Genomic DNA, 115343 nt, shown 5'->3' on the forward strand with positions numbered 1-115343 from the left:
AGGCCGTGACGACTCACGGCATCGGTACCCGCAAGGTGGTGCATGCCGCGGGCGTCGGTGAAGGCCAGCTCCAGCAGGGCGGCGGCGAGGTCACCGACATGCACGGGGCAGCGGATGTCGTCGGTGAACAGGGCTCCGGATCGGGAGCTGGTCGCGAGGTCGTGCACAAGGCGTACATGCTCGGACTGGAGGCCGCCGATGATCAGAGAGGTACGGGCTATGACGGCGTCCGGAGCCAGAAGCCGGATGCCGGTCTCCGCCGCAGCCTTCGCTGCGCCGTACGGGGTGACGGGATCGGGACGACAGGATTCGTCGTAGTGGACTCGCGCGCCAGAGAACACGGCGTCGCTGCTCACGTGAACGAGGCGGCAGCCGTACTTCGCCACAGCCATCGCCAGGCGGACCGAGCCATCGGCCGTGACGGCCCAGTCGGCGCCGCCGCTGCTCGCGTTGATGACCACGCAGGGGGCGAGCGAGGCCACGATCTCGTCGACACGCTCGCCGTCCCGCAGGTCCACCTCGTACCAAGTTGCCTCCGGACCATCGCACGGCCTGGTCGCGAAGGTCGCAGCGACGCGATGTCCAGCGGCAGATGCCTGGCGGACCAACTCGAGACCCAGGAACCCGCTTCCGCCGACAACAAGGAGACTCATGGCATGCCACGGTAGACGGTCCTCGCCTCGCTCGAAGCGCCTCGTCCGGTGCAACCCCAGCCCGAAGCGAGGAAACACCTTATGGCCTGCGGAAAGTGACTGTGAACTTTGTGAATTGAAACCGCCAGGGGCATGGGACACGATCATGAAGCGAGTCGGACGAAGCAAGGGAGGACGCCAGGGTGTTTCACCGAATACGACGCAGGGCCAAGGGGCCGAGCGAGGAGCAGCGCCAGTTCGCCGAGGTCTATGCGCGGATGCAGAACCAGGTCCCGGCGGGCTTCGGAGCACCGCTGGCCGAGCCGGAGCCCAACGAGTCGGTCGCCGTGGTGGACGACTTCCTCCCGCCGGAGCTTCGCGTACCGAGCCACGACCAGCTCGACGGCAAGATGATGCCGTGGAGGCAGCCCCTCGTCCTCGACGGCGAGATGGTCGCCTGCGCCGAGTGCGGGGCATACCGGGACTGGCTCGTCCTCTCCACGCGCGACCAGATCTGGCTGCGCTGCCGGGCCGGACATCAGCAGCAGGAGATCCGCCTCGACACCGCCTGGTACAACCGCAACAGCGGGCCGGCGGACGCGACGCACGCCACGTTCGAGGACTGCCTGCGCCACCTCGGGCACTGACCACCACTCCTACGACCCCACCGGGCCTACGGGCCCGCACTGACCACCCGTCGCCAAGTACCAAGGGGTCAGTTCCGTCATGCGCGTTCGCGTCGCCACCACCATCCTCGGCATCACCGCCGCCCTCCTCGCCGTACCCGCCTGCTCCACCGACACCGTCGGGGCCACGTCCGACACCACGCCGTCCGCCCATACCGGAAAGCAGGCCGACACCGCCCAGCAGGCTGCTCCGCTCTCGTCGGCCGCGCTGGAGACGCGCCTGCTCAACGAGAGCGACCTGGGCAGGGGCTACCTGCGCAAGCCGGAGCGCCCCTCCCAGCACGACGACGTCACCGTCCTCGGCTGCCCGGCCCTGAGCGAGCTGGGCGGCGACGCCGCGACCGGCGGCACGCTCAGCTTCCCGCGCAAGGCAAAGGCGGACTTCACCTACGGCGGCAGCTCCTCAGAGGTCTCCGAGGAGCTGTACAGCGACAGCGCGGCCAAGCTGTCCAACGGCATCGGCCGGATCTTCGACGCCATGACCGACTGCCCGACCTATCAGGTCCTCGCTGGCGGCACTCCCATCGACATGGCCTCACAGAAGCTGACCGCGCCCCGCGGGCTTGGCGACGAGCAGTGGAGCCAGCTCCTGACGTTCTCCACCGGAGATCGCAGCACCGTGGTCAAGCAGATCGCGATCCGCGCTGGCAACCTGCTGCTGATCGTCTCCGGCTCCCCGGCCCTCGTCGACCGCCACCTCGGCAAGGCCCTCACCAAGGCCACAGCAGCCAGCTGATCGGCCCCGGCACGCGCTGCTGCCCCCGAACCGGATTGCGCCGGCGGGGGCAGCAGTGCGTGTAGCGGACGCCCGGGCGCCGTCCGGGACATTCCTAATGGGCCGCAACCCACGCTGCGAGATGGGACGTGAACGACGCTGCGAGTCCGCTCCCCGCCGTCGCGACGAAGGCCATGGCGATGGCCGCCACCGCCCAGGGCGAGATGCGTTGAACGACGACGTGAACTCCGCCGCATCGGAGTTCGAGGGCAGGCCGCTGCTTCTCTTCGGTTCGAGGCATGTGGCTATTCAGCCGCACGGGAACGTGGCACCGCTACGCCATACCTTCGCCACTTCGCCCCACTTCAACGCCACCCCGATTAACACATGTTGGGCCCGATTACTACGCCATAACGTGGCCACCTTGCCGTATTCGAGGCGCTGGCATTACCACGCAAGCGATCCCCACTGCTACGCCGGGCAGACCCCACTTCACCCCACTTCCCCGGCCCAGGGCCCGCCATAGACCCGGATGGAACGCCAGAAGCCCGGGCCCCCCTTTCGGGAGGACCGGGCTTCTCACTTCGGATCGGAGGGTGCCGCCGAACGCTAGGCCGGCGCGCGCAGCAGCCGCTCCCTGGTGGCCTCGGGCAGCACGCGCCGCAGGACCGGTGCGGTCGAGCTGAGAGAGGCGGCGAACACGGCGACGAGGTCGTGCGGGACGCTGGCGGAGAAGGACGCCGCCCACAGACACGGGGCCCCGAGTGCGGGCTCGGCCCAAGCCTGCCATCCGGCGGGTCCCACTTCGTCAGCCTCGGTGGTCAGGGCGCGCGGATCGGCGTCCTGGATGAGGGGCGGCACCTCGCCGAGGCTGATGTGCGAGGTGAACGTCGGGTCCGTCGCTCCCGCATGGGGCTGGTCGATGTCGCGGAGCCAGCCGTGTGCCACGACGGCGTCGAGTACCGCCTCAGGGCCGGCAAACGGCACGGCGGGCTGATCGCGGGCTTCGAGAGCGACGAGGTAGTCGGCCACCGCCTCGCCGGGTACGTCGGTGGTGAAGTACGACGACCACGCCGCGAGCGGGCTGCTCGTGTCCGTCCGGGCGGAGATCTGCCAGGCGATCGGCAGGTCCCCCAGGTGGAACGGCTCGTCCGCCAGGCTCCACTGTGCCCAGCGCAGGGTGTCGGGGCTGATGTGCAGGACGGTGCTGCGCAGGACCTGGCGGTCCTCCGGTGCCTCGTCCAGCTCGTGCCGTCCGCGGACGATCGTCAGGCTCATCCAGCCCAGGCCGGCGAGCGTGTCGGCAACGCGGTCGTAGAGACGCCTGTCGTCACCGGCCAGGTGCCGGGGACCGACCCAGAACGCGGGCTGACCGCCGCGCGGGGTGGACGGGCCGAGGGGGGAGTCGGGGTACAGGGGCGCCTCCAAAGGCTCGGTGCGGGTCTAGTTGCCGCCGGCACGGCGGCGAGGGCGGCGCGGGGGTGCCTGGACGGGACCCTGCCAGGTCAAGTCGACCGCGACTTCGGGCGGCAGATGACCGAGCTGCGCCTCCGTGTCGCGCCCCTCGGCGAGGTAGACGACATTCCGGCCGGTCTCATCGACGGACTGCACGACCTGCGCCAGTCGGTGGGCCATCGGGAAGAACGGGTTCATGGCCTGGCGGACCGGTGCATCCTGGTCGCAGCCGGACAACAGGTCGATGAGATCGGCGACGGTCATCTCCGAAGTCGTCACGAACAGCCTCCTGGGGTGAGGGGGAAACGAGGAGTGATGGAACGGGCCGGCAGCAGGCCAGCCCTCCGAGTGAGGCACAGTCATACGCGACGTGAAGTCGCCAGCACGCGTGCCACAACGGCGGCGACGATGTCCGCCGGCGTCTCAGTGTCGAACGACAGGCGGTATCCGGGCACCTTGGCCGTGCCGGTGACGGCGATCGTCCACCCCTCGCCATCCGTGCCGGGACGGCCGTCCGGGAACCAGCCGAGATAGAATCGGCCGTCTTTCGAGCTGACGTGCACGTCCGCGCGGTCGTCCACGATCAGGTGGAAGTCATCCGCTGAGAACTGGTCCGTCACGAGTGCGGGTTGGCCGGGGCCTAGCTGCCATTCGCGGAGCCGCATGGCTTCGATAGTGGTGGAGAAACCAGGGCCGACGGGTGCCACGGTCACAGGCAATCACCTCTCTGACCTGGAGTTTCTTGCAAGGTCGTCTACGTTGACATGCCCTTGACCGCGTTGGCCAGTCATTCTGCGATCTTTCCTGTCTGCCCGCGGCGAACTGCCAATTCCACCCCCGTTGGCGACGGCTGCAGGTCACATTTCGCGAGCTCCCTTCTCATTGACCATGACCCTTTTCTGACCGTAGGGACAACACTGCGAGACGAACGCCCACCCAACTCGTCGCAATACTGTTCTCGGTCCCGTTCTATAGAGGGGCGCCCTTCCGGTCGCGCATGGAGAGATCGCAGTTGGCCGAGAAGGGGAACCCTGCGCCCGCTTCAGCTGCTCGGTCACCGTTGGATGCACTTCTGGTTGCTGTTGGCAAAGCCGCTTGCGTGTGGCCGCGCCGCGGTCTGATGGTGGTGCTGTTGGCGGGGAACGGATCGGTTGGTGGCTGATGGGGATCACAAACGGCGAGTTGAAGCGCTGCCTGCATATCGGCAAGGTCGATCCGGACGAGTTACTGGAACTGCTCTCCCACCTCGTGGGTGAGTGCCAGAGCCTGGACGAACGACGCCTCATCTTTCCCTCGCCGCGCAGTGGTCCGGCGCGGATCATCCTGGGCTTCAACGCAGGCGGCAGGGTCACCGACGCGACTGTGGGCGAGGCACTCACCGAGGAGGACCTCGCCGAAATCGAGGCCCAAATACGCCGTCAGCTGCTGGCGCCGACCCAGCCGCGCGTGGTCAGGAAGATCCTTTACTCCACGCAACCGGTCCGCGGGCGCTGGCATTTCAAGAACACACTGGTGCTGCGTTCGCTGCCCGAGGGCAATCCAGAAGTGCCCTGGCTGTCCGACACCCACCCGCTGATCTTCGAGTGCGTCTACCCAGGCGTCGGGGACGTGGACTCCCCGGTGAACTATTCGCGCGGCGAGAGGTTCGCCGGCACGTGGATGAGCATCCTCGCCCTCGTCGCTGCGCATCTGGTCCTTCCCGAGCCGGGGCCAGCTCGCATGATGTGGGCTACGTCAGTGATGGGGCGTTCCGCACCGTCCAGCCAATGGGTACGCGCCGGGTACGAGCCGAACGTCTGGGATGAGCAGGGGACTCTGGGCGAGATCGCGGTGACCGATGAACACACGGGAGTTGCCCGGTGCGAGTCGCCACTTCATCTGCCCACATACCTCGCCCCCTGCCTGCAGGCGTTCGATTCTCTGGGCGCCACAGACCGGCGGTCGCTGCTCCACGCCGCCCACTGGGTCCGCCACGCGGCGCAGGCGGGACAGTCCCCGTCCGCGGCCTACACCGCAGTCGTGCAGAGTGTGGAAGTCCTGGTGAAAGGTCACGAGGGCGAGAGTTCCAGCAAGGCATTCAGGGACTTTATTGACCGCTATGCACCGGCCACTGACAAGGCGATGGCCAAGAGACACCGCGACCTGTACCGAATCCGCAGTCTTATCAGCCACGGTGAGCGGTTGTTCGTCTCCGACCGGGACATCCTCGGGATGATGATGCCGAACCCGCAGCGGTGGCACGAGGAACTCCTGCTCGCCCACGCGACCGCCGTCTGCCGGACAGCGATCATCAACTGGCTCTTGGCGGCGGGCGCTCAGACCCAGGCAGCAGGATGACGGTGCTCGGTCTTTGACACGGCTGCTCGCACACCGCCAAAGTTCACCGGCAGAACGACGCCACCTATGCGGCGAGCCGTTCCACGCTAACCTCTGGCTGCTATGGAGATCCCGGACCCCGCCGGACCGCCGTACATCAATCCGCATCGCGAGGACCTACAGCGGCCCGTATGCGGAATCTGCCCGGCCACTCGATACCCGCGCAAGCAGTTCGTGGTCTACAGCAGACCTCCTGGGAATGCCCGTTCCATCCGGATGTGACTGAGCGCGCTATCTGGCCCGGACGGACAACTTCGATGCTCAGGATTGGCCTGGCAAAAAAGAAGCCAGCCAGTTCAGATGGCTGCCTGAGGGTGAGCCGGGCTGAGGTAGTTAACGGTGCTCTGCGCGGAGTGCTCGGCGAGCAGGTCCTGAAGTTCGCCTGCGGCGGTCTTGAGGAGGTGGCCGTCGCGGGTGGCGTGGAGGGTTTCGAGGACGAAGGCGACGTGGGTGGAGTCTTCGGAGACGCGGGTGCGGTGGGCGTCGCGGTGGTTCCAGTGCCGTGTGAGGACGTCGGTGGCGTCGGTGTAGATGATCTCGCCCGGCTTGGGGTGTTCGGTGGTGTCGGGTTCGCCGAGCGGGGTGAAGGTCTCGCCGCCGTCGGCGTAGCGGATTTCTACGTCGCCGGTGACGTGCTCGAGGTCGAAGGCGCCGGCGGGCAGGCCGTGGCGGACGGAGACGGTGTTATAGGAGTCGACGGCCGGGTTGATGCGCGGCAAGGTGCCCTTCTTCGCCAGGCGGCGGCCGAGGGCATCGACGCTGGGGCGGATGCGGCGGGGGTTGGTGCCGAAGGAGCGGTAGGCGGTGTGCCATGCGTCGATGCGCGGGTCGCTCTCGTCGGCCGGCTGCCAGGTGCTGGCGGCGAGCTGCTGCTCCAGGTCCTGCTGGGCCGCGGCGGTGGCGGGCCAGGGCTCGTGGCCGTCCAGTCCGGTGGTGGTGACGACGGCGATGAGGGTGTCGGGGAATGCTTCCGCGACGGCGGGGCTGATGCGGAAGGTGGTCATCAAGGGGTCCGTTCCAGGGGGGTGCGTGCGCGGGCGGGAGGGCGCGGTCAGGGTTTCCAGGTGCCGATGCGGTCCAGGCGGCGCAGTTGCTGGGTTGCCGTGGGCGCGTCCAGGCCGGTGCCGCGTTCGATGAGGCGGTGGGCGATGTCGGTGCGCTGCTCGGCGGGTTTGTGGTCGTCGTACTTGAACTTGGCCCGTACGTCGGTGACGTTCAGGCGCAGGCCGCGAATGCCGGGCAGCATCCGGCCGTAGGGGGCCTGGTCGGGGTCGATGGGTGCGTGGTCGCCGTCGGGCTGGAAGTGGGCCATCTGGCTGCGCAGCAGGTCGGCCTTGGCCTTGGGGTCGTCGATGATCGTGGCCTGGCAGGTGAACTGGATGGCCGCGTAGTAGCTGGTGGGGACGCCGTCGGTGGGCAGGGTGTCGGGCTTGGCGCGCCAGGGGCCGGGGATGAAGGCGTAGTCGCTGGTGACGGTGAAGGTGACGTGCGGGTCCGCGTCGATCGCCATCCATACGGGGTTGGGGCGGGCGAGATGGATCAGCAGGGTGGTGTCGTCGACGGTGAAGTGGGTGGGTACGACGACGGGCGCCTGGCCGGGCAGGCCGTTGACGCTCAGGATGCCGAAGTCGTGGCCGTCAGCGATCCAGGTCTGCCATTCGGCGGCGTCGAGGGCGGCGTCCCAGGGCTGGATGAACATGCCGGGCTCCTTCCGGGGGGCGGGGTCAGGTGAGGGCGAGCAGGCTGACGGCGACGGCTGCCGCGCCTAGGCCGACCAGCTGCCCGCGATGTATCCGCTCCGAGAGGACACTGCGGGCGAGCAGGACGGTGCCGGCCGGGTAGAGGGCGGTGATCACAGCGACGACGGCCAGGTCCCCGCTGCGGGCGGCGAGCAGGAACAGCAGGTTCGCCACCGAGTCCAGCACGCCGGCCGTAGCCGACATCGCGTACGCGGGCTTCTCCGATCCGAGCCTGCGGTACATCAGCCCGGCCGCGGCCAGGATGACGGCCGAGGACACGGCACGTCCGACGATCAGCGGGCCGACGCCGCTGTCCGTCGGCGCCTGATGCAGGAAGACCAGCTGCAGCGCGATCGCCCCGCCCGCGCCGAAAGCCATCAGCAGCGCCGTGCGCGACGGGCGCGCGCTGCCGGCTCCGTGGCCGGCGCTGACCAGCACCACCGCCACCAGCGCCAGCGGCAGGCCGATCAACCCGGCGAGCCCCAGGCGCTCGCCCTGCAGCAGACCGACGCCGACCGGCAGCATCGCTGAGACCAACGCCGTGACCGGAGACAGGACGTTCATCGGGCCGATCGCAAGCGTGCGGTACAGGAGGGCGAACGCTGCGGCCGACGCGACGCCGGACGCCGCGCCCCAGGCGAGGGTCGCGGGGGCGAAGGAGGCTCCGAGGAAGGGCCATAGCACCAGCTCGACGGTGAGTGAGGCCGGGGCGGCGATCATCACGGTGCGCAGGACGTGGGCCTTGCGAGAGCCGAGGCCGCCGAGGAAATCGGCGCATCCGTAGGCCAGGGAACTGCCCAGGGCCAGCAGCAGAGCGATCACGGGGGGGGTACATCCCTTACTATCAATGGAACGACTACACCGTACAACGCACCGACCGACAGGTGTCAACCAACCGACTGTGCGGTGCATTGCACTGACCCATCCCTGGAGGGGTGACGTGATGGCCGAGACCGAGGCGGCGCTGCGGACGCTCGCGCACAACGTCCGCACAGCCCGCACCCGCGCCGGACTTTCCCTGGATGAGCTGTGCCGGCGCGCCAAGGTCAGCAAGGGGGCCCTGGCCGGGCTGGAGAAGGCGCAGGGCAACCCGAACTTCGCCACCCTGGTCCGCCTCGCCGACACCCTCGGCGTCTCAGTGTCCGCACTGATGGAGGGACCGGCCGAAGGCCGCGTCCGGGTCGCGACCGCCGACGCCCTCATCCCCCTGTGGAAGGGCGAACATGGCAGCGAAGCCCGGCTCATGCTGACCACCTCGGGATCAGCCCCGGTCGAGGTCTGGCGCTGGACGCTGGAGCCCGGCGAGGAATACCCCAGCCACCCCCACCAGGCCGGCGTCGTAGAGACCGTCAGTGTCACCGCCGGACAGATGGTGCTCGTCGTCGACGGCGCTGAGCATCCTGTCGAGGCTGGCCAGACGGCCGCCTTCGACGGTGACACCGCCCACACCTACCGCGGCGCGGGCACCGAGAGCTGCCACTTGATCATGACCGTCCACCTACCGCCCGGCCCCGCCTGAGATCTGCGGCCTCACCGAGTAGACCTGGCCCGCCGCGTCAACCGTGGAGCGCTGGTCGACTGCGGCACGGCGAGCCCTCCGGCATGCGGGCCGCATCGCCGCTGCCCCTCCCGGCGATCCGGTTGGCGTTCGCGCAGGTCAGGGATGTGAAGCCTGGACTGGGACCTTCAGCAGGCCAACTGCAATGCACGACGGGCCAACTACCGCGCTCAAAGGCCAGGTATCGCGCTCAGTCACACCGGAGAACGGGCATCGCTACACGAGGGAGGGGATGCCGGCCTGCGTACACCCGGACAAGGTCGGCTTGGAACCCGACAGAATCGCACCACCGCCCGAGGCCCCATCAACCCAGGATGCGTCGTCGGATCGCCGTTTTACCTGGCCTTTTCCTTGGCGCGACCGCCTCCCGCAGCGACGTCGACCGTCATGATTCCTGCGTCCGCCAGACCGCACCGAGTTCCGCCAGCCGCCCTCGAAGGACGCCACGCTGCTCCTCCAACTCCTGCGAGAGGGGCGAGAGGAGATACACGTTGTCGCGGTGGAGGCGAAACCCAATACTCTCCCACCCCAGCGCGATCATTGCGTTCACGCGGTCCCATTCGGACCGGTCCATCAGGCGCTGGCTACTGAGGTCGGTGATGCCGGGCGAGCAGGCGATGGCCCGGCATCCGGCCATGAGCCGGTGGATGGCCTCGCAGCCGAGTACGGCCGCCAGGCCGTGCCCACGCCACAAAGGATCAAGCGTCACCCGGTCCATTACAAGCAGTGCGGAACCGACGTAATCCAGTCGCTCGCTCACGTCGCTGGTGAAGAAGCCTGTCTCGGAATCAAGGAGGGCCTGGGCAGTCTCGAACAGTTCCTCGGACTCCTCCTCCATGGCCCAGAAGGCGTTGCGACCGCGGTCGAGGTGCACCCGGTAGAACACCATCGACCCCACGGTGGCGTCTGCGACCGTGCACGAGGGGCAATCCGCGGTGACACAGCTGCTGGCGGCCACCGTTTCCCCATCCTCGTCGTGCGCACGCCGACGGTGGAGGACGGTCACACTCCATCGCTCCAACGTGTCAGCCTGCGGGGTGTCCCAGAGTTCATCGTCGTAGGAGATGCGCAGGTACAGGTCGGAGGGATCACCAGGAAGCCGGGGCCGCTTGCTCACCCGGCAAACCTAAACGTTGACCTCCTGCGCGATGGCCTCAAGGACGTAGCGGAGCGCGAAGGGACGACGGAGATGCATCCGAAATCGAACAAGTGATTGAATATATTCATGGAGGCCACGCTTTACCCCGACGACCTGATGCACGCCCAACGCGAGTGGCACTGCACATACGAGGCACTCGCCGCACTGCCGCCAACCGCAGGGGCCACGACGCTGCGGCGCCGCCTGCTCCGGCTGTCATCGCGGATCGCCCAACACCCCCACTGGTCCGCTCGGGGCTGCCCCTCAGCCGCTCGCGCAGAGCTGCGCCGCGCGGCACGGGCACCGGAGGCCATGGCCGCATAGGGCGGATCAGCCCACCCTCCCGGAGTCACGGCCACCCGACCCACAGAGGCTCATGTGCGGCGCTGCGGGTCGGGCCCCAGCGTGATGGACATCCAAGACGCCGCCTCGTCACGGAAGCTATGCCCGACCGGGACCAGTTCAGCGCCTCGCGTGAGACTGAAGAAGGTAACCATGATCACGTCTGAGCCGTCAGCAACGGACGTGAGCTGCGTCCGGCAACGCTGACAGGACCCTCGGTGCAGGGTTGGCCAGGTTGAGAAATACGTCGGGCCGCCTGCGGGTCCTGTCCACTTCAAAGCGTCCTTGTGGAAGCCCACCCACGCCATCGCCGGCGCTCCGGAAAGCCGCGTGCAGTGCTCGCACGAGCACAGGTGAGGGTCGTCCGGGATACCGGACGCCTCGTATGTGGTGTCGCCGCACTGACAGCCCCCTGTCCACAGGTCGGGAACGGGAATCGACTCAGTCACGGAGGCTCCTCTGGCAGGGGGTCGCGAACTTCGCCGCAGTCTGTCGCACACCCACCCGCTCGCGCTGACGTTCGGTGCCGCGAGACACGAACGAGCGGAAAGATCCACCCCTGGCAGTGCCCCCTACGGGCATCACAGATCGTCCGCCCCTATATGCAGTGGCGGCGCGCGGCGAGCCCAGCGGGAGGCGGCGACACCCAAGCCCGTCGGACAACGGTCGCATAACGGTCTGCATCGTGGAGGGGGTGCGCACGACGGACGCGTGACAGTTTCCAACACGCCTGAGCAGCATGTTCGTTGATAATCGACCCTTCTGATTTGATTCGCGCGGTTACGTGAGTACATTAGCGAAAAGAGCAGGTCAGGATGGTTCGGATACCTTCAGGCGTATGACGATTGCTACGCAGTTCATGGTCTTCTCCGGCCCGCTCCTGGCGTTGCTGACGGTGCTGTTCGCCGTGGCGCTGTTCCACCCCGAACCAGTGGTCAGGGTGCGGGCCGAACGGCTCCTGGCAATGCTCCTTCGGACCCGGTAACCGCGGGCAGATCCCAAGTCGGGGCACCGCGATCGAATGAGGCAGTGGCCGACGTCGATCCACCCGCCCGCCCACGCGAAAGTCCCCGGGATCAGATGATTCCGGGGACCTTTGCGGTGGTGTGGAAGCGGCTAGCTCTCGTCGACGGAGTCCGCCGTACGACGCCGGCGGGCGACGATGAGGGCGCCTGCGCCAGCAGCAATCAGAACGCCCGTCCCACCTATCAGCCACGGGGTGGCGTCGGCACCGGTGTGCGCGAGCGAGCCTGCGGGGGCAGTAGGAGCAGTGCTCGACGCAGTCGTGTCAGCGCTCGGGATGTCCGAGGTGGAAGGCACCGGGACGTCCTTGTCCTTGCTGGGCTGGCTCGGGGAGGGTTTGTCGCTCGGCTTGCCGCTGGGCCTATGGGTCGGCTTGTGCGTGGGCGGCGCGGAGGTCGCGGTCTTGGCGTTGGTGACGGTCACGGGCGCCGGGGCGCCGGGGCCCGCGGTGAACGTCTTGGTCGGCTTGTACAGGTCGTAGCCGGCGGGGGCCTTGATCTCCTTGACCCAGAACTGGGTCTTTCGGCTCGTCACCGGCAGCTCTCCGGAGGCCGTGCCCTTGGCTCCCGTGGTCAGGGTGAGCAGTGTCGAGTCGCCGGTGCCGATGTTCACGGTCGCGCCGGGCAGGAGCTTGCCGGTCTTGTCGTCCTTGGCCTGTAGGAGGACCTTGGCCACCTTGAAGGGGTCGGTGATCGTCAGCCGCGTGGTGGCGCCTGGGGTGACGATGACGTCCTGGTCTGCAACGACCTCGTGAAGCGGGCTACCGGACGCCGTCTCCTTGAGCCGGAAAATGCCAGGCGCGAGGTCGGGGAAAGTCAGCTTCCCTTGTGCGTCGGTCTTCCCCTGACCGGCTTCCTGACCAGTGGAGTCGAGCAGCAGAAACGCGGCGCCCGGCAGCGCGTCCCCGGCCGTGTCCTTGGTGGTGATCTCGACGCTGCCCACGTCCGGGGCCGGTGTCTCGGCGGAGGCGGCGGAGGCCGAGGGGGTCGGTTCGGAGGGTTGGGCGCTCGCGGCCGGCGCCCAGCTGAGGGTGCCGGCCACCGCTGCGGCGACGGCAGCGGGTCGGACGAAACGTGCGTGCACGAGGAAGAGGACTCCTTGATCATGAGGGAAAGTCAGCGGATGTGGGCACCGTTGCGGGTGATCGGCGGGGCAGCCGCCTTGAGCGCGGTACGACCCGCCACGCGGCTGGAAGCGGACGCGGCCCACGCGCCGGGGAACCAGACGGCGGTGTACTGCTCGATGGCGTCACGCAGCCGGGTCGTGACGGCCCCGTCCCACGGCGGTCGGCCGGGACGGTGGTAGGTGTCGAAAGTGCCGTACTGCTTGGTGTTCGGACGGGTGTTGGTGGCTTCGTCACGACGGTGGAAAGTCCCGTGATCCAGAAAGCTGAGAGCCACCGCGTCGACTTCGCCGCGGTCTGGGTGGACGACCGCCAGGCGCAGCCCGCCGTAGGTATCCGCGTGGATGGTGCGGCTGAAGTCGATTCTCAGCCGCATTGGTGCGCCCGGGACGGGGGCGGCGAAGTAGGTGTTGCCCACGACGGTGTGGTCGTGGAAGGGGAGGCGCAGCTCGGCGAAGAACTCGGCGGCCTGCAGGGACAAGTGGGGTCTCCGGTCGGATGCGGGCTGGTCTTACCGGCGGGGGCCGGGCAGGGCCGGTCGGCTGGTGGTGCTCCAGCGCGGGACGCTGGACGCGGGGAGCGCGGCCGGACGTCGGGATGCGACGGCCCGCTGCACGTCAAGCGGTGTGGGAGCCGGCGGTTCGGGCGGGAGGATCGGGGTGAGCTGGGCCATGCCCTTGATGTAGCTGGCGGTGTCCTTCCGCCAGCGGAGCAGCGGGGCATGATCGGCGACGCACTCGGTGACGGCGGTGAGCAGGGCGACGGGGGTGTCGGTGCTGGCCGTGGCGTACCACACGGCCCGGTCGTTGGACTTGCCCGCCCACAACTGCCAACGGGCGTCCCTCGTGGTCAGCTCGGCCTCTGGGTCGAGGTCACCAGTGGTGAATTCCATGCCGGCGAGCCCGTCCGGGGCTTGGACGGCGAAGACACCCCAGCGCCGGCGCTCGATCTCCCAGCCCTGCTTCAGGAGGGGGACGAGAGCGCGGAAGGGCTCGTGCTCGTCGGTCCTTGGATCCGGTCGGGCGAGGTAGGCGTCCGGCCCTTGCTCGTATGCCGTGGCCAGGACCGTGGTGAATGCCTGGACGAACTCGGTGGGGACGCGGTCGTTGAAGCAGACACCCCAGGCCGGCGGGCCGAACGAGTCCTTGTAGGCGTTGATGCGCCAGAGCCCGTCGTCGTCGCCTTCGGGCAGGTAGCCCACACGTACGCGCCGGTCGGGCGCGCTGACATAGCAGTTACCGAGGTCGTCGTTCTGAAGATCCCAGCCGAGGTCGAGCAGCGGGGCGAGGGCCGGGTCACCGGTGTAGGTGCTGCTGGCTAGGTGGCGCGGGGAGACGTAGACGTCGCCGTCGGTGTCGAGGCGCGGATCAGGCAGGTGGCTCATCGGTCCGCCCGCGTGGTGAGAGTGATCTCGTCGGCCGCGGTGTCGAGGCGCTCGGTGACCTCGGCGGTGGTGCGGCCGGTGACGATGTAGAACCCGGCCCGGGCGGTGAACAGGTCGCCCTCGGGCGGCAGAAGAAGCGGGTCTCCGATCTCGCGGATCCACTGCACCTGCCGCAGCCATGGGGTGTGCGCGGCGAACGGGGTGTTGATCTGCCGCTGGGCGAGGATGCCGGAGGTGTCCGGGTAGATCATGCGGATGCCCGCGGCCCCTCGTCGGGTCGGGATGAGGTCCGGTGCCCGGCCGCAAGCGAGGTCGGCGGCGGCCTTCGGCAGGTCGATGCCGGTGGCGAGGCGGACGAGGTGGCCGATCATGTCGCCGCCAATCCGTGCGTTGACCTCGATCAACCTGGGCCGCCCGTCCACGAGGCGCAGCTCGACGTGCTGCACGCCATCGGTGATCCCCAGGGCCCTGACTGCGGCAGCGGCAGCCGGAGCGACCTGGTCGAGGAGCGGATCGGTGGCATCGACGGTGTGCCCGGTCTCGTCGAAGTACGGGGCGGGGCCCAGGTGCTTGCGGGTCACGGCGACTGCCGTGGTCTTGCCGTGGTGGGTGACGCACTCGACGGAGAACTCCGGCCCGTCGAGGTATTCCTCGACCAGGACGCCGGTGTCCTCGCGGCTGCGGTTCGCGCCCTGTGAGGCGAAGGCGAACGCGGCGGGGAGTTCTTCGGGGTGGTCGACGCGGATCACGCCGATGCTGCCGGCGAAGGCGGCGGGCTTGATGACGGCTGGGAACCCCACCGTCATCGTCGCAAGGCCGGCCTTCAGCAGGGTCCGTGCCTTCATCGAGGCGGCCGACGGTACCCCGTGGCGGGCGAACAGGGTGCGGGCGGTGGCCTTGTTGCGGCAGGCTCGCATCACCTCGACGGAATTCGAGGACAGCCCTAGCGCTCGGGCGAGGCGGGAGGTGGGGACGAGGTTCCACTCGTCCCAGGTGACCACGCCGGCGAGGTCGTGGCGCTCGGCCAGGGCCCGGCCGCCGGCGAGAAGGGCTGCGGGGTCGGTCAGGTCGACGGTTGCGTGGTCGACGATGAACGGCTTTTCCCACGACGGCTCGGCGCCGGTGAGCAGGACGACGTCGTACGCGGCAGCCACCTGCTCCAGGCAGTAGCCGCGGTAGGTCTCATCGCCCGGAGAGACAACGAGTACGAGGGGGCGAGCGGACAAGAAGAGGTTCTCCGTATCAGTGGACGGCAGGACGAGAGGAGAGAGACAGGCTGGTCAGGCGGCACGGCGGCGGCGCAGCTCGAACGCACTGGCCCAGTGCGGGTGTTCGTCGATCAGGAGGCGGGCGTAGAGGGCGGTGTAGTTGTTGTTCAGTCCGACTACGCCGTGCGGAAGCTGACGGCGCAGGTCCTCGAAGAGGTCCTTCAGGCTGATCCGGGTGGCGCCTGCGGCCAGGCGGCGGGCGGCCAGGCGTTCCAGGGCGCGATAGACGTGCGGGTTGTTGGCGTCGAAGGCGTGGAACTGCTCGGTGATGCTGCGACCGCTCGCGCGGTGTGATCCGAGGATGGCGGTGGGCATGGGGTTCTCCACAGGCTGGGGAGTGCGACAGGTTCAGGAGCGCAGGGCGGGATAGGTGCGCAGCCGGGCGAAGGCGCAGAACAGCCCGAGGGCCTGCAGGGTGGCGCAGGCGGTGATGACGTGTCCCAGTGCGTCGGGCGGGGTGAGCGCGGTGAGTACGCCGGCGATGGGGAAGGGCAGCAGGAGGATGAGGATGGTCGCCGACAGGGTGCTGCCGAACTTCTCCGGGGGAATCAGGCGGGAGCGCAAGGTGCGCAGGACGACTGTCATGCCGCCCTCTGCCGCCATGAGGACCGCGACCAGGACCAGGTAGGACCGGTAGTCCGGGGCCTGGGCAGCGGCGAGACAGGCGAGCGAGGCGAGGGCCGCGCAGAGGGCGCCGACCGGCCACAGTCCCAGGCGGTCGAGCGCGAACCGGCAGATGGTGACGCTGAGGAGCGTCGCTCCGGCCGCTGCGGACCAGACCAGGCCGACGGCCGTGGTGGACTGCCCGAAGTGCTGGACGACGATCACCGGGCTGGCTGCCTGGAGGAGTCCGGTGGCCAGGTTGGACAGCGTCAGCCCGGTCACGAGCCAGCCGAGCGCGGGCAGCGAGCGGATCGTGCGCCACCCGGTGAGGAGGCCGGCACCCGGCTGATCCTTCGGCGCGCGGGCCGGGGCGACCGGTGAGGGGGGCGTACGCAGGGCGAGCATCGCGGCGAGTAGCGAGAGCCCGGTGATCGTGGCGAGCATCGGCGGTGGCCCGGCCAGCAGGAGCAGTCCGGCGAGCGCGGGGCCGGCCAGCGTGGCGGTCTGGTCGATGCCGAGCAGGACGGCCTGGACGCGGTGAGCCCGCGCCCCTGCTCGGCGGCCGGCGGCGGCGCCCGCGGTCTCGGCCGCGATGTAACTGAACTCGGTGAGCACACCGGTCGTCGCTGCGAGCACCATCACGGTCACGCTCGCCACGTGGCCGGACGGGTGCAGGCGGAGCAGGATCGCGCCGGCGGCGAGCGCCAACGCGCGTCCCAGGGAGGCCAGGTGGAACACCACGGCCGCCCCGCGTCGGTCGACGACCGATCCGGCCCACCCGAACGCCGCCAGCCGCGGGACCCATTCCAGGGCGAATGCAACGCCCGTCAGCGCGGCAGAGTTCGTAGTCGCCAGGACCAGCAGCGGAATGCCGTAGGTGGACATCGCGAACGCCAACGCGTCGGCCGTGCGCGGCAGGTAGATGGTGCGCATCAGCCCGCCGGTGTGGCGTGCGTGCCGGGGTGTAACCGCTAGGCTCACGCGACCGGCTCGGGATCAAGAACCCGGGTGATGACCTGCGGGTTACCGGCAAGCCATGCGATCAGGAGAGCACGAGGGCGGGACAGGTCCGCTTCTGTGCCGGGCAGGGGGTCGGCCGACGGCCACGGGCGGCCATCGGCGTCCTGGGCAGCGAGTGAGGGGGCCAGCAGGTCGAGAACGTGTCGGATGCGGCTGCTGAACTCGCAGACCGGCGTCGGATAGGCGTGGTGTCGGGCCCAGCGCGCCAGTGCGTCGTACAGATCAGCCAACTCTGCTCCGACATCTGTAAGTTCGAGCCCCATGCCTGGCGTTGTTCGGACGAGACCGTGGGCACGAGCGGCTTCGGTGGCGTAGCGCTGTTGATGCGAGGAGAGGTCAGGGAGGGTATTGGCCAGCCGTCGCGGCGGGATGGCCCCGTTGTCGTCGATCTCGGTGATCAGGCGGATCATGGAGCGGGCAGCCAGCAGGTCGACAGCGTTGCGCACCTCGGCAGGCGTGAAGAGGTCAGTCATCGGCGCGGCCCTCCCGCCGGGATGGCCGTCTTCGGGCGCAGAGTCGTGGCATGGGAGAAGAGATCCCGGTTGTGCCATGCCGGAGCGGGCTCACCCGTTCGGCCTGGCGGGAGCGCTGCGGGGGTCGGCCGGGACTGGCTGCTGACCCAGGGCTTCGGTGCGGGCTTCGCCTGCGGGTGTCCCCAGACCGGGTGGTGGGCCGCCTGGTTGAGGGGCTGTCCAGCGGACCACGCGGACAGGGTGCCGAGCACCCGGCCCAGGCCGTCGCCCGCCGCGGACAGCCGGTAGGGGCGGCCCATGCCCACGGTGTCGACCAGGCCGTCGGCCACCAGTTGCCGCAGCGGCGGGTACACGTTGGTCCAGTCGCTGCTCGGCATCACGATCCGTGCCAGGGCCCTCCCGCTGACCTCGTCGCGGGACTTGAGCGCCCACAGGAGTGCGGCGGCGTGCCGTCGGGTGAGCAGCGTGAGGCTGTCCTCGATCTGCTCGATCGCGGGCACCGGCCGTTCTGCCGTCTCCAGATACTGCTCGGCCCAAGTGATGATCATCGGCAAGACCGGCAGTAGGGCAGATCCACGCTCGGTGTGGCCGTAGGTGACGTGTCGTGCGGAGTGTTCGGTGCGCTCGACGAGACCGGCGTCACAGAGCGACTTGAGCTTGGGGTGGAGCTGGCCTCCCTGCAGCCAGGACACCTTGGCCGCCAGCTCGCTGTAGCGCAGCGGCGGACCGGAGAGCGCCAGCATGATCCTCACGTTCCAGCGTGGGGTGATCATGGCGAGGGCTTCGGTGACCCGGGCGATGTCGGCGTCGGTGTCGGGAGGCAGAGCGGTGATGGCCAAGGGAGGAACTCCTGGGTGAGTACGGGAAATCGCCTGCAGGTCAGCGGCTGGGCGCCGTGTTTCGCGCCGAAAGGGGCGGAGCCGGTGGCGGCGGCGAGAGAGCCGGCGGGGGCGGCGTGGGGGCCGGGACGCGGGCGAGGCTCTGCAGGACGGCGGTGGCTGACTTGGTCTGCACGTCGCGTACGGCGACTGCTTCGGCGAGCCGGCGGGAGCCGTCGAGGAGGTGGGAAACCTCGTGCGGGCTGATCTGCCGCTCGGGGTTGAGAAGCCGGGCGAGGTGGTCGCGGTGGAAGTCGATGCTGCACTCGGCGAGGGCTAGGTCGTTGTGCATGCCGAGCAGGGCGGAGAGCATGCCGGGCGGCTGGTCCTGGGCGTGGGCTTCGAGGTCGGCGAGCGGTGCGCCGTACAGGTCCTCGATCCGTCCGGCTATCTCCGTGGACGCGAGGTGGGGCAAGGGGCGGCTCTCACGGTCGGCGGGCCCGGGCCGCCCCGGCACGCTGGGGTGCCGGGGCGGCAGACGGAGGCAGGGTTGCGGTAGCCCTGGGCTGCGTCAGGCGCACGGGCCGGGCCTGCTGTTCGGGCGCAGGCATGGGTGCGCAGCAGCTCGCCGAGGGCAGCGTAATAGCCGTTGCGGGCATCGAGCGCCGCGTGCAGCCACTGCGAGTCGAAGCGGAGCTTGTCCGCCGACAGGTCGCCCATGTCGCGGTCCGGATCCATGTCGGCATGCACGCGGTCACGGACGCGGGCGACCTGCTCCTCGGTGAGCGCGAGGAAGGAGCGCAGCTCCAGAGCGCGGGTGAGCGCGGCAGAGGCATCGGGACCCATGGCCGACTCGTAGAGCTCTGGTAGCGGGCGTCCGAAGACCTTCTGCAGGTCGGCGTCCATGGTGCTGGCCTTGTCCCGGCTCATCGGACGGCCCTTCCCGTCCCCCACGCCGACGCCGGCGCGGACGTCCCGGCAGGTCGGTGCGGGGCACTGGTCTGCACAGCCGGGCCGGGCCGGGGACGAAGCCGCGCGAGGCGTTCGGCCGCGAGGTCCTTTTTCCCCGGAGCGTCCGGGTCGAGGAGCCAACGCACCACCAGGGCTCGCCCGTCGCGGGCGGTGACGGCGGCGTCCACGCGGTGGGCGAGGCCCATCGTCGGGTCGTCGACCTCGCTGGGCTGGGTGTCCAGCGCGGCAAGGAGATCATCCTCCGCGCGGTCGAGCACCGACTGGGCCTCAGTGAGCAGGCCGTGCCACTTGACGACATCGGTGGCGTCGAGATTGGCCGTCGGTGCGGCGGCGACCGCGGCCTTCAACTGGCCTATGTCCATGCCGAAGCGCGCTTCTATTCGTTCGGTGAGCACGCCTACGACATCCTCGGCGTCATCGGATATGCCGTCGGACAAAGGAAAGCTCCTGTTCTGGAAAGGCCGATGCGTGGTTTTGAGGGCGAAGTGCCCTGGCAGCTCGACTGCTTCCGGGCGCCGGGCCACGTACCGGTCAGTCCAGGCACATCCGGATGTCGCGGTAGACGTACGTGCCGGAGACCCAGCCCTTGACGCCGGTCGTCTTGTCCGTGATGTAGACCCAGTTGCCGCTCTTCTTGGAGACGGTGAACTTGTGGCTCTTGTAGAGCACGCCCAGAGCTGTGGACTTCGAGCTGGCCTTGGAGCGGATGGTCACGGCCTTGGCGTGCACCACGTACGGCAGGTACGGCGACTGGTCGTAGCAGTCGCTCGCCGGGAGAACGGAGGCGGCGGTCGGTGCGGCGCTGGCGGTAGTGGCGGACAGCACTGGCAGGGCGAGTGCGCCAAGCATCGCCGCGGATATGGCAATTCGGGTGGAGCGCATGCGGAAGAAACCTCCGTGAAGGCATGGGGAATTAGTGGAAGGGGGGTGCCGCGGGTGGTGACCCGGCGGCTGTATAAGAGTCCGGAGAATCGCCGGTTTGGCTAACCGGCGATCGTCGGCTATGTTGCGCGGCTCACCACGGACGAGACGCTCAGCGCGAGCGGCCGGGCGGGCGCGGGGCAGGGGCCTTCGCTGCGGCAGCCGGGCGAGTGGCGGTGGCTGCCGGGCGGACGGGTGGGAGCGGGCCGGCCTCGCCGGTGAGACGGTCGTCGCACCACTGCAGCGCCTCGCCCACCGTGTCGAAGCCGCCCTCGCGCAGGGTGTGGGTCCAGGCGTCCGTGTCGACCTCCTCGACCACGACGCGGAACGGGTTGGGTGCTCGCTCGTCCAGGGCGCGCAGTGCCACGACGGTGACCATGTCGTCCGGGTCATCCGCGGTGTAGGAGTAGCCCATGGCGTAGTGGTCGCCGTCGCCCGCGAGGCGCTTTTCCAGCGCGCGGGTCGCTTCGTCTGCTGCCGGCGGGCCCAGTTCAGGGTTGAGGCCGATGGCGTCGTGCGGGCAGCCGCGGCTGATGAGCCAGGACTGCGCCATCGCGGGCAGCGGCAGCGGAGCCTGCTCGAAGCTGAACGTGCTGTTCTCGTGGTCCCGTTGCAGGTGTACGGCGAGCACCTGGGGCATACCGGGGTGCCCCCAGGTGGCGGTGCGGTCGAACAGGACGTAGTAGCTGTGCGCACCGTCGTGGTGTTCGGCGAGGGGAACGAGCATGTCCTCGTGGACGGCGACCTTGCGGTAGAAGTCGAGGTATTTCTCCTCGTCGGCGTCGAGGTCGTCCAGCTCGAAGTCGACTTCAGGGATGGGCTTCCGGGCCGGCGCCGGTTCGGTGGGAGACAACAAGAACCTTTCGGTGGGGTTCAGCGCCGCTGCACCGAGGTGGACGGCGACGTGCGGGGGCGAGCCGGGACTTTCGGCGCCTGGGTCGTCGGGGTCCGCCGGGCGGCGAACAGCGCAGTTCGGCCGCTGTCGGTGAGTGCGACCGGCTGGCCAGCGTGTACGGGGTGGTCTGTGTCCCGGACGACCAGGCCAGCGTCCTCTAGCCGCTGCAGCTTGGCGTGAGGGATACGGGTGCCGGAGGCGGCGGTCACGGTCAACCGGCCTGTCAGCAGGTGTTCGTAGAGCTTGGCGCCGCCGGCGATGGCGAGGAGAGCCGCTTGGTCGTCCGTCGAGAGCGGACTCGGACCGCCCATCGAGGCCGCCCAGGCGGCCTCGATGGGCACTAGGGAGGCGCTCACCGTCCGGGCAGCGGCGTCGCGGGTATGCGTGGCCTCCTCCAGCTGGTCCACCGTGCGGTCGATGCGCGTGAACAGGGCGTCATCGACATCGAACTCGCCGCTCGACAGACGGTTGAGGAGCTTGAGGTAGAACACGACGCCGGTCTGCGCCTTGGCCAGTTCACGGTGTCGGTCGACCAGGTGGGCGTGGAGCTCGTCGAGGACACCGCGGTCGCGATAGACCCACAGAGTGTCGATGTCATGGCCGGTGGCGGCTTCGATGCGATGGTCGAGCGGGGAGACCGCACGCCGCACTGGTGTCGGCGTGGGTTCAGGGGGCATAGGCGGATCTCCGTGCGTTCAGCGGGCGTGATGGTGCGCGGGATTGGATGCGGGACGGGGCAGCCCCGGCAGTGCGGTGGACGGCGGACCGGGCCGGGGCACAGGGCCGCGGGTCGTCAGCTGCGGAGGGCGAGAGCGAGCCGCGTGGGTGCGGGCGCTCAGCGGTCGGCGGGTCATCCCCAGCCGGCGGCCGACTTCGTCGTAGACGTCGTTGCCCGCGCGCGGCCGGACCGCGACAACGTGGATCTCCTTCGGGTGTACGGACTCCGAGGGCGCCGGGCGGACTCCGTAAACGACGCGCCAGTCCTTGCGCGAGTCCACGAACAGCTTCCGGTAACCCTCCAGGTCACCGTCGAGGCGCAACCCGAAGCGCCGGGCGTTCACGACCTCCTGCAGGTAGGCGAGGGTGAGGTCGCGGATGTCGCTGGGCGCCTGGAGGAGGTCGGTCAGGGCTCGGGGGTCGAAGCTCAGGCCGAAGGCGGGCTGCGCCTGTCCCGCGCTCACGACGTCGGCTCGGCCGGCCCGGCGCCCTCCACCGGGGATGCCGCCTCCGTCCGCACAGAGGGCGGAGGGCCGGGCAGGAGACGGTGTGCGGGGCGGTCGGGAGAGGTCATGCAGGCCGACAGCGGGCCACCCGGTGCGCGGATCACCGCGACGGCGTGGATGAGGAAATCGCGGTGCCACACGAACAATCCGGAGAGCCCGGCGTCGGGTTCCTTGTGCTGCTGGTAGGCGAGCCACAGCGCGTGGAGCCAGGCCACGACATCGTCGTGCTCCTGCCACTGCAGGCACCAGGGCGCCGCGGTGGTGACCTCGGATCCGTAGACGGGGAGGAAGAAGTCGTCGATCCAGTCCGACAGGGCGTCGAGTTCGTCTTCACGTTCCTCCCCGTCGAGTTCCAGGATCGGGCGGGGCTCGGACGACGCGGCGGGAGGCGGCCCGCCAAGCCCTGGCATGCCGAACGCCGCGAACGGCGACCCGCTGGGCTCCGGGGTGGATGCGAGGTGGTCGAGCTGCTGCGCCTGCTGTGCCGACTGCTCCATAAGCCGTCGGACGCTCGCCTCGATTCCCTCAAGCTGTGGATCCGGAATGCGAACCGGTTCCAACTCCCCCTCATCGTCGGGATTTGTGGATTCAGGCATGGAAGGTTCGGCCTCCTACGAGACGCGGAATGAGAGAAGGACAAAGGCGGCGACCCGCAGTCTCTTCAGCGGGGAACCGTCTCGGTCGTCGGAATGCCGCGGGGCGCCGTTCGCGCGGGCGCAGCTCAGACTGTGAGAACGACGTCGTCCTGCGTGAGGGTTTCGCGGATGGTTTCGGTGAGCCGGTCGGCCGCGATCGACGCATAGTGCTCGGTCTTCTCCACGCCGATGAAATCCCGGCCCTCCAGCAGGGCGGCGACGCCCGTGGAGCCGGAGCCTGCGCAGAAGTCGAGGACGGTGCCGCCCACAGGGCTGATCTTGACCAGCTCACGCATCACCTCGACCGGCTTCTGCGTGATGTGGTGACGCTTGGAGCCCGAAGGCTGCGACGCCGAGTACATCCCCGGCAGGTAGACCGGGTTCCGGGAACCGTCGATCGGCCCCTTGGACGCCCAGATGATGAATTCGCAGTTCTGGGTGAACCGCCCCTTCTGCGGCCTGGCCTGCGGCTTGTGCCAAGCCAGCACGCCGCGCCACAGCCATCCGGCCGCCTGGATCGCGTCCGTCGTGGTCGGAAGCTGACGCCAGTCGGTGAACAGCAGCGCGGTCCCGCCGGTCTTCGTCATACGGTGCGCTTCGGTCATGATCTGCGTCATCCAGAACGCGTACGACCTCTGGTCCATGTTCTCGCCGGTGAAGTCGGCAAGGTCGTTCTTGGAATCCGCGGACGTGTACTTCTGCTTGGCGGAGCGGGTGGTGCGCTCCTTCGCGGTCCTACCGCCCGAGTTGTACGGCGGGTCGGTGATGACAGAGTCGACGCAGCCGTCCGGGAGGCCGGCGAGAACGCTGAGGGCGTCGCCCTGATGCAGGGAAAAAGGCAAAGAGGAACCCCTATTCGGGTGTGGAAAAGGTGGAGGGGAACTCACCGCCTCACGCAGGAGTCCTCGCGGGCTGGAATCGGGCATGCAGAAGCCCAGGGCCACAGACCGAGGAGGAGAGGGGGAGTCCAAAAACTGTAGAGGCGAATCCGCCGACGACCAAGAAGCGCTTCGCTGAGGTGCCGGAAACCGGTACCTCCCACCGACTTTTTGGTCAACCGCCAATCCGCGCCTACTGTTTTTGAACCGCCCGGCGCACACCGTCGCTGGCTACTCCCCGCCACATCTCACGGAGGCACCCCCTGCCCTGGCACACCTAACTCGCGGTCCGGCCACGTGGAGCGAGCGGCAACTTGCCCACCCCGGCCCGCCACGATCGCCCACCCCGGCTGCCGCGCCCTTCCGAAACGCCTCGCGCACGCGGCACGCCGGACACTGCATCCCGAAGGACACGCTCATGACGTCTCGTTACCCGCCCCTGCCCAAAACCGGTGACCGGCGGGCGGATCGCTCCGGTTGAAGGCGCTCGCCGCCGGCATCGGCGTCGTCTTCCTCTCCCCGATCCTGATCGCCGGCACCGGGATGATGCTGGCCTCCTCCGCCGACGCCGTTCAGAGCAACGGTCTTGTCAGCAGCTGCCTGACCGACATCGACACCGACAAGGTCACCGAGCAGGTCGGCAAGATCCTCGACGGGGCGTCCGGCAAGGACGTACACGTCGAGGGCCTTGACCTTCCCGCCGAGCAGGTCCCCAACGCCCAGACCATCGTGGCCGCCGGCCTCTCGCTCGACGTCCCCACGAAGGGACAGATCATCGCGCTCGCCACGGCGATGCAGGAGAGCCGGCTGCGCAACCTGAACTACGGAGACCGCGACTCCCTCGGCCTGTTCCAGCAACGTCCCTCACAGGGCTGGGGCAGTGCCGAGCAGATCCGTGACCCGGTCTACGCCTCCGAGCAGTTCTACAAGCACTTGCTCAAGGTGAGCGGCTGGCAGCAGATGACCGTTACCCAGGCCGCCCAAGCCGTGCAGAAGTCCGGCCTTCCGGACGCGTACGCGAAGTGGGAGAACCTGGCCACCGCGCTGCAGTCCGCCATCGCCAAGACCTTCCCCGGCGGAGGCGATGACGCGAGCAAGGACGCGGATCAGGCCGAGAAGCCGTCGACCGGTACGAGCGGCTGCTCGCCGGGCCAGGACGGTACCGGCTTCGGCCGCATCCCCGAGGGGAGCGTCCCCAAGGGCTACTCGATCCCCAAGGACGCTGATCCGAAGGCACGCAAGGCCATCGAGTGGGCGATGCACCAGCTCGGCACGCTCTACCAGTGGGGCGGGACCTGTAAGAACTCGCACGGCCCTGACCCCATGGGGCGGTGCGACTGCTCCAGCCTGATGCAGCAGGCGTACGCGCACGCCGGCATCTCCCTCACGCGCACCACGTACACCCAGGTCAACGAAGGCAAGGCGGTATCACCTGCCCAGCTCAAGCCCGGTGACCTGATCTTCAGCCGCGGCAGCGCCTCTCGGCCCGAGCACGTCGGCATGTACATGGGCGAGGGCCTCGTCATCGAGGCACCGCGCACCACCAAGCCCGTCCGGATCACTCCGATCAAGGACTGGGACATCCTCGCCGCCCGCCGCGTCCTCTGACGACGCCCCCGCCCGGACCCCGCTCCAAGGCGTACCCCCGCGGCCCCTTCCGCGCCCCGAGCGCACCTCCCCCTCCGCATTCCCTTTCCGCCGGCCTTCGCCTGGCCCGCGTATGCAAGGAGCCCCGCCACACCCATGTCCCTCCCCCTCGCAGACCGTGTCATCCAGCTCGCCTACGACCCAGGAATCTCGCCCAAGGGCGGCGGCCTGCCCGGCCTCGCCGTGCTGAAGAACGTCGTCAACAGCATCAACATGTTCGGCATCATCGCCGTCGTCGGCGCCCTCGCCGTCTCACTCGGCGTCTGGGCCTGGGGCCACCACACCGGCGGCCACCAGGCCGAGGCCAATGGCAAGAAGGGCGCTGTCGTAGCCGCGGGCGCAGCTCTCGGCCTCGGTGCCGCGAACGGCATCGTGGCGTTCTTCTCCAGCCTGGGAACCCAGGTCCACTGATGCGGAAACGATTCCCCTCCCTCTCGCCGTCCTCGTACGGCGCAGGCTGGCCGGCCAGCAAACGCATCACGATCGTCGCCTCAGCCGTCGCCGTCCTCCTCGCCATCGCCGGGGGCGTCGCCCTGATGACCGGCGGCGGCAACGGCCACCGGGATCCGGACACCGCCGCGCCCGCCCCGACCGGCAGCCCGTCCTCCTCCGAGGCCGCCCCGAAGCCCTCCTCAGGATCCGGTTCGGTGCCCAAGCCTCCGCAGATCTCCGAACCGGTCGCCTACGCCAAGGCCGCAGCCCAGATGCTGTGGTCCTACGACACCCGCGACACCAGCCGTGACCAGCAACTCTCCGGCATGCGCGCCTGGATGACCGGCGAGAGCACGTACGCGGACTGGGCCTCGATCTCCGGCCAGGTTCCCGATCCGGTGCTGTGGTCGCGGATGGCCGACCAGGACCAGCACGCCAGTGCCAGCGTCACCGAGGGCCACTACCCCTCCGCGTTCAAGCAGGCACTGGCCGAGGACCCGTCCGCGATCACCAAGGCGTACATCTACGTCGTCACCGTCAACGGCAAGCAGCAGATCGCCTGGAAGAAGGGCGGGGGCGGAGCCGAGGAACGGGCCATAACGCTCGCCGTCCAGTGCCGCCCGAATCACGACTGCACCCTGGCCGCCCTCGCCCCGAGCGTCACGCAGTGACCCGCGCCTGAGACAAGACAAGGAGGAGTAACTCCCCGTGGGTTTCTGTGATTTCCCCCTGGCAGACAAGCTGTGCTCCGTCGGTGACGCGGTGAGCTTTGCCTCTGACCCCGGCAAAGCCATCGGTGACTGGATGGCGAAGTCCGCCGGCGAACTCGCCGCCGCCGCAGCCGACCTGGCCGCCGAGGCAGTCGACACCACCACGAAGGTGGACCTCAACGCCTCGTGGTTCGTCGACAACTACGAGATGCTGCTACCACTGGGCCTGGTCCTGCTGGTCGCCACCTTCTGCGCGCAACTGGTGCGAGCCGCCGTCCGGCGCGACGGACAAGCCCTGACACAGGCATTCACCGGCACCGCGTCCGGCGTTCTGTTCGCCTTCTGCGCCATAGCCTTCACCACGATCGCCATCGAAGTGGTCGACGCGATATCCGCCGGCCTGTTCAAGACCGCGCACCTGAACATCGAGTCGGCCGTGCGCCGGATCGTGAAGGTCAACCAGATCGGCAGTCTGGCCGGCCTGGGCTGGCTCGTCCCCGTCGTCGCCGGCCTCGGAGCCGCCGTCGGCGCGTTCCTCTACTGGTGCGTGATGATGGTCCGCAAGGTCGGCATCCTCGTCATGGTCACCCTGGCCGTCTTCGCATCGGCGGGCGGCGGCTGGGAGGTCGCCCGGCGTTGGCGCAAGGGCTGGATCGAAGCCACCGCCACCCTCGTGGTCTCCAAGCTCCTCATGACCGTGATCTTCGTCCTCGGCATCGCCGCCATGGGCAAGACCGAGGCCAAGGACGGCATCGCCGCGCTGGCCGACGTCATGTCCGGCATCGTCATCATGGTCCTGGTGCTGCTGTGCCCGTACGCGGTCTTCAAATTCGTGCACTGGGCAGCCGACGGCACCGACGGTGAGTCCATCCACCGGGCCGGTGGCGCAGGAGCACAGATCGCCAAGGCGCACGCCGAGAAGGCCGCCCGCAAGGCCGCCTCTGCGGCGGCCACCGCCGGGACCGGTGGTGCCGCGGCCGGAGCCGGCGCGGCGCCGCAGGGCCCCGACGCCGGCGGGGGAGGCGGATTCCCCGGCGACATCGCCTCCCACCCGACCGGCGGAGGCGGAGACGACAAGCAAGGGTCGCAATCCGGCGGAACGGGCGTCTCGCCCGGTGGCGATGCCGTCAAGTCCGGCCTGGAGAAGGCCGTCCAGCCCGCCCCGACCAGCGTGTCCGACGACACCAGCGGCCAGGTGGGCGGCAGCCAAGGGCCGGGCGGATCCGGCGCGAGCGCCGCGTCCGGCCAGGGCGATGGATGGCAGTCCACCCCGCCGAGCACGACCCCGCCGCCGCAGGGCGCACCACCGTCTTCCGGCTCACAGAACGCCACGTCCAGCGGACCGGCCGCGCCGCCGCCGACCGGCCTCTGATCCCCTGCCCGACTCCCGGGGGCGGGACGCACACGCGCCCCGCCCCCGGGTTCCACCCGCGCCTCCAGGACCCGCCCCTTGACTGATCTCTCCGTCGCCCCGGTCACGGTGAAGTTTCCGCACCGGTCCCGCCGCGGCATCCTCCTCGGCCTCTCCCTCCCCCAACTCGTCCTCGTGTCCTGCTCACTGGCACTGCTGCTGATGACGGTGATCTCCACCGGACTGCTCGGCGCCGCCGCCCTGGCCCCACTGTGGGCGGCATCCGGAGCGCTCGTCACGATCCGCCGGCACGGCCGGTCCCTCATCGACTGGGCACCGATCGTCACCCGCTACGCACACCGCCGCCGCAGCGGCCAGACGCTCTGGCTCGCCCGGCCCCTCACCCGGCCGCGGCAGGACGGCGTCCTCCATCTACCGGGCACCGCCGCCTCGCTGAAGGTGGTCACCCCCGGCGACTCCGCCAACCAGGCCGCCGCCGTACACGACCCCCACCAGCAGACCCTGACCGCCATCGCCCGCGTAAGCAGCCGCGCCTTCGCCCTCCTGGACCCCGCGACCCAGAATCACAACGTCTCCAGCTGGGGACGCGCGCTCGCAGGCATCGCCCGCACCGGACACATCGCCACCGTGCAGGTACTGGAGCGCACCGTTCCCGACAGCGGCGACACCCTGACCCGACACTGGGCCCAGAACGGGCAGCCCCAGGCCCCCGTCGCCGGACAGATCTACTCGGAGTTGGTCGCTTCTGCCGGCCCTGCCGCCGCACCGCACGAGACCTATCTCGCCATCTCCCTGGACCTCAAGGCCGCCCGGCGCCTGATCAGCCAGGCCGGCGGAGGGCTGCCCGGTGCGTTCACCGTCATGGAACAGACCACCGCCTCCATCGCGCAGGCCGCCCGCAACGCAGGTCTTCAGGTCACCGGCTGGCTGAGCGCGCGGGAGATCGCCGCCGTCATCCGCACCGCCTACGACCCGAAAGCCCTCGCCGCACTCCAGCAGTGGTCCGAGACCGGCCGCGCCGAAGCCGACCCCGCCGCCGCCGGACCCGTCGTCCAGTTCGAGGAGTACGACCGCCTCGCCACCGACAGCGCTCGGCATGCCACGTACTGGGTGGAGAACTGGCCGCGGACCGAGATGGGTGCCGGGTTCCTGCACGGAATCATGTTCACCGCCGGCGTGCGCCGCAGCCTCTCCCTCATCTACGTGCCGCAGGGGCTCGAGTCCGCGCTGCGTGACGTCCAGCGCAAGAAGGCGGCGATCATCGCCGACGCCAACGAACGCGCCCGCCGCGGACAGGTCGACAGCGAAGAAGACTCCGTCGAGTACGCCGACGTCAAGCAGCGTGAGCGCCAGCTCATCGCCGGACACGCGGATGTCGCCCTGACCGGCCTGGTCACCGTCACCGCCGAGACCGACGCCCTCCTGGACGCCGCCTGCGCACAGATCGAGACCCACGCCGTCACCTCTGGCGTCGACCTCCGCAGGCTCAACTACCAGCAGCCTGACGCCTTCGCTCTCGCCGCCCTCCCCCTCGCCCGCACCGCCCTGTGAACCAGACGCGCCAGTTCACATCGCAGATCAACCGCGATGGGCAGCCCGTCGCCACCCTGCCGTTCGGCAGGAAGGACCACCACCTTTGACCACTCCCACCCGTCCCGACGACGCGCACCCCTACCTCCGCGCCGCGAGCGCCGGAGTCCGCTACCACACACGGTCACTGACGCCATCAGGCGCCAACCCGCCCCAGCCTGCGGACCGCCCGCACCTCGATGTACTGCACGCCCACCTCACCGCTCTGCTCCAACTCCTGGACCGGCTCGCCGACAACACGCGGCCACCTCGCCCAGCCGCCGGCCGTCATCTGGCGACCGCACACACCCGCCTCTGGCAGGCCACCAGCGAGGTCCACGCCGCCTTCCACCTGCTGCCCAGCACCACCGTCGCAGACGCGGAGGCGAGCACCTGCCATCCGGAGCAACTGCCCGAGGGGCCGCCCGTACTGACCATCTGCCAGCGCCACCTCGCAGCTGGACACGTCGTCCGCCGCAAGACCACCCCGCGTGACCTCAGCGGCCCCGCCGGTGGACACGCCACCACCTGCAGCAAGTAGCTCCACCATCCCGAAAGGACCACATGCGCACACCGAAGCGCTCCGTCTCCATCGCTCTGGCCCTCGCCTCCGCTCTCGGCGTCGCCTCGCTCATCACCGCAGGCCCGGTCTCCGCCGCCAGCTACCACTGCACCACCAGCAGCGCATCCGCCGATGATCCTGCGTACAGCGGTCCTCTCAGCGACAACTACAACTTCAAGGTGACGCTGTGCGCCAAGCGTGTCAGCGGCGTCATTTACGCCTACGCCAAGGCCAGCTGGGACGGTCCGGTCTGGTTCGTCAACCAGACCGACACTCTGGACGCCGCCCGCTTCCACCTGCAGGTCAAGAAGTCGGTGAGCGGACCGGACCCGGTAATGAAGTACTCGAACTCCTACGGCATCGAATACAAGCTGGAGCACGGCAACACGGCGGGCAACAGCTCCTACACCACGCCGGTCATCAAGTACACAGCAGGCAGCGGCCGTTACCTGGCCGACGGCAACATCCAGCTCGACTGGAACAACGACGGCAAGAGCTACCGGACCACGCTGTTCTCCGCTTCCCCCAGCGCGTGACCGCCACCCCCCACGTGATCTGCTCCCCGAAAGCCACCGTCTCATGAGCCACCGGCCCGCACGCCGAGCCCGCCGCGCCAGCGCCAGCCCCCTTTTCACCCCCCACGGCACCGACCGCGCCAGCCGCAAGGCCGCCCATCGCCAGCTCGCCGAGGCATCCGCCAAGATCCGCGCAGAAGCCAGCGCCCACCAGGCCGAGAGCTCGTCCGCCGAACACGAAATGCCCGCCGCGCTCTATGCGCCGAGCGGACGCCCCGGGCCCGCATCCGCGCGCAAGAACCGTCTGAAGCTACCCGCCCACCGCATGACGACGGCTGTAGCCGCCGGCGCATATCCCTTCCTGGCCGAAGGCGGACTCGGCGCCGAGGGCATCTACATCGGGCGGGACGTCCACGCGGAAGCCAGCTTCGTGTTCGATCCCTTCGCGCTGTACGGCAAGGTCGAGGGGTTCACCAACCCCAACCTGCTGCTGGCCGGAGTGATCGGCCAGGGCAAGAGCGCGCTCGCCAAGAGCTTCGCCCTGCGTTCGGTCGCCTTCGGATACCGGGTCTACGTGCCGTGCGACCCGAAGGGGGAATGGACGCCGGTGGCGGAGGCCCTCGGCGGACGGTCCGTCGCTCTTGGTCCCGGGCTGCCCGGACGCCTGAATCCCCTGGACGCGGCCCCGCGCCCGGACAGCGTTTCCGAGGCCGACTGGGTCGGCGAGATCCGCAAGCGGCGCCTGCTCCTGCTCGGCTCCCTCGCCCGCACGGTCCTGGGTCGCGACCTGATGCCCATGGAGCACACCGCCCTGGACGTCGCCCTCGACGCCGTCGTCACCAGCGCCGCCGCCACACACCGCACCCCGCTCCTCGGTGACGTCGCCGCCACCCTCAACAACCCGGGCGTCCTCAGCGAGGCCGCCGGGATGATGTCGGGCCAACTAGGCGACGCCGCCCGCGACCTGGCCCACGCCATGCGCCGCCTGGTCCACGGCGACCTGGCCGGCATGTTCGACGCCCCCTCCACCGTCGCCTTCGACCCGAACGCGCCGATGCTCACCATCGACCTGTCCCGTCTCGGCGGCTCCGGCGACGACACCGCCCTCGTCCTGGCGATGACCTGCGCGAGCGCCTGGATGGAATCCGCCCTCTCCGACCCCTCCGGCGGACGTCGCTGGATCGTCTACGACGAAGCATGGCGCCTGATGCGGCACGTCGGTCTGCTGCAGCGGATGCAGGCCCAGTGGAAGCTGTCCCGCGGCCTCGGCATCGCCAACCTCATGGTGATCCACCGACTGTCCGACCTACTCACCGCTGGCGACGCCGGATCACAGGGCCGCGCTCTGGCCGAGGGGCTCCTCGCCGACTGCAGCACCCGGATCATCTACCGCCAGGAGACCGACCAGCTCCACGCCGCAGCCTCCCTGCTCGGCCTGACCTCCGTCGAGATGGACGCCATCGCCCACCTCAACCGAGGGCGCGGTTTGTGGAAAGTCGCAGGTCGGAGCTTTATCGTGCAGCACCTCCTGCACAGCTACGAGCTGAAGCTCTTCGACACCGACGCCCGTATGCACTGAGGAGCGAGAGGCCGTGAACCCGACTTCCAACGCGACCTGATTCCGAGCGATGACGCTCTCCACCTTATCGGCACGCTCAACGCCATGAAGGACAAACTGCACAATGCCGCCCGGCAATGGGAGCTGCTCGACTCAACCGGACATGTACCGGCCGCGCCCCCCTACCCCGCGCTGCTCCGGCACGCCATCGACGCACAGGACCTCTCCCGCGACGTCCTCCGGCTGACTGCCGACTTCGCCGAGAGCCCGCACCACACCACCCACGTCGGCAAGACCGTGCAGAAGCATCTCGCCACGGCAGCGACCATGTCGAGCCATGCAGCTCCTCACTTCGCCGAAACCGCGGAGTGCGCACTGACCCTGCCCCGGTCTGCCAACCCGACCGACCGGCACTACCTCACGAACCGCATGGTCATCGATCACGCCTGGGCCCGCGCCTTCCTGCGGCGCGCGTCGGAATCCCTTCGGGATGCGGCCAAAGAACTCGACGGCCACGTCGGCTTCCAACGCTTCCTCGCGCCGCTCATCCGCCAGGAAGGTCCGCCGGCGCCTCCGCCGCCCCGGCCGGGCGGTCGCCACCGCTGACCGCGCCGAGTCCACAGCCCGATCCATCCAGAACCCAAGGAACGATCTGAACCGCCCCGCTCATTTCAGCGACGCCGACTGGGCCGAGTACCAGCAGTGTCAGGCCGAGCACGACGATCTCATGGCGCAGGTCGCCGACCGCGAAGCCCAAATGGAACACGACCTGATCGCCACCTACGACGAATACGAACTCGACTTCAGTGCGACCCCGAAGCAGGAAGCCGACCCCAGCCGCCGGATACCTCCGCCGCGCCGATCGCCGGCCTTCCGCCGGAGGAGCCGTGGCCGCTGACGTGGACAACACTCCCGATACCCGCCCGACGGCTCCGCTTGCGCCGCTTCCCGACCACCGCAACGTGAACACCCCGTGGTGGCAGAAACTGTGGCGCCGCCACGCGCACATCACCACACCGCTGCGGGCACGCGGACTGCAGTGCGACATCGAGTTCGGCCTCAGCGCCTACATCGTGCGCGTGCCGCTCCCCGACGACAGCTACCTGATCATCAGCCCGCCACAGGAGCCCCCCACCGAACGGCCGCCCGGAGACCCGGAGGGCTGGATCGCAACCCGCGAACACCCAGACGACCAGACGCTGTTCGAAGTCCTCTACGACTCGGCCCCCTCCGACGACCCCGGCGCCCCCCATCGGCCCGAAGGGCGTCACGGCGGCAGCGCCCAGCCCCTGATCGAGGCACTCGACCATCGCCTCGCCCAGCTCGGGCTGCTCCCACATCCCGTCCTGCCCCACGAAGACCCGCACGCCAACCCAGCTCAGGCGCCGTCCGAACAATCCGAGGCCCCCGCCGTAGCCGACCGCGCTCCCTCCTACGTCTACGGCGACGCGATGCTCGCTCTGACCGACCGGCTCAACGGAGCCGAGTCGCACGCGGATGCCGCTGCTCTCCTCCACCAGGTCCTGGATCCGGTCAACGGCCTGCTGGAGCGGCTCGGCGAGTTCTTCGAGGCAGCCGGCGAAAAGGCCAAGGAAGCCGAGGAGGACGACGGCTTCGACCTGTCCAACGACCTTGCCGACGCCGCCGCCGAGATCCGCAATCTCGGCGAGGTCCTGCACGTGGCCGAGGACCGGATGCGAGCACTCACCCCGCTCGCTCCCACGTCGCGTCTCCACTCGACCCCTGCTCGTGCGCCGTCCCTGCCCCCGCGCGCCGTGCCGCCGGCACAGCCACGCCACAGCCGCTGACGCCGCGCCACCGCCCCGACCATGAGAGGGGAACCCCGCCCCCTTGCAGCCAGGCCCCCACTTCGCCTTCGGCGACCACGACACCCACGGCTTCGTCGCCTCCTTCACCCCCTCCATGCCCGCACACCTCGCCCACTGGTTCCTGGAACGTGAGCAGTTCGAGCCCGTTCCCGGAGAGCCCGGCCTGTACCGGCTCAGTGAGCCCGAACATGACGGTGCTCGCCGCACCCGTCAGGCCGTCCACGACCTGCGCCGCCAGGGCTACACCGTGCAGGCCGACATCCGCCTCGACCCGTCCCTCTCCGCCGGTCCACCACGTCCGATCCGGACCAACGGGCTCATGGAGCGCCGCAGTCGTCTCGCCCAGGCTGCCGCCGGCCGGACGACGCAGCGGTCCGCACCGCCCACCACCTCTCCACCCTCGGCCCGGCCGATCCCGCCGAAGCCCACCTTCGCGCCGACCGTCCACCTGGCGACCTCCGGCGGCGGTCGGTCCCGATGACGCCTTCGAGTAGTCCGGCCCCCGACAGCCGCCTGCCGAGCACCGCCCAACTGGCCAACGGTGCACGCTCCTTTCGGCTCCGCATGGCGGTCATCGATCGCGAGACGGAAGCCGCGCTCGACATGACACGCGACCGCTACGGCCGCACCCTCCACGCAGGCGTCGCAGAAGCCGCACGGGCCCACCGCGACAAAACAGCGCTTGAGGCGTACAGCATCCACCTCGCCCCACACGCCGACGCGCTGCTCGATACCGCCCGCTACGCACTCGACCAGCTACCGCCCGCCCGGCACCTGACCGGATGGCGCGCCGTGCTGGAGGGCCTGGCCACCTCTACCACCGAAATCCGCCAGGCTCTCGACCAGCCGGCCACCCCAGGCTCCCCGGCCGAACGCACGCAGCACGCAAACCTATGGCCCCACCTCACCGCCTGGGCGGACCACAGCGTCATCGCCAGCAACCTCGCTGACCAGCGCGATGGCCAGCACCACACGGCGCCCCTGACCGGCGAAGAACAGCAGATGTGGACCGAGCGGGCCCAGGCCGCGCAGCGGCGCGGCGAGCTTGACCTGACCGAGTCGTGGTACGCCGCCGACGGCCAGCCGATCACCCTCGCTTACCTGGTCGAGGACGACGACTCAACAGTCGTCGCGCTACGCGGAGATCCGGGCGCACCAGGCTGGCAGGTGATCGGGCACTACGCCCACGAATACGAAGCAGGGAAGGTACTGCCCGCGCCGGTCCCGCCCGGCGTGCTGCGCCCGGACGTCTCCCGGTTCAACCGTCCTGTCCCGGCCCCGGAGGTGTCCCTGCAGGAACTCATCCGCGACGCCGTCGAGGCCCAGCAGGCCGGTGACGCGTCCAACGCGCTGCTCAGTGCCACCCAGCGGGGCTACGACGCGGGCCCGATGGTCCGCCTCCAGGAACTCCTGGAGACCAGCCGCCAGTTCGCCAGTGCGCTGGAAACCTCACAGGGCCGCCAGATCGGCGCCCGCCTCTCCGCGCTGGGCCGGCAGATCGAGTTCCTCACCCGCGAAGTCGAGGAGGCGGCAGAAGACCTCGGCGCGACCGTCGCCGTCCTGCCCCCGCACCGTGCCCCCGTGCTGCCCACCCGACCGCGCCCGGCGGTGGACACCACGCCACCCGTACCGCCGCCCCGCGCCAGCACGCTCGCCCGTCACCGCTAAGCACCGAGAAAGTACCCGTTGTCCCTGACCGCACCCCCGGCCCCGGCACGGCGCATCACCTACGGCGCGGTGCTGGGCAGCCCGTACGTCGCTCGCCTCCTCGGCGGCACCCTCACCGGCCGACTCCCCAACGGCATGGCCCCCGTCGCCATCCTCCTGTGGGCCACCACGAGCGGAACAGCATCGCCTTCGGCGGACTGCTCAGCGCCCTGTACGGGCTGTCCTCGGCGCTGGTGCAACCGGTCAAGGGCCGTCTTATGGACCGCCACGGCCAGATGGTGGTGCACCTTCCGGCAGCTCTGCTCAACTCGGCCCTCCTGGTGGCCCTGCCCCTGGCCGGGCCGTACGGCGGACCGAGCCTCGCCACGGCCGTCGTGGTCGCCGGCGGCCTGACGACCCCGCCGCTGGAGGCGGGGCTGCGGGCCCTCTGGCCGAGCGTGCTGCCCGACACCCGGCTTCGGCACGCCGCACTCGCCCTCGACACCGGCACGCAGGGCCTGCTCTACATCGCCGGCCCCCTGCTCGTGGCTGCGCTGGCCTCCGCGTACGACTCCGCCATCGCGCTCGCCGTGACCGCGGTCCTCGGGCTGGTCGGCACCGCCCTGGTCGCCTTCGCTCCGCCTTCTCGGCGCTGGCGATCCGGATCGTCAACAGGCTCGCAAAGCTTGGCGAATCGCCGGTTGGCCAGCCCCGGCCTGGTGCTTCTGTTCGTCTCTCTCACCGGCACCGGCTTCGCAATCGGCGCGATGAACGTGTGGTCGATCGCCATGGCCGAGCACCACGAGCAGGACATGCTCTCGGGCATCATCCCCGCCGCGTTCTCCACCGGCAGCTTCCTGGGCGGCCTCGTCTACGGGCGCCGCACCTGGAAGGGAACCACCACCCGCCGGCTGATCACCGCCGGAGCCGTGTTCCTCGCCGGATGGCTCCCGCTCGTGGCGCTGCCCGGGCCCTTGGCAGCCACCGTCGCGGTGACCGTCCCTGGTGCGTTCCTGACCGTCGTGGTCGCCTGCGCCTACGTGACCACGGACGCTCTTGCCCCGGAGGGCCGCACCAGCGAGGCGTACGCGTGGCTCATCCTGTCGATCGGCGTCGGCCAGTCCGTCGGCACCGCCCTGGCCGGACGCCTTGCCGAGCAGCCGCTCGCCAGCGCGGCACTCCCCGCCGCCGGAGCGGCCCTCGCTCTCGCAGTCCTGCTCGCCGCGCGTCGGCGCCTGGGCCCCACAGGACAGCTGCCGCGCGCCCGACACCGCCGCCCGCTTCGAGGCCGGCACAAGACGCCCTGATCAGGGCGCACCCCAACTACCTGCCAAATTTTCTCAAAAGACCGATTCATGGCTGTTGTTGGTACGCCCGGCTATCAGAACGTGCGGAAAGGCGAGTCAGGCAGCTGTGGGGCGGTGAGGCCCGCCCTGGAGCATGTCGGCAGTCATTGCCCATCGTTCGTGGTCCAGCCACGCACCGTTGATGTGCTGGAAGCTCCAGGCCCGCCTCGCCTTCGCCCAACGCCCCACCACTTTCCCGCCACCACCGATAGGAGATCCGCCTTGCCCGAAGCGCCAGCAGAGCCGTTCATGACGATCCGGCACACCATCACCGGCGAGATCACCACCACCGGCTACAACGCCGCCGCCCGGCGGATCCTGCTCCAGGACGGCTTCGAAGAGACGCCCGTCTGCGCCTGCCGAGCGACGGAACCCAGTACGGAGCAGACGCACGGCCAAGCTCGGCAGCCGACGAGCTGCACGTCGCCGGCCATCCCCTGCACCGGGACCGAGCCCTCGGCCGTCCAGTGAGCGCCGACGGTACGGCCCGGTTGCCCCGGTCGCCGATCTCAGCACAGAACGTGATCCGCTCCGAGAGCGGCCAGCCTCTCCAGCGCATCGCCAACCCCACCCGCGCCCGCACCTGTTGAAGGACCATCGTTGTGACCACACCCGGAACGCCTACCAGTCCAGCGCGCACCAAGGGCGGCGAACTACGGGCCAAGGTGGCCAGACTGCTGGCCGACCGACCGGCGGACACGCTCACCATCGGCGACATGGCCAGGCAGCTGGGCCACTCCCACGGCGCCGTCCGCAACGCCGCCCACACCCTGGTGCGACGCGGTGAAGCCGACCAAAGCGGAACCGGACAACCGGAGTTCCGCGCGAACGCGAACACCTCCACCGCCGCGCAGACCGCTGTGATCAGCCCACCGGGCACCCACGCTCCCCGCGCCCAGCCGACCAAGACCCGCACGACCATTACCGCAGCAGCCACGCCCAGGCAGACTGGCCCGATCCGCCGCGCGGGGGGCCAGATCTACCACCCCCGGGAGCTGGCCGATCTGCCCGACGTCGAGGCGCTGAATCGCTTGCGCGACGCCGACGTGCCAGTGCTGCTCTACGGCCCTCCGGGCACCGGCAAGACATCGCTGGTCGAGGCGGCGTTCCCGGACCTGCTCACCGTCGCCGGTGACGGCGACACCACGGTCGGAGACCTGATCGGCGAGTACACGCAGGCCGACGGCGGAGGCTACGTCTTCCAGTACGGTCCGCTGGTCACCGCGATGACCGAGGGCCGTGCCCTGCTGATCGACGACGCCACCTTGATCTCACCGAAAGTCCTGGCGGCGCTGTATCCCGCGATGGACGGGCGCAGGCAGATCCAGGTCAAGGCCCACAAGGGCGAGACCATCAAGGCCGAGCCGGGCTTCTACGTGGTGGCGGGCCACAATCCCGGCGTCCACGGCGCGGTGTTGACGGAGGCGCTGTCGTCCCGGTTCAGCGTGCAGATCCAGATCGGCACGGACTACGACCTCGCCCTGGCGCTGAGGATCGATGCCCGGGTGGTCCGGGTCGCCCGGAACCTCGCCCGCCAGGTCGAACTCGGCGAGTTGGGCTGGGCCCCCCAACTGCGGGAGCTGCTCAGCTACCAGAAGACCGAGGCCGTCCTCGGCACCAATGCCGCGCTGGCGAACCTGGTCGGCATCGCTCCTGTGGAGGATCGCGACATCGTCGCCGACGCCGTCATCAAGGCTGTCGGCGTCAAGAAGATCGCGCCCCTCACCCTCGGCAAGCAGCTCCCGGCTTCGGCTGCCCGGCAGCCCCCGGGCAGCACCGGCTCCGCGCACCGGGGCCGCTCGCGATGAGCGCCCACCACCACGTCCAGTCACCCGCCACCACCCAGGACGACGACGCCGACCTCGCGCGCTGGGACGACGACGGCGCCCCGCCCGCGCAACCCCGTTCCTCCCCGGCCGCGTGGCTGCGCGTGGGAGCCGAACTCGGCGACCGGCTGGTCGCCCTCTCCGGCCGCCAGGACCTCCTCGTCACCTGCCGCCCCGGCACGCGCAGCGGCGCACCGGCCGCGTTCTTCCCCACTCTGGGCGAGGTCGAGGTCGACGCCCGTTTGTTCGCCCCGCTCCAGCCCCACGAGATCCATCCGCGGATCGTGGGCGACGAGGAGCGGTATCCCGCCGCCTGGGGAGTGTTCGTCCACGAGGCCGCGCACGCGGCCCACTCCGTCTGGACACAGCCTGCCGGAGCGAACCCCCGTGTCGTCGAGGCCGCGCTCCTGCTGGAGGAGAGCCGCGTCGAAGGCGCACACCTGATCACGCGGCCCACGGACCGCACGTACCTGCGCACCAGTGCCCGAACCCTGGTCATGCCCGACATCGCCCACCCCACCCTCCAGGGCATCGAGCACGCCGCCGCCGTGGCGGCCCTGATCCTCGGCCGCCGTGACGTCGGCATCCTGGATGCCGGCGAGACTCGGGCCGTCGCCGATCTGTGCGAAAAGGTGCTGGGCGCAAACCTCCTGGCCACACTCACCCGCATCTGGACCGCAGCCCACCCGTGCGCCGACCACGACGCCACGACCATGCTCGCGCACGCTCAAAACTGGTGCGACGCTCTGGACACCGCGGCCCCCGCCCTGCCCGTGCCGGAGAACCTCACCGATCTGCTGTCCGGCGCCGTGGGGGTCGTCATGGACAGCACGGCAGCCACCGACGCCGCCGACCTCGCGGCACAGGCCGCAGCGACCAACGCCAAGGCCGCGCAGTCCAAGGCGCAGGCACAGGACCGCGCCCAGCGGGCCGGCCAGCGACGCAAAGCCGCCGCCACCGCCAAGTCGGTCTTCAACGCCCGTGGCACCACCGTCAACCCCGACGGCACACCGGCGCCCCACAGCAACCCGGTCACCGGCACCCGCAGGCCCACCGCCGCCGAGCAGCAGGCCGCCGCGCGCCTGAGCCGCGCCCTGCGTGCCGCCGCCTACCGCGAGCGGACCGAGGAGCGGACCACCAGCCCCACCCCGCCCGGCCGCCTCAACATGCGCGCGGCCCTCGCCCGCGACGCTCAGCGCGCGGCCGGGTCGGTCCCCACCGCGGAACCGTTCACCCACACCCGCCGCCGGAACTCCCCCACCCCACCGCTGCGGGTGGGTATCGCCGTCGACGTCTCCGGCTCCATGCGTGCCGCCTGCGCGCCCGTCGCGTCCGCTGCCTGGATCGTGGCACGCGCAGCAGCTCTGACCGACCCCGACTCCCTTACCGCCACCATCGCCTACGACAGGCACCTGACCGCATTGACCCGACCCACCCACCGAGCACCAGAGCGCGTGACGACATTCGCTGCCAACGGCGTCCACCACAACCTCGGCGACGCCATCGACGCACTCGACCACGGCCTCGAACTCACCCGCCCCGGCACCGGCCGCCTCCTCGTCATCGTCACCGACGCCCGATACGGCAGCGACGAAACCGCTGCGGCCGTCACCCGCGTCAAGCAGCTCACGACCGCCGGCTGCGCCGTACTCCAGCTCACCCTCACCGCGGAGTCCCACCACTTGCCGGGGACCACCTTGCTGCACCTGCCCCAGCCCTCCAGCGCTCCCGTCGCCATCGCCAAGGCGGCCACAGACGCCATCCGCAGGACACGCTGAGACGACGCAGAAGGCGGAAGCGTCCCCGAGACCACCGCCAAGCACTCCAGACCACCTTCGTCCGCCGGTCGTGGCGACACCACGTAGACCTGCTCGACCGCACTGCCGAACAGCTCGCCGAAAGCCTCCCGCGACGCACGCGCACCCCCTGAGCCGCTGCGGCCGTAAGCACCACACCCCCAACACAAGGAGATCACCCCGCACATGGCCGTCCGTACTACCTGGAAGATTGTCCACAGCTGTGGGCACGAAGTGACCATCAACCTGTCCAACCGTCCCGCCGACCGGCGCGCCGGATATGCCCGCTGGCTCGAAGGCCGCGACTGCACGGATTGCTGGAAGGCCGCCCGGGACTCCGACACGGAATCCAAGGAGGCATGGCTCGCCGCCAAGCGCGCCGAGGAGCAGGAATCCGCCCGCGCGTGGGCCGAGCAGTTCGACATGCCGCCACTCGAAGGGCCCGACAAGGCCCTCGCCTGGGGCGAACGATCCCGCCACCAGCTCGTCACCGCCGCGTACAACTCGCTGGTGAGCGAGGGCACCTGGGACGATGCCGACTGGCCCGTCCTGGAGGACAAGATCCGTACCGTCTCCCGCGCCGGATGGTGGATCGACCAGCGTGACGCTGAGGGCGCTGACCTGCCCGAACTCCTGGATGCCGCGGCGTCCGACGACATCGGTACGGAGAACCCCTTCCGCTGACGGCGGGGCAACATAGCCGGGAAACGCCGGTTAGCCAAACCGGCGTTCCTCCGGACTATTGATGCTCCCACCCCGCCAGCCACTGCGTGGAAGGAACTCATGTCCCAGCCCCCGCCCACCTCGGCGTTCGCACCGACGCCCGACCCGCTCACCCCCGACCGGGACATCACCCATTCCCACTTCCAGGCCGGCGACACCGTCGTCGTACTGAAGGGGGCGGCGGGCGGGGAGTTGTGGGGCGACGCAATGCGCGTCGTGGCCCCCTCCTGGCACACCCCGACCGACGAGGACGGTTGGCGACTGCGGGATGCGACCGGCGGCCCCCGTTCCTACGTCACCGCCCACCCCCGCTACCTCGTGCACCTCTCGCGTCGCTGCCCGGACTGCCTGATCTACCTGCGGGCCATGGAGGACACGCTCCTGGCGCGGTTCGCCGACCGCAACGAGCTGATCGACTGCGGCTGGTACACCACCACCGCCCTGGGCCAGCTCGTGCACATCGCCGAGATACGGCGCGGCCGGTGATCCCCCGCCTCCACGAGCGGACCCACGCGCCGCACGACCCGCTCGCCGAGGCGCTGGGGCGGCCGGTCTCCCCGAACGAGGGCCTGCCGGAGTACACGGTCGTCGCCCACTGGCCCGGACTGGATTACTTCACCCTGGACGACGAACAGAAGATCTGGACGTCCGTCCAGTGGGCCGAGCACCTCGAAGACCCTTACCTGGAACACCCGTTCGCCGCCAGCCCCGACGACGACCGGCACGCAATCCTCCACCTCACCGTCCGGCTTCACCCGGACAACCGGCAGCTGACCGGACCAGAGTGGTCCGAAACCGGCCACCGGCTCGCCCGGGCCGCCGGTATCGAGATCCCTGGCGAGGAGCACGGCTGCCGCTGGATCGCAGTCCAGGCCCAGCCCCAGCGCCTCGACCTGATCGCCAACCTAATCCGTCTCGACGGCGCGTGGCACGCCCCGCCCAACGACATCCTGCGGCGCCTCGCGGACGAAGCGCGACGCATCGAGCAGGACCTCCACCTGATCTCTCCGGTACGCACCGGGCCCACAACGCGGCCCGCCATCCGGAAGGCGCCCACCGCATCAGCCCAGCTCGCGAGCGTCCTCACTCAACTCGCCGATGAACAGGCCGGCCCACTGGCCGCGGTCCGTGGACTCGTCGAGCACACCGCGCACCGGGTAGCTCGCCAGCCCGGGGCCGCCGGCACTGACACCGCTCACCGCCTGGAGTTGATCGCCCGCCGCCTCCACGCCATCCAGCAGGACCTGGACACCACCGCCGTTCACCTGGTCCAGCCCCGGATCGCCGCCGCACGCCCCGTCGCCCGGCGCACCACCCACCGATCGCCGTAGGAGAAACGTCTCTTTGCCGCTCGCCGAACGCTTCCTGGACATCCGCCGCGATCCGCACTCCGAGGAAGTCCTCTCCCCCGACGGTGACTTGGAGGCTCACAGCGTCCTGCAGCGGGCAGGGTTCATCGCCGTCGTACGCGTCCACGAGACCTACCACCGCGCCCCCACCGGCCTGGCCGACAGGGATGAGGAACGTCTCGCCACCAGCGCCGTCGCCCGCCTGCGGGCAGCCGGATACCACGTCGACTGCGACGCGGACTTCGACACGGACGCCCGACCTGCGAGTTACCCGCCGTTGAGCTCGTCCGTCGCTCACCTCGCCGAGCGCATTCGCGAGGCGACCACCACGGACGAGACGGCCGAGGCACTGACCGAGCTGACTGCCGCCCACGACGGCATCCTCGCAGTGCTGGAGGAAGTCCTCACCGCCACCGCCGACTTCCACGCCGGCCTCGACCAGGCGGCCGACCCGCACATCGCACGGCGGCTGCGCTACCTCGCCGACGAGCCCCTCCGCATCATCCGCACCGACCTCGCCGACACCCGCAACGCACTCGCCGACCGGCACACCCCGCACACCGGCCGCAGCACCTGCAGCGCAGAGGTCCCCGCCAACGAACGCGAGCGCTCCGCCGTGTGCGCCTGCCCGCCCCCGCCACGCGCGCTCCCGGCCCCGCCGCCCCCGGTGGCCGCCGGACTGCGCCGCTGACTCCCACCTCGCCCAAGGACACCATGTACGACCACCACGACATCTCAGAGCGCCTCGCCTCATACGCCGACGTCCTCGCCGGCGAACTCCCCGACACCTGGAGCAGCTCTCACCTCCCGCCGGACGCCAAGGACGATCTCGCCGAACTCTCGGAGCGGATATGGGACCTGGACCTGGTCGCTGCCTCCCTGGCCGAGCATCCGCTCCAGCAGGCGGCCGTCCTGAGCCGCCTCGACGGCGCGCAGCTCGTCGTCCTTGACCGGCACGACGAACGCGACGGGTTCCTCGTCGCCGCCGTCGCCCCGCGCGCCCTGCCCGACGAGGCGTACCGCGCCGTCCCCGAGCCCAACGGCATTGCTCTGGCGGACGATCCTTTCCTGAGCGCCGAGCAGGTCGCCGGCGATCTGCTTGCCCGCTACGACAGCGCGCTGGCCCAGGTTCGACACAACGCGCTCGGCGGTCTCCAGCCCTCCCAGGCGGACCGGGTCGTGTTGACCTGGCAGCCGGACGGAAGCGTCGCCACCGCGCCTGTCGACAACCGTGCCGGTGCGATCCTCATCGCCCACGGCTTCGACCAGGACCCGCAGAGCGGTATTTACCGCCTCAGCGGCGACGATGCCCAGGCACAGGCCCGTGCCCTGCAGGCGATCGGCCCGCAGCTGGAAGCGATCGGCATCGGGACCGGCCTTCAGCATCCGGCAGGCCGGGCCGCTCCTACCTCCGCCCCGGCTTCCGTGCCGCCGGTTACGGCGGGTACCCGCACACCGGCAGCCCGCGGGCGATGAAGCATACGGAGCCCGACTTCTGGGTGCTGAGGTACGTCACGATCACCAAGGACCCGCGCACCGACCTGGTCGTCGCTATCGGTGGCACCGAGAATGCGGCGGACATCCTGCAGTGAATTCGCGTGTTCCCCGCAACCACGCCGCCCGCGCCCCGCGATCAACGGCCCTCACACCTCCGCCGAACCCCACCCGGCCCCGGGCCTCCCGGCGGCGTTGACCCCGGAGAGAAGTACATGGCCAACCTGGCCGATGAATACGGCACGGACGTCGAGATCTATATCAAGGCTCTGACGACGACCATCCACGCCGACACGCCCACCGGAGCCCCCGCCAGACTCCACGACCTGCTGGAGCAGCTCGGCCTGGAGCGCCACGAATACCCCACGGGCGGGCCGATCTACATATGGCACACCGTGCCCGAACACCTCGGCACGGACGAGCAGAAGCACCTGGCGACCCGGGCCATCCCCGCCCTGCTCCTGGCCGGATACGAGGTCAACTGCACGCCCGACGTCTTCGACGAAGCCGCCTACCGGCAGGCCGTGCAAGACATCCGCACCCGCGCTGCCCGCCCCGGCGTGCAGCATGCGGCACCGGCCAGTTCTCCGTCACGACCCGCACCAACCCGCCACACCCCGTAAAACCCCCGGGTGGCCCCGGCACCGCGCCGGGGCCACCCACCGAAACCGACCCAACTCCCGGAGAAACCCGTAGCAAGCCGCACACCACCACAGATCAGCCACCGGCTCACGCCCCGACTCGCGACCGCCCTGTTCCGCCGCTACCTGCGGGCCTGCATCCCCACCGGGCCCGATCGCACCTCACCGCTGGCCGGCGCCCGCCCGGAGGCCGTCCTCGCAGAAACACAGCGCGTCGGGCAGCGCCACCACCACTGACCGTCCAACGACCCGGAGGAGCATGTCCCACCCCACCCTCTACCCGGTGAGACTGGCCGACGAGATCACCCGCCAGCTCGGCCAGCTCGCCGACCACCTCTCCCAGCTGCCTCCGCCCCACGCCGCGCAGGTCATCGCCCGCGTTCTCGACCCGGACGCCGGCGTCCTTGGCGGCATCAGCCACCTCGTCGCCACCGGCAGCGCGTTCGCCAAGGACCAGGCCGAACGCGGCGCCCTCCCCGCGGAGGTGTGGCTCGCCCTGGGCCGTGCCTCGAACGAACTGCACGACATCACCCTCGACCTGGACGAACACCAAGACACCTTGCGGCACGTCGGCACCCAGCCCGTCGCCACCGCGGCGAAGCCCCCGGCACCCGCGCCGCTCGTCGTCCGGCGGCGCCGGTGAAGAAGAAGCAGTGGCAGGGCTGGGGGCCCAATGAGCAGGCCGAGCAGCACTACCTCGTCCAGCCCCGCGCCCTCGCCGGCGGCGGCGACATCCGGCACGTCTCGGAGTTCCTGCGCGCCTCGGGATGGCGGGACAAGTCCAAGACCGGCGGCCCCCTGCACATGGAGAGCCCGGACCGCACACTCCGTGTCGCCTACGACCCCTACGTCCTGCCCGGCGGATGGACCGTCCACGGCAGGGCGGACGGTGCGAACGGCGAGTGGTCGGCGCACCTGGGCCGACAGACCCCCGTGGAAATCGTCGCCGGCCTGACCGACGCCCTCACCCGTCCCCGCTCCGCCCACGCCCCCAACGTCTGGGCGCCCCTCGAAGAGCAGGAGTGGGACATGCGTTTCGAGGGCGAGACCTACACGGCCACCAGCCCCGAGGGCACCGCGTGGATGCAGTACCACCAGAGCCCTGACGGCTCGGCGATGTGGTGGACCGGAGCAAAGGACAAACAGGGCAACGGCTGGACGGCCAACTTCACGCCGAACACGCCGATGCACCTCGTGCAAGCCTTCTCGACCGAACTCGCCGGACCCGACCCCGTGATGCGCCCGCGCGGACGCGTCCCCCTGAGCGCGCAGATCCGTACCTGGTCGGTCTCCGTCAAGCCCTCCCAGCTCAGCGCATGGCAGCAGGCCCGCATCACCGCCGCCCGCGCCGCCACCTGGGCCCGCAACAGCGCGCAAAGCGCCCGGCCGCGCACCAGCGCCCGCCCATCTACCCCGGCCGGCGGCGCACGAACCCGCCGCTGAACCACCGCCCCGTTCCAAGGACACCGATGCCCGCACTCACCCCGGACACCATCCGCACCCTGACCGAGACGCTGGCAGATCTCACCGACTACCTGCGCGAGAACCCCAACCCCGCAGAAGCCCTCGCGCTCGTCGAGCCCCTCCTCGACGAGTACACGGGACTGCCCGTCCAGCTCTCCGACACCCTGCGCGCCCTCGCCCGCGCCGTACAGGACCACCCCGCCACGCCGCGCACCGCACAGGTCGACCTTCTGATCACCGAGCTGCGCACGGCCGCCTGGGAACTGGCCGACCAGCACACCCTCCACCACGCCCTCGACGATCTCCGCGACCTGTAAGGCAGTTCCCCACAGGGCGAGCCGGGGTGCTGCTGGTGCCGCTGAGCGAACGGCAGCTCGCCGCCTTCGCCGACAAGCACGCCTGGCAGATCCCGTTCGACACCAGCCCTCGCCACCTCGCGGGCCCCGGAGATGCCCGCCACGTCACGCACGGCCTGGCCGCCGCCGGGTGGAGCACCGCCTCCGACCCTCTCAGCGCCGAAATCGTCCTGCGCAGCCCCGACCTGCGCTACCAGCTCCAGTTCGACCCGCAGTCCGCCACCTCCGCGTGGTGGCGGCTGCGGGCCGAACGCGCCGATTCCGAGGCCGCCTGGTACGCCGAGTTCGGTGAACTCGTGCCCGCCGAGGTCCTCGCCGCCTGCACGGACGCCCTCATCGTCCCGCCGCAGCAGCAGCCGGACCCGTGGCAACCGGTGACCTCGGCGGGGTGGCACCGCGAATCGGAGGGCACAGCGCGCTCACCGGACTCCATGTGTCACGTCGAACAGCGCCCGTTGAACGAGTTCCACGACCGGCCGTCCTGGCACGTCGAGACCTGTGAGCCCGGCCACGGAGAGTTCTCCGGCCCGCGTATCTGGCACGCCTACTTCGACGAGCACACCCCTGCCCACCTGGTCGGCTCATTCCTCACCGCACTTGCCAAGCAAAGCCCTCTCCAACGCGGCATGTACGACCGCACCGGCCACTACAGCGCCGTGCATGAACCCAGCCCACTGCGCCCGCAGCAGGTGGTCGACGCCCACACCACACGCATCAACTCCCTCCGCGCGCAGGCACGCTCCGCCCGCCGACAGCAGACGAAACCCGCGACGACCCCGGCGAACTCACACCCGGTCCATCCGGCCGCTCGCCGCTGAAATGACAGGACCCGTCCATCTCCACCGACCACCTCGCGCACCGCGACGTCCTCCGCCATCTCGACCACTACGTGAAGGACAGCAAGAAGATCCTCGACGCCTGGGACACGTACTCCGACGAGCACACCGACCTCGACGGCTGGCCCTATGACGACCACGCCTACGGCCTGCGCGCGAGCCAGCGCGACGCCGACACCGCCGCGGCGTTCGAGCCGCTGCGCTACGGCGCCCGCCATCTGCTGGCCACGGCAGAGACACAGCTGACCCAGCTGCCGGAGAACGCGGTGCAGGGCCGCTGGGTCTACCAACTGGGTGTCCTGCGTGATGCCCTGGGCCGGCTGGACGAACTGCACGAGCAGTGGCTGGGGACCCGAGACTCTCTCCCTGCCACCGCCAAGCCGGGCACCGCCGACTTCGACGACGCCCTCGCGGAACACCACGCCGAATCGTGGAGCTACCTCGACGACTGGGCTACCCACGGCAAGGCGGTCCGGGAGGTCAACACCGCTGCGCGCAACGCCCGTTCGCCGCTTGCTCCGGTCCCGGCTTCCGCGCCCGCCCGGCGTAATGCGGCACGTAAGTGAACATGCCGCCGACGCACGAAACCGTGGACGTCGAATTCATTGCACCCCGTCATCTCGCGGGCGGCGGTCACCCATCCTGGGTCACCGTCCCGCTCCATCGGGCCTGTGGCTGGAGCCCCGCCCTGACGGCCAGTGATGGACCCTCTACAACGCCAACCAGCCGGGCCGGGCCCGCTTCGGCGAACACACCCCGCCACGCCTGATCACGGCGTTCACCACGGCCCTCGCCGACACGCGTCCCTTGGCTCGTACGGGCAGCCCGCACCGCCTCCCCACCCTCAACCCGAACCTCATCACTCGCAGGTCCACAGAGGTGCCCGCCGTGCGCGTCGCCTCCGCTCTCGATGAGCGCGTCCGCTCCCTGGCCACTCGTCACACCGTCCCGGCTCCGACACAGCGACCAGCGCGACAAGCGCCGTCCGCGCACGGCCGCATTCGCTGAACCCACCGCCCCCGCCCGGAAGTACGTAGCCCTTGCCCCCTCCTTCCTCCAACAACAACACCGACGGGTACGACATCGTCCTGCGCCTGCTAATCGGCGTGCTCGCCATCGTCGTACCCCTGTCCCACCTCGCTTGGCTATCCGGCAACATCACCGCCCACCTCACCGGAGGGGCCTGGGCGAGGTACCAGCCGACCGATGCCCTGCTCCATCCCAAGCAGGTCTGGCCCGGCGCAGGGGAAACGTCCCTGCTGATCGGCGCCCGCATCGTCCCCGTCGTCCTGTTCCTGGCACTCGGGGCACGAGCGGCCCTCCTGTGGGCACGGCACAAGAACCGGAGCGGCGGCCGGAAGAAGATCACCGACATGGCCAAGGCCCGGGACATCGAGCCGCTGATGGCCAAGGCGATCACCGACAAAGCCCGCTCCCTGCGCCCCAGCCTGAAGAACAGCAAGCACATCGAGGCGAAGGACACCGGGATCCTCCTGGGTAACCTGCAGGGCAGCCGCCATGAGGTGCGGATGGGGTTCGAGGACGTCGCCGTCGCGATCATGGCACCCCGCTCCGGAAAGACCACCTCGCTCGCCATCCCCTCCATGCTCGACGCACCCGGCCCGGTCCTGCTCACCTCGAACAAGGCCGCCGGTGACGCATTCACCACCGCCTACGAGGCGAGGGCACAGGCAGGGGCGATATGGACCATGGACCCGCAGCAGATCGCGCACGCCGCCCGCGAGATGTGGTGGAACCCCTTGGCCACCGCGAAGAGCCTCGACGGCGCCGGCCGGCTGGCCGGCCACTTCCTCGCCGCGAGCGTCGATGCGTCCCAACAGGGCGACTTCTGGTCGAAGGCCGGCAGCAACATCCTGAGCCAACTGCTCCTGGCCGCCGCACTCGACGAGCGGCCGATCACCGACATCATGCAGTGGCTCGCCTTCCCCGCCGACCGCACCCCGCTCGACATCCTCCGCGACCACGACTTCGCCGCCGTCGCCGCCCAGCTCAAGGGCACCGTGGAAGGCCCGCCCGAGACACGGGACGGCATCTACGAGACCGCCCGCCAGTACGCCGCCGCCCTGCTCAACTCCGAGATCGCCGCATGGGTGACACCCCAGAAGGACGCCGCCGAATTCCGGCCCGCCGACTTCGTCACCTCCACCGACACCCTGTTCCTGCTCAGCAAGGACGGCGGAGGCGGCGCCTCGGCGCTGATCGCGGCGTGCGCCGACTCGGTCATGCGCGCAGCCACCGCCCAAGCCGAACGCGCAGGAGGCCGCCTCGACCCACCCATGCTCGCGATCCTCGACGAGGCCGCCAACGTGTGCAAGATCAGCGACCTTCCGGACCTGTACTCCCACCTCGGCAGCCGCGGCATCATCCCCATCACGATCCTCCAGAGCTACCGGCAGGGCCAGAAAGTCTGGGGCGACGCGGGCATGGACGCCATGTGGAGCGCCTCCACCGTGAAGGTCATCGGGTCCGGTATCGACGACCCCGACTTCGCCGACAAACTAAGCCGACTGATCGGCGACCACGACGTCGAGACCACGTCCACCTCGCACTCGGATTCCGGCAAGAGCACGTCGGTGTCGATGCGGCAGGAGCGGATCCTGCCCGCCGACGCGATCCGCGCCCTGCCCAAGGGCACCGCGCTCTGCTTCGCCACCGGCATGCGCGCCGCCATGCTCGACCTCCGGCCCTGGTACCGGGAGCCCGGCGCAGAAGAACTGTCCGCGGCGTCCGGTCGCGCGTCCAAGGCGATCACCGACCGCGCCGTCGCCAAGCACGCGCCGACCCAGTCCGACTTCGGGACGGCCGCGTGAGCGACACCCCGCTGCACCTGGCGCCGTCCCCCCAGCACAACCGACCGGACCGGAGTGGCCCTGCACATGGTCGACCTGACCGAACACACCCCCCTGCTCGGCGAGGTCTCTCCCGCCCTGCAGGATCTGTCCGCCGAGGCCCGACGTATCCGAGCGGGCGAGATAGCCAAGCCCGTCCGCGAGATCGCACCCCTCAGCCTGCGAGTACACGAGCTGGCCGTGCGGTGCACCCGGCAGGTCCACGACCTGTCCGTCAGCCAATTTCCCGCGATGGAGGGCGGCGCCGAATCCCTGGCGCACCTTGTCGGCGCCTGTGCACAGATCTCGCTCGCCGCCACCCTGTGCAACCTCGCTATCCACCACCGAACCGAGATCTACGTCTACGAGGACGCCGACCGCACGCCCGCGACCAGCGCCGATCAACTGCGCCGCGCCGGAGACGAGATGCAGCGCGCCGCCACCACCTACCGGTTCGTGGCACAGCAGTTGTCCCGCCGCCTTGCCTCCTTCACGACGCGCCCCGAGGTCCTGCACCGCAGCACACCTCAAGCCCAAGCGAACCCGGCGGCGTCTGCATCCCGACGCCGCACCTGACCGCACCCCCGAGCCGACGACTCGTCGCACCACCCGCAAAACGAGCCGGACGAGTGCGGACCCCCACGCCTGGAGATGACCTGCACACCTACGAACCTGACGACCTCGACGACATGACCACACTCGACGCCGTGGACGCCGTGGCCGCGGACATCCGCGACCACCGCATCACCGTGGACGGCGCCGGCCTGTTCAACGTCACGCGACACATCGACCTCTTGTGCCACCTCACCGCGCGCATGGCCGCCGACGCCGAGTACGAGCTCGCGCCGAACATCGCCAGCCTCCCGCCCGCCAAGAACCTCGGTGCCAGCGTCGGCCATCTCGGACAGGCAGTCGCCCACTACAGCCAGGCACTCGCCCCGCTCATCACCCTCACCACCACATCGCGGGACACGCTCCAGCACAAGCTCGACGCATTCGGCCACCACAGCAGCGTGCGGATCCACCTCGACAGCGGCAGCCGGGCCCTGGCCGCCGCCCGTACCGCGCTGGAAACGCAACAGCCCCCCGCTGCCGCGGGCGCACCCACCCCAGCTCTGCGGCAGGCTCCGACAGTCCGGCGTCGCACATGACGACACCACCCCATGAGGGCCTCCTGTTCGACGTAGCGGCCCCGCCGACCCCCATCGAACGGCTGCTGCTGCTCGCCGGCCAGTACGTACAGCACAACGACATGCTCGACCGGCTCCTGCGGGCCCAGTCGCCGCCCGAGCCCGACGCCCACGTCGCGTCGGCCCAGCAACTCGCCGCCGCGACCCGCACCGCCCTCGAAGCGATCACCGACGAACGGCTCTTCCAGAGTCAGGACCTGGCGGACGCAGTCGTCCGACTTCGCCAAGTCGCCTTCCTGAGCAGCGCTTCCACCGACCACCCACTCCCGGTAGCCCGCACGCTGACCGCCCTGGCACCGGAAGCGGCCACGGGCTGCGCAGACGCCGTCGCCCGCGAACTCCGGCGCCGCCGTGGGCATACGACCAATGCCGACGACCACCGGCTGACCTCCGCGCATCGCACAGCCCTGTGGGAGATCGCCCGCGGGAACGTCGTGGCAACCAGTTCCCTGGGACGGCAGTACGTCCACTACCGCGATGAGCGCGTCCTGATCAGCACCCTGCGGTCGCTTGAGGGGGCCAGCCTGGCGGAGCGCGTCCCGAAGTCCGCGCCCTCCGCCTACGTGGGCGGACCGCTCCAAGACCGCATCCGTCTCACGGCCGCCGGCACCACCGCCCTGGCCACCGCCATCAGCAGCCCTCCTGCGCGCCGAGCTCCCGCCACCACGCCCGCGCCCGCTCCCGCCGCCGCGAACACAGCCGCCCAAAGCCGCTGACTGCACGGCCACGATCAGCGTCTCCGACCACCGGACGCCCAGCGGCACCCCGGCCGACAGGCACGGTCGGCCGCTCGCGCTGAGCCACCACGGCGTTCCCGCCCACGGCCGCCGCTGCACCCCGTACCCACTCACCGCCGACCTGGGCCAGCAGCCCATCCTCCGAGAAAGGCACCTTCTGGCGACCACCGACCTCCTCCACAGCATCCTCGGGGAACCGCGTTGCGCGCTGGGCGTGTTCGTCCCTGCCGGGCTCCACCCGCCCCACGTCGAGCGCCTCCATCTCGACCAGATGGCACGAGCAGGCACCTCCCTGTTCGAGATCGGGCTCGCCCACGATGACGCCGTCCTCGACGGGCCCATCATCCAGGCGGCCTACCACCGCGCCCTGCGACGCGAGAACGCCCTCGCTCACACCCTCCGCACGGTCGAGCACGCCGCCGGCCTGCGCCCGACCGTCGTCATGACGTACTGGGAACCTGCCAGGCGACACGGCCCCGAACACCTCGCCCGCCTCTTCGCCGATGCCGGTGCCGCCGGAGTGATGGTCGTCGACCTACCCAACCACCAGGCAGAGCGCTGGCAGGCAGCGGCGAAGGACGCGGGGCTGCACGCACCTTGCCTCGTCCCCCGGCACAGCACCGGCACCGACCTCGCCCGTCTGGCCGCCGGGGCATCGGGATGGCTCTACGCACCCGCGAGCACGGCTGCCACCGGCTACCGCGGCCCGCTCGACATCCCCGCCCTCGCTGACTTCACCGGGCACCTGCGCGCCGCGAGCACCCTGCCCGTGGTCTCGGGCGTGGGGATCTCCACCCCAGCCCTCGCAGCCCGCGTCGCGCCGCTGGTGGACGCCGTCGTCATCGGCACCCCCATCGTCCACGCCCTGGTCACCGATCCCGAACAAGCCCCTGCACTGACCGCCGCGTTCGCCCAGGCCCTGACACCGAATACCCCCACGGAGACCCGTGCCTGACCGCTCTGCCCCGATCCAGGTACTCAACCGGATCACGGCCGACACCCTCGCCCTGCAACGGGTGCTCCGCGCCCCCGCTCCCGATCACGCAGCTGCGCTGGCCACGCCGATCGCTGACGCTCAAGAACTTGCTGGCACCGCCATGCGGTTGTTCCACGACCTCGCCGAGCACACGCCGCACCCCTCGCCCGCGGAGCTGCTGCTCCTCGAACGGATCGCGCAGATCGCCAAAGCCGCACAGGACGCGGGAGCCGAGCTGGGTGCAGCCGTCGCCCGCGCCGTGGAGAACCGTCGCCGCCGAGCCGAAGCGCTGACAGGGCGGGTCGTCCTCATCGGGCCCTCACCACAGCAGTTCATCGAGTCGGCCACCGACCTCCTCGACCGCATCCCCGCCCTCCACCACGCCATAGCCCGCGACCGGCGGACCCCGCCCAGCCCGCTGACAGGCCGGCCGCGCTGAGGGCGCACCCCCATTCCCCACCCCCAGGACAGGCCATTTCAGATCAGCCTCGATTCCGCGCCCTTTCCCTGGGCGCGGGAGTTCAGTCCAGCACACTCCTCGCACTATCAGCCGAAGGGATTCTCCCCAGGGTCGACTACGCGATCTTCGCCGACACCGGATGGGAACCCGGAGCGGTTTACACCCACCTCGACCGCATAGAAGAGCAGGTGGCCAAGCCCGCCGGAATACCGATCCTGCGCGTGTCGTCCGGAAATATTCGCGATGACGCCCTGAATCCACATCACCGATTCGCCTCCATGCCCCTCCACATCCTCAACAAGGATGGGCGACCTGGGATGACCCGACGGCAGTGCACAGGCGAATATAAAATTAAGCCAATTAAGCACAAGGTCCGCGAACTCCTGGGACATCCCTATCCCTCACGCATCCCCAAGGGGGTGTTCGTCGAGCAGTGGGTGGGAATCTCCACCGACGAGTTCCACCGGGCTAAGGACGCCGACGTAAAGTACATGCGCAACCGGCACCCTCTTCTGGACCTGTCCTGGAGCCGGGACGACTGTGTCCGCTACCTGACCTCTCTCGGGCTTTCCGATACGCCGAAGTCGAGTTGCCTCGGATGCCCGTTCCACGGGAATGCGCAGTGGCGGCATATCAGGGACACGTCTCCGTCCGAGTGGGCGGATGTCGTCGCATTCGACGCAGCGATCCGGCAGGGCAATGCCCGCGCCAACGCATCAGGCAACCAGCTGCTCGGCGAAGCCTTCCTGCACCGCTCCCGCGTCCCCCTGGACCAGGCCCCCATCGACCACGTCACCGCAGCGGAACGCGCAGCCCTGCACCTCGCCGCGGATGAGGCCGACGTCCTGGAGAACGGTGTCGAGGACGGCTGCTCTCCCTGGGCGTGCCGCGGTGACGCAGACGCGTTGACGCGGGACGACTTCGGGCTGGCCACGTGATCCTCGACCTCTTCGCCGGCCCTGGCGGCTGGAGCAGTGCGCTGCACGTCCTGGGCGTACGCGACGTTGGCCTGGAATGGGACCAGTGGGCGTGTAAGACCCGTGCTGCGGCAGGCCAGTTGACCATTCGCACCGATGTGGCGATGTATCCGACCAGGCCCTTCATCGGCCGCACCCGCGGTGTGATCGCCTCTCCGCCGTGTCAGGCGTGGAGCATGGCCGGCAAGCGCCTGGGCCTGCTCGACCAGCCACTAGTCCACACGGCGGTCGAGGACCTCGCCGCCGGACGCGACACTCGCGCACGCCTCCTCGCCGCCTGCCGCGACGAGAGGTCCCTGCTCGCGGCCGAGCCGATGCGCTACCTGTACGCCCTGAACACCGTCGGCGAGCCCGACTGGGTCGCCATGGAGGAAGTCCCGGACGTCCTGCCGCTATGGAAGCAGTACGCGGCCGTCCTGCGCGCATGGGGTTCTCCGTCTGGTACGGGATCCTCAACGCCGCCGACTTCGGCGTCCCGCAGACCCGGAGGAGGGCGATACTCCTGGCCTCCCGCGTCCGCGCAGCCCAGCCGCCCACACCTACGCACGCTCAACTCGCCGAACCCGACTCGCTGTTCGGTCCTGGCCGCTCGCGTTGGGTAAGCATGGCCGAAGCTCTTGGGTGGGGTGCGACCGACCGGCCCGTTCCCACCGTCTGCGCCGGTGGCGGCCCCGGGGGCGGACCCGAACCCTTCCCCTCGGGCTCCCGCAAAGCGCTCTCCGACGCCCGGGAGCGGGGCACCTGGACGCCCCGGGCGGACGGTGTGGTCCTGCAGTCCCGCCGCGAAGGCGCAGGATGGGCTGCCCGCCACGGGGTTCGCGAGAACCGGGCCGCTGACGCACCGGCGCCGACGTTCACCGCCGAGGCTCACCGCTGGTCGTGGTCTCTGCGCAGCAACAACCAGGCCAATGCCACTGTCCGTTCGCTGTCGGAGCCGGCGGGCACGCTGTTCTTCGGCCACCGGGCGAACGAGTGCACCTGGGTCGCCGAACCGGCCCCCGTCGTGGCGGAGGCCACGGATACGCCGGCGGTGCCGGAGCCCATCCGGATCACCGCCCGCGAGGCCGGGCTCCTGCAGACCTTCCCCGCCGACTACCCCTGGGCCGGCAACAAGGGCCAGCAGTTCTCCCAGATCGGCAACGCCGTACCGCCGCTGCTCGCCGGCCACCTCCTCGCCCCGCACCTCGGCGTCGCTCTCGACCCGAACAACTTCACCCTCGCCGTCTGATGCCCGCCACCCCCGAACCCGACGCAGACGACCTCGACACCATCACGCCGCCGCAGCCGGTGTTCCACGTCGAGCAGGCCCTCCTCGGCGCCCTCCTCCTCGACCCCCACCGCCTGGGCGACGTGAGCGGCATCGCCGCCGACTCCTTCTCCACCGCCGCGCACACCGCCCTGTACGCCGCGATCAGCACCCTGCCGCCGCCCGACCCCATCGAGCACACCCAGAACACGGCCTGGCTCAACCGCGTCCTCGCCGCAGCGCGCGAGAAGGCGCACGGACTGACCGCCTCCTACCTGCACACCCTCATCCAGGTCTGTCCCTGGCCCCGCCACGCCCCTGCCTACGCACGCATGGTCGAGGCCGAACACGCACGCCACCGCGTGCTGAAGGCCGCCGAACACCTCATCCAGACCGCCCAGGACACGTCCCTGCCGGACCCTGTCCGAACGGTGCTTGCCGAGGCCGACGCGCTGGGCGCAGTCGTGGACGACATCGCGAGCCGCTTCCCGCCCCGCGCCGGAGTGCTGCCCCGCACCGCAGTACCCCCACCGGTTCCGCGCGACGGCGGCGAAGCGGTCGAGGAGGAACAGTTCCTGCTCGCCACCGCCACCGCCCACCCGGCCGGCATCGAATCCGTACGGTGGCTGCTCCCCGACGACCTCACCCTGCCTCTGCACGCCGGCCTGTGGCAGTGCCTGACCGCCCTCGCCCACCGCCACGAGGCCATCGACCCCGTCACCGTCCTGTGGGAGGCCCAGCAGCGCGGCCTGCTCGACGACGGAAGCGATCCGCGCGACGTGATCCGCCTGCTGGCCGAACCAGCCGGCTCCCTGGATTACTGGGGCGAGCGCACCCTGCAGCGCTCACTGCTGGCCACCGTCGATCAGGCCGGGCGACGCATCGAGGCGTACGCCGGCGACCCGGCAAACACACCGTTCCAGCTCGTCGTCGGCGCCCGCCGCTCCCTCGCCGACATCGCCGCCATACGCACCCGCTGGCAGCAAGCCACCGGCCCGGTGCCGACGCGAAGACCTCGACGTGCGCCGCCCACTCGCGCCGGGCCGCCGACCACCACCGCCGCCATCGCGCACACCGCCCGCGCTACGCGAGCCACCCGATAGCCCCCGCACACGCCGGTGGCCGGATCCGAAATTTTTCGGCTACCGGCAGGAGAGGCCACGCCCCATGTCCCCCGGACCCACCATCGATGCCCACGTCCGCCTCGACGTCCACCCCACGCACTCCAGCGCCGTGACCGCCACTCTGACCGGCCCGCAGGCCCGCATCGCACACATGGGCCTGGAAGCAGCCGGCTGGACCGTCGTGGCGGACAACGTCCTGGCCCTGGTCCGCATCGACGCCGAGGAGCCCTACTGGGCCAAGGACGCAGCCAAGCACCTGGCAGCCGAGGGGATCGCCGTCGAGATCACTTCTCGCCTCCAAGAGGCCATGGACGAGGAATGGACCTGGGCCAACTACCCGATGCCCTGGTGCACCCGCAGCGAAATCCGCGAGGTCTCCAACGAGGCCCAGAAGATCCACGACGACATCCGCCACGGCCACCTCCTCATCCACGCCCACGCCCACGACGGCCACACCACCGTCGCAGTCGGCACCTACCTGCACCGCACCGGCAAGTCCGTCTACCTCCACGGCGAGAACCACCTGCGGCAGGTCGCCGACACCTTCGACTCGCCCGCCCAGGCCCTGCTCGCGTTCGAGAAGGTCCACGGCGCGCAGATGCGCCCGGGCCCGGCACCCCTGACGGACACCGAGCGCTCCGCCGCCGAAGCCCGCAAGCCGCTCGCTCCCCCCACAACCGAGCCAAAACCGTCCGCGCCGGAGCCGGTCCCCGTCTACCTGGCCGACGCCGGCGACCACGACGCCCTCCTCGACCACTTCCTCTACGCGCACGGTGAATTCGAGAAGTGGCGGACCTGGTCGGATGAGACGACTCACGCCATCCACGAGTCCCAGACCCTGCGTATCGAGCGCGTCCACGAAACTCAGCCCCGCGACATCGCGTGGACCATCGCCGCCTACGAGACCCCCGTCTCCGAGCGCATGTGGGGCCTCGCCGCGACCGCCGCCCCGGTGCTGGAGGAACTGCTGAACCACATTGCCGACGGTGATGGTTGGGACACAGCCGTCAACACTCCCGTGGACGAGAGGGTGGGCACCGTGGCCGCGCAGCCACTTACGGAGGCCGGGTGGAAGCACACCTTGAAGGGGCACGGGATCCGCTGGACGTCCCCCGATGGGGAGGCAGGCGTTCAGTTCGCCCCCTTGACCGCCCAGCACCCTCAGAACCCAGCGACGTGGACGATCTGGGCCGGTCCCGGCCCGGAGCGGCCCACCTGGGCCATCACCGCGTCCCCGCCCACCCCGAGTTCGCTGCTGGCGGGCCTCTCCGAGACCCTCGCCCACGACATCGGCCATCGTCGCCGCCGTACCGCGGGCGAAGGACGCGGGACGAGTTTCGTCACCAGCCCACTGGCCATACCCGCGGTCGCAGCCAGCCCCGCTGGCAGCCGTTCACGCTGACCACCGGCTGCCGAGAGCGGGGCAACATAGCGCGGGATCGCCGGTTAGCCAAACCGGCGATCCCGCGCATCATTGATAGTCCACCGCCACGTCCCACTCGCACGTCGAAAGGCATCACCCCACGACCTCAGAACAGCCACGAAGCCGTCACGGCCTAGTAGGGCTTGGTCAGGTCGGTGCGAGTGCTGGTATGTCGCGGTGGCAGGTGGGGCAGGCGCCGGCCCAGGCTGCGAGCAGTAGCTGCAGCTCGCGGACGACTTGGTAGAGGCTCAGGCCGGCGCCGTGTCTTTTGGGGCTCTGGCCAGTCGCTGCAGGGTGCAAAAGGCGTGCGCGACGGAGACGAGGGTGACGTGGTGGTGCCAGCCGGTCCAGGTCCGGCCCTCGAAGTGGGCCAGGCCGAGGGCCTGTTTCATCTCCCGGTAGTCGTGCTCGATGCGCCAGCGAAGCTTGGCCAGGCGGACCAGGGTGGTCAGCGGGGTGTCGGCGGGCAGGTCGGACAGCCAGAACTGGACGGGTTCGGCCTGGTCGGCGGGCCATTCGGCCAGGAGCCAGCACTCGGGCAGCTCCGGGCCGTCAACGGCCTGGCGGACCTCGCGGCCGGCAGGCCGGATCCGCATGGTCACAAACCGCGAGTACATCCGTTTGAAGCCGCTGCGGCCGTTGCCGGGCCGGGAGCCCTCACGCCATTGCACCGGCTTTGCTGCCTTCCGGCCGGCCATGGTGACCAGCTGTTTCACCGATTGCGGCTTGTCCGGGTACTTCGCCACCGGCGGACGTCCGTTCCCGCTGTATGGCTCGGTCACCGGCACGGCTTCGCCGGGCTGAGCCGACAACGTGGTGGAGATGCCCACGACGTAGTTGAGGCCGCGGGCCTGCAGGCCGTGCCGGAACGCCGCCGCATCGCCGTATCCGGCGTCCGCGATGGCCAGCGGCACCTCGATCCCCCACGAGCGGGTCTCATCAAGCATGTCGAGTGCGAGCTGCCACTTCTCCACATGCCCGACATCGTCGGGGATCTGGCACGCGGCGCGGCGGGCGACCTTGTCCGGGTCGGCCTTCGCGGACCCGGGCGCCCAGGTCTCGGGCAAAAACAGCCGCCAGTCGACCGCCGCCGAGGCATGATCCGAGGCCAGGTGCAGCGAGACACCCACCTGGCAGTTGGTGACCTTGCCCGCGGTGCCGGTGTACTGCCGCGACACGCACGCCGAGGCGTTGCCGTCCTTGAGGAACCCGGTGTCATCGAAGATCAGCGCCTTCGGCCGGACCGCCACGTCCATCTTCCAGGCCAGCCGGGCCCGCACATGCGCCGGATCCCACGGACTGGTGGTGATGAAGTGGGCCAGCGCCTGCCGGTTCCCGTCCTCACCCAGCCGGGCTGCCATCGGCTCGACGGACTTGCGCTGCCCGTCGGTCAGCAGCCCCCGCAGGTAGACCTGCCCCCACCGACGCTGATCATCACGCGCGAACGGCTCGAAGACCTCTGCCGCAAGGTCCTCCAACTCGCCACGCACAGACGCGATTTCTTCCGGAGTCACACGCCTTCAACGACACACTGAGCCCACAGGACACGCACCACCAACACCGACCTGACCAAGCCCTACTAGAGGCCAGCAGGCGATCACGCCGCCGCGTAGCTCGCCAGGAACAGCTCCTGCGCCCGCTCCACGTCCCTCGGCGTACGGAGCTGCACCTCCAGATCACCCGTCCCGTGGTGACCGAGCCCGGACACGTCCCGGGTGAAGCCCGGAACGAGGTCGACGTCTTTCGGGTCGACCTTCAGGTAGACCAGGAGCTTGGTGCGCTGCGGCGGGCACAGACAGGCGAAGTTCCGCAGCCGCTGATATGCCCGGTACTGCTTGCGCTCCACGCGGTTCACGCCGTCCCCGAGCCCGAGCAGGGCCTCGTCGACCGCGCTCGCCAACGCCACCATCAACGCGTCCCCACCGTCTGCCGCTGCCTGGGCAACAGACTGGCGCCGTGCCCGGTGGGCCACCCGCATGCCGCCGCTCACGGACGCCACGGTCTCAAGACCGAGCAGGTCACTGCCGAAGAATCGGTAGCGGACCAGGTCGATCGAGCGCCGGTGCTCGCGCACGGCGTGCACGTCGTAGCGGGTGAAGTCTCCGGCGATACAGATCAGGCGCGGGCCGCTCCACAGAACCTGGGACGCGGCCGTCACCCCGAGCCGGTCGCGGACCAGGTGCTCGAACTCAGCCCGGTGGTCCATCAGCCACGCCAGGTAAAACAGGCCCTGGTTGATCACGCCTTCTCTGAACTCATTCGGTGCGCTTCCGGACGGTCATCGGCCAGCCGCTGGCATCAGTCCTGCCACTCATCCAGCGGGATGACTCCGAGGCTTCAGCACCCCGTGAAAGCGGGGGCCCATGTGAGGAGGATCCCGCTGGCCTCAGCGAGCGAGGTCCACCTGGGGTCAGCTGGCTGCTTCTCCAGCACCAGAACAGGGCGTATTTGACCGAACGTCCTTGCCAATTGCAGCTGATGGGCATAGTCGAGAACCTGTCCGATCCCCAGTCGAATCTGCTGATCCTCACTTGCGCCGGTCAAGCTCTTCACCTCGGCGATGAAGACCTCATCATCACGCGACCAGCCCGCATCGAATCGAGGAGCATTGCGAGCGTGCCCGCGGAGTTCGATGTCCTGGCGGGACAGGTGGTCGATGAGTGCCGCGATCGTCGACTCGTATGCCTCAGTGCCCTTGTCGAGGTGGGCAAGATCGAGGGCCAACACACCAGAATCGTGGCGACCGACTCTGTGTCGCTGCAGCGGGCCGCCCAAAATTCCGTCCCCAGCCTGCGGGAGGACGAGAACGTGATCGTCTGTGCCCTGCGCCCGTTGCAACTCTCGGCAACGCGCAGGGTGTCCGCCGATCAGGTCTGCGAAGCCGTCTCCGTCCACGACACATACGTGGTATCCCCGGTCGCGTTCCCATGCAGCGCGCACGAGCTTCTTGCTGTACTCGCGGTGAGTGTCGGTCACGGCCTGACTGGCGAGATCGCCGTGCACGAAGACCGTGATCTTGCGTGAGAAGTCCGGCTTCCAGCCCGCTCCGAGCTGTTGGGCCATCTCGCGACAGTCTTTTCGGATTACCCATTCGCCGTCTATGAGTACTTTGCCCGTGATGCAGAGCGTCTGCCCGCTGAGCGAGTGAACCCAGCCGTCACAGAGATTCCCGTCCATGAGACCCCCCTCTATGCTGTCGCGAATATCTTGCCGCACGGCGGCATCCGGCTCCGCTTGGGCGATGGGCAGCCATCATGAGGACGCTGTTCTCCTGTCCGGTTGGCTGGTCGGAATGCCGAGGTCGACGACGCTGCGGTTGGCGGGGCGCCGGTTGAGCTGCACGAGTTTCTCCTCTGCTCCGGCAAGGCTCACCTGCAGCCCTTCCACCTCGCCGAGCCACCCCTCGCGCTCGGCCTCGGCAACGCGGGCGAGGAGGTTGTCTCGGATCTCGACGAGCCGAGGGGCTTCTGAGCTGTGAAGATTGTGTGAGATCCTACGGGCGGCCCAGCCAGGGAACGCTTGCGTCTCCCTACCACCGGGGATCTACGATTCCCCCATGTGTCCCCCGCTTCCCGGGGGACAGCGCAAGGAAGCTGCGTTTTCGCAGGTCAGCCCCCGTAGCTCAGTGGATAGAGCAGGTGCCTTCTAAGCACACGCTGGCTCAGACTGCAGGGGCCAGATGATCCAGCGACGTTGCTGCGTTCGCAGTCGATCAGGCCAGCAGCGCTCTCCCCAGTCGGGCGTCCGATGCCGCACGCCCGTAAGGCGCCATCTGGGACGAGTTCATCGGATCTTCCGCGTCTGGCAGTGGCAAGTTCTTTGGCAGGAACCGCTTGTGTACACGCGGGCCCCGAGGCTCCGATACATCAGCCAATAACCACACCAGAAATAGGCCATTCGTTCGAATTCTACGGTCATTGTCAGTGCCGCCTGTCAAGGTATGCGCAATACGACTCGAGACGAGGGGCAGCATTGGTGTTCCAGCGAGATGACTCGGGAGTTTCCGAGTCATTCGATCTTGATTCATTGACAGTGGGCGACCGCCTGCGGCTGTTCAACTTCACCCAGCGCGATGACCACGTGGCTTACCTGTGGGTGCTGCGGGCGATGAACGTGCTACGTGCCGTCCACCAGCTGCAGGTCCACCCCGACGACGTAGCCAGCGCTCTCAACGAGCTCGCGACAGCGCATGACGAGGTGCCGTCTGCCGCAGACTTGAACCTACGAGCCATGCTCGACAACCTGTCCGCGGACAATGAGCAGGTCCTCTACCGGGTGGAGGACGCGGCGCGGTGCGGCAATTTGGCCGCGTACCGAAACCGGCAGTCGGTCTACCAGTTCACGGAGATTGGTTACCGCGTCTATTGCGCCGTGGAGGAGGTCATCGGCTCCCGCGTGCAGGACGCGAACCTGTCACGGCTGGTCTTCGCCGACATCCTGTCGGACTTCAAGGCGCTGGCGGCCGCGAACCGGGAAGGCGACCGGGACGAGGTGTATCGCAAGCTCGCGCGCCTCGACAGTGTGCTGGAGGACATGACGCAACGGGCGGCGCGTTTCTATCTGACCCTCAACGACGTGGCGCGTACGACGGATATCTCCCCGGAGACGTTTCTGCGCTACAAGCACGCGTTGCTGGCGCACATGAGTGAGTTCACGGCAGAGCTGGAACGCTACGCACCCCGGCTGGCCGAGGCCGTGTACGAGGTGGAGGACAGCGGGGTGGAGACCCTGTTGGAGCGGGCCGCCGGTGTAGATGAGCGGCCCATGATGCGTCCGGCCGCGCGGCTTGAGGACTGGCGGCGGCGCTGGACGGGACTGCGCCAGTGGTTCTTGGCGGAAGGTGCTGGGGAGACCAAGGCCGCCCAGTTGCAAGGCGCTACCCGCACCGCAATCTCCGGGGTCATCGCCCTATTGCGGCAGGTGACGGAGTCGCGGCGAGGCGGGGTGAGCCGGACCACCCAGCTGCGGCATCTCGCCACCTGGGCGGCCGGGGCGCCGGATGAGCAGGCGGCCAACGCTCTGGTGTCCGCTGCTTTCGACCTGCGCTCGGTGCGGCATCTGTCGGGCGCGCATGACGATGGTGATCAGATCTCGCCGCGTACGACGTGGTGGGATGCGCCCGGGGTGGAGGTCAGCATCAGCTTGTTCAGACATGGCAAGCGGCCGGCGCCGGGCGGCCCGCAGCCGGTCCGGGCGAGCCGTGGTGCCCATGCCCGGCTGCGTGAGCAGCAGTTGGCGGAGCGGGCCGCGGACCGGGAGGCCGCCACGGATCTTCTGGACCATGGGCCCCACGATCGGGTGCTGAACGCGGCGGAGACCCGCGCCGTGCTGAAACTGCTGACCCGTGCCCTTCAGGCGCGGACGATCGTGGCGGGCCGGCTGCGTTCGGGCACCGGCAGCAGCGACGTCCTGACGCTGCGCCTGGTCCCAAGCGAGCGCGGCAGCCAGCTGCGGACCGAGACCGGCACTCTGCACCTGCCTGGCTTCACTCTGGAGATCAAGCCCCACGGTGCGATGCGTCGACGCCGAACGGAGACGTCCTGATGCCCGCCCATCGCGTAGCCGCAACTGTGGAGCCTGCGGACCTTGGCTCGTACCAGCAAGCGGCCCGGCTCATGCTGCTGCACGGAGTCGTCAACGAGAGCTACCCGCGGGCCAAGGCCCTTGCGCTGGTGCTGCAGTGGGCCGACGAACTGGCCAAGGATTTCCGGGACCTGTTCGGCTACTCCTTGCAGACCAGCGCCCATCACGCACGGCTGCTGCGGCGGCTGGATGCCTTCGATGCCAGCCAGGCGTTCCTGACGGTGAAGAGCAAGAAGCCGTTCGACCGGCGCCGGCTGGCCTACCTGTGCCTGATCCTGGCGTGCCTGCACCGGTCGCGGGTCGAGATCAACCTCGCCGATCTCGTCAAGCTCCTCGCGCCCTCGGCCAATGCGATCGAGCACCTGGGCTTCGATGCGACCGCGCCGGGTCACAAGGACGCGGTCGTTGACGTGGTGGACTGGCTGGTCGACCGCGGTGCGCTGCGGATCTCCGACGGGTCCATGGAGGACTGGGCCCGTGACCACGACCGTGGGGACGCGCTGTTCGACATCGACCACGACACCTGCGCGGCGCTGTTCCGGCCGAACAAGCCCCTCCAGCATCTGGTCAGCGCTGCCGGCCTGTTGGATGCGCTGACCGCCGGCATCGGCCGGGACCCCCGGCGGCGGTACGCTGCCCAGCGAGCCCGGCGGTTGCTGATCGAGTACCCGGTGGTCTACTTCGGCGACACCGACGCGGAGACGGCGATAGCGCTGCGCCAGCCCACCCTGGCCGAGGACATCGCACGGCTGACCGGGTTGCCCGTCGAGCGCCGGGCCGAGGGGATCATGCTCGTCGACACCACTGGGCACTTCACCGACAAGCGGTTCCCCGGCCGCGGCGGCGCGGTCAACCGCACCGCCGGGCTGATGCTCGCGAAGATCGCGGACCTTCGGGAGGACCCGGACCGAGCCGGCACTCTCCAGTACCTGCTGCCCGCCGATCCGGGGGAGGAACACGCCGACCTGGTGCGCCGTATCGATATGGCCCTGCCGCAGGCCGGCACGCTCGAAGCGCTGGCTCACGACCCCCACGCGGACACCGGCCAGCACCCGGATGAGGCCGATCCCGGCGCCACGGAGGATGAGGGGCAGACGAGCTTGCCTTTCGTGGAAGACGGCACGCTGGAGCAGATGATCACCGAACTTTATGAAGAGTTCGGCCCCTCCTCCTTCACCAACAAGTGGCAGGCCGATCCCGGCGGGCTGCAGTCCGAGGCGATCGCACTCCTGGCGGACCTGTGCCTTGTCCATATCGTCCCCGGCGGGGTGCTGGTGCGGCCTGCGGCCGGCCGCTACCGCAACATCACCGCCGTCCTGCCACGTCCCGCGCTCGACGGCCAGTTCGCTCTCGACTTCCCCACTGAGGAAACCTCTCGATGACGCTCATCCCTCATTCCCGCACCGCTGACCAGCCGGAGGTTCGCTTCAAGCCCACGCGCGCCGGGGTGATCGGCCTCTGGGACTACACCGACGAGGAGTTCGTCTTCGCCGACGGCCGCCTGGTCCTGCGCGGGCACAACGGTTCCGGCAAGACCAAGGCCCTCGAAGTCCTGTTCCCCCTCGTACTGGACGGTGTCCTTGACGCGCGGCGTCTTGATCCGTTCAGCGGCGAGGAGCGGACCATGAAGTCGAACCTGCTCTACAAGGAGCAGGAGTCCGCTTACGGCTATGTATGGATGGAGTTCGCCCGCACCGGACCCGATGATGAGGTCCTTGAAGCCGTCACCGTGGGGATCGGCATGCGGGTGACCAAGCCGATGTCCACGCCGGCCCGCTTCTTCTTCGTCACCGAGGGCAGGGTCGGCATCGACTTCGGTCTGCTGGACGCCGCCTCGCGCCCGCTGCGGGAGAACGCCCTGAAGAAGCTGCTGGGCGAAGGGGCCATCTACGCAACGGCGGAGGCGTACCGCGAGGCGATCGATGACCGGCTGTTCGGGCTGGGCCGCGAGCGCTACAACCAACTGGTCAATCTTCTGCTCCAGCTGCGGCGCCCTCTGCTGGCCAAGGACCTCGACCCGGTCAAGGTGTCCGACACCCTCACCGCCGGACTGCGCCCCGTCGATGATGCCCTCGTCCTCCAAGCCGCCCGCGACTTCGAGAACCTCGCCGAGATCCAGGCGCTCCTCAACGCCCTGATGGGGGCGGATACCGCAGTCCGTAACTTCCTGCGTGAATACACCAGTTACCTGCGCGCCCATGCCCGTGACCGCGTCGACCATGTCTCCGGGCGCATCCAGGACACGGCCATCCAATGTGAGACGATCATGGAAGCGGCGGGCGACCGCCGCGCCGCCGAGCGGGAGCTGGCCACGGCACAGCAGGAGCGGGATACCAGCGAGCGCCGGTGCAATGAGATCGACGCCCGTCTGACCGAGTACAAGAACCACGACGCCATCAAGAAGCAGGACGGACTCAAGGAACTGCGCGAGCGCGTACGCACCGAGCGCCTGGGTATCGACGGCAGTGAACACCACCTCAACAGGGCCCAGGCGAGCTTGGCCACTCTCAAGCGGGAGGCGGACCGCGCCCTCCAGCGGCACGATGAACTGCGCAAAGCTGCCTCCCGGCACACCCACGGCCTCATGGACGCAGCGCGCCGTTGCGGCATCCTGAACGACGACGACACGCTGAATCTCGGTGCTGAGCTGGACACGCATATCGCGGGTCGGGTTGCCGCGCGTCGCAGCGAACTGCAGGACGTACACGACCTCCTGGGCGCCTTCGAGAACGCCACGAAGGACCAAGAACGCGAGCAGGAGCAGTGCGACGCGGCGAGCAGCGAGCTGACGGAGACCGAGCGGCAGTCCGCCACAGCGGCCGAGCAGCTCACCACCGCCCGCGTAGAGACCGGCCAGGAACTGGACGACTTCATCGGCCGCTGGAGCGGCAGCGACGACACCGCAGTCCTGGTCGCCGCCGACGGCGACGTGCTGCGCGCTGCCATCGACGCCGTGGAGGAACCCGAAGCGGCCCCGCTGCCGGAGGTCTTCCATAACCTCGTCGACCGGCGCCGCACCAGCGCGCTGACCCGCGTTGCGACGTTGAAGCGGCAGCACAGCGACATTGCGGACGCTCTGCGCGCCACGCAGGCTGAGCGCGACACCGTGGCAGCCGAGGGCGACGATGCACCACCCTTCGGTGACCTGCGCCCTGCCAGCCGCGATGAGCGGCCGGGCGCCCCGCTGTGGCAGCTCGTACGGTTCGCCGATCACATCTCCGACGGCCACGCGGCTGCGGTGGAAGGCGCCCTGTACGCGGCCGGCCTTCTCACCGCCTGGCTGCACCCCGACGCTGCGCTGACCGACCAGGCGCTGCACGACAAGATCGCCGACGCCTATCTGCGCCCGCTGCCTCCTGCTCAGCGCCCCACCGGACGGACCCTGGCCGATGTCCTGCTCGTCGAAGATCAGCAGCACGTCAGCTCTGCCACCGTCCAGGCTGTTCTGGCCTCCGTCGCCGTCATGGACGACGCCCCGGCATTGGACGATGCGCTCTCTGCTCCCTCGGTGACCACCGGCTCGCACTTCTGCCTCGGCGTCCAGGTCGGTGCGCATCCCAAGGCACAGCCCGAGTACATCGGGACCACCGCACGGGCCGCCCGCCGGCGCGAGCGGCTGGATCGACTCGAAGAATCCATCGCCGCCCTGGAAGCTGACCTCGCCGGTATCGAGGAAGAGCAGCGGTACGCGCAGGAAGCATGCGACGACTTCGACCGCGCCAGGCGCGAGCTCCCCCGCACCCAGGCGATCACCGAAGCCGTGCGTGAGGTCGCGGTGGTGGCGGAGAAGGTCGCCGGAGCCCGCCGCCGCCTCACCGAAGTACGCAAGCGACTCGACGGGGCGATCGCCCGGGCCCATGAGAAGAACCGGCAGCTTCGCCATGCCGCCACGGCCGCACGCCTGCCCACCCATCGCGAGGAACTGGACAACGTCGCCCAGGCCATCGACGACTTCGCCGACGCCGGCAAAGAGCTCTCCACCTGCCGGGAGCAGACCGAGGCCGCCGAGCGCGACATCGCCGGCCGGAAGGAGATCATCGACGAGCAGACCGAGTCCTGCACAGAGCAGGCCGAAGCGCTGCAGGCGCGCACGGACGAGTTCGCCGTTCAGGAGGAGCGTCTGCGGACCCAGGAGGCAACGCTCGAAGCCCCTCTGCAGGAGATTCTCCAGCAGATCGCGGAATCCGAGGAACAGCTCGCGGAGGCACAGACAACCTACGGCCGTGCGAAGAAGGATGCACAAGAGCAGCGAGACCGGCTGCTGAAGGCGACCCACGCCCTGGAGTTCGGCCAGACAGCATTGGCCACGGCCGTGGCCGAGCAGGTGCGCACCACCCTCACACTGGAGCCGTACGCCCGGCCCGACCTTCTCGGCCTACTCGAAGCAACCACCGACACCCTCTGGCTGCCGCACGACATGTGGCCGAGTCCCGAGCAGGCAGTCCAAGCGCTCATGGACAGCCTCACCTCGCCCGAGACCTCCCTCACGGGAACGGAGGCCGCCCGAAGCGTCGTCCCCGAATCCGTCGCCTCACTGATCACCGCGCTCGACGAGGCGACCCGTGGTCGCCCGATCACCGCGAGCCTCCTGAAGACCGTCACGACAAAGATCTCCACCGCCATCACCACGCTGGAGTCAGCCCTGCTGGAATCCGACCAGGGCTACCTCTTCGAGTGGGAGCCGGCCGGCGACATCATCCTGGCCCGGGTCACCGACAGCGAAGGGCCCGCCCCCGTAGCGGACTTCGGACGCCGCCTGGCCGAACAGCTCGCCGACCAGAGTGTGCTGCTGGAAGACAAGGAACGCACCGTCCTGGAGGACGGGCTCCTGACCGGCCTGGCCCAGCAAATCCACGACCGCACCATCGCCGCCCGCGATCTGGTCAAGAGCATGGACGCCGATACCCGGGCCAAGCCGATGTCCTCCGGCGCGACGGTGGGCATCAACTGGGTCGTTTCCGACGCCCTCACCGACTCCCAGCAGGCCGTCAACAGGCTGCTCGACAAGGACGCATCCGGCCTGGGCCCCGCCGGGCTGGCCGAGCTCCGCTCCCACCTGCGCAGCCAGATCCGCACCAAGGCCGCTGCCGACAAGAAGCGCAGCTACCAGCAGGTCATCGCCGAGGTCCTGGACTACCGGGCCTGGCGCAGATTCGAACTCCGCCTGTTCCGGCAGGGCATGAGCCCGGAGGAGAAGAAGAAGGGGGAGGTCCTCACCAAGGCCAAGCACAGCGTGATGTCCGGCGGTGAGAAGTCTGCCTCGATCCACCTGCCGCTCTTCGCAGCCGCCCACGCCCAGTACAGCTCCGCCTACCCCACCTGCCCGCGCCTGATCGCCCTGGACGAGGCATTCGCCGGCATCGACGAGAAGTACCGCCCCGACCTTCTCGCCCTCACCGCCAAGTTCAACCTCGACCTCTTCATGACGGGCTACGACCTGTGGATCACCTACCCCGAGGTGCCGCAGATCTCGCACTACGACATGAAGCACGACGAGGCATCCCACACCGTCTCCGCCATGCTGCTCGTCTGGGACGGCGAACAGATCCTCGACGACCTCGAATATCCCGAATCCGACGACCTGGCTGCCGAACTCCTCGGCTTCGCACCCCGTCGCCATGTCCCCGCGCAGACAGGACTGCTCGGTGACATCCCCGACGACGAACCGACGAGCAACGCCGCCGAGGAATCAGCATGACCAAGGCAGCAGAGATATACGAGCGCTACCGGGGCCCTGAGTTCCGCCGCCTTCTGGCCGCTGCCCGGCGCTCGCTCGAGCGGAACGGCGGTGAGATCGAGGGCTCCATCAGCCTGACCAATCCGACCACAGCCGAGCGCAACGCGGTCATCGGCATCACCGGAACCTACCGCTCGCCTGACATCCGCCGCATCACCCTCCCTCTTTCGGTGCTGGAAGAGAGCGTCCGCAACGTCACGGGCATGTCGCTCCGCGAGGTCCTGGAACGGATCGGCCCCCCGCTGCGCTTCCGCTCCGAAGAGCGGACCACACTCGAACACGCCCGCCAAAACATCCTGGCCGAGGGCGAGACGAGCCCGCTGCACACCGAGCACCCCTGGTTCCGGAGATGGCTGGTCGGCCTCGCATCCGACGGCACGATCACCGGGCTGGTCAACAAAGCGGACACCCACCGCTTCAGCCAGGCTGTCCGCGTCCTGGAATTCCTCCACAGCCGCCCCAGCGGGACGCCTCCGGTCATGCTGCCCTCACTGGCCGACGCCACCACCGGAGACACCAAAGCCCTCAACCCCGACCGCGGCGCGCTGCCGACCCTGGTCCTGCGGGCCCTGGCCATCGCACGCGGAGTCCCACTCGGACCAGGAGCCGAGGCCCGACGCGAGCTGTGGGACGCCTTCGACGTCATCGTCGACGACCTCGCCAGCCGCGCGCTGGTCCTCAACCTCCCCGCGACGGGTCAGGGGCTGGGCCAGTGGCTCACCGACGCCGCCCGCTACGGCACCCCCTTCCACATCACCCTCCACCAGCTCATCACCCTGCCGATAGCCGTGAACCTGCCAACGGTGTACGTCTGCGAGAACCCCGCCGTACTGCGCCGCGCCGCCGGCGAGCTGGGCGCGGGCAGCCCACCGCTGATCTGTGCAGAAGGCCGCCCCTCAACCGCCTTCCACCGCCTTGCCCGCCTTATCGTCGACAACGGCGGTCTGCTCCGGTACCACGGCGACTTCGACTGGCCCGGCATCGCCATGACCAATGCATTGCGCACTCGCTACGGCGCCGAGCCCTGGCGTATGAGCAGTGGGGACTACCTCAACGGAGTCCGTGCCGACACCGATCACATCCCACTCAGCGGCAAGCCCCAGGGCACATCGTGGGACCCGAAACTCTCTGAGATCATGGCCAGGGAGAGAGTCGCCGTCTACGAAGAAGCGGTCGCCGACACTCTCCTGAACGAATGGGCGACGGCCACGTACCGCGCCACGGGGGAATCCGGATAGTCGAGCCTCTTGTATCGCCTACGAAGCTACTGGCGAGCTCTGTGGTTGTGAGGCGGCCCGGGGCTGCGGTGCCAGGGCCGCCCGTACCGCGTGACAGGGGGCTGAAGTCCCGTCCGGGTTGGTGATCGCTTCGTTAGAGTTGTGGCGCAAGTGGTCAGGCGTCCGTTGAGCAAAGTAATTCTGGGGGTAGTGAGGCGATGGACGCGGTACCCATGACAATCGGCCGGTACGCGGTCGAGCGCAAGCTCGGAGCGGGAGGGATGGGAGAGGTCTACCTCGCTTACTCGGCCGCAGGCGAACCTGTTGCGGTGAAAGTGATCCGCCCCGACCGCACAGATCCCCACACCCGCGCCCGCTTCGAACGTGAGGCGACGATCGCGCGCACGATCTCGGGAACCGGCCGGGTGGCTCGGTTCATCGATGCCGATCCGTTCGCGGAGCAGCCCTGGCTGGCTATGGACTACGTTGCTGGCCGGCCGCTCTCCGACGTGGTCAAGGACCAGGGGCCACTGGCCCCAGCACTGGTAGCGAGCCTCGGCGCACTGCTGGCCGAGGGTCTGAACGCCGTCCACGATGCCGGTCTTGTGCACCGCGATCTGAAGGCGCAGAACGTCATGCTGGGCGACTTCGGTCCGGTGATCATCGACTTTGGGCTCGGTGCATTCCTCGGCGCGTCGAAAGAGTCGCTCAGCCAGGCCGGGATACTCATAGGCACGGTCCGCTGCATGCCGCCCGAGCAGGCGCTGGGACAGGTGGAAGTGACACCGGCCGCCGACGTGTACGGACTTGGCACGGCACTGCTGTACGGGGCAACTGGTCACTATCCGTACGACGGCGCCCACTGGGCGGCCGTGGCCGCACAGGTCGCCAACGCGGAGTCCGGGCCGGACTTGTCCGGGATGCCTGGCGAGCTCGCCCCGGTCGTCGTGCCGATGCTGGCGTACCGGCCTGAGGACCGCCCCTCGCTGGAGGAGGTGACACGGCAGTGTGTCGATCTCATGCGTACGCTGGGGACCAGCCCGGCCCGTGCACGGCGTGCACTGATCCAGGCTACGACGGCCGTGGAGCACCCCACGATGGTGCTGCCACAGCCGGACGCACGAATGCTGGACCGGCTCGATGAGCTCGAAGTGCAGCTGCGCGAGGAACCGGACCCCAGCGCACCGACGCCCCCTGGCCCGACAGCGGGCGAGGGACCGGCGGCCGATGGCGGCACGACTCCATCGACAGAGCTGTCTCCCGTAACTGCCACGAGGCCCGGAAGGCCGGATGGTCCCAAACTCCGCCCGGCACGCCCCCCTGCTTCCCGCCGCGTCGCACAGGAACTGCGCGGGCGCTACGCGAGGGGTCCGGCGCTCGCCTGGCCCAAATCTTGACCCGCTGCCGACAATCCACATCTCCCGGTGTTCCCACCTCCTGCCGACGGACAGACCCGTGCGCTACACATGGCAAGGAGCGGACCCGCACATGAGCACTCCGCAGACCACAAGCACCCGCACCCCTAGGAGCACCACTTGACCACGGCGATGCAGCCCGAGGTTCCCGAGGCGAGCAACGCCGAGCCGGGCCGGAGCGGCCCATATGTCGCCACGCGCCCCACCTTCGCCCCCGGCGCCCAGGTCCGCATCCGTGACGAGCAGTGGCTCGTGAAGTCCGTCGAGGGGTCCCTCGACGGACTGATGGTCGAGGTCAGCGGCGTCTCCCCGTTCGTACGAGGCACCGACGCGGTCTTCTACTCCGGGCTCGACCAGATCGACGTACTCGATCCGCGGCGCACCCGACTCGTGGCCGACGACACTGCCCGGCATGCCAAGGCCCGCCTCTACCTGGAGGCGGTCATCCGCAAGACCGCGCTCCCGCAGACCGAGCACGGTGTCGCGCTCGCCGACTCCTATCTGATGGACCGGCAGGATCACCAGCTGCGCCCTGCCGAGTTGGCACTGTCCATGCGCAACCCGCAGCCCCGCCTCCTGATCGCGGACGTGGTCGGCCTGGGTAAGACGCTGGAGATCGGTGTCACGCTCTGCGAACTGATCCGACGCGGGCGTGGCGAGCGGATCCTCGTGGTGACTCCGGCGCACGTCCTGGAGCAGTTCCAGCGCGAGCTGTGGACGCGGTTCTCGCTGCCGCTGGTGCGCCTGGACTCCACCGGCATCCAGCGCGTCCAGCAGGAGATCCCGGCGGGTCGCAACCCGTTCGCGCACTTCAAGCGGGTCATCGTCTCCGTCGACACCCTCAAGTCGGCAACTTATGCACACCACTTGGAGAGCATCGACTGGGACGCAGTGGTCATCGACGAGTCCCACAACCTCGTCAACAAGGGCACCCGCAACAACCGCCTCGCCCGCCGCCTCGCCGAACGCACCGACGCCCTGATTCTGGCCTCCGCCACCCCGCACAACGGTGACGCCGAATCCTTCGCCGAACTGATCCGGATGCTCGACCCGGCGGCCATCGCCGACCCGAAGAACTACAAGGTCGCCGACCTCGACCACCTCTACATCCGGCGCACCAAAACCGACCGCGAGGTACGCGACGGCCTCAAGGACAAGCCGTGGGCCAACCGAGGCGCCTCCCTTCCGGTCACGGCCGACGCGACACCGCGCGAGGTCGCGGTCCTGGAGCAGCTCGCGGACCGGTGGACCCCTGGCGATCCGGACCGCTCCTCCGTGTGTGCCGACCCCCTGGTTGCCTACGGCTTCTTGAAGGCATTCCTGTCCTCCCACGTCGCGTTCGGCAAGTCCCTGGAGAGCCGCCGCGCGTACCTGGAGGATCCAAAGCGCCACAAGGCAGCAGGCGACAAGCCCGAACGCCGTGCCGCACTCTCCGCCGAGAGCGCCGCCCTGACCAAACTCGAAGACCTCCTCTCCGACTTCACCGACGAGGACTCGGCGAAGCTCGACGCGCTCGTGCGCACGCTGAAGGAACTCGGCGTCGGCCCGCGCTCCGAGCGCCGCGTCGTGGTCTTCTCCGAGCGGGTGCACACCCTGAACTGGCTTGCCCGGGTGCTCCCGGCCAAGCTCGACTTCAAGGAGAAGCAACTTGCCGAGCCCGACAAGACCCGCCCGTGGAAGGCGTACGGGGGCGCCGTCGAGGTCATGCACGGCGACACCACCAACGACCAGCAACAGCAGGAGATCGTCGACCGCTTCGGCCGCCGCGAGGAGCCCGTACGCCTCCTCTTCACCGGCGACCTCGCCTCCGAGGGTGTCAACCTGCACCACCAGTGCCACGACCTCGTCCACTACGACCTGCCCTGGTCCCTCATCCGCATCGAGCAGCGCAACGGACGTATCGACCGTTACGGGCAGGCCCTCAGCCCTGAGTTCCGTGCGATCACCCTCACCGCCGACGTGCCCTGGCGGCGCGACGAGGACAGCGGCGAGACGCTCACCCTCGACGACCGGCTCGTCGGTACGCGCCTGTTGCGCCGCGAGGAGCAGGCCAACCAGATCGAGACGGGCGAGGGCAGCGCCGAGGCCGTCACCGGCCTCTATAACGACAAGAAGGAAGAGGACCGCCTCACCCGCGACCTCATCAAGGGCTCCACCGTGGACCGCTCCATCAAGGAGTCCCGGCAGGAGGCGGGCGATATCCTCGCCGGGCTCCTCGCCAACGTCACTGCCCGTATCGCCGACCCCGCGGCCGCACCTGCCGCCGTCGGCAAGGCGCCGGTGCCCGAGGCCGACGTGCCCCACGTGTTCGCCGGCACCAAAGCGTACTTCGGCGCAGCGCTGGACCTCATCTACCCGCAGGCCGAACGCGAGGCCCTCGGCTTCAAGCCCGAAACGGCGGGCGGACGAATCGAATTCACTCCACCCGACGACCTGCAGTACCGCTTCCGCGAGCTGCCGAAGTCGTACCTGGAACAGGAGAAGATCCTCACCACGCCCCGGTACGACGGCACGCTCCGTCTCACCTTCGACAAGCAGTACGCCGCCGACCGTCTGGAAGCCGCCCGCAACGCCAAACAGGGCAAGGGCGACCAGCCGACCTCCCAGTGGCCCAACGTCTCCTACGTCTCCGACATCCACCCCGTCCTCGACTGGGTAACGGACAAGGTCCTTGCCAAGCTCAAGTACGACGAGGCGTTCGTCCTCGCCTACCAGGCCGACTCTGCCAAAGCCAAGAAGATCAACGAGGCGCTGCCCGCCGCCCTCAGCGGCCCGGTCTACCTCCTCCAGGGCGCCTACTCCAATGCCGCGGGTAGGCCCACGGTCGTGGAGTGGATGGCGGTCACCGGCCTCGCCGAGGCCGTCGCGAGCCCCCGCGTGTGGCGGATGGACTCGGCGTTCCTCGCCGCGTGCGGCGTCGGCCCGAACATGCCCGGCCGGGGCACGCCCGTCGACGCCGACCAGCTCCAGGCGCTCGTCCCCGCCGCCGTCGATGCGGCAGAGACACATCTGCGCGAGCGCCGCAGCGACTACGACCGGCAGGTCGACGCCTACCTTGCGCCGTACGAGGACCGGGTCCAGGTCTGGGAGCAGGCCGCGCTGGTCGCCGTCGGCAGCCAGCAGAGCCGTCACGACCAGGTGAAGGACACGGCCGCCGGCCGCCGCGCCCTGGTCCGCCGACTGCGCACCGCGGGCGACCCCATGCTGCGGGTGCTCGGCGTACTCGAACCCCTCCACACCGCCACCGCGAACAACGCCGAGGAGTCCGCACGATGAGCTACACCTACGACTCCTTCGCCAACCGTGGCGAGTACCTCTCCGCGCACTACTTCAGCGAGGAACTGGAGAACACACTCAAGAAGAAGACCGCGGGCGACGAGGGCCTGTTCACCCTCTGGACCACCCGGGAGACCGACGAGCTCGACCCGCGGCCCACTCCGCGCGAGGCACTGCCCAGGCTCCGCGGCGACTACCAGGCCACCATCCGCCCGTTCCTCGCCGCGCGTGCGAAGGAGGAGCAGGAACTCATCGGAAGCACGTACGACGACCCGTCCGGCGCGTGGCCCGAACGCGTCTCTGCCTGGCACACCCAGGTGCTTGCCGCCCTCGGCTACGAAGGGACGGCCGAGAAGTCGCGTCCGCTCGCCGTGCACAGCGCGGGCAAGGAGTACGAGGTCCAGACCGCCTGGCACGGCGACGGCATCGTCGCGCTCGACTGTGGCTGGACCGAGCGCCTCGACGACGCGCTGGATACCGACGGCGGATCCGGACGCCTCCTCCACCCCCTCAAGACGGCGGACGGCCTGATCGAGGCCGGCCAGAAACTCGCCGGGTGGCTCTTCCAGAGCGAGCTGTACGAGGCCGGCGGCGACGCACCTCGCTTCGTCCTGCTCCTGTGCGGCGGCGTCCTCGTCCTCGCGGACCGCAACGCCTGGGCCGAAGGCCGCTACCTGGCCGCCAATCTGGACGCGGCCTTCGCCCGCAACGACCTCGCCAAGTCCGGCGAACTGGCCCTCCTTGCCGCCCTCTTCTCGCACGACCTGCTCGCACCACGCGCCGACGGCAAGGGCCGCCGCATCGACGCCATCGTCAAGGCGTCCCGCGACAACGCCGTCGGCGTCAACTCCGAGCTGCGCAAGGGACTCCAGCGCTCCGTCGAGATCATCGCCAACGAGGTCCTCGCCCGGCTGCGTGAGACGGGCGTCGAACCGCGCGACATCGAGGACCTCACCCAGGGCCCGTTCGCCCGGCAGCTCACCCGCGAGTCCCTGCGCTACCTGTACCGCATTCTGTTCCTCCTGTACGCCGAGGCCCGCCCCGAGCTGGGCATCCTGCCCGCCGACGACTCGACATACGAGGCCGGCTACTCGGTCGCCCGGCTGCGCGAGCTAGTTGCAAGGGAGCGGAAGCTCGTCGACGAGGAGAGCCGCAACGGCTTCCACCTGTACTCGTCACTCGACGTCCTCTTCAACAAGGTCAACTTCGGGCACCGTTCGCACGGCACCGAGCAGGGAGACCACCTCCCCGCCGAGCAGCGCAGCCAAGGGCGCGGCCTCCGCTTCGAGGCGCTGCGCAGCGAACTGTTCGACCCGAAGAGCATCACCCTCATCGGCAGCCAGATCCTCGACCCCGCCTGGGACGAGGACGGGAGCACGGATCCTCTGTGGCTCGACCTGCGGCTGCGCAACGAGGCCCTGCACGAGGTGCTGCGGCTGCTCACCATGAAGGAGGCGGGAACGAAGGGGCGGCAGGGCGGCTTCATCTCCTACCGCAACCTCGGCATCAACCAGCTCGGAGCCGTATACGAGGGCCTGATGTCCTACACCGGTCTCATCGCCGACAAGGAGCTCGCCGAGGTCGCAAGACCGGGCGAGAAGCGGGGCGGCAAGCAGTACGGCGATCCGGAGAAGGGCTCGTGGCTGATTCCCGCGGACCGGCTGAGCGACTACCCAGAGAACACCCGGGTCGTCTACTCCGCCCAGGACACCGAACAGCAGGGCCTTCGCGGTCCGAAGAAGTACGCGGTGGGCGAGTACGTCTACCGGCTGGCCGGACGCGATCGCGAGACGTCCGCCTCGTACTACACGCCGGAGTCGTTGACGAAGGTCACCGTCGAACTGGCTCTCAAGCACCGGCTCACGGACGAGACGCGGGCTAGCGACCTCCTGAAGTACACGATCTGCGAGCCCGCGCTCGGCTCCGGCGCGTTCCTCAACGAGGCGATCAACCAGGTCGCCGACGAGTACCTCAAGCGGCGGCAGGAGGAGCTCGGCGTCAGCCTGGACACGTCGAAGGCGCTGGACGCGAAGCAGAAGGTCAAGGCGTACATCGCGCTGCACAACGCGTACGGCATCGACCTGAACGCGACGGGCGTCGAGCTCGCCGAGGTGTCGCTGTGGCTGAACACCATGCACCCCGGTATGCGCGCACCATGGTTCGGACTGCACCTGAGGCGCGGCAACTCGCTAATCGGAGCGCGGCGATGGGTGTACGAAGCGGACCGCATCAAGAATGAGCGGACCGTCGGAGGTACGACGCCGGTCAAGTTGCCGTTCCGCGACACGGAGGGCGATGGCGCGGAGCAGGCGCTGCCCGAAGGGGCGGTGCACCAGTTCCTGCTGCCCACGCCGGGGTGGGGCGCGGTCGCCTTGGTCAAACCAGCAAATCCTGCGGGCAATCTCATCGGGCAGTCGGCCAAGCCGGAACTCGACCGACTTGCTGAGTGGCGAAAAGCAGTAGGCGCCAAACCGAAGGCCACGGGTGGCAAAGGGAGCCAGCTCGCGCGGCTACAGGAGGCGGCCAAGCGTGTGGAGTTCCTGTGGCAACTCGTCGCCAAGCGGATGGAGCTGAGTGAGCGCGAGATTGCCCGCACTATCGACGTGTGGGGGGCCGGGCGGGAGGAGGATGCGGAGGAGTACGCGTTCCTACGCCGTGACAAAAGGAACGTGGAGGGGGACTCCTTGCCACTGACCAAGGAGCAGGTCTTCCAGGACTTGTTCGACGCAGAAGGTTCTCCCTACTGGCGGCTCAAGCAGGTCATGGACGCGTGGTGTGCGTTGTGTTTCTGGCCGCTGGACCAGGTGGGGCTGCTCGACGGGATGGACGCGGAGTACGAGACGTCGCCGGTGGTGACGGTCGATGCGCTGTTGTCGTCGGGGGTGCCGCAGGTAGGCGAAGTGGAACCTGCGCCTGAACCTCAGTACGTCGAGAGCGGGTTGCTGTTCGCTCTGAACGGGGACCAGTTGGCCCTCGGAGAGCGCGCGGACGCGAGTGAACTGGTCGAGAAGACGCAGGTTAAGAAGCGTCGCACGCCGTCGACGCCGAAGAAGGGCGGCGGAACGGCAGAGCGCCGCCCCGTCATCGCTCTGAAGGACCTGGCCGACTGGCTTGCTTTCCTGGAATCCATGGTTGGTACGGGCCCGGTCCCGGAGGAAACATTCGCCACCTCCGTTGACTCCCTGGAGGAGCTGAAGGCCCTCGAAGGGGCCATCCAGGGCGAGATGGGCATGGACGATGCTCGAAAGGCCGTGGAGACGCGATACCCGTGGATGCGGGTAGTGCGTGATATCGCGAAGGAACAGGGGTTCCTGCACTGGGAGCTGGACTTTGCGGGAGTATTCTCAAGTGAAGTGGGAGGTTTCGACCTCCAGGTCGGGAACCCGCCTTGGGTGGAGATCAAGTTCAACCGGACAGCCAGTTTCTCCGAGTTCGAACCCGACCTGACACTGCAGGAGAGCCTTACCAAGGAGCGCGAGGCAGAGTTGCGCGATCGTGTCTTGCAGGTGCCCGAATGGCGCATCCGGGTACTCCGAGACGCGGCCACGGACACGGCACTGGCGAGCTTCTACTCCAGTGCGGTCGTGTACCCGATCCTCGCGGGGACACCGGCGCACCTGCACTCGCGCTTCATGAGCCAATGTTGGGACCATGCGGCCGCAACGGGTGCCATTGGGCTCGTACACCCCGATGGTCACCTGAAGGGGAAGCAGAACCGGCACATCCGTGCGGAAGCGTATCGACGGCTGCGCGTGCACGGAGCCTTTGTGAATGCCTCGAATTGGGCCTTCCCGCGACCTGTTGGAGACAAGAAGGACTTTGCAGCCAACATCTACGGCCCTCGTCAAGAGGTCAACTTCAAGCACCTAAGCTTCCTCTACAGGGCCGATGTGCTCACAGATTCCCTGCGGCACGACGGATCTGGTCCGGAACCGGGTCTAAGGTTCGACGGGCAGTACGACACCCGGCCGCACCGGGCGCGGATCATCAACGTGAACACAGAGACTCTCTCCCTGTGGAGTGAGCAGCAAGGCGGCGAGTTCCCGGCGGCGGAGGCGGAGATGATGTATCCGCTGACGCAGAGTGAGCAGAATGCGGTCGCTCTGATGGCGAAGTACCCCATCCGGCTCTCCCGCGACGAGATCAGCATGAGCCGTGGCTACGACGAAGAGCGCGACCGTACTGCGGGATACATCAACTACCGCAGCCAGCGTCCGGATTCCTGGGATGAAGCGATCCTGCACGGCCCGCATATCGGTCCTGGAACACCCTTCTGTAAGGAAGACCCCGAACTCAAATCAGAGGGGGCGCGGATCGATCTGACCGCAATTCCAGCCGACTTCATTCCCGCCACCAAGATGGCCAGGTCATGCGATCGGGACAGGTTTGAGTCCATGGCTATGGTATGGAGGGACTGGCAGGGGCAGCCGCATGCCCGCCACTATCGCTTGGCCTTCCGGCGCCGGAACGACGGGAAGACGGAGAGGGTTCTGCAAGCCGGGATCATTCCTCCAGGTCCCACCCATGTTAACGGTGTCCACAGTCTTGCCTTTCGGAGTCGCCAGCATCTGCTGCTGGTCTCCGGTTTCTGGTCGGCGATTCCGCTGGACTACATGCTGCGTGCCTTCGGGATGAAGGACCTGTACGAGGCCGGTGCCCAGCGGCTTCCCGCTCCGTCTCCGGACCACCCGCTGGCGAGGGCCCTGGCCCTCAGGTCGGCCCGCCTGAGCTGTCTCTCAAGTGCCTACGCTGACCTGTGGGAGTCGGAGTTCCGCTTCTCATGGCTCTGCGAGGAGTGGGCAATTCCGTGGACGAGGCTGCGCCCACTGAACGCGATGGAACCCCGGTGGTCGTGGAGCACACCACTGCGCACGGAGTTCGAACGCCGCGCCGCGCTCGTTGAGCTCGACGCGCTGGCCGCTGTGTGGATGGGGCTTCCCGCAGACGCACTGATCGCCGCGTACCAAGCACGCCTGGACGTGCTGTCTGGCCGTGAAGAGCAGATGTACTTCGACGCGCACGGACGGCAACTTGCCGCAGATAGGTGGGTTTTCGGCACCGGGCAGACCAGCGAGCATTGGAAGGCTCTGGTGGAGCATCTGGCAGCACCCGACGCCAGCCCCGTCCCGGACGGCTACACCGCCCCCTTCTACAAGGCCGACCGCGAGCGTGAGATGCGCGCCGCGCACGCCTACTTCAAGCAGCGCCTCGATGAAACCGTCGCCCAGGGTCTGTGGGACCCGGAGACCATGGAGGTTCCGACCCGATGAGGCCGACGCTCGAAGCGCAGGGGCTGAAGGAGAGCCTGCTTCAGTACCTGTCCACGACCTACGGTCTCGCGGACGAGGGTGCTCGTAAGGCGTTGGAGGCGTTCCTCGGGAACGAGACGACGGGCATGTTCCGGGGCCCGTACCTCCGTCTCCGTACGCCTTTCAGCCGTGCCGAGGACGGCTGGCAGCAGCACCTGGACTGGCGGCGTACCGACGGCTGGTCTCCCTACGCGCACCAAGCCCGCGCGTTCGCCCGCCTGACCAGCAAGGATGGGCACACACCGCAGCCCACCCTCGTCACCACCGGCACCGGGTCGGGGAAGACCGAGTCGTTCCTGTATCCCGTCCTTGATCACTGCGCCCGGGAGCGGGCAGCCGGCAGCAACGGGGTCAAGGCCGTCTTCCTCTACCCGATGAACGCCCTCGCCACCGACCAGGCGGGCCGTATCAACGACCTGCTCACCGAGTACGACGAGTTGAGCGGCGTACGCGCCGGGCTGTACATCGGGGACAAGGCGGCGACGCACTACGACAGGGTCTACACCCGTCGTCAGGACATGCAGCTGTCGCCGCCGGACATCCTGATCACGAACTACAAGATGCTGGATCTGCTCCTCCAGCGGGCGTCGGACGCACCGCTGTGGGAGAGCAGCGACATCCGGTACGTCGTGGTCGACGAGTTCCACACATACGACGGCGCGCAGGGCACCGATGTCGCCATGCTGCTGCGTCGGCTTGCCTCCGCCGTCGGGGCGACTCGGGAGGGCGAACCGCTCGGGTCGATCACGCCCGTCGCGACTTCCGCGACGCTCGCGTCCGGCACCGACGAGGACGGGGTGCGCCGGCTCCTGGACGTGGCGACCCAGGTGTTCGGCAGCACGTTCACCGCGGACGCGATCGTCGGTGAAGACCGTTTGACGGTGGATGAGTTCATCCCGGACGCCAAGTTCCTGCCTGGGCAGGTGCCGGCGCCCGAAGCGCTTACCGTGCTGCCCGATCCGGCCTCCGGTCCTGACGCGCTCGGCGATCTCATCGAAGCCGTCACTGGCGCCCGTATCACCGACCCGGTCGCCCTCGGTGCCGCGCTGAAACGGAACCGGCTGACATACGCGGTACTCAAGGCGTTCGACGGCTCGGTGCACACGTACGACGAGGTTCTCGACGTGATGCGCCGCAGCGGGGCGAAGGCGTGGGACGAGGCGATCACGACGCGGCCGCAGATCGCCGCCTCCGCCCTCGCCCGGTTCGTGGCGCTTCTGTCCATGGCGCGCGACCCGGACGCGCCGGACGGGATGAGCCGCCCGCTTGTACAGGTCGAAGTGCACCAGTGGGCCCGGTCCGTGACGCGGATGCTGCGGGGTGTACTGCCGTGGCCGAGAGCGGAGTTCGCGTGGGACGCGGCCGGGTCCGCGCGGCAGCCGCGTGCCACCCCTGACACCACCACGTCGCAGGACACCAAGGTGTTCCTGCCCGCCGTGTACTGCCGGGAGTGCGGCCGCTCCGGCTGGTCGGTTCTCGCGCCCGAGTCGGACTTCGAAGAGCTGGGCTTCGAGGCACACAAAATCCGCCGGGCCACCGTCACCGCCGCCAAGGCGAAGGTGCGCACGCTGGTCGCGGCCACCGACAACGAGGCACGCGAGGGCAACGGGCGCACCGCCATGGACCGGGCATCCCAGAAGTCGCTGACCACAGGCGGCGCGGGCGTCCTCATGGTCCTCGACGGGCAGACCCAGCGGCTGAGGCTGCCTGACCCGCAGGGCGACTACGACGACGAGGGCAACCCCCGGCCGGCCGGACCTGACTCGGCGTTCGTCCTTGTCCAGCTCGGCGACAACGCCGAACGAGCCGCCAAGGACGACTGGTGCCCGGCCTGCGGTACGCACAACGCGATCCGCTTCGTCGGTACCGGCTCGGCGGCGCTGGCCGCTGCCTCCGTCACCCAGCTGTTCACCGGCGGGGAGATGGACAAGGAGCAGCGGGAGACGAAGACGCTAATGTTCAATGACTCGGTGCAGGACGCAGCGCACCGGGCCGGCTTCGTCGCGTCCCGGTCGTACACGTTCTCGCTGCGGGCGCTGTTCACCAAGCACCTGGCGGAGGAGCGGCCGCTCGCCCTGAACGACCTCCTCGCCGATGTCGTGGAGGCGACTACCGACCGGGAGACCCTGGCCGCCGTCGTGCCGCCGGACCTGCACGACGTCACGGGTGTGGCGCGGCTCCTCTCCGGTAAGGGGCGCGGAGGAGACCGCAGGACCTGGGACCTTATTGGGGAGCGGTTCGCGTTCGAGGCCGTGATGGAGTTCGGCCTGCGGTCCCGCAACGGACGCACCCTTGAGCTGACCCGTACTGCGGCCGCCTGGGTGGGCATCGCCGACGAGCAGGCCGCCGTGGCGCTCGTTCGGGCCGCGCACGAGGAGTGCACGCAGCGCGGACTCCCCCTCACCGCGCACGACGACGCGCGCTATCTGGCCTTCCTGCGGGCCTTCCTGGAGCGGCTGCGGACGCGCGGCGCGGTTGGCCACCGGTGGCTGGAGAAGTACCTGGAAGAAGCGGGCACCAGCCGGTTCTTCATCTGGGGCGGCCGGCCGCGCGGCATGAAGGCGTTCCCCCGGGGAGTGTCCGCGCCCAGCTTCCTACTCGCGCGCCCCAAGACGGGCAGCGAGTTCGACGTCGCAGCCGGGCGGCTTTCCTGGTACCAGACGTGGGCGCAGCGCTGCCTCGGCATGACGCGGGAACAAACTGACGACTTCTGGGTGCGGCTGCTCCCCCGGCTCACCGACGCCGGGCTGATCGCGTCGGGCACACCGCGCGACACCGCGGCCCGCTTCCACGGACTGCAGCCGGGCGCCGTACAACTCCAACTCCTGTCGGACACGCAGGTCAACGAGGCGTACGTACGCTGCCCCAAATGCTTCTGGGAGCAGACCACGCACCCCGCTCTGCTCGCGCAGTACCACGGCCAGCCGTGCCCGGCCTACCGCTGCGCGTCCGGCCGTCTCGTGGCAGGAGACCGGTGGCTGGAGACCGTCGACCGGCACGACCGGGACCGCGACTACCGCAACGACTACTACCGCGGCCTGTACCGGCGGGCCGGCACGTACCAGGTCATCACCGCCGAACACACCGGGCTGCTCACGCGTGCCCAGCGGGAGCGCACCGAGGATGCCTTCCGTAAGGGCGAGGGGTTCAACGACCCCAATGTGCTGTCCTGCACGCCCACCCTGGAGATGGGCATCGACATCGGCGACCTGTCCGCCGTCGTCCTCGGCGCGCTGCCGCGCCGACCGGCCAACTATGCCCAGCAGGCGGGGCGGGCCGGGCGCCGTACCGGCAACGCGTTCCTGCTCACCATTCCCGACCGGTCCCGCCGTGACCTGTACTTCCTGGACCGGCCGCGCGACATGATCGACGGGCGGATCGTGCCGCCCGGCTCCTATCTCTCGGCCATCGAGATCCTGCGGCGCCAGTACACCGCGCACCTCCTCGACCTGGCCGCTCGCGGTCGGCTGCTGCGCGAGGACGGTAAGCCGCTGGCCGCCCTGTCGCGCCGGGTCGACGAGCTCTTCGGCCCTTCCGGCTATCTGGCCGACTTCATCGAGGCCGCTCTCGCCCACGGCGAGAATCTGGTCGCCGGTTTCCTCGCGCTCTTCCCGACCGGAGTGAGTGAGACTGCCAAGGCTGAGCTCGAGAAGTACGCGGTGCGCGGCCTCCGCAGTGCGGTGGAGAAGGCCGAGCGCGCGTGGGATGGCGACAACCAGAAGCTGCGCACCCGGATCCGTACGATCCGGGCTGCGATCGACGAACTCCGGGACGGCGACGAGGAACAGGCGCGCACCAAGGCCGAGTTGGAGGCGGAATTGCACGCCACCTCGAAGCAGGGCGCGGCCCGACAGCGCAGACCCGCCCAGGAAGTTCTGTGCGACCTCGGCCTGCTGCCCAACTACGCCCTCATCGACGCCGTGACCACCCTGGACGCCACCGTCTACTGGCCCGAGGGCAAGACTGCCGAGGGACGCGACACCTACAAGTCGAGGTCGTATCGCTATGAGAGGCCGCGCGCCTTCGCGCTGTCCGAACTCGCCCCCGGCAACACGTTCTACGCCGAGGGCTACAAGCACCGCATCACCGGCATCGACATTGTCACCGGCAAGGACCAGGACTGGCGGCACTGGCGGTTCTGCCCCTCCTGCGGCTACGTCCGCACCGAGAACGCCGAGAGTGACATCTCGCCCTGCCCGCGCTGCGCGGACACCGGCATCGCGGATTCCGGCAGCCTGCGGCAGATTGTTCAGCCAACCGTCGTCACCGCCCGCGACAAGCGGGAGGACGCCAGGATCGGCGACGAGAGCGACGACCGAGACCGCCGCTTCTACACGACCATCGACATTGTCGACATCGCCCCCGGCGACTTCGCGAAGCGCAAGTCCTGGCGGCACAAAAAGCAGATCTTCGGCGTCGACTACACGCGGCGTGCCGTCATCCGGAAGATCAACGCGGGCCCGCTCAGCATCGGGGCGCAGGAGAACGACCAGATCGCCGGGAAGCCCGTGCGGATCGCCCCGTTCCATGTGTGCACCGGCTGCGGAGCCGCGAGCGCAGACGGACGCCCCGTCTTCGACGACGACCGCGACGCCGTCGACAACTCCGCCAACCGACAGCGTGCGCTGAAGCACCACACGCCCTGGTGCCCGCTGCGACGCGGCACGGCGGACGTGCCGCAGGAACCCGTATTGCTCGCCCACGAGCTGACAACCGAGGCGCTGCGGATCCTGCTGCCCGCAGCGACGGTCCTCGTCGAGGAAAAGGTCCACTCCTTCCAGGCCGCCCTGCGGCTCGGCGTGGACGCTGCCTTCGGTGGCGACCCGCAGCACCTCGACACCACGCTCGCCACCATGCCCGACCGCGACACCGCCGAGAGGCGGCACTTCCTCGTCCTCTACGACCGCCTCCCGCACGGCACCGGCTATCTCGACCGGCTCACCGACCCGGCCGCATTCCGGCAGGTCCTCGAAGACGCGCGGCGGCTCATGGTGGAGTGCCCCTGCCGGGAGGAGCGGGGGCCGGCCTGCCACCGGTGCTTGTACCGGTACACCGACGAACGACACATTGAATGCGTCTCCCAGCAGGCCGCCCTGGAGATCCTCGACGAACTCCTCGGCACCGAGACCGATGACTGGGACACCGTTTCGGTCGGCAACACCGACCGGATCGGCCTTGACGGACAGGTCGAATCCGACCTTGAAGCCCGTTTCCTCAAGGCGCTGCGCGGCTGGTCTACACAGCGCAAGGACGCCGACCTGGACGAGAGCGGTGACAACAGCGGCTACCTGCGCCTGGACGAGGCCGGAACCGTCCACGGCTGGCGGCTGACTGCCCAGCGCAACGAGGGGTTCACCCGTACTGACTTCACCTTCGAACAAGCCGACAGCCCCAAGCAGAAGATCACCGTCTACCTGGACGGCCATCGCTTCCACGCCTCCCGCCGTCACAACCGGCTCGCCGGCGACGCCGACAAACGCAACCGGCTGCGCGCGGACGGCCGCATCGTCTTCCAGCTGACCTGGGACGACCTCGACGCCTTCGAGGGGGCGACGGGCACGGCACCAAGTGCGGCAGCGGGCCGGGAGCCGGCCGAGCCGGTGTGGCCGCCGTACCTGCGCAGCGCCCAGGACCTCGCCCGGCAGCTGCACACACAGGACAGCGACGACCTGTCCGCGAACGTCTTCACCGACCCAATGAGCATGCTCCTCGCTTATCTACGCAGCCCCGACGAGGCAGCCTGGGGCAAACGGGCATCGGCCGTGGTCGGCGGACTCCTCGGCACCAACAACGACCCACTCGTCGCCAACGGAACCCCAGAGCGGACGCGGCAGGTGCTCGATCAACTCCTGGACGCCTGGGGTCGCACCGACAGCATCGACCCGGTGCCAGTCCGGGACGACGGCACCCTCAGCCTGTTCCAAACCAGTGACCAGTCCGGACTCCCCATCGCATTCCTCGTGGACGCCGCCTCCCAGCGGTGGACCGCGCTGATCTGCCTGGACGACACCGTCACCGACCAGCTGGGCACCCCCGAACACAAGGCGCGGTGGCGCGCCTGGCTGCAGTGGTCCAACCTGCTGCAGTTCCTCGTCCACGACGGCGGCGACGGAGCCCAGCTGACCACATCCACCGCCGGAGGATTCGACACCTCGGTCCTCAAAGCGTTCGGCGGGATCGGAGAACTGGAGTCCCTGGTTGTCGAGTTCGGTGCCGGAGCTGCTGTGCCGCAGACTTCGGCGAACCACCACCTAGGCGAGTCCTCCGCCGAAGCGGCGCTGCGCGACCTCCTCTGGGACCAGGAGATCCTCGAGTTCCTTGACGAGGACGAACCCGACGCGGCCCTCACACGTCTCGCCCACACCCTTGCCGACCACGGCAAACAGGCCCCCGCGTACGGCTACGAGCTCGGCGAGCGCGGCTGGCTCGCGGACTTCGCCTGGCACGACTCGGCCCAGGCACTACAGATCGCCGTTATGGCCGAGGCACACGACCAAACGGACGAAGAGAGCGACAAGACCTGGCGTGCCTACCGCGACGCCGGGTTCACCGTGCGGTCAGCCGACGAGTGGCTCGCCAACATCGGCGAGTTCCTCTCCCTCCTCCCCGACGCGACGACCCGCCCCGGTTCCGCCTCCGACCTCGACGAACAGAGTGCCGACCGATGACCGCACGCCTGAGCCTGTACCAGAAGGCCGAGAACGAGCTCTACAAGATGGACTCGTCGGTCAAGACGAAGTTCTACGACTTCTGCCACCAGTTCCGCAACGACCCCGACCACCCGAGCCTCGACCTCAAGCCCCTCAAGGGCGACGGCCGCATCTTCCGCGCGAAGATCGACCGCTCGTACCGAGCGCTCCTCGCCCGCGCCGGCACCGGTGGCGACGGGGTCCAGCAATGGCTGATCGTCGCCGTCCGGCACCGCAAGGACGTCTACGAAGAACTCACCGTCGCCATCAACCGGATCACCGGTGAGATCGAGTTCGTCGACCTCGGAGTCGTCGGCCAGAGCGTGCTGCAGCGCGCGGGGGTACAGCTCACCCCCACGCCCGAAGAACAGGCGACAACAGCAACGGCCGGGCCCTCGCCCTCGCAGCCCACCGAGCGTGCCACCGCCCAGCACACCACACCACTGCTGGCCGGACACACCGCCGAGGACCTGCGTCGGCTCGGCGTTGCCGAGGCCCTGATCGACCTCGCCCTCAATGTGACCAGCGAGGACGAACTCGACCAGCTGATCGCCAGCGCCCCTCGGCTGACCGCCGAGATCCTCACCGGCCTCGGCTCAGGCATGCCGCTCGACGAAATCGAGCAAGAGATCACCCGCCCCGCTGCCACCATCCTCGAACCGGGCTTCGAAGACGACATGGCGGCCGCCCTGGCCCGTACCGCGGTCACCACCGTCGACGACGACATCCGCAACGTCCTCGCCGAAGGTGACTTCCGCGCCTGGAAGGTCTACCTCCACCCCACCCAGCGCAAGATCGTCGAGCGGAACTACAACGGACCCGCCCGCGTCAGCGGCGGCCCCGGCACCGGCAAGACCATCGTCGCCCTGCACCGCGTCGCCCGCCTCGCGGCCGCACTGCCCCCCGGCCACAACAAACCGATCCTGCTGACCACCTACACCAAGAACCTCACCGCCGACTTGCGCTCCCGGCTCACCTCACTTATGGGACCCGAGCTACTCGGCCGCGTCGACATCAAGCACATCGACCAGCTCGCCCAGAACGTCCTCAACGAAAACGTCGCACCCGGGTCGCAGCGCAGCGTGATCGGCGACGAACCCGCCCAGAACGTCCTGCGCGAAGTCCTCTTCGAGCACGACGAGCAGCGCTGGGACGCCGAGTTCATCTTCGACGAGTGGCAGCAGATCGTCCTCGGCCAGTCCCTCGCCACCCGACAGGACTACTTCAAGGCCCGTCGCGCTGGCATGGGCCGAGCCTTGAGCCGCCCTGAACGGGCCGCCATCTGGAAGCTCCTCGAACAGTTCACCCTGCGACTCAACAGCATGAGCCGCGAAACCTGGGCCCAAGCCGCCGAACGCGCCGCCCGCTACGAGTACGAGCGCGCCCGCAAGATCCAGGCCCGCGCCGAGCGCAAAGAGGACATCGGCGGCGGAGACCTGATCCACCTCGACGACAACAGCTCCGGCATGCGCTACCTGCGCCACCGCTACCAGCACATCGTCGTCGACGAAGCCCAAGACCTCAGCCCTGCGCACTGGAAGATGCTCCGGGCGATGGCCGCACCCGGCCCCAATGACCTCTTCATCGCCGGCGACACCCACCAGCGCATCTACGACCGCCAGGTCACCCTATCCACCGTCGGCATCAACATCCGCGGCCGCGCCTCAAAGCTGACCCTCAGCTACCGCACCACCCAGGAGATCCTCGACCAGGCCGCCAAGGTCGTCAGCGACACCACGTACGACGACCTCGACGACGGGACCGACACCCTCAACGGATACCACTCCCTGCTCCGCGGCCCCGCCCCCGAACTCGCCGCCTGCACCGACTGGAACGAAGAGATCACCCAACTCGCCGAGACCCTCAAGGAATGGCGCGCCGAGATCACCCGCCCCGCCGAGGACGGCACCGTACGCGACCCCAGCGGCACCATCGCCGTGTGCGTCGCCGACAGCGACATGGCCGGCCGCGTCGCCACCGACCTGGAGATCAAGCACGGCATCACCACAGCAACCCTCACCAAGGAGGGGCCGCAGGGCGGCGGCGAGGTCCACATCGGCACCATGCACCGATTCAAGGGCCTGGAGTACCAGAAGCTCGCCGTCGTCGGCGCAAGCGACGGCATCCTCCCCCGCAGCTCTACCGCCGAGAAGTACGCGACCAGCGACCCCAGGCGCTACGAGCGGGAACTCAAGAAGAGCCGCAACCAGCTCTTCGTCGCCACCACCCGAGCCCGCGACGCGTTGCGTATCTCCTGGCACGGGAGTCCGAGCCCGTTCCTGCCGGTGTAGGCGATCCGGTGATGCTCCCCCCCCCAAGCCTTTGATCCCACCGTGACGCGGTTCCTCAAGCCGATGCCCGGCCGGCAACCGAAGTGCCCCGAATGATCGTGCGCCCAACAGAAGTTCGGCCCTCAGGGCGGCAAGTGCGCATTCGAGTATCACCTACCATAGCTGTCCTTATGGTAGGTGAGCCCGATAGCCTTGGATCATGACGACTCACCGGGACCGCACCGCCGCGTCCGCCCCCGCGGACCACACGGCGCACGCCCCAACGGCCCCGCGCAGGGCGGTTACCGGTGCCTGAGCACAGCACAGGCTTCACCGGCGCCGTGCCGCCGACGCCGCGCGGCCCCGAGTACTGGCAGCGACCTGCCGGACCCGTCTCCGCGGACGCGGGCGGACAGGTACACTTCCCGCCGATCGCCAACGGCCTAGACTACCTGCTGAGCGCCACCGAACATCTCGCACCCGACCCGGTCTCGGAGCGGGCGCTGAAGTACGCCATCCTGCACCTCGCCGCCGGCGCCGAGGTCCTGCTCAAGGCCCGACTCCAGTTGGAGCACTGGTCGTTGGTCTTCAAGGACCCGGGCCAGGCCACCCGCAAGGCCCTGGAAGGCGGCACGCTCACCAGCTGCACCCCCCAGGAGACGCTGCAGCGGCTGCGCGACATCGCTGGCGTGGTCATCGACGACAAGGACATGCGGATCCTGACCCAGCTGGCGCAGCACCGCAACGCGCTGCAGCACTACGGGCTGACCGGGCCCACGGCGACCGTGGGATCGGTGGAAGCGCGTAGCGCCGCGGCGCTCGACTTCCTTATCCGATTCCTCGACGAGGAGCTGCTTCCGGCACTCACCGCGGAAGAACTCGTCGCTGTACAGGATGAGATGACCACCATCCGCGGAAAGCTCGAATCGATTGAGAGTTTCGCGAGGAAGCGGTTGAAGCGTCTGCGCGCCGTGCTTGAGCCAGTGCGTGCGAACACCGTACGGTGCGGCGAATGCTTCCAGTTCGCCCTCGTCATCGGCGGCCCCCGGCCGCGCTGTCACTTCTGCTGGAGCAGCCCGCCCCTGGCCTACACGCTCGCCGTACACGCCTTGCTCGAGCTGGGACGGCGCGTGCCCGACGCGGCCTTCGAGCACGTGCTGACGGGGAGCGGGAGTTTGGGGGAACGCTGCGACCGCTGTGGGTGCGACACCGTAATGCACGGGGTCATGACCGCGGCGTACGACGATGCGGACGGCGGCCTAGTCGCCCTGTGCTTCTTCTGCGCCGAGGTCTCGCCCACCAAGCCGACGTGCCTAGTGTGCGGTGCGCGCTTCGAGCCGGGCCGCAGCGAGCTCGGCTGCCCCTCCTGCGTGCGAGAGTCGGAACAACAGTGAGCGAGCCGGGCCGCACGACTACTTCGCCCTGCTGGACGCCGGCGCCGACGAGGTAGGCCGCCTGTACGTGGCGGGCGACGGCGTCACCGCGATGCTGCGAGGCAACGCCGAGCAGTGGCAGAAGGAGGCCCGCCAGCGCGGCGAGCTCGACGCATGCACCCTGCTGGTGCTCTCCGACCGGCTGACCGAGCAGGCCGACCGGCTCGATGGACAATTCCGCGACCACGTGGACACGCAGACGAGCCGCGATTACCGGTCTGCCGCTTTCTCCGAACTAGGCTCCGGGAGTCATCCGTTGATGCTGAGACGCTCCTTGCGGAGCGTGAGGCAGACTGTGGCGGCGATGCCTGCTGCGACGACGAGGGATCCGGCGAGGGCCAGCAACTGGCTGTTGGAGGTGACGACGCCAGACCAAGCGAAGATCGCAGCACCAACGGAGAGTTCGCCGGCGACCATGCACGCAATCCCCTCGCCCGCGGACCAGCGGGAGCTCTGTGGCGTGAAGAGCGTGGATACCTCGCTCGAGGTTTTCTTGATCATCGAAGACTCCTGCGAACCGGATTGGGTTGCCACGGCGTGAATGTGAAGGCCGCTGCCGTGTCCTCAACGGTTCCAACACGGCGCCGCCAAGTCCAGGCTTTCAAGTCTTCGGAGTTCACTGTGAAACCCGAGACATGAAACCCTCCACGCACATATCGTGGGCCAATTATGTTGTGGCCTATGAACGTTGTTGCGCGGAGAAGCACGACTCCTCCGGAGCGCCCACCGTGGACTTGGGTTGAAGCGGTGCCGTCCTTCCACGACGGCGAAGAGGACTGGCAGTCAGACCAGCTCGTTGCCGTTGGCAGGAAGGGGTACCCGCCCCGGTTTCGGATCGCGATCACGTGCAGGACGACGGACACGGCTGTGTGCGTCCCGGTCCACATTGTGACCGGCGGGTTCACGGTGCCCGACCTTCAGGTGACCGCGCATTGCCCGGAGGGCTATGCCACTGCGATCCCTCCCGTCATGAAGGGGCGATACCCGTTTCTGGCCAGGGCGCTCATGATGGTGCCGGACTCGGTGGAGGTAGCACCCGACGGTACGTGGAGCTGGGTCCCCGCCAGCTGGGGCTGGGGCGGCCCCATTCCTGAGCGGGCCGTCATGAGTAAGGCTGAAGTACGGTCTGCGGCGACACCTGAAATGCTCCGCGAGATGAACGAGAGAGATAGACGCGAAGAGGAACTCTTCTCCGACATCAAGCGGCGACTCTCCCCAAAATGGAAACGAGACATCGTTCCTCGGCTGAAAGAATACGCCGACTTCATGGTGATCCGCGGCATCTCCCGCGCCGAACTCGCTGCCGAAATCGAAGTCCGGGAGAATATTTCGCGGTCGGAAGCACACAAGCGCCTCGCGCTTGCGGTTGAGATCGGCTTCATCCCAACTCGCGACGGCCACGCTCCCTTCTATGAGTCGTCCCATTGGACTCTGAGCGCACAGAAAGAAGGAGTGATCATCAATTCTCGACCCCGAGGTAGCTAATTGGGGAAGTTCAGACTTCCTACATCTGCCTCAAGGGGCCTTCGCTTCGCTAGTGCGAGCAGCGATCTGCTCAAAGAGAGGTATTCCTAGAAATACGGAGAATTCTTTCCGCTCTTGCCTCGAGTCGAGCGCCAAGCCAACCCTCGCGTTCAGCCTCTTCGATCCGGTCATCAAGTTTTTCGTGAATCTCGACCGGACGAGACCTGTCTGCAACGTCAATGATGAGAACTGGGCAACGGATAAAGGCTTCTCCGCACTAAGTTGAGCCGAGCCGTCGGGACTCCGCCAACCGCATCGCAGCGGTCGCTGATGGCGGTCCCAATTGCAGTAGCTGCGGGACAACCCAAAGCAGGTATTCAGATGGGCGCATACTCGATTTCCGTGCTTGCCCAAGTCCCAAGCTTGGCGACCACAACGCCTACCTCGTGCTCCACAGAATCCCCCAACCTTACATAGCGGATCGCTGCAGACAATGACTCGGCGAGCTCGGGGTCTTCAACTTCCACGGCAAACGCACGCAGGGCACGGAGTTTAGGCACACTGCGCATCCCGCCACTAATCGCGTCGATGGCCTGCCGCCCTGCCCAGCAACGAACCTGAGCTGCTGTTACACAGGGCTGGCCGTCGTACGCCCAGACCCGCTGAAACCGTGCAGCGGCAAGTCCATAGTTGTCGCCATCTCGATCGACTGGATCCAGGAAAGCGCGCAGGAGCGATACTGGGCCACTCAGGATGTGCCAGCCATCTTCGCGCTTGGCGTTAAGGGTGAGAGTCTCGACGCCGTCGGGAATTAGGGCGGATATTCCCCCCACCAAGACAGTCAATAGCGAACCTTCTGGCGCTTCTAGATGAACCGTCCAGGAATCCTGATGCTCCTCCAGGAAAATTTCTTGGCAGCCCATGCCTGACATTCCCACACTCAGCATGACGGCTGGAGATATTCCAAAAGAACGATAATTGGTCGCATCGACAAGGTTCATGTTGTCTAGTTGATTCAATGCAAGCGTGAGGCCAACGAGACACCCCATGGCGCTTTCACAAGTTTCGATGATCTCATCGATCAGTTCACCCCAGGAAAGCGACCGAGAGCCGGACTTAATCTCTACATGCACCCCGTCGTCCAGATAGCGCACCATTCGATGCGCTTGAGCTGTGCGCAAATCTAGGTTGAACCCACCTAGCAAATCCTCCATCGCGGGACGTGTGCGAGCACTGCGCAACAGATCCGTTGCATTATCTTGCCGGAGCTTATCGTAGGGCCTGGATTTTTGCCCCGCCGCCGTCAGAAGGGAAATTGCGACTAGCTGCCCTGCCCCCTCCACCAAGGTCGCAGCGATATCAACCAGAGATCGTCCCACTTGGCGCGGTATTCCGTCATTCACTGCCTGCGTGACCTGAGAGGATGCGTCGAACAGGTCTAGTATCGCTGCCTCATAATCAGATTTAAAGTGAGGACTCACCGTCAGACTCGAAAGGAGCTCAGGATTCCGGGAAAATTTTTCGAAACTTCCCTTTACGATGCACTCAAATCTATTCTCGTCTCCGTGTGCGATCATCAGGGCCCGCTGTAGGGCAAACTGCAGACCGCCCCCATGCCCATACTGAGGGGGAATTCCGAGGATTCGCGCAACCTCAGTCTCGGCTAGCACGCTAAGCTCCGTCAGGTCTGTTGCCCCCAATTCCACCATTGACTGCTGCAGCAACACAGCCATCTGATCTTGGAAGCTATCAACCTCCAACAGCTCGTTGAGCCGGTTAACCTTTTCCATGTGCATACCCAGGACGTCACCAGAGGCGTCCATTCGTTTCTGCGCAACATCTGCGTGACGCTGCGCTTCTAGCGGCGTAGGCGCGTCTAGCGCAGATAGATATGAACTTACTGTCTCTACGAGGTGCTCAATGCATGCTCTCGCGCCGTCCACCAAGGGTAGGTACGGGCGATGCCGAACAGCGGCGGATACCAGCGCGCGCTCATTCACCAGTTCCTGAACGACATCTCGAAGAGTCTCGTCGGACCCGGGAAGGGCTTGGCTTGCCGAGCGAACGGCAGCGAAGAATCGATAGAGCCATGCCTCTAGTCGCCTGACCAGCATCTCCATTTCAGCAGCTTGAAACGGACTTGGAGGTAGTTCCACTGGAGAAGAGGTCAGCAACTCGGCTGTAGCGCGTATCGAAGCCCGACGCGCCGCGGCGCGACGATCTATCTCCCACGGAGCAGGGCGTGCTCCACAGTCGGCGCAGTCAACACCGCGAACTCGCTTGATCCCGCACCTCGCGCACAAGACAAGGTCGTAGGACAAACGGAATCGCAGTTGGTTCTCTGAACTAGCCATGTGCTTCTCCCGGTTCGAGGGTTGGCTGCACTCAGGGAGGCGGCTCCCACGGGCATCATCTCGCGAACGAGAGGGGAGGACAGGAAGATTTTCATGCGCGTAGGTGAGCACGTCCACCAGCTACTGGCAGCAGGCTATTGATCCGAAACGCCTTGGGTTCAGGCTCGTTGGTGTGTGAGTGATCTGGTGGGGGGACGCGCGGACCTGGTCGCCGGACGCGCAGGAGGCCGTGCGGTTACTGGCGGTGTCGGCGCTCGTGGAGGGCCGGGACCGGATGGAGGTTGCCGCTCTGTTCAAGGTGTCGGTCAGGGCCGTGGACAACTGGTGGGCGAGGTGGCAGGCCGGCGGGCGGGACGCGCTGCTGTCCCGGTCGCGGGGCCGGCGCGCGGGTGAGCATCAGGTTTTGTCCGAGGTCGAGTAGGCCGCCGTGCGGCAGGCTGTCCTCGATCACACCCCGTCCGGCCTGGGGCTTTCGGGCCAGCTGTGGACGCGGGGGCAGATAGGCCGGCTGATCTTCAAGCTGTACGGAGTCCGCTTCACCGAGCCCGGGGTGGGCAAGTACCTCAAGCGCTGGGGACTGACCTTCCAGCGGCCGGACAAGCGGGCCGTCGAGCAGGATCCGGAAGCGGTCCGGACGTGGCACGAGGAGACCTGGCCGGCGATCCGGGCCCGGGCGAAGGCCGGTGACGGCGAGATCCTGTTCGCCGACCAGGTCGGGATCCGCTCGGACCAGGTCACCGGCCGCACCTGGGGTATGAAGGGGAGGACTCCGGTGGTTCGTCGCACCGGGAACCGGTTCTCCGTGAACGCGATGTCCGCGATCAGCACCAAGGGCCGGATGCACTTCATGGTCTTCACCGAGTCGTTCGACGCGACGGTCATGTGCCGCTTCCTCAACCGCATCGTCGGACACTTCGCGGAAGGTCCACCTGATCGTCGACCGGCACTCCGCCCACCGCTCGAAGACCGTCCGGGCCTGGCTCGCCGACCACGAGGATCAGATCGAGCTGCACTTCCTGCCCTCGTACTCACCGAACTGAACCCGGACGAGCTCGTTAACGCCGACCTCAAACGCAGCCTGCCCCACACCCACCGGGCCAGGAACCGGACCGAACTCGCCGCCGAGACCCGCAGGTTCTTCCACCGCCGACAACGCCAACCCCACGTCAGCACCGGCTACTTCAAAGCCCCCCACGTCCGCTACATCCTCGACGAGTGAACCCAATGAGTTTCTGATCAATACTGCGTCATCGGGAACATGAAATCGGCGTATCTCCTGATACTCCAGTCGCGTATGCGAAGGCTGGCGCATACGACGAATCTCATCGCAAACGGTAGCCACCTCCGGATATCTCGTAGCAGGCGAGGGGAACATAGCCGCACATCGCCGGTTAGCCAAACCGGCGTTTGCGCGGACGATTGTTGTCCACCGTTTACTCCGAGCACCACGCCGGATCGATCCATCTGCGAGCAGCGACACCTGCCGCCGACGGATTTCCCCGGAGTCACTTTGGTGCTCCATACCACCCGGAGATTCACCACACTTGCCCACCGAACCGATAACAGCCTACCCAGACCGCCATCCGCGCACGAATAGTGTGGACGATGCCCCTTTCGTCCAAGATGACAGCAGGTCTTCCCTCCTGGCTAACGCCTGGTATTCGACGAGCGACCTCGCCACCTGCCTGCGTGTAGATTCCTCGACCCTGCGCCGTTGGCGCACCGCTCGGCCTCCCCAGGGCCCGCCGTTCGTCGCCGTTTCGGAACGCGTCATCATGTACAGCGCGCTCGACGTTGAGGCATGGCTGCACAGCCACCGGACCGTCCCGCGCCGAGAAGCCTGATGGCCGAGAAATCCGTTGTACCGGTGGGTGTCCGGCTCACCACCGACATCGAGTACCGGCCTGATCGCCTAACCCCCTACCGTGCGCGAGTCCGCTGGTTCGATCCGGCTACGAAGCGCCGTCTGTCCCTGTCGGAAGGAAAGGCGGACGAGGACGAAGCACAGGAGTGGCTCCAGTCCATTATCGAAGCCGCGGAGGCAGGACTGTCCCCGTCACTCGCCACCATGAAGCTCGCCGAATACGGTGATGCGAACATGGATCTCGCCCTGCGCGGACTGGAGTTGAAGACACTCGACCCATATCTCGCGGGCTGGCGTACTCGTGTCGTCCCCGCCCTGGGCCATCTCCCGGTCCGAATGATCACTAACGGCGTTGTCGACCGCACCGTGCAGAACTGGATCGCCGACGAGCACAGCCGCTCAACAGTGAAGAACACCATCGCCGTCCTGGTCCGCGTCATGGAGCAGGCTGTCCGTGACGGCATCATCAAGGTGAACCCCGCTCGGGTCACCGGCTGGCAGAAGCTCTACAAGCAGGCCGAGGACGAGCTCCTCGACCCACGCGCGCTGGCCCTCCCCGACTGGGAGACGCTCATCGCACTGGCCGACGCACTCGTCGCCGCATCCCACGACCAGTACCGGGGGTGGGGAGAGGTGGTCACCTTCGCCGCGTGCACCGCCGCACGAATCGGAGAGATCTCAGGCTGTCGCGTCGGGGACATCGACACGACCCAGTGGATCTGGACCGTGCGGCGCCAGACCACACCCGCGCCCGGCGGACTGACCGACAAGGGCACCAAGGGCAAGCGGGCCCGCAAGGTTCCCATTGTCGAGGAGATTCGCCCTCTCGTCGCCCAGCGCATCCTGTCGGCCGGCCCCGATCCCGACGCCCGACTGTTCACTGGCCCACGAGGCGGACGCATCTCCACCGCCGTCCTGCGTGACGCCACACACTGGGACGACGTAGTCACCAAGCTCGGCTACGAACATCTGCGCCGCCATGACCTCCGGCACACCGCATTGACCTGGTTCGCCGACGCCGGAGTCCCCGTACACGTCCTTCGCAGGATCGCCGGCCACGGTTCCCTGACCACCACCCAGCGCTACCTGCACCCCGACGTACACAAGATCACGGCAGCTGGCACAGCACTCTCCGCGCACCTCAGCGTGCTCCGCGCACCGCGCTCCCTGCCGAGCCCGATCGTCATGACCCGCTGACCCGGTCAAGGAGGCTGGTCCCCAGCTGGTCCCCAGAAACGACTCAGGGCCGGTTTCGGATTGCTCCGAAACCGGCCCTGACCTGCGACTGTCTCCAGTCGGGACGACAGGATTTGAACCTGCGACCCCTTGACCCCCAGTCAAGTGCGCTACCAAGCTGCGCCACGTCCCGATGCTCGCCTGACCTGGACTTTCCCCCCTGGCCGAACGCGCATGAGAACAATACCGCACTTGAGCGGGTGCTCACGAACGCGTTTCCCTGCTTGACCTCAACCATTCTTGAGGTTGAATGCTGCACCCATGACGACCAAGACCGCCGCTCCGGCGCACACATACCGTGACCTGAACCGCCTGATGAGCCTGATGACCGGCGACGAGAAGCACGGCCCGGCCGCCACCTCCACCCTCGACGCCCTGTGGGTTCTGTACGACCAGGTGCTGCGCGTCACCCCCGACACCGTCAAGGCCCCGGACCGGGACCGGTTCCTGCTCTCCAAGGGGCACGGACCGATGGCGTACTACGCCGTCCTCGCCGCGCACGGCTTCCTCGACGAGGAACTGCTGCCCGGATTCGGGGGGTACGAGTCACCGCTGGGGCATCATCCGGACCGCATGCTCGTCCCCGGCGCCGAGATCGGCAGCGGTTCGCTGGGACACGGATTGCCGCTGGCTGTCGGCAGTGTGCTCGGGCTCCGGGCCCAGGGGCTGACCCGTCCCCGGGTCTGGGTGCTGATCGGGGACGCCGAGCTGGACGAGGGCAGCAACCACGAGGCGATCGCCTACGCCGGTCCGGCCGGACTCGAGCAGCTGCACACCCTGGTGATCGACAACGCCTCCGCCACCTTCGGGTGGCCCGGCGGCATCGCATCCCGGTTCGAGGCGGCCGGCTGGTCGGCCGAGACCGTGGACGGGCACGACCACGAGGCGCTGTACGCGGCATACACAGCACCGCATCCCGGGCAGCCGCGGGCCGTGGTCGCCCGCGTCTCCCCCAAGAACTGACCCTCGCACCACCGCACACCACCGCACACCAGCGATTCAGCGATTCCAGAATGAGGGAGAACCAACCCATGGACACCATGCGTGACCGCTTCATCACCACCGCGTCGCGGTTGCTGGACGACGACCCCAGGCTGGCCGTGGTGCTGGCCGAGATCAGCCGGGACGGCTTCGACCGCGCCGAGCGCGCCCATCCGGACCGGGTGATCAATGTCGGAATCCGGGAGCAGCTGCTGGTCGGCGCGGGGGCCGGACTGGCACTGACCGGGATGCGACCGATCATGCATACGTTCGCCCCGTTCCTGGTGGAGCGGCCCTTCGAGCAGGTGAAGCTCGACTTCGGGCATCAGGGCGTGTCCGGGGTGCTGGTCAGCGCCGGAGGTTCCTACGACTGGCCCGCCGGCGGCGTCACCCATATGGCGCCCGGCGATGTCGCGCTGATGGACACCCTCGACGGCTGGACGGTTCAAGTGCCGGGCCACCCCGACGAGGCGGAGGCCCTGCTGCGCCAGGCTGCCGTCGGGGAGGACAAGATCTACTTGCGGCTCTCGCTCCAGCAGAACGAGCGGGCCCGGGCGCTCGGCGCCGGGTTCACGCCGGTGCGGGAGGGGAGCAACGGGGCGGTGATCGCCGTCGGCCCCATGCTCGACAACGTCCTGGCAGCGACGGACGGCCTGGATGTGACGGTGCTGTACGCGACAACCGTGCGCCCCTTCGACGCGGGGGGACTCCGGCGCGCGGTCGGGGGCCGGGAGACGGCGGACGTGGTGATCGTCGAGCCGTACCTGGCGGGCACGTCGACGGGCGCCGCCAACGACGCGCTCGTCGATCTGCCGCACCGGGTGCTGGGGCTCGGGGTGGGGAAGGCGGAGCTTCGCCGGTACGGACAGATGGACGAACACCTCGCCGCACACGGCTTGGATCCGCACGGGCTGCGGGAGCGGATCACCGGCTTCCTGGGCGGCTGACCGGGGCAAGCGGCAGCCTCATCCGCCGCCGGCGCCCTTCCGGATCTGCGCCCGACGCGTCCCGCTTCCCGGTCCGGAAGCGGTCAGGCGGCACCCTCGCCGTCGACCGCGGCCCAGCCCAGCTCCGGATGGGCGTCCTGCAGTTTTCGGGGTGCCGCCTGGCGCCAGGAGTCGGCGAGGATCGCCGTCAGTTCGTCCACGTCGTCCAGTGCGGCGAGCCGCACCCGAAGCCACGCGTAGGTGTCGTCGTGGCCCTCGCGCGTGAAGAACTTCTCCGGCTCGGCGGCGATCAGCTCCGCCCGGTCCTCGACCGGGCACTTCACGCCCATCGTCGCGTCGTCGTCGCCGAGCGCGGCGAAGATCTTCCCGGCCACCCGGAATGTGGGCTGCCCCCAGGCCAGTTTCTCGGCTGTGTCGGGCAGGGCAAGCGCGATGGTGCGGACGTCGTCGGCGGTGGTCATCCACGGTCTCCGATCCGGTGAACCAGCCAGGTGCGGTCGGAATCGACCGTAGCGCCCGGCACTGACAATCGCCCGGAGCGCGGGACCCGGCCGCCGCCCCGAGCCGTCCACAGCAGGGCCGCACCCCCTCACAGCAGAGTCTCAGAGAGCCCTGCCGACCCATTGACCCCGCGGAAGACGTGAACCTACTCTGAACGGCGTACTTCAGAAAGCGCTTTCTACATCCCACAGTCGGCATCTACCGCACAGGGAGCGCCCATGAGTCACCATCCGTTCAGCAGACACCCGTCGCGAGGATTACCCTCATCCCTCCTCGCCCTCACCGCACTTCTCGCCCTGGTCCTCGGCCTGTTGGTGGCTTCGCCGCCTCGCGCCCACGCGGCCCCGTTCCGGGTCCTTGTCTACTCCGAGGTCACCAACTTCAGGCACGAATCGATTCCTGCGGGGATCGAAGCGATCAAGAAGCTCGGTACCGAGAACGGCTTCGACGTGGAGGCCACCGCCGACTCGGCCGTATTCAATGACTCCGATCTCGCCCGCTTCCAGGCCATCGTCTTCAACAACACCAACTCCACGCCGCAGAGCGGCAACTTGCTGAGTACCGATGAGCGTTCCGCGCTCCAGAAGTACATCCGTGCGGGCGGCGGCTGGGTCGGGCTGCATGCCGCGTCGGCGAGTGAGCGCGACTGGGACTGGTACGAGGGCCTGGTAGGCGCGATCTTCGATCAGCATCCTGCGGTGCAGACCGGCCGGGTCAAGGTGCTCGACCATGCGCACCCCTCCACCAAGGGCCTTCCGGACCTCTGGGAGCGTACGGAGGAGTGGTACAACTGGCGTACCAATCCGACCTCCAAGGTGCACACGCTCGCGCAGATCAAGGTGCGCGACGGCATCACCGGTCTGGACGAGGGCGTGGACCATCCGTGGTCCTGGTGCCAGAACTACGACGGCGGCCGCTCCTGGTTCACCGCCGGCGGCCATGCCGCGTCGGCCTTCCAGGAGGAGGGCTTCGTCAAGCATCTGCTGGGCGGCATCGAGTGGGCCGCGGGCGCCAAGTCCGGTGACTGCACGGCAACTCGGACCGGATCCTTCCAGCGCACGGCACTGGCCACCAGCGACCTCGCCGACCCGTTCGAGCTGGCGGTCGCCCCGGACCGCCGGGTGTTCTTCGCCCAGCGCACCGGGAAGCTCAAGGTCATCGACCAGCAGACCATGAAGGTCACAACGGCGCTGGACTTCGCGTACACGCCCGAGATGACCAGCCAGTCCGACGGGCTGCTCGGTCTCGCGCTCGATCCGGGCTTCGCCACGAACAACTGGCTCTATCTGCTGCATTCCGACAAGACCGAGAAACGGCTCAACCTCTCCCGCTTCACTGCCACCGGCAACACGGTCGACCCCGCCTCGGAGAAGAGGCTGCTGACCATTCCGACCTGGCGCGGCGAGGGCCGGGCCAACTCCCATATGGCCGGGTCGCTCGCCTTCGACAAGGACGGGAACCTGTACGCGGCGACGGGTGACAACACCGACCCGTTCGCGTCGGACGGTTTCAGCCCGATCGACGAGGGCGAGGGCCGCCGCGCCTGGGACGCCCAGGGCACGGCGGGCAATACGAACGATCTGCGTGGCAAGATCCTGCGCATCACCCCGAAGGACGACGGCACATACACCGTCCCCGACGGCAATCTCTTCGCCCCCGGTACGGAGAAGACCCGCCCGGAGATCTATGCGATGGGGATGCGCAATCCGTTCCGGATCACCACGGATCCGGTGAGCGGCGCGCTGATGGTCGCCGACTACGGCCCGGACGCCAAGGCCGCGGTCGCCGATCGCGGACCGGAAGGCACGGTCGAGTACACCCGGATCACCAAGGCGGGGAATTTCGGCTGGCCGTACTGCATCGGCAACAACACCCCGTTCAACGACTACGACTTCACAACGAGGACGTCCGGTCCGAAGTTCGACTGCGCGGCGATCGTCAATGATTCGCCGAACAACACCGGGCTGCGGAATCTGCCGCCCGCGCAGCCCGCGACGGTCTGGTACGCCTACTCCGCATCCGCCGAGTTCCCGGAGCTCGGGACCGGCGGCGGTGGCCCGATGAGCGGTCCGGTCTACGACTACGACCCCGACAACACGTACCGCACCAAGTTCCCCGAGTACTTCGAGGGGAAGTGGTTCACCTACGAGCTGACCCGGCAGTGGTTCAAGACGTTCTCCTTCCAGCAGAAGGACCAGACATTCACCGATCCGCGGTTCGCTCCCGTCAGGGCCGGTGAACTCCAGTCGATCAACGGCGTCTTCGCGGACATGAAGTGGAACCAGCCGTTCGATGCCGACTTCGGTCCCGACGGGGCGCTGTACGTCATCGACTTCGGGCTCGGCAGCGGCACCGGCCGTGGCGGCAGCAACGAGGGGGCGGGCATCTACCGGATCGACTACGTCGGTGACGGACGACTGCCCGACGCGAAGATCACCGCCAGCCGGGACAACGGTCCGGCGCCGCTCACCGTCGCGTTCTCCAGCGCCGGTTCCGGGCTGCCGGACGGCCGACCGGTCACGTATGCCTGGGACTTCGACGGCAACGGCACCACGGACTCGACGGAGCCGAACCCCTCGTACACGTACCGCACCAAGGGACTCACCACGGCGCGGCTGACCGTCACCGGCCCCGGTGGCCTCACCGCGCAGGCGGTGCAGGACATCACCGTCGGCAACACCCGGCCCGAAGTGACGATCAAACAGCCGCCGAACGGGGGGATGTTCAGCTTCGGCGACACCATCCCGTTCACGGTGCAGGTGAAGGACAAGGAGGACGGGAGCAACGGACGGCCGATCGACTGCTCGCGGGTGGTTGTGCAGTCGCAGCTCGGCCATGACACGCATCTGCATCCGCTCGACAACTACACCGGCTGCGCGGGCGAGATCGTCACGGATGCCGGGGGCAGCCACGGCCCGGGTCAGAATCTGTACTACGGGATCACCGCCCGCTACGAGGACAAGGGCGCCCCGGACGCCCCGGCGCTCACCGGCTCGACCTCGTTGACACTGCGCACCGCGTTCCGTGAGGCGGAGCACTTCACGGCGACGGGCGGAGCCCACGGCGGGGTGGTGGTCGGCAACAGGACCGACGCCTCCGGTGGGAAGCGGCTGACGGAGATCGAGGACGGTGACTGGATCAGCTTCGATCCGGTGCATCTGAAGAACATCGACTCGGTGACGGTCGGCGCGGCCTCCGGCGGGATCGGTGGCACTGTCGAGTTCCGGGCGGGTTCCCCGACGGGGCAGCTGCTCGGGAAGGTGACCGTGCCGAACACCGGGGACTGGGGCAAGGTCGTCTCGCCGACCACGGCCCTGGAAGACCCGGGGAGCAGCGTGAAGCTGTACGCGGTGTTCACCAACCCGGAGTGGTCGAGCGACAAGGCCGACCTGTTCGCCGTGGACTGGTTGCACTTCAACGGGTCCGGCGTCGAAAAGAAGCCCGGTACGCAGGTCACGGTGAAGGCGGACCCGGCCACAGGCACCTCGCCGCTCGCCGTCGCGCTGAGCAGTGTGGTCAGGCCGGCGGCCGGGCGCACGATCACCTCCTACCACTGGGACTTCGGCGACAACGTCAAACCCGCAGGGCCCGAGGGCGCCACGGCGACGCACACCTACGGCCGCAAGGGTGCGTACACCGCGCATCTGACGGTCACCGACGACAAGGGCGACACGAGCACCGGTTCCATCCGCATCGACGTGAGCTGAGCGGCGTCGACTGAGAGGAGAGACGATATGAACGGCACACGACGTGCGTTTCTCGGTACGGCTCTGGGCGTCGCCGCGGCCGCCGGAGTCGGTACGGCCCCGGCGTCCGCCACCGAATCCGGGCGCTCCCGCCGCATCCCGCCATCCGGGATCGGCATGCACCTGTACACCATGCGGACCCGTCTGGCGACGGACTTCCGGGGCACGCTGGAGCGGCTTGCGGAGATCGGCTACGCGACGGTCGGGGTGAGCGGCCGGCACGGCAACAGCGCGGCCGACATCCGGCGGATGCTGGACGAGACAAGGCTCAAGGCGGTCCTCGAACATGTCGCGTACGACATCGTGAAGGGCGCCGGGCTGCCGCAGGCGCTGGAGGACATCCATACGCTGGGCGGCAAGTGGATCGTCGTACCCAGTCTGCCCGGATCGCTGCACAGTCCGGCCGGATACCGCGAGGCGGCCCGGGAGTTCAACAAGGCGGGACTGGCCGCCCGCGAGTCCGGACTGAAGCTGCTCTACCACAATCACGGCACGGACCATCAGGTGGTGAACGGGGTCAGCCTGTACGACATCCTGCTCGCCGAGACCGATCCGGAACTCGTCGGCTTCGAACTGGATCTGTACTGGGCGGCCAACGGTGGCGCCGCGGCGCCGGGCGAGCTGTTCGTACGCCATCCCCGGCGCTTCCCGGCGCTGCATGTGAAGGACATGGCGCCGAACGGGGACTTCGCCGATGTCGGGTCGGGGGTGCTGGACTTCCCGGCGATGTTCGACACCGCGCGGCGGGGCGGGGTGAAGCAGTGGCTGGTGGAGCACGACTCACCGGCTGACCCGTTCGCCTCGGCGCTCGCCAGCTATACGTATCTGTCGCGCCTGCGGTACTGAGCGGACCGGCACGCGCGGCGGCCCCGGAGAGCGTTCCGCCTCCCCGGGGCCGCTGTGTGCTCAGTGGGCGGCGAGCAGCTGCCCGCACCGGGCGAAGGCCGCGTCCACGGTGGCCGGGAGAGGTTTCTCGAAGGCCGTAGGCCTGCTCGACGCCGGCGTTCGCTCTCACCCGGATCGTCGAGGACATAGGCCTCCCGGGCCCGGCGCTCCGCCACTGCTTCGCCGACCGCGACGACCTGCTCAACGCCCTGATCAGGGACGCGTACGACGGTGCTGCGAGGGCCATGGCGGAAGCCGTGGCCCACTCCGCGGCCGCATCGGCGAGCCCCTGTGCCCGCCTGCGCTCCCTAGCCGGAAAGGTTCACCGGCTCGCGACGCCCGGTGCGGCACCTCGCTGCGTTGTCGCCTCACCCGAGTACGTCCGGTACGAGGGCGATCCTCCGCCTTGCGATGCACCGCACCGGTCGACACGCTGGAGCGGCCCGAGCGGTGCTCGGGCCGCTCCAGCCGTCTTCTCCGACGGGTCAGCAGGGCCGGGGGTGGCCGTGGTGGTCGGCCGGATGACGGCGTGGGCCGGGGCGGACGTGGGCATGGGGCACATCGGCGACCCGCTGCTGGCCGTGCAGACCGAGATGCCGGCGGACGCGTTCGCGCTGGTGTGACGCCGGGGGCCGCACCGGGCGCCTTGCCGTGCGGGCCCGGGCGCCCTGGCGTGGTGGCGGAGCGGACCGCCCCGATCAGTCGTGGGCGGACGCCGCGCCGAGCAGATCGCGGATGTGGGCTGCGGCGTCCCGGAATTCCGGGCGGCCCACCGTCTCGCCGTACTCCCGTTCCGCGTCCAGCCCCACCTCGATGATCTCGGTGATGGTGCCGGGCCGTGGGCTCATCACCACCACCCGGTCGGCCAGATAGACCGCCTCCGAGATCGAGTGGGTGACCAGCAGCACGGTGGTGCCGGTCTCCCGCCAGATGCGATTCAGTTCCATGTTCATCTGCTCACGCGTGAGGGCGTCGAGCGCGCCGAACGGCTCGTCCATCAGCAGCACCGGCGGTTCGTGCAGCAACGCGCGGCACAGCGCGACCCGTTGCTGCATCCCGCCGGACAGCTCGTGCGGATACGCGTCCTCGAAGCCGCTGAGCCCGGTCATCCGGATCAGCTCGTCGGCCCGGGCGCGCGCCCTGGCCGCGGGCATCTTCCGGATCTCCGCCTGCAGAAGGATGTTGCGGCGCGCGGAGCGCCACTCCAGGAGGGCGGCGCGCTGGAACACGTAACCGATGTCGTGCCGTGGGCCCGCGACCCGTTCGCCGCCGAGCCGGACCTCGCCCGAGGACGGCTTCAGCAGTCCGGCGACCAGCTTCAGCAGCGTCGACTTGCCGCATCCGGACGGTCCGACCAGGGCGACGAACTCGCCCGGCGCCACGTCGAGCGAGACCTCGCTCAGGGCGGTGACATCGCGGTTCTTGCCACGGAACCGGACCGAGACGTCCGACACACCGACGGCCGGGGTGACGGCGCGACGGCCGCCGGCACCGAGCGGGTCCCGGGGCTTCGCGTCCTGCTTCGGCATCGTCATCCCTTCAGCGCCGTCTTCGCGTCCCAGTACTCCGCCACGGACTTGGGCTTGCTCACCATTCCGGCCTCGGCGAAGACGTCGATGGTCTGCTGCCAGTCCGCCTCGTCGTTGACCCCGGGCGCCTTGCCCTCGGTCGCCGTGGTGTGCAGCAGCGTGAGCGTCGTCCTGAACTGCTCCGCCAGCACAGTCTTCGGCGGCAGCTGCTCCGACGCCCCGTCCATGGCCGCGACCGCAGGCTCGGGCGCCTTCGCCGCGGCGGCCCATGCCTCGCTGACCGCCTGCACCATGCGACCCGCCAGCTCGGACTTGGAGGCGAGAAGCTTCTGCCCGGCGAGCAAACCGTTGGAGTAGAAGTTCAGCCCGTTCTCCGAGAAGCGGAGATACGAGACGGGTTTCTTGGCCTTCTCCTGCATGGTCGGGCCCTGGTCGCTGGCGTAGCCGAGCAGTCCGTCGGTCTTCCCGGAAATCACCGCGGCGATCTTGCCCGCCGGGTCGGTGTTCTGGACCTTCACCTCCGACTCGTCGATGTTGTTCTTCTTCAGGAAGATCGGGAACGTCTTGGAGAGCGCGTCACCGGCCGTCCCGGCGATCGTTCTCCCCTTCAGATCGGCGGGTGACTCGATGCCCTTGGCGTCGAAGGACTGCACGGACGCGGGAGTGGTCTGCAGGAAGACGCCGAGACTCTTGACCTGCACCCCCTGGTCGACCGCGGCGAGCAGCGCCGGGGTGTCGGCCCAGCCGAAGTCGGTCTGCCCGGCGGCGGTCGCCTGCACCGTCTTCTGCGAGCCCTGCCCGGCCTGGATCGTCAGGTCGATGCCGTGCTTCTCGAAGATCTTCTGCTGCTTGCCGTAGTAGAACGGCGCGTGTTCGCCGTACGGATACCAGTTGAGCGTCAGCGTGACCTTGTCCAGCTTCTTGCCCGAGTCATTGGTGGAGGTCGACGCGTCGTTCCCGCCGCAGGCCGTGGCCAGCAGGACGAGAGGTACGACACCGATCAGGAGTCTGCGCGCGTGCATGGGCTGGCCCTTCTGGCGACGGGGTCCGTGACAGCAATCAATGGGTGGCGCTCGGTACGGGACGGGGTGGCGTTCAGTACGAGGTGGTGGCCGGCGCGTCGCGGCGGCTGGCGTGCCAGGGGAGCAGGAGCCGCTCGGCGATCTCGACGGCAACGAAGAGGACGACGCCGATCAGGGACATCACCAGCAGCCCGGCGAAGAGCATCGGTGTGTCGAGGTTGCCGTTGGCCTGCAGGATCACATAGCCCAGCCCCTCGTTGGCGCCTACGAACTCGCCGACGACGGCGCCGGTCACGGCCAGGGTGACCGCGACCTTGAGACCGGAGAAGAGATGCGGAAGGGACGCCGGGAAACGGATCTTCAGGAAGGTCTGCCAGGACTTGGCACCCATCGTCGCCGACAGCTGAAGCATCTCCGGGTCGACCGCTTTGAGTCCCGTGACCATGGAGATGACCACCGGGAAGAAGGCGATCAGAACGGCGATGAGGATCTTCGGCGCGATGCCGAAGCCGAGCCAGACCACGAACAGCGGCGCGATCGCGATCTTCGGTACGACCTGGGCGAACAGCAGAATGGGGTAGAGCGTGCGCTCGACGGTGGAGGAGTACACCATGACCACGGCCGCCAGCACGCCGACGGCCACGGCGATCACGAAACCGAGCAGCGTCTCGTAGGTGGTCACCCAGCTGTGCTGCCAGAGATAACTCGTCTTCCCCGTGAGGACATCGAGCGTCGCACCGGGCGACGGCACGAGATACGACTCCACCAGCTCGGCCGCCGAGATCACCCACCAGACGACGAAGCAGACCAGCAGCAGGGCCACCGGGCGCCAGCTCTGCTCGGCCGCCCGCGCCAGCCGCTCCCCCGCGGACGGCCCAGCCCGCCGGGCAACACCCGCCACTTCGGCGGGACTTCTGGTCAACGCGCTCTGGCTCACGGTGAACTCCCTGCACTTCGGGGGGCAGTTGTGGAGAGTTGTGCGATCCTACGATGATGGAGAAGGCGCTTTCAGAAAGCGCTTTCTGGTAAGGTGCCGCCACGTTAATGACTGCCTGCACGCACGGTCAATAGGTCGTCCCGAAGTTTCGGGACCCTGCCGCCACCGCGCCCTTGGGGGTCGAGTTGAGTGAACGCGTGACCAGCGGACGGGCGACGCCGGACCGTCCGGGAGCGCGCCGCGCCGTCGCGGCCACGGCCCATGTGACGCTCGACGCCGTGGCCCGGGAGGCCGGGGTCTCACCGGCCACCGCTTCGCGGGCGCTCAACGGTACGGCCACGGTCCGCGACGATCTGCGAAAGCGGGTGCACGCGGCGGCGGATCGGCTCGGCTACATCCCCAACGCACATGCGCAGGCACTCGCCGGTTCCGCCAACAACCGTACGGTGGGCGTCATCTGTCATGACGTCAGCGACCCGTACTTCGCCGCGATCTCCAGCGGTGTGATGCGGGCGGCTGCGGAACGGGGGCTGCTCGTCATGCTGGCCTCCACGTTCCGGGAGCCGGCGCGGGAGATCAGCTACGTCTCCATGCTGCGGGCTCAGCGCGCGCGGGCGATCCTGCTGATCGGCTCGGGCTTCCAGGACCGCGCGTGGGAGCGGGCCATGGATACCGAACTGGAGCCGTATGTCAGGGCGGGCGGGCGGGTGGCGGTCGTCAGCCGGCACCGCAGCCTGCGGGTGGACACCGTACAGCCGGAGAACCAGGCGGGGGCGGCCGCACTGGCCCGGGCACTGGTGGGACTGGGCCATCGGAGGTTCGCGGTGCTCAGCGGGCCGCCCGAGCTGACGACGGTCTCCGACCGGTTGGCCGGGTTCCGGGAGGGGCTCGCCGAGGCGGGCATCGGGCTCGACCAGGTGGTGGAGGGGGCGTTCACCCGTGACGGCGGGTACGAGGCGGCGCGGCGGCTGCTGCTCTGCGCGGCGCGATCGCCGTACCGGGCCCGGCCGACGTGCGTCTTCGCGGTGACCGATGTGATGGCGGTCGGGGCGTTGGCGGCGCTGCGGGAGGCGGGGTCGCGGGTGCCGGAGGATGTGTCGCTGGCAGGGTTCGACGACATCCCGCTGGTACGGGAGTTGTCGCCGCCGCTCACGACGGTGGCGCTGCCCCTGACATCGATGGGCGAGAACGCGATCGCGCTGGCATTGCGGGAGGTGGGGGCCGGAAGGCGGGCCCGGGTGGTGCGGGTGGCGGGTGAGGTGGTGTTGCGGGGCAGTACGGGAGTGCCGGGGGGTGGGGTGCGGTGACCGGGTGCGTCCGGGATCCGCTCCGTCCTCCCTCACCGGACGGGCTTGATCGTGCCGAGCGGGCTTGAACCCCGCGCGTTGCACTGCGGACAGCGCCGGCCCCGGCCCGTCCGGCGATCGAGGCCCGGAGCGGCCACCAGGAGCGCATCAGGACCACGGAGAACGCAGGCATGAAGGTGCCGGACGGGCCAGGGCCCGTCCGGCGGGGTGGATCACATGCGGTGAAACCGCAGACCTACGGGTGGATCAGGACCTGGGACAGAGCCACGCGGCCCGTTCCCGACAGGGCGATCTTCACCGTGCGGGTCCTGCTGTCCACGTTCAGGACGGTCGGGCGCAGTGCCTTGCCACTGACGTGGACCGTGCCGTCGTCCGTGATGACGTCGAAGTCCGCTGTCGTGGTCGACGAGTTGTTCCAGATCTCGATCTGACGGACATGCTTCGTCGCCCCCAGGTCGACCTGCCACCAGGCATCCGCCTCGGACAGCGTCCGGGTGTCCGTGTTGGTGTCGGCATCGAGGGCGAGCGCCGCACCCGCCGTGCCCTCGGTCGAGGACTGGGTTGCGGTGCCCGTGCGTGCCAGGTCGGTGCGGAGCTGTTCGACGGAGCCTCCGTGGGCGCCTGCCCGTGCGGCAACGGCGAGGGCTTCGGCCGGCAGGCGGTCCAGGCCGGTCGAGTTGCCCGTCATGACGGACCCCGTTCCACCGAGCGCGGGCGCCGCGGTGTCGGTCCAGTTGCCGCGGGCGGTGTTCTGGATGCCGTAGTCCGCCCAGTTGGAGACCCACTTGTAGCCGATACGGGTGATGACGTTGTTCTCGACGGTGATGTACGAGGACTGCTCGTCGAGGTAGATGCCGTTGCCGTCGCGCTCGGTGTTGCCGAAGGCGGAGCGGTTGATGTAGTTGCCGGCGATGACGGTGCCGGGCTGGGCGCCCTGGGTGTAGATCGCGCCGCCGTCGTGCTGCTGCTGTGCGACCTCCATGACGTTCGTGATCCGGTTGTTCGTCACCTTGTTGTCGCGCAGCACGGACTGCCGCGACTCGGGCTGGTTCCAGCCCCAGCCGACCGAGATCCCGGAGTACGGCAGGTGATCGATGCTGTTGTGGTCGACGGTCAGCTCGGCCTCGTAACCGGCCCAGATGCCGACCGAGTCGGTGTACTCGACTCCGGAACGGGTGATCGTGTTGTACGCGATCGTGTTCCGCTCCCCCGCGAGCACCGGCGAGGGCATCGGCTCGGTGTCTCCCACGTACACCGCACCCGAGGACAGGTCGGTGAACGTGGAACGGGTCAGGGAGCTGTCCTTGGTGCCTGCTTCGAGCGTCGCGCCCGCCCCGCCGAGGTGGCTGAATCGCGCGTTCTCGATGGAGATGTGCTGTCCGCCGCGGACGGTGACCGCGGCGGACGGCTTGGTGTAGAAACGGCCCGCATGGTCGACGGGGCCGGTGGCTCCGGTCAGGGTGAGACCGGCCTGCATGCCCGCGTAGCCCTCGTCGGTGCCGGGCCGGCGGTACGCCGCATACGCGAAGCCGATCCCGCTGACGGTGACGTCGTGGGCGCCGTCGACGACGAGCAGCTCTTCGGTGTGCGGAGTGATGGCCTGCGCGCGTCGCATGTCCTCGCCCTTGCGCGGCAGGTAGGTGACGGTGCGGGCCTCCGAGTTCCAGACGAACTCGCCTGGCTGGTCGAGGAGTTCGGGGGCGTTCTCGAAGAAGGCGACGCCGCTGTAACGAGTGGAGTCGACCGTCGTGGTGTCCCAGGCGGGTCCGGTGCGGTTGGTACCGCTCGCGGAGTTCGTCCAGCAGGGATGGACGAAGGTGAGCAGGTCGCCGCTGACGCCCGCGATCCGGCAGTGGTAGTTGCGCCAGCGGACCCGGATGACGGCCTCGGCGTCCGTGGGGCGCTGCCAGTCGGCGATGCCGGTGGCTTTCGCACCGGTCATGCCGGTCTTCGTGGCGTCGCAGACGCTCGCCGCGCAGGCCTCGCCCCGGGCGCGGGTGGCACGCTTGCCGTCGACGAAGAGCTGACGCGGGGTGACACCGGCCGGGACCTCGGCGGTCCAGGTGCCGTCGGTGTTCTGCGTCCATCCGGCGAGGGTGCGGCCGCCGGACAGGATGGGGCGCGCGTCGGGCGCCGCGGTCCAGGTGACGGTGTGTCCGTCCGTGCCGGAGTCGTCGGCGCCCAGCCGCAGGGGGGCGTCGAGGTGGTACGTGCCGCCCTTGAGGAGGACGCGGATGTCGCGGCCGGTCTCGGTGCGCGCCTGGTCGCGGGCGCCTTCCGGGGAACACGGGCGGGCGACGGTACACGAGGTGCCGTGCCCGTCGGGTGCCGCGTACAGGGTGCGGGCACCGGGTGCGGCCTGGGCGGTCGGGGCGGCGATGAGGGCGGCGAGGGCCGCGGCGGTGATGGCAGCGGCGGTTCCCCGAACGGCGTTCATCGGGCGGTTCATGCGGCGGCCTTCCAGTCGGGGTGTCCGGGCATGGGCGGGTTCACGGCTCCGAAGAGCCAGTCGCGCAGGAACGGGTCGAGGGATGCGTCGCCGGTGATCTTGACGGTGTGGGCGATGAACTCCTCGCTGGTGTAGGTGGAGTCCTTGAACCGCTTGACCCACTCCCGCATGACCTGGTCGAACTTCTGCTGACCGATCCGGAGGCCGAGGGCGTACAGGACGAGCGCGCCGCCGTCGTAGATGTTGGTGCCGCCGAGCGCCTTGGGCCGTCCGGGCGGGCCGTCGGCGGCGCGGACCGCGTCGAGCTTCTCGTACGTGGCCTTCATCTTGTCCGCGAAGACCGACCAGCCGCGCTCCTCGCCGTACAGCCCGGCGTAGTACACAGCGGGGCCCTCGTTGAGCCACGCCTGCTGCCAGTCGTTCGGAGTGACGGAGTCGCCGAACCACTGGTGGGTCAGCTCGTGGACCATGGTGGTCTCGTAGCCCGGCTGGCCGTTGGCGTTGAGCTTGAACCAGTTGGTGGAGAAGAGGGAGAGGGTCTGGTTCTCCAGGGCGTCGGTGTAGCCGTCGTAGATGTGGAGGCCGTACACGGAGAACGGGTAGCGGCCGAACTTCTCCTCCAGCCAGTCCAGATGGTCGGCGGTACGGGCGACGATCGGGCCGTACTTCTCTTCCTGTCCCTGCGGGACGATGTGCCGCAGCGGCAGTCCGCGGTGGCTGGTGCCGTACAGATAGGTGCCCTTGACGACGGCGATGCCGATGAGTTCGGTCGCCATCCGCTCGCGCAGGGCGAAGTGCCAGACGGTGGAGCCGTCGGCGCGCGGGGTCCTGTCGAGCAGTTCTCCGTTGGCGGTCGCGACATAGCCCTGCGGCGCGCTGATGTGGAAGGTCCAGGTGGCCTTGTCGGACGGGGTGTCGTTGCAGGGCAGGAACGTGTCGGCGCGCGAGGACTGGGCGGCCGAGGCGAAGCCGCCGTCGGTGCCGAACTTCCAGCCGGTGAGGCCGAGTCGGGGTGCCTTGCCGTTGCCGTGGTAGCGGATCTCGACGGTGAACGGCTGCCCGTCGTGCAACGCTTGGGCAGGGGTGACGGTGAGCTCCTGGCCGCTCCTGCCGGCCGACAACGCCCAGGTCGCGGCGCGCCCGGCGACGGTGACGGAGTCGATGGTGTGCCCATCGGTGTCCAGGTTGAACGCGGACAGGTCCTGGGTCGCCCGGGCATTGATCTTCACGACGGCGGTGAAGTCGTACGTCACCGGGGTGAAGTCGAAGGTCAGGTCGTAGTGGACGACCTGGTAGCCGCCGTTGCCGAGGGTCGGGAAGAGCGGGTCGCCGACGCCGTCGGAGCCGGGGGCCGGGTCGAAGCCGCGGCTGCGGGCACTGGCGGGCGAGCCGAGGACGGGTACGGCGACCGCTGCCGCGACGGCTGCGCCGCCGAGCCGGAGCGCGGACCGCCTGCTGGTGGGAGCGCTCATCACTTCTTGCCCTTCTGGAAGGCCTGTTCGAACTCGCCGCGGGCCTGCTCGCCGCCCTTGGCCAGGTAGTCCTTGACCAGCTGGTCGTAGGCCGACATCGGCTTGCGGCCGGCGATGATGTCCTTCAGGGCGTCCCCCTTCAGCGTGCCGAGGCTGCCGGAGCCCTTCGAATCCCACGTGGGCGAGGAGTACTGGAGGGTCGGGTCCGGCACCATCATCGGGATCATCTTGGTGAACGCGTCGTGGACGTGACGGACGCCCTGCTCGGAGTCGGCGCTGAAGATCGCGGGGACGGCGGAGGCCGCGAACTTCCAGGGCACGGTGACATCCTGGGTGCCCTGCTTGGTGAGGGCCGGGTTGCCCTTGTCGTCACGGGTGAAGTCGGTGCCCTCGACGCCGTAGTTGATCAGCGTGTACTCCTCGCTGCCGAACGGGGATGCGGCGAAGTCGGCGAAGGCGAGGATCTGCTTGACGCGGTCCCCGGACGCCTTCTTGATGTGCGTGTTCTGCAGGGCGACGTTGTCCATCCACGTGACGGCGTCCTTGCCGAACGGGACGAACGGGCGCGGGTCGTACGTCGTGTCGATCGCCTTCATCGCGGCGATGTAGCCGACGCCGGGCGCCAGATAGGTGGGCATGCCGTCATAGACGTACGCGCCCTTGCCGTTCTTGAACATGTCCGTGTACTGGGCCTTCTGCGCCCCGGACATCTGGAGGGTGCCGGGGTAGTAACAGCCCGCCCTGTACAGGTTCCGGGCGGTCTCGACTGCCTGCCGGTACTCGGGAGTTTCCAGGTCCACGGTGAACTTGCCGGTCTTGGCGTCCAGCCGCCAGCCGCCCGGCGCGCCCGCGGACATGGCGAGCATCGTGGTGGCACCCGCGATGATCGCGTACTGGTCCTTCTTGGGCCGGGTGAGCTCCTTGCAGAGCTCGATGAACCGGTCGAGGTCGGTGATCTGGTCCAGGTCCGTGACGCCGGCCTCCGCGAAGAGGTCGTGGCGGTAGAAGCCGGCGCCGCCGGTGCCGGTACGGGCGATCGGCAGACCGTAGAGCTTGCCGCCGAAGATGGCGGCCTGCCAGGCACCCTTCGGGATCGCGGCCAGGTTCGGGTAGTCCTTGATCTTGTCCCCGGCGAGGAAGGGTGTCAGGTCGGCACATGTCGCCTGGAGGAAGGCGGCCTTGTTGTCGA

101 protein-coding genes, 1 tRNA gene and 4 pseudogenes (2 of these 106 running past the window's edge) are annotated in these 115343 nt (G+C 68.8%); 68 read left to right on the forward strand and 38 right to left on the reverse strand.

Features of this window, described 5'->3' with window-relative positions; translation table 11 throughout:
• Positions 1-653, reverse strand: partial view of a sugar nucleotide-binding protein gene (locus OG972_RS05395; RefSeq protein WP_266978747.1) — the 5' portion only. 163 nt of this gene lie to the left of the window's left edge; only the first 653 of its 816 coding nucleotides appear in the window; it begins with the start codon at positions 651-653; its stop codon lies off the left edge, out of view.
• A 182-nt stretch (positions 654-835) separates the two neighbouring features.
• On the opposite strand from OG972_RS05395, the gene OG972_RS05400 reads away from it, so the two are divergent.
• Positions 836-1279 carry a hypothetical protein gene (locus tag OG972_RS05400; RefSeq protein WP_266978748.1) on the forward strand — a complete coding sequence of 148 codons (444 nt, stop codon included), beginning with the start codon at positions 836-838 and terminating at the stop codon, positions 1277-1279.
• Between the two features lie 79 nt (positions 1280-1358).
• Positions 1359-2054 (forward strand): hypothetical protein, encoded by a 696-nt coding sequence (locus OG972_RS05405; protein WP_266978750.1) that lies wholly within the window; start codon positions 1359-1361, stop codon positions 2052-2054.
• Positions 2055-2642: 588 nt separating this feature from the next.
• Here OG972_RS05405 and OG972_RS05410 read toward each other — a convergent pair.
• The 3 genes from OG972_RS05410 to OG972_RS05420 all read right to left on the reverse strand — a co-directional run bounded on the left by OG972_RS05410 (position 2643) and on the right by OG972_RS05420 (position 4201).
• The gene (locus OG972_RS05410; protein WP_266978752.1) at positions 2643-3461 is read right to left on the reverse strand and encodes a DUF317 domain-containing protein; all 819 of its coding nucleotides are present in this window, start codon (positions 3459-3461) and stop codon (positions 2643-2645) included.
• Between the two features lie 15 nt (positions 3462-3476).
• Entirely contained in the window at positions 3477-3767 is a 291-nt protein-coding gene (locus OG972_RS05415) for a hypothetical protein (protein WP_266978754.1), read from the reverse strand.
• Positions 3768-3847: 80 nt separating this feature from the next.
• Entirely contained in the window at positions 3848-4201 is a 354-nt protein-coding gene (locus OG972_RS05420) for a DUF317 domain-containing protein (RefSeq protein ID WP_266978756.1), read from the reverse strand.
• Positions 4202-4589: 388 nt separating this feature from the next.
• Here OG972_RS05420 and OG972_RS05425 point away from each other — a divergent pair, with 388 nt between their 5' ends.
• On the forward strand, positions 4590-5825 hold the full coding sequence (locus OG972_RS05425; RefSeq protein ID WP_266978758.1) for a hypothetical protein: 1236 nt from the start codon (positions 4590-4592) through the stop codon (positions 5823-5825).
• 335 nt (positions 5826-6160) lie between these two features.
• On the opposite strand, the gene OG972_RS05430 is transcribed toward OG972_RS05425, so the two are convergent.
• Genes OG972_RS05430 through OG972_RS05440 form a run of 3 tightly spaced genes read right to left on the reverse strand, consistent with a single transcriptional unit; the run spans position 6161 to position 8425 of the window.
• A complete protein-coding gene (locus tag OG972_RS05430) occupies positions 6161-6868 on the reverse strand; it encodes a B3/4 domain-containing protein (protein WP_266978760.1) in 708 nt (235 codons plus the stop codon).
• A 47-nt stretch (positions 6869-6915) separates the two neighbouring features.
• The gene (locus OG972_RS05435; RefSeq protein ID WP_266978762.1) at positions 6916-7563 is read right to left on the reverse strand and encodes an FMN-binding negative transcriptional regulator; all 648 of its coding nucleotides are present in this window, start codon (positions 7561-7563) and stop codon (positions 6916-6918) included.
• A gap of 25 nt (positions 7564-7588) precedes the next feature.
• Positions 7589-8425: an EamA family transporter gene (locus OG972_RS05440; RefSeq protein ID WP_266978763.1), complete on the reverse strand. Its 837-nt coding sequence runs from the start codon at positions 8423-8425 to the stop codon at positions 7589-7591.
• Positions 8426-8546: 121 nt separating this feature from the next.
• Here OG972_RS05440 and OG972_RS05445 point away from each other — a divergent pair, with 121 nt between their 5' ends.
• Positions 8547-9122 carry an XRE family transcriptional regulator gene (locus tag OG972_RS05445; RefSeq protein WP_266978764.1) on the forward strand — a complete coding sequence of 192 codons (576 nt, stop codon included), beginning with the start codon at positions 8547-8549 and terminating at the stop codon, positions 9120-9122.
• A gap of 424 nt (positions 9123-9546) precedes the next feature.
• Here OG972_RS05445 and OG972_RS05450 read toward each other — a convergent pair whose 3' ends face one another.
• Positions 9547-10050 (reverse strand): hypothetical protein, encoded by a 504-nt coding sequence (locus OG972_RS05450; protein ID WP_266978765.1) that lies wholly within the window; start codon positions 10048-10050, stop codon positions 9547-9549.
• A 336-nt stretch (positions 10051-10386) separates the two neighbouring features.
• Between OG972_RS05450 and OG972_RS05455 the strand changes: the two genes are divergently transcribed.
• Positions 10387-10623, forward strand: a complete 237-nt coding sequence (locus OG972_RS05455; protein ID WP_266978767.1) for a hypothetical protein — start codon at positions 10387-10389, stop codon at positions 10621-10623.
• A 50-nt stretch (positions 10624-10673) separates the two neighbouring features.
• Here the strand turns inward: OG972_RS05455 and OG972_RS05460 are convergent, their stop codons facing one another.
• Positions 10674-11198 carry a GFA family protein gene (locus OG972_RS05460; RefSeq protein ID WP_323135849.1) on the reverse strand — a complete coding sequence of 175 codons (525 nt, stop codon included), beginning with the start codon at positions 11196-11198 and terminating at the stop codon, positions 10674-10676.
• A 281-nt stretch (positions 11199-11479) separates the two neighbouring features.
• On the opposite strand from OG972_RS05460, the gene OG972_RS05465 reads away from it, so the two are divergent.
• Entirely contained in the window at positions 11480-11626 is a 147-nt protein-coding gene (locus OG972_RS05465; RefSeq protein ID WP_266978771.1) for a hypothetical protein, read from the forward strand.
• A gap of 131 nt (positions 11627-11757) precedes the next feature.
• Here OG972_RS05465 and OG972_RS05470 read toward each other — a convergent pair whose 3' ends face one another.
• From OG972_RS05470 to OG972_RS05550, 17 genes and pseudogenes are all read right to left on the reverse strand, one after another.
• Positions 11758-12747, reverse strand: coding sequence for a SpaA isopeptide-forming pilin-related protein (locus OG972_RS05470; protein ID WP_266978773.1), 990 nt, complete (start codon positions 12745-12747; stop codon positions 11758-11760).
• A gap of 32 nt (positions 12748-12779) precedes the next feature.
• Entirely contained in the window at positions 12780-13268 is a 489-nt protein-coding gene (locus OG972_RS05475) for a hypothetical protein (RefSeq protein WP_266978775.1), read from the reverse strand.
• A gap of 30 nt (positions 13269-13298) precedes the next feature.
• Complete coding sequence (locus OG972_RS05480) at positions 13299-14171, reverse strand: DUF317 domain-containing protein (RefSeq protein WP_266978777.1); 873 nt, start codon at positions 14169-14171, stop codon at positions 13299-13301.
• On the reverse strand, positions 14168-15397 hold the full coding sequence (locus OG972_RS05485; protein WP_266978779.1) for an ATP-grasp domain-containing protein: 1230 nt from the start codon (positions 15395-15397) through the stop codon (positions 14168-14170). The genes OG972_RS05480 and OG972_RS05485 overlap by 4 nt, the downstream gene beginning before the upstream one ends.
• A gap of 54 nt (positions 15398-15451) precedes the next feature.
• Entirely contained in the window at positions 15452-15754 is a 303-nt protein-coding gene (locus tag OG972_RS05490) for a hypothetical protein (protein WP_266978780.1), read from the reverse strand.
• Positions 15755-15787: 33 nt separating this feature from the next.
• Positions 15788-17023, reverse strand: coding sequence for an MFS transporter (locus OG972_RS05495; RefSeq protein WP_266978782.1), 1236 nt, complete (start codon positions 17021-17023; stop codon positions 15788-15790).
• On the reverse strand, positions 17020-17535 hold the full coding sequence (locus tag OG972_RS05500) for a regulator (protein ID WP_266978784.1): 516 nt from the start codon (positions 17533-17535) through the stop codon (positions 17020-17022). Before OG972_RS05500 ends, OG972_RS05495 begins: the two co-directional genes overlap by 4 nt.
• The gene (locus OG972_RS05505) at positions 17532-18374 is read right to left on the reverse strand and encodes a helix-turn-helix domain-containing protein (protein WP_266978786.1); all 843 of its coding nucleotides are present in this window, start codon (positions 18372-18374) and stop codon (positions 17532-17534) included. The genes OG972_RS05500 and OG972_RS05505 overlap by 4 nt, the downstream gene beginning before the upstream one ends.
• 40 nt (positions 18375-18414) lie before the next feature.
• Positions 18415-18828 carry a hypothetical protein gene (locus OG972_RS05510; RefSeq protein WP_266978788.1) on the reverse strand — a complete coding sequence of 138 codons (414 nt, stop codon included), beginning with the start codon at positions 18826-18828 and terminating at the stop codon, positions 18415-18417.
• A gap of 10 nt (positions 18829-18838) precedes the next feature.
• Positions 18839-19283: pseudogene (locus OG972_RS05515) on the reverse strand (hypothetical protein).
• Positions 19280-19762 carry a hypothetical protein gene (locus tag OG972_RS05520; protein ID WP_266978790.1) on the reverse strand — a complete coding sequence of 161 codons (483 nt, stop codon included), beginning with the start codon at positions 19760-19762 and terminating at the stop codon, positions 19280-19282. The pseudogene OG972_RS05515 and the gene OG972_RS05520 overlap by 4 nt, the downstream one beginning before the upstream one ends.
• A 94-nt stretch (positions 19763-19856) precedes the next feature.
• Complete coding sequence (locus OG972_RS05525) at positions 19857-20207, reverse strand: SH3 domain-containing protein (protein WP_266978792.1); 351 nt, start codon at positions 20205-20207, stop codon at positions 19857-19859.
• Positions 20208-20358: 151 nt separating this feature from the next.
• Entirely contained in the window at positions 20359-21102 is a 744-nt protein-coding gene (locus tag OG972_RS05530) for a hypothetical protein (RefSeq protein WP_266978794.1), read from the reverse strand.
• A 17-nt stretch (positions 21103-21119) separates the two neighbouring features.
• Positions 21120-21818, reverse strand: coding sequence for a hypothetical protein (locus OG972_RS05535; protein WP_266978795.1), 699 nt, complete (start codon positions 21816-21818; stop codon positions 21120-21122).
• Between the two features lie 18 nt (positions 21819-21836).
• The gene (locus OG972_RS05540; RefSeq protein WP_266978797.1) at positions 21837-22322 is read right to left on the reverse strand and encodes a hypothetical protein; all 486 of its coding nucleotides are present in this window, start codon (positions 22320-22322) and stop codon (positions 21837-21839) included.
• Positions 22319-22861, reverse strand: a complete 543-nt coding sequence (locus tag OG972_RS05545; protein ID WP_266978799.1) for a DUF4913 domain-containing protein — start codon at positions 22859-22861, stop codon at positions 22319-22321. Before OG972_RS05545 ends, OG972_RS05540 begins: the two co-directional genes overlap by 4 nt.
• A gap of 224 nt (positions 22862-23085) precedes the next feature.
• Positions 23086-23841 carry a site-specific DNA-methyltransferase gene (locus OG972_RS05550; protein ID WP_266978801.1) on the reverse strand — a complete coding sequence of 252 codons (756 nt, stop codon included), beginning with the start codon at positions 23839-23841 and terminating at the stop codon, positions 23086-23088.
• 513 nt (positions 23842-24354) lie between these two features.
• Between OG972_RS05550 and OG972_RS05555 the strand changes: the two genes are divergently transcribed.
• From OG972_RS05555 to OG972_RS05750, 40 genes and pseudogenes are all read left to right on the forward strand, one after another.
• The gene (locus tag OG972_RS05555) at positions 24355-25485 is read left to right on the forward strand and encodes a C40 family peptidase (protein WP_266978803.1); all 1131 of its coding nucleotides are present in this window, start codon (positions 24355-24357) and stop codon (positions 25483-25485) included.
• A gap of 135 nt (positions 25486-25620) precedes the next feature.
• Positions 25621-25935: a DUF6112 family protein gene (locus OG972_RS05560; RefSeq protein ID WP_266978805.1), complete on the forward strand. Its 315-nt coding sequence runs from the start codon at positions 25621-25623 to the stop codon at positions 25933-25935.
• Positions 25935-26627 (forward strand): hypothetical protein, encoded by a 693-nt coding sequence (locus OG972_RS05565; protein ID WP_266978807.1) that lies wholly within the window; start codon positions 25935-25937, stop codon positions 26625-26627. Before OG972_RS05560 ends, OG972_RS05565 begins: the two co-directional genes overlap by 1 nt.
• Before the next feature lie 37 nt (positions 26628-26664).
• Positions 26665-28038 carry an ATP-binding protein gene (locus OG972_RS05570; RefSeq protein WP_266978809.1) on the forward strand — a complete coding sequence of 458 codons (1374 nt, stop codon included), beginning with the start codon at positions 26665-26667 and terminating at the stop codon, positions 28036-28038.
• 78 nt (positions 28039-28116) lie between these two features.
• On the forward strand, positions 28117-29589 hold the full coding sequence (locus tag OG972_RS05575; protein WP_266978811.1) for an SCO6880 family protein: 1473 nt from the start codon (positions 28117-28119) through the stop codon (positions 29587-29589).
• An 85-nt stretch (positions 29590-29674) separates the two neighbouring features.
• Complete coding sequence (locus OG972_RS05580; protein ID WP_266978812.1) at positions 29675-30148, forward strand: DUF6238 family protein; 474 nt, start codon at positions 29675-29677, stop codon at positions 30146-30148.
• Between the two features lie 23 nt (positions 30149-30171).
• Positions 30172-30705, forward strand: a complete 534-nt coding sequence (locus tag OG972_RS05585; protein WP_266978814.1) for a hypothetical protein — start codon at positions 30172-30174, stop codon at positions 30703-30705.
• A gap of 43 nt (positions 30706-30748) precedes the next feature.
• On the forward strand, positions 30749-32263 hold the full coding sequence (locus OG972_RS05590; RefSeq protein WP_266978816.1) for a VirB4 family type IV secretion system protein: 1515 nt from the start codon (positions 30749-30751) through the stop codon (positions 32261-32263).
• An 84-nt stretch (positions 32264-32347) separates the two neighbouring features.
• Positions 32348-32848: a hypothetical protein gene (locus OG972_RS05595; protein ID WP_266978818.1), complete on the forward strand. Its 501-nt coding sequence runs from the start codon at positions 32348-32350 to the stop codon at positions 32846-32848.
• Between the two features lie 121 nt (positions 32849-32969).
• Complete coding sequence (locus OG972_RS05600) at positions 32970-33140, forward strand: hypothetical protein (RefSeq protein ID WP_266978820.1); 171 nt, start codon at positions 32970-32972, stop codon at positions 33138-33140.
• On the forward strand, positions 33130-34050 hold the full coding sequence (locus OG972_RS05605; protein WP_266978822.1) for a hypothetical protein: 921 nt from the start codon (positions 33130-33132) through the stop codon (positions 34048-34050). The genes OG972_RS05600 and OG972_RS05605 overlap by 11 nt, the downstream gene beginning before the upstream one ends.
• Before the next feature lie 43 nt (positions 34051-34093).
• Positions 34094-34552, forward strand: a complete 459-nt coding sequence (locus OG972_RS05610) for a hypothetical protein (RefSeq protein ID WP_266978823.1) — start codon at positions 34094-34096, stop codon at positions 34550-34552.
• Complete coding sequence (locus OG972_RS05615) at positions 34549-35739, forward strand: hypothetical protein (protein ID WP_266978824.1); 1191 nt, start codon at positions 34549-34551, stop codon at positions 35737-35739. The genes OG972_RS05610 and OG972_RS05615 overlap by 4 nt, the downstream gene beginning before the upstream one ends.
• Before the next feature lie 158 nt (positions 35740-35897).
• Positions 35898-37025, forward strand: a complete 1128-nt coding sequence (locus tag OG972_RS05620; protein WP_266978826.1) for an MFS transporter — start codon at positions 35898-35900, stop codon at positions 37023-37025.
• Positions 37026-37313: 288 nt separating this feature from the next.
• Positions 37314-37535 carry a hypothetical protein gene (locus OG972_RS05625; protein WP_266990290.1) on the forward strand — a complete coding sequence of 74 codons (222 nt, stop codon included), beginning with the start codon at positions 37314-37316 and terminating at the stop codon, positions 37533-37535.
• Positions 37536-37729: 194 nt separating this feature from the next.
• Complete coding sequence (locus tag OG972_RS05630) at positions 37730-38872, forward strand: AAA family ATPase (RefSeq protein ID WP_266990292.1); 1143 nt, start codon at positions 37730-37732, stop codon at positions 38870-38872.
• A complete protein-coding gene (locus OG972_RS05635) occupies positions 38869-40668 on the forward strand; it encodes a hypothetical protein (RefSeq protein WP_266978828.1) in 1800 nt (599 codons plus the stop codon). Before OG972_RS05630 ends, OG972_RS05635 begins: the two co-directional genes overlap by 4 nt.
• 204 nt (positions 40669-40872) lie before the next feature.
• Positions 40873-41370, forward strand: a complete 498-nt coding sequence (locus tag OG972_RS05640; RefSeq protein ID WP_266978829.1) for a hypothetical protein — start codon at positions 40873-40875, stop codon at positions 41368-41370.
• A gap of 99 nt (positions 41371-41469) precedes the next feature.
• Complete coding sequence (locus tag OG972_RS05645) at positions 41470-41895, forward strand: hypothetical protein (protein WP_266978830.1); 426 nt, start codon at positions 41470-41472, stop codon at positions 41893-41895.
• Positions 41892-42740, forward strand: a complete 849-nt coding sequence (locus tag OG972_RS05650; RefSeq protein ID WP_266978831.1) for a relaxase/mobilization nuclease — start codon at positions 41892-41894, stop codon at positions 42738-42740. The genes OG972_RS05645 and OG972_RS05650 overlap by 4 nt, the downstream gene beginning before the upstream one ends.
• A gap of 13 nt (positions 42741-42753) precedes the next feature.
• Positions 42754-43449: a hypothetical protein gene (locus tag OG972_RS05655; RefSeq protein WP_266978832.1), complete on the forward strand. Its 696-nt coding sequence runs from the start codon at positions 42754-42756 to the stop codon at positions 43447-43449.
• 23 nt (positions 43450-43472) lie between these two features.
• Positions 43473-44234, forward strand: a complete 762-nt coding sequence (locus OG972_RS05660) for a hypothetical protein (RefSeq protein WP_266978833.1) — start codon at positions 43473-43475, stop codon at positions 44232-44234.
• Positions 44235-44467: 233 nt separating this feature from the next.
• Positions 44468-44875 (forward strand): hypothetical protein, encoded by a 408-nt coding sequence (locus OG972_RS05665; RefSeq protein ID WP_266978835.1) that lies wholly within the window; start codon positions 44468-44470, stop codon positions 44873-44875.
• 9 nt (positions 44876-44884) lie between these two features.
• Entirely contained in the window at positions 44885-45130 is a 246-nt protein-coding gene (locus OG972_RS05670; protein WP_266978837.1) for a hypothetical protein, read from the forward strand.
• A gap of 22 nt (positions 45131-45152) precedes the next feature.
• Positions 45153-45536, forward strand: a complete 384-nt coding sequence (locus OG972_RS05675) for a hypothetical protein (RefSeq protein WP_266978839.1) — start codon at positions 45153-45155, stop codon at positions 45534-45536.
• Positions 45533-46336: a DUF317 domain-containing protein gene (locus OG972_RS05680; protein ID WP_266978841.1), complete on the forward strand. Its 804-nt coding sequence runs from the start codon at positions 45533-45535 to the stop codon at positions 46334-46336. The genes OG972_RS05675 and OG972_RS05680 overlap by 4 nt, the downstream gene beginning before the upstream one ends.
• Before the next feature lie 26 nt (positions 46337-46362).
• Positions 46363-46674, forward strand: a complete 312-nt coding sequence (locus OG972_RS05685) for a hypothetical protein (RefSeq protein ID WP_266978843.1) — start codon at positions 46363-46365, stop codon at positions 46672-46674.
• Between the two features lie 35 nt (positions 46675-46709).
• Positions 46710-47531 carry a DUF317 domain-containing protein gene (locus tag OG972_RS05690; protein ID WP_266978845.1) on the forward strand — a complete coding sequence of 274 codons (822 nt, stop codon included), beginning with the start codon at positions 46710-46712 and terminating at the stop codon, positions 47529-47531.
• Positions 47532-47602: 71 nt separating this feature from the next.
• A complete protein-coding gene (locus OG972_RS05695) occupies positions 47603-48115 on the forward strand; it encodes a hypothetical protein (protein ID WP_266978847.1) in 513 nt (170 codons plus the stop codon).
• A 202-nt stretch (positions 48116-48317) separates the two neighbouring features.
• Entirely contained in the window at positions 48318-48557 is a 240-nt protein-coding gene (locus tag OG972_RS49205) for a hypothetical protein (protein ID WP_323135946.1), read from the forward strand.
• Positions 48558-48589: 32 nt separating this feature from the next.
• Positions 48590-50380 (forward strand): type IV secretory system conjugative DNA transfer family protein, encoded by a 1791-nt coding sequence (locus tag OG972_RS05705; protein WP_266978849.1) that lies wholly within the window; start codon positions 48590-48592, stop codon positions 50378-50380.
• Positions 50381-50446: 66 nt separating this feature from the next.
• Positions 50447-50974, forward strand: a complete 528-nt coding sequence (locus tag OG972_RS05710; RefSeq protein ID WP_266978851.1) for a hypothetical protein — start codon at positions 50447-50449, stop codon at positions 50972-50974.
• A gap of 53 nt (positions 50975-51027) precedes the next feature.
• Positions 51028-51549, forward strand: coding sequence for a hypothetical protein (locus OG972_RS05715; protein ID WP_266978853.1), 522 nt, complete (start codon positions 51028-51030; stop codon positions 51547-51549).
• Entirely contained in the window at positions 51546-52304 is a 759-nt protein-coding gene (locus OG972_RS05720) for a hypothetical protein (RefSeq protein WP_266978855.1), read from the forward strand. Before OG972_RS05715 ends, OG972_RS05720 begins: the two co-directional genes overlap by 4 nt.
• 229 nt (positions 52305-52533) lie before the next feature.
• Positions 52534-53280: a tryptophan synthase subunit alpha gene (locus tag OG972_RS05725; RefSeq protein ID WP_266990294.1), complete on the forward strand. Its 747-nt coding sequence runs from the start codon at positions 52534-52536 to the stop codon at positions 53278-53280.
• Complete coding sequence (locus OG972_RS05730; RefSeq protein WP_266978857.1) at positions 53273-53740, forward strand: hypothetical protein; 468 nt, start codon at positions 53273-53275, stop codon at positions 53738-53740. The genes OG972_RS05725 and OG972_RS05730 overlap by 8 nt, the downstream gene beginning before the upstream one ends.
• Positions 53741-53808: 68 nt before the next feature.
• Positions 53809-54699 (forward strand): hypothetical protein, encoded by an 891-nt coding sequence (locus OG972_RS05735; protein ID WP_266990296.1) that lies wholly within the window; start codon positions 53809-53811, stop codon positions 54697-54699.
• Positions 54696-55966, forward strand: a pseudogene (locus OG972_RS05740) (DNA cytosine methyltransferase). Before OG972_RS05735 ends, OG972_RS05740 begins: the two are co-directional and overlap by 4 nt.
• Complete coding sequence (locus OG972_RS05745) at positions 55966-57087, forward strand: DnaB-like helicase N-terminal domain-containing protein (protein ID WP_266978859.1); 1122 nt, start codon at positions 55966-55968, stop codon at positions 57085-57087. The pseudogene OG972_RS05740 and the gene OG972_RS05745 overlap by 1 nt, the downstream one beginning before the upstream one ends.
• Positions 57088-57151: 64 nt before the next feature.
• Entirely contained in the window at positions 57152-58510 is a 1359-nt protein-coding gene (locus OG972_RS05750; protein ID WP_266978861.1) for a DUF317 domain-containing protein, read from the forward strand.
• Between the two features lie 269 nt (positions 58511-58779).
• Here OG972_RS05750 and OG972_RS05755 read toward each other — a convergent pair whose 3' ends face one another.
• The 3 genes and pseudogenes from OG972_RS05755 to OG972_RS05765 all read right to left on the reverse strand — a co-directional run bounded on the left by OG972_RS05755 (position 58780) and on the right by OG972_RS05765 (position 61708).
• Positions 58780-60045, reverse strand: coding sequence for an IS701 family transposase (locus OG972_RS05755; protein WP_266978863.1), 1266 nt, complete (start codon positions 60043-60045; stop codon positions 58780-58782).
• A gap of 83 nt (positions 60046-60128) precedes the next feature.
• Positions 60129-60776 (reverse strand): annotated as a pseudogene (locus OG972_RS05760) (DUF5655 domain-containing protein); the annotation flags it as partial.
• A gap of 92 nt (positions 60777-60868) precedes the next feature.
• Entirely contained in the window at positions 60869-61708 is an 840-nt protein-coding gene (locus OG972_RS05765) for a hypothetical protein (protein ID WP_266978879.1), read from the reverse strand.
• Between the two features lie 102 nt (positions 61709-61810).
• On the opposite strand from OG972_RS05765, the gene OG972_RS05770 reads away from it, so the two are divergent.
• The 13 genes from OG972_RS05770 (at position 61811) to OG972_RS05830 (ending at position 92945) form a co-directional block, all read left to right on the forward strand.
• Positions 61811-62002, forward strand: a complete 192-nt coding sequence (locus OG972_RS05770) for a hypothetical protein (RefSeq protein ID WP_266978881.1) — start codon at positions 61811-61813, stop codon at positions 62000-62002.
• 561 nt (positions 62003-62563) lie between these two features.
• On the forward strand, positions 62564-64075 hold the full coding sequence (locus OG972_RS05775) for a TIGR02677 family protein (protein ID WP_266978883.1): 1512 nt from the start codon (positions 62564-62566) through the stop codon (positions 64073-64075).
• Positions 64075-65496: a DUF2398 family protein gene (locus OG972_RS05780; RefSeq protein WP_266978885.1), complete on the forward strand. Its 1422-nt coding sequence runs from the start codon at positions 64075-64077 to the stop codon at positions 65494-65496. Before OG972_RS05775 ends, OG972_RS05780 begins: the two co-directional genes overlap by 1 nt.
• Complete coding sequence (locus OG972_RS05785) at positions 65493-69812, forward strand: TIGR02680 family protein (protein ID WP_266978887.1); 4320 nt, start codon at positions 65493-65495, stop codon at positions 69810-69812. The genes OG972_RS05780 and OG972_RS05785 overlap by 4 nt, the downstream gene beginning before the upstream one ends.
• A complete protein-coding gene (locus tag OG972_RS05790) occupies positions 69809-71089 on the forward strand; it encodes a TIGR02679 family protein (RefSeq protein ID WP_266978889.1) in 1281 nt (426 codons plus the stop codon). The genes OG972_RS05785 and OG972_RS05790 overlap by 4 nt, the downstream gene beginning before the upstream one ends.
• A gap of 212 nt (positions 71090-71301) precedes the next feature.
• Positions 71302-72465: a serine/threonine-protein kinase gene (locus OG972_RS05795; protein ID WP_266978891.1), complete on the forward strand. Its 1164-nt coding sequence runs from the start codon at positions 71302-71304 to the stop codon at positions 72463-72465.
• Positions 72466-72603: 138 nt separating this feature from the next.
• Positions 72604-75759: a DEAD/DEAH box helicase gene (locus OG972_RS05800; RefSeq protein WP_266978893.1), complete on the forward strand. Its 3156-nt coding sequence runs from the start codon at positions 72604-72606 to the stop codon at positions 75757-75759.
• Positions 75756-81029 carry a hypothetical protein gene (locus OG972_RS05805; protein ID WP_266978895.1) on the forward strand — a complete coding sequence of 1758 codons (5274 nt, stop codon included), beginning with the start codon at positions 75756-75758 and terminating at the stop codon, positions 81027-81029. The genes OG972_RS05800 and OG972_RS05805 overlap by 4 nt, the downstream gene beginning before the upstream one ends.
• Positions 81026-87736: a DEAD/DEAH box helicase gene (locus tag OG972_RS05810; protein ID WP_266978897.1), complete on the forward strand. Its 6711-nt coding sequence runs from the start codon at positions 81026-81028 to the stop codon at positions 87734-87736. Before OG972_RS05805 ends, OG972_RS05810 begins: the two co-directional genes overlap by 4 nt.
• Positions 87733-90048 (forward strand): UvrD-helicase domain-containing protein, encoded by a 2316-nt coding sequence (locus OG972_RS05815; RefSeq protein ID WP_266978899.1) that lies wholly within the window; start codon positions 87733-87735, stop codon positions 90046-90048. The genes OG972_RS05810 and OG972_RS05815 overlap by 4 nt, the downstream gene beginning before the upstream one ends.
• A gap of 287 nt (positions 90049-90335) precedes the next feature.
• Entirely contained in the window at positions 90336-91421 is a 1086-nt protein-coding gene (locus OG972_RS05820) for a hypothetical protein (RefSeq protein ID WP_266978900.1), read from the forward strand.
• A gap of 67 nt (positions 91422-91488) precedes the next feature.
• Positions 91489-92001 (forward strand): hypothetical protein, encoded by a 513-nt coding sequence (locus OG972_RS05825; RefSeq protein ID WP_266978901.1) that lies wholly within the window; start codon positions 91489-91491, stop codon positions 91999-92001.
• A 140-nt stretch (positions 92002-92141) separates the two neighbouring features.
• Positions 92142-92945, forward strand: a complete 804-nt coding sequence (locus OG972_RS05830) for a hypothetical protein (protein ID WP_266978903.1) — start codon at positions 92142-92144, stop codon at positions 92943-92945.
• 356 nt (positions 92946-93301) lie between these two features.
• On the opposite strand, the gene OG972_RS05835 is transcribed toward OG972_RS05830, so the two are convergent.
• Positions 93302-95044: a hypothetical protein gene (locus OG972_RS05835; RefSeq protein WP_266978904.1), complete on the reverse strand. Its 1743-nt coding sequence runs from the start codon at positions 95042-95044 to the stop codon at positions 93302-93304.
• Between the two features lie 412 nt (positions 95045-95456).
• Here OG972_RS05835 and OG972_RS05840 point away from each other — a divergent pair, with 412 nt between their 5' ends.
• From OG972_RS05840 to OG972_RS05850, 3 genes and pseudogenes are all read left to right on the forward strand, one after another.
• Positions 95457-95699, forward strand: a complete 243-nt coding sequence (locus OG972_RS05840) for a helix-turn-helix domain-containing protein (protein WP_266978905.1) — start codon at positions 95457-95459, stop codon at positions 95697-95699.
• 6 nt (positions 95700-95705) lie between these two features.
• Positions 95706-96318: pseudogene (locus tag OG972_RS05845) on the forward strand (IS630 family transposase).
• An 803-nt stretch (positions 96319-97121) separates the two neighbouring features.
• Positions 97122-98339, forward strand: a complete 1218-nt coding sequence (locus tag OG972_RS05850) for a site-specific integrase (protein WP_266978907.1) — start codon at positions 97122-97124, stop codon at positions 98337-98339.
• A 98-nt stretch (positions 98340-98437) separates the two neighbouring features.
• On the opposite strand, the gene OG972_RS05855 is transcribed toward OG972_RS05850, so the two are convergent.
• Positions 98438-98511, reverse strand: a tRNA-Pro gene (locus OG972_RS05855).
• A 128-nt stretch (positions 98512-98639) separates the two neighbouring features.
• Here OG972_RS05855 and OG972_RS05860 point away from each other — a divergent pair.
• On the forward strand, positions 98640-99341 hold the full coding sequence (locus tag OG972_RS05860) for a transketolase (protein WP_266978909.1): 702 nt from the start codon (positions 98640-98642) through the stop codon (positions 99339-99341).
• 68 nt (positions 99342-99409) lie between these two features.
• Positions 99410-100306 (forward strand): transketolase family protein, encoded by an 897-nt coding sequence (locus OG972_RS05865; RefSeq protein WP_266978911.1) that lies wholly within the window; start codon positions 99410-99412, stop codon positions 100304-100306.
• Between the two features lie 83 nt (positions 100307-100389).
• Here OG972_RS05865 and OG972_RS05870 read toward each other — a convergent pair whose 3' ends face one another.
• On the reverse strand, positions 100390-100767 hold the full coding sequence (locus OG972_RS05870) for an MmcQ/YjbR family DNA-binding protein (protein WP_266978913.1): 378 nt from the start codon (positions 100765-100767) through the stop codon (positions 100390-100392).
• A gap of 258 nt (positions 100768-101025) precedes the next feature.
• Between OG972_RS05870 and OG972_RS05875 the strand changes: the two genes are divergently transcribed.
• From OG972_RS05875 to OG972_RS05885, 3 genes are all read left to right on the forward strand, one after another.
• On the forward strand, positions 101026-104514 hold the full coding sequence (locus tag OG972_RS05875; RefSeq protein WP_266978915.1) for a ThuA domain-containing protein: 3489 nt from the start codon (positions 101026-101028) through the stop codon (positions 104512-104514).
• 27 nt (positions 104515-104541) lie between these two features.
• Entirely contained in the window at positions 104542-105399 is an 858-nt protein-coding gene (locus tag OG972_RS05880; protein ID WP_266978917.1) for a sugar phosphate isomerase/epimerase, read from the forward strand.
• A 539-nt stretch (positions 105400-105938) separates the two neighbouring features.
• Positions 105939-106061 (forward strand): hypothetical protein, encoded by a 123-nt coding sequence (locus OG972_RS05885; RefSeq protein WP_266978919.1) that lies wholly within the window; start codon positions 105939-105941, stop codon positions 106059-106061.
• Positions 106062-106136: 75 nt separating this feature from the next.
• Here the strand turns inward: OG972_RS05885 and OG972_RS05890 are convergent, their stop codons facing one another.
• From OG972_RS05890 to OG972_RS05900, 3 genes are all read right to left on the reverse strand, one after another.
• Positions 106137-106973 carry an ABC transporter ATP-binding protein gene (locus OG972_RS05890; protein WP_266978921.1) on the reverse strand — a complete coding sequence of 279 codons (837 nt, stop codon included), beginning with the start codon at positions 106971-106973 and terminating at the stop codon, positions 106137-106139.
• Complete coding sequence (locus OG972_RS05895; RefSeq protein ID WP_266978923.1) at positions 106970-107989, reverse strand: ABC transporter substrate-binding protein; 1020 nt, start codon at positions 107987-107989, stop codon at positions 106970-106972. Before OG972_RS05895 ends, OG972_RS05890 begins: the two co-directional genes overlap by 4 nt.
• A 73-nt stretch (positions 107990-108062) precedes the next feature.
• The gene (locus OG972_RS05900; protein ID WP_266978924.1) at positions 108063-108926 is read right to left on the reverse strand and encodes an ABC transporter permease; all 864 of its coding nucleotides are present in this window, start codon (positions 108924-108926) and stop codon (positions 108063-108065) included.
• Positions 108927-109189: 263 nt separating this feature from the next.
• Here OG972_RS05900 and OG972_RS05905 point away from each other — a divergent pair, with 263 nt between their 5' ends.
• Positions 109190-110233 (forward strand): LacI family DNA-binding transcriptional regulator, encoded by a 1044-nt coding sequence (locus tag OG972_RS05905; RefSeq protein ID WP_323135947.1) that lies wholly within the window; start codon positions 109190-109192, stop codon positions 110231-110233.
• Positions 110234-110468: 235 nt separating this feature from the next.
• On the opposite strand, the gene OG972_RS05910 is transcribed toward OG972_RS05905, so the two are convergent.
• The 3 genes in view from OG972_RS05910 to OG972_RS05920 are tightly spaced (each overlapping or abutting the next) and all read right to left on the reverse strand, a layout consistent with a single transcriptional unit that may run on beyond the window.
• The gene (locus OG972_RS05910; protein WP_266978926.1) at positions 110469-112682 is read right to left on the reverse strand and encodes a right-handed parallel beta-helix repeat-containing protein; all 2214 of its coding nucleotides are present in this window, start codon (positions 112680-112682) and stop codon (positions 110469-110471) included.
• Positions 112679-114154 (reverse strand): M1 family metallopeptidase, encoded by a 1476-nt coding sequence (locus OG972_RS05915; RefSeq protein WP_266978927.1) that lies wholly within the window; start codon positions 114152-114154, stop codon positions 112679-112681. Before OG972_RS05915 ends, OG972_RS05910 begins: the two co-directional genes overlap by 4 nt.
• Positions 114154-115343, reverse strand: partial view of an extracellular solute-binding protein gene (locus tag OG972_RS05920; protein WP_266978928.1) — the 3' portion only. Its footprint extends 484 nt past the window's final position; 1190 of the gene's 1674 nt are visible here — the last part of the coding sequence; the start codon falls outside the window, past its right edge — the gene reads right to left on this strand; it ends in the stop codon at positions 114154-114156. Before OG972_RS05920 ends, OG972_RS05915 begins: the two co-directional genes overlap by 1 nt.

The organism is Streptomyces sp. NBC_01669, from assembly GCF_026339735.1.
In the GTDB taxonomy this organism is placed as follows: Bacteria; Actinomycetota; Actinomycetes; order Streptomycetales; family Streptomycetaceae; genus Streptomyces; species Streptomyces yanii.

What these genes read in the sequence shown, in the direction of transcription:
- OG972_RS05405 (WP_266978750.1), top strand. Translation starts at nt 1,359, where the DNA reads ATGCGCGTTCGCGTCGCCACCACCATCCTCGGCATCACCGCCGCCCTC.
- OG972_RS05430 (WP_266978760.1), bottom strand. Translation starts at nt 6,868, where the DNA reads ATGACCACCTTCCGCATCAGCCCCGCCGTCGCGGAAGCATTCCCCGAC.
- OG972_RS05435 (WP_266978762.1), bottom strand. Translation starts at nt 7,563, where the DNA reads ATGTTCATCCAGCCCTGGGACGCCGCCCTCGACGCCGCCGAATGGCAG.
- OG972_RS05445 (WP_266978764.1), top strand. Translation starts at nt 8,547, where the DNA reads ATGGCCGAGACCGAGGCGGCGCTGCGGACGCTCGCGCACAACGTCCGC.
- OG972_RS05450 (WP_266978765.1), bottom strand. Translation starts at nt 10,050, where the DNA reads ATGGTGTTCTACCGGGTGCACCTCGACCGCGGTCGCAACGCCTTCTGG.
- OG972_RS05455 (WP_266978767.1), top strand. Translation starts at nt 10,387, where the DNA reads ATGGAGGCCACGCTTTACCCCGACGACCTGATGCACGCCCAACGCGAG.
- OG972_RS05465 (WP_266978771.1), top strand. Translation starts at nt 11,480, where the DNA reads ATGACGATTGCTACGCAGTTCATGGTCTTCTCCGGCCCGCTCCTGGCG.
- OG972_RS05480 (WP_266978777.1), bottom strand. Translation starts at nt 14,171, where the DNA reads ATGAGCCACCTGCCTGATCCGCGCCTCGACACCGACGGCGACGTCTAC.
- OG972_RS05490 (WP_266978780.1), bottom strand. Translation starts at nt 15,754, where the DNA reads ATGCCCACCGCCATCCTCGGATCACACCGCGCGAGCGGTCGCAGCATC.
- OG972_RS05500 (WP_266978784.1), bottom strand. Translation starts at nt 17,535, where the DNA reads ATGACTGACCTCTTCACGCCTGCCGAGGTGCGCAACGCTGTCGACCTG.
- OG972_RS05525 (WP_266978792.1), bottom strand. Translation starts at nt 20,207, where the DNA reads ATGCGCTCCACCCGAATTGCCATATCCGCGGCGATGCTTGGCGCACTC.
- OG972_RS05535 (WP_266978795.1), bottom strand. Translation starts at nt 21,818, where the DNA reads ATGCCCCCTGAACCCACGCCGACACCAGTGCGGCGTGCGGTCTCCCCG.
- OG972_RS05545 (WP_266978799.1), bottom strand. Translation starts at nt 22,861, where the DNA reads ATGGAGCAGTCGGCACAGCAGGCGCAGCAGCTCGACCACCTCGCATCC.
- OG972_RS05560 (WP_266978805.1), top strand. Translation starts at nt 25,621, where the DNA reads ATGTCCCTCCCCCTCGCAGACCGTGTCATCCAGCTCGCCTACGACCCA.
- OG972_RS05565 (WP_266978807.1), top strand. Translation starts at nt 25,935, where the DNA reads ATGCGGAAACGATTCCCCTCCCTCTCGCCGTCCTCGTACGGCGCAGGC.
- OG972_RS05585 (WP_266978814.1), top strand. Translation starts at nt 30,172, where the DNA reads ATGCGCACACCGAAGCGCTCCGTCTCCATCGCTCTGGCCCTCGCCTCC.
- OG972_RS05590 (WP_266978816.1), top strand. Translation starts at nt 30,749, where the DNA reads ATGAGCCACCGGCCCGCACGCCGAGCCCGCCGCGCCAGCGCCAGCCCC.
- OG972_RS05595 (WP_266978818.1), top strand. Translation starts at nt 32,348, where the DNA reads ATGAAGGACAAACTGCACAATGCCGCCCGGCAATGGGAGCTGCTCGAC.
- OG972_RS05600 (WP_266978820.1), top strand. Translation starts at nt 32,970, where the DNA reads ATGGCGCAGGTCGCCGACCGCGAAGCCCAAATGGAACACGACCTGATC.
- OG972_RS05615 (WP_266978824.1), top strand. Translation starts at nt 34,549, where the DNA reads ATGACGCCTTCGAGTAGTCCGGCCCCCGACAGCCGCCTGCCGAGCACC.
- OG972_RS05625 (WP_266990290.1), top strand. Translation starts at nt 37,314, where the DNA reads ATGACGATCCGGCACACCATCACCGGCGAGATCACCACCACCGGCTAC.
- OG972_RS05635 (WP_266978828.1), top strand. Translation starts at nt 38,869, where the DNA reads ATGAGCGCCCACCACCACGTCCAGTCACCCGCCACCACCCAGGACGAC.
- OG972_RS05640 (WP_266978829.1), top strand. Translation starts at nt 40,873, where the DNA reads ATGGCCGTCCGTACTACCTGGAAGATTGTCCACAGCTGTGGGCACGAA.
- OG972_RS05645 (WP_266978830.1), top strand. Translation starts at nt 41,470, where the DNA reads ATGTCCCAGCCCCCGCCCACCTCGGCGTTCGCACCGACGCCCGACCCG.
- OG972_RS05660 (WP_266978833.1), top strand. Translation starts at nt 43,473, where the DNA reads ATGTACGACCACCACGACATCTCAGAGCGCCTCGCCTCATACGCCGAC.
- OG972_RS05665 (WP_266978835.1), top strand. Translation starts at nt 44,468, where the DNA reads ATGGCCAACCTGGCCGATGAATACGGCACGGACGTCGAGATCTATATC.
- OG972_RS05675 (WP_266978839.1), top strand. Translation starts at nt 45,153, where the DNA reads ATGTCCCACCCCACCCTCTACCCGGTGAGACTGGCCGACGAGATCACC.
- OG972_RS05685 (WP_266978843.1), top strand. Translation starts at nt 46,363, where the DNA reads ATGCCCGCACTCACCCCGGACACCATCCGCACCCTGACCGAGACGCTG.
- OG972_RS05710 (WP_266978851.1), top strand. Translation starts at nt 50,447, where the DNA reads ATGGTCGACCTGACCGAACACACCCCCCTGCTCGGCGAGGTCTCTCCC.
- OG972_RS05720 (WP_266978855.1), top strand. Translation starts at nt 51,546, where the DNA reads ATGACGACACCACCCCATGAGGGCCTCCTGTTCGACGTAGCGGCCCCG.
- OG972_RS05745 (WP_266978859.1), top strand. Translation starts at nt 55,966, where the DNA reads ATGCCCGCCACCCCCGAACCCGACGCAGACGACCTCGACACCATCACG.
- OG972_RS05750 (WP_266978861.1), top strand. Translation starts at nt 57,152, where the DNA reads ATGTCCCCCGGACCCACCATCGATGCCCACGTCCGCCTCGACGTCCAC.
- OG972_RS05765 (WP_266978879.1), bottom strand. Translation starts at nt 61,708, where the DNA reads ATGGACGGGAATCTCTGTGACGGCTGGGTTCACTCGCTCAGCGGGCAG.
- OG972_RS05780 (WP_266978885.1), top strand. Translation starts at nt 64,075, where the DNA reads ATGCCCGCCCATCGCGTAGCCGCAACTGTGGAGCCTGCGGACCTTGGC.
- OG972_RS05785 (WP_266978887.1), top strand. Translation starts at nt 65,493, where the DNA reads ATGACGCTCATCCCTCATTCCCGCACCGCTGACCAGCCGGAGGTTCGC.
- OG972_RS05790 (WP_266978889.1), top strand. Translation starts at nt 69,809, where the DNA reads ATGACCAAGGCAGCAGAGATATACGAGCGCTACCGGGGCCCTGAGTTC.
- OG972_RS05795 (WP_266978891.1), top strand. Translation starts at nt 71,302, where the DNA reads ATGACAATCGGCCGGTACGCGGTCGAGCGCAAGCTCGGAGCGGGAGGG.
- OG972_RS05805 (WP_266978895.1), top strand. Translation starts at nt 75,756, where the DNA reads ATGAGCTACACCTACGACTCCTTCGCCAACCGTGGCGAGTACCTCTCC.
- OG972_RS05810 (WP_266978897.1), top strand. Translation starts at nt 81,026, where the DNA reads ATGAGGCCGACGCTCGAAGCGCAGGGGCTGAAGGAGAGCCTGCTTCAG.
- OG972_RS05815 (WP_266978899.1), top strand. Translation starts at nt 87,733, where the DNA reads ATGACCGCACGCCTGAGCCTGTACCAGAAGGCCGAGAACGAGCTCTAC.
- OG972_RS05830 (WP_266978903.1), top strand. Translation starts at nt 92,142, where the DNA reads ATGAACGTTGTTGCGCGGAGAAGCACGACTCCTCCGGAGCGCCCACCG.
- OG972_RS05835 (WP_266978904.1), bottom strand. Translation starts at nt 95,044, where the DNA reads ATGGAGATGCTGGTCAGGCGACTAGAGGCATGGCTCTATCGATTCTTC.
- OG972_RS05850 (WP_266978907.1), top strand. Translation starts at nt 97,122, where the DNA reads ATGGCCGAGAAATCCGTTGTACCGGTGGGTGTCCGGCTCACCACCGAC.
- OG972_RS05860 (WP_266978909.1), top strand. Translation starts at nt 98,640, where the DNA reads ATGACGACCAAGACCGCCGCTCCGGCGCACACATACCGTGACCTGAAC.
- OG972_RS05865 (WP_266978911.1), top strand. Translation starts at nt 99,410, where the DNA reads ATGGACACCATGCGTGACCGCTTCATCACCACCGCGTCGCGGTTGCTG.
- OG972_RS05870 (WP_266978913.1), bottom strand. Translation starts at nt 100,767, where the DNA reads ATGACCACCGCCGACGACGTCCGCACCATCGCGCTTGCCCTGCCCGAC.
- OG972_RS05875 (WP_266978915.1), top strand. Translation starts at nt 101,026, where the DNA reads ATGAGTCACCATCCGTTCAGCAGACACCCGTCGCGAGGATTACCCTCA.
- OG972_RS05880 (WP_266978917.1), top strand. Translation starts at nt 104,542, where the DNA reads ATGAACGGCACACGACGTGCGTTTCTCGGTACGGCTCTGGGCGTCGCC.
- OG972_RS05890 (WP_266978921.1), bottom strand. Translation starts at nt 106,973, where the DNA reads ATGACGATGCCGAAGCAGGACGCGAAGCCCCGGGACCCGCTCGGTGCC.
- OG972_RS05895 (WP_266978923.1), bottom strand. Translation starts at nt 107,989, where the DNA reads ATGCACGCGCGCAGACTCCTGATCGGTGTCGTACCTCTCGTCCTGCTG.
- OG972_RS05910 (WP_266978926.1), bottom strand. Translation starts at nt 112,682, where the DNA reads ATGAACCGCCCGATGAACGCCGTTCGGGGAACCGCCGCTGCCATCACC.
- OG972_RS05915 (WP_266978927.1), bottom strand. Translation starts at nt 114,154, where the DNA reads ATGAGCGCTCCCACCAGCAGGCGGTCCGCGCTCCGGCTCGGCGGCGCA.